The sequence below is a fragment of the Mangrovimonas sp. sgz306409 genome, assembly GCF_059735265.1.
This window is the reverse complement of the sequence record NZ_JCAPEU010000007.1, coordinates 173,015-271,510: the sequence shown is the minus strand read 5'-3', so window position 1 is coordinate 271,510 and position 98,496 is coordinate 173,015. Positions and strand designations below refer to the sequence as shown.

Genomic DNA, 98,496 nt, shown 5'->3' with positions numbered 1-98,496 from the left:
AATCAGAAGCAATGAATTATACACTGTGTTGTGGTACGTTTTTATTTTTTCTATTCAATTTTGATTGTCGCAAAGTTTCGTCCTTCACCTTTTATTTGTCCTTTTCGTTTTCCGTAAATAAGGTTAATTATTTCCTTTCTAGAATTTGCAATTATCGTGTCGGTCGGTGTTTCAATTTTTATGTAATCAGTTCTTAGTTCCCTTTCTTTGATTTTCACGTTAAACATCGTTCCCGTAAAAATTGAGAGAACTGTCATCGAGCTGTCAGGTTGAAGTACGACCACAGAACTTTCTGATTTCAGGTTGTTCGGATAATTAGTAATCTGATTTTTATTTGAATATTCAATTCCTGGTCGAACGGTTACTTTGGCATTATAGCCAGAAGTATTATGAATGGTCAAAACTTTGAATCCTTCACAGCTTGTTAAAAGTGTCAAGGTTATCAGCAGTGTAAAAATATTAGTTAGTCGTATCATAGTAATGTACCACAACGGTGGGATAAACACCATGGTGTTTATCCCCATTATATTTATTCCATCAAATCTACATATAATTCTTACATATCCAGAGGATTTGTAATAGAATTAAACGTATTGCTAGCTACATGGGTGTAAATCTCGGTCGTCTTTGTGGAATTGTGTCCCAATAGTAGCTGAATGTATCGCAGGTCGGTACCTGCCTCCAAAAGATGTGTGGCAAAGCTATGTCTTAGAGTGTGTGCAGTCACTCGTTTTTTTATTCCAGCCTTCTTTGAAGCTTGGTCTATTATTCTTCCAATGCTTGTGGGACTGTATTTTTCCCTGCTTTGTCCCTCGAAGAGGTATGTCTCTGGTCTATATTCAACATAATACTTCCTCAGATCATCAAGTGTTGATTTTGCCAATAAAGTATATCTGTCCTTGTTACCCTTGGCGTCGTTTACTTTAATTAGCATTCTAGTGCTGTCAATATCCGTGGGTTTTAGGTTTAGCAATTCACTTCTTCTCAGGCCTGCTGAGTAGAGAAGAGATAGGATGCATTTATGTTTAAGGTTGGTGGTCGCTTCCAGTAGATTTTTTACTTCTGTTTTGGACAGGACAATTGGCAATTTCGTTTGTTTTCTAGGGCGTTCAATATCATAGAACCTGTTTGGCATACCCAGTACCATTTCATAATAGAACTTGATGCTGTTGATGGTTTGGTTGATATAGGAGTTTGACCATTTAAGGCTTACCAAATGCATGAGATAGTTTCTAACGTCCAGCTCATCCAGATTGTCAATGTCCTTGTCGGGGTAGTGGTTGATAAACTTTTCAAAGCATGAGACATACGTTTTTACTGTATTGTTGGCATAATGCTTGAGTTCAAGTTTGTCAAGGTATGAATCAGGACATACTTTGTAACCATCTGGTTTTTCCCTGTTCCTGAACCATTGTACATCAAATTCCTCATCAAGCATTTTTGCATTGGATTTTTCGAAAAAGTAATTGGTGTTGATCCAAGCTACACCACGGAAAAGATTGAAGATTGATGTTAGGTTTTTTTGATTATTTGGTATGTAGTACATTCCAAAATCCGTACTCCATTCAATGCCGTTCAGTTCTTTTATCATGCTGTTCAGAACCTTGTCAGAATTGAACTTGAGCCCAATGTACTTTTTGTTGTCAATCAAAAGGTGTTTGAGTGAGATATGTTTTCTGACTTCCATTATTTTTGGTTTGGTTAATATAATATTACTGAAAATAAATAACTTAGTCGTATGTTAAACGTATAGGATACATTTGTATTCGTTTATAAACGTTTGTAAATGGATAAGTTGAAACCAACCGTTAGATGTTTGAAATGCAGGAAGAAACTAAAAGGGCGTTCCGACAAGAAATTTTGTAATGACCATTGCAAAAGTGCCTATCATTATAAAAAGAGTCTGGAAGGGGAGCTAAAGTTTTACAATGATGTGTTACGTGTCTTGCGCAATAATAGAAAAATATTGAAGCTTTACAATAGGGAAGGGAAGTCCACTGTAAGATGTGGAGTGTTGCTTGAAGAGGGCTTCAATCCAAAATTCTTCACCCATTATTGGAAGAACAGCAAGGGGGATGTGTACCTGTTCGTTTTCGAGTTTGGTTTTTTGAAAAGGAGCGAACACGGAAAGGACAAATATGTGCTTGTAAAATGGCAGGAATATATGGAGCATTGAATATTATGAGAAAAACAATACTCCGTACTGTTTGTCAAGTAAGAAAGAATACCACATTTCCCGTTTGAACATCATAAAATGCAGTTCTGCCCATATGATCCTTTGGAACATTGTTGACGGGAAGGTATCTGTTGGCTATTAGGTTTCTTAGGTCCTCGATGTCTTTTTTTGTTGCCGGTTCATTTTCTTTTGGGGTGAAAATTTTCTTTACTGTGTCATAGGCCATATTTCCTGCGATGTTATTTGCCACGCCACCCCACGACATTTGCTCTGTTTTTGTTTTTTTGTCTTCCTTTGGCGGAGCTAGATCAGTTTCTTTAGCTGTTGGAATTAAATTAGGGACTCCCTGTTTCTGTTGCCAATTACGGCTTCTACAGGAATTGCTACAGAATTTTTGAGCACCTCTTCTTGTGGGGATAAACTCATCTCCACAGTATCTGCAAATTTCGGTTTCCTTCATTTATGCGTAAATTAAACGTTTAATTTACGCATAAATGTAAGAAAGTTTACAGATCCAACCTAAAAATACCTTTTAAAATACTTCTTTCGGCTTCCTCATTGCTGATAAGCGGCTGTTTTTTAACGGGCTTGTCAGTAATTGTTTTTGCCTTTATTTTTTGAGGGGTATCGGTCAAAGGTTCTTTTGGGGTTTGATTGTGGACTCCTTCAAAACTAAAACCGTTATCGTTTAATTTTTGGAGCTCATCAAAAGAATCCCCAATGATGGATTTTATATTCGGCTTGACATTTTGGGCCTGGAAATTCGGTTTGCAGAAGTGTTGGACAAAGAGATTTCTATGTTCGGTGTAATTTGTATGCTGTAGCCTGAAAAGGGGAGTGGCTTCATTCAAATTATCGAGGTACTGGGCCATGTTGTCATTGAGCCAACCAGTGACGTAACAGATGGCCTCCAACTGTTCCAGATATTTTTTTGCCACATAGTCAAATTCAATTGCTTCCGATTCCCCTTTTTTATGTAGCAATTGGAAAAAGTTTTTTTCCAATGTCCCTGCTTTCATCATCATTTTGCCACTGTCCCGTTTGCTGTCCAGTTCAATTGGACCCGCATAGTTGTCGAACAGCATGGCTTTGTTTAAGAAGTCCTTTTCTTTTAGGGCTTCAATTTTCATAAGTTCCTCCGCCAAAATTGAATCGTTCGGAATGAAGAACAGAAAATCGATCCAGAGATTTTTAAGGAGATCCAAATAGAAATCGTGTAGGGGTGTTCTATTCATTGGCTTGTTTTAGCATTTCAGAATAATCTTCGGGCAGTTCGGCATCGATATCCCTCAAATATTTCTCCAGAGCTGCCATGGATGAATGTCCAGTAATGAGCATGAGCTTGCTTTTAGCTTCAAATGGAGAGGATTCCTTCACCAATGCCCTGTAGAGTTTGGTAATATAGGTATGCCTGAAACTGTAGAGTCCATAATCGGTTCCCAAATTGAAATGGTCCTTAACCACTTTTTTGAACCGCTTTGAGAAATAGTCTCTTTTATTGATCAGTGCCGTGTCCCAGTCCCCGCCCAATTTATCGGGAGTGAACAGTACGGACTCGCCGTCCATTTTTGAGAGGTCAGGAAGTTCGTTCCAAAGAATCTCAGGGATTATCTTGGTCTTCAAAGGACTGTTCTTTGCCTTGAACTGAATGGTCCTGCTCACTGGATTGATGTCCTTGACCTTTAGCCTACATACTTCGATTGGTCTCAAAAAGTTATAGGAGATAAACTTTATATATAATAGGAGAATCGGGTCTTTCTCTTCCAAATATTCAAATATGGCCTCTTGGGTTTCGTTGGAATAGGTCTTGTTCCTCTCTGGAGTGGATTTTAGAACAGGGATTTTCTTTATGAAATTTGATTCTATGATGTCATTGTCCTCCAAGACCTGCACAAGACTGCTCAAATCCGTTCGGTAATTGTTCCTGTTCCTTGCACTGGTGTTTGTCAGCATATCGTTTAGAAATGCAGAGACCACTTTTTTGTTCAACTGTTCAATGTTCTTGACCTCGGGAGCATTGTTTTCGACCCACTTCAGAAACGTATCGACCCTGCCTTCGTATCCCTTTACGGTTGTTTTGCTGAGCAATTTCCTTTTGATGTTCAGGGAAAAGTCAAAGGCTTCCCTAAGGGATGTTTGGGGGATTTCAACCTCAGGAGACTTTGTTTCAATTGATATTTTCTCCTCTTTGGGAGTGTTGTCCAGTTCGGTCTTTGGAACAACGGTATTTTCCTCTTCCTTTTTACCGTTCAGTTTTTGGTAGAGTTCCGTATTGTCAGCAAACGGGTTGTACCCCTTCTTAAGAAGTTTCAGGATGGTCTTTCTGTAAATGGTCAGTACCTCAAGGCGCTCTTCTTTGGTTTTATATTTATTGGTCTCACCATAAAAGGGGGTAATCCGTTTTAGCTTTCCAGATTTCGGGTCTCGGAATGAAAAATACACGTACCAACGTTTGGAAATATCGCCCTTTGCGGTGTAGATTTTTGGGTTGGAAAAATTCTTTTTTTGGGACAAATCGTATGCAGTTTCGTATTCACTTTCGTATGCAAAAGCAAAAATCTGTTCAGATGTAAACATAAAAAAAGCGGTTTAGTAAAGCCTAAACCGCTCGTTTGCAAATGATTGCTTGTTGTAGCGAGACCGAGATTTGAACTCGGGACCTCTGGGTTATGAATCCAACGCTCTAACCAACTGAGCTATCTCGCCATCTTTTTTGCTTTCGCGGGTGCAAATATATAAACAAATTTAGTTTCCGCAAATATAAATGCATTAAATTATTTTTTATTTTTTTGTTTTAAACTAACCAATTAATGTATATCTTGAGCGAGATAATAATGTTATATATGGAAGAAAAAATTAAGTTAGAAATAGAATTTCCTATCCACGCCTCGCCTCAATTGTTATACCAATATATATCAACACCTTCAGGTTTGTCCGAGTGGTTTGCAGACAATGTGAATTCCAGAGGGGAAATCTTTACCTTTATTTGGGACGATAGTGAGGAGAAAGCAAAAATGCTGAGCAAAAAAAGTGGGGAGCGTATAAAATTTAGATGGCTCAATGACGATGCAGTTGATGCCTCTTATTTTTTTGAGATAAAAATACAGGTAGATGAAATTACTAAGGATGTATCCTTGATCATTACAGATTTTATAGATGAGGATGAAATGGATGAGGCCAAAATGCTTTGGGAGAACCAAATTTCAGATTTGAAACATGTTTTAGGCTCCGCCTAGACTAACAGTAATATAAGTTATATATTTGTCCCGATTTTTAATCGGGACTTTTTTTATGATCAATTTAAACGGAACACTTCAGGAAGAAACGCAGTTTAATCTGTCAATCAAAAATAGAGGTTACCAATTTGGTGATGCGCTTTTTGAAACTTTTAAGGTGGTGCATGGCAAGATTCTATTTTTGGAAGACCACTATTTTAGGTTAATGGCTTCCATGCGTATTTTACGAATGGAAATCCCTATGGAGTTTACCATGGAATTTCTTCAGGAAGAAATTTTAAAAACAGTTCAGGCAAACAATTTATCCAATGGTACTGCTAGAGTCAGGTTTACTGTAGATAGGGGAGAAGGTGGGAAGTACACACCTTTGCATAAAAGCATTAATTATAATGTCGTGGCAGAGCCCTTATTGACTCCGTTTTATAGCATCGATCAGGATAAAGCCTATGAAGTAGATTTGTTTAAAGATTATTATGTAGCTCCAGGTTTGTTGAGTACTCTAAAGACCAATAATAAGGTTATTAACGTATTGGGAAGCATCTATGCCCAAGAAAACCAATTGCAAAACTGTCTGTTGATGAATACGGAAAAACAGGTGGTAGAAGCTCTAAACGGAAACTTGTTTTTGGTGAAAGGAGACAAAATAAAATCTCCACCATTACAAGATGGCTGTCTAAAGGGGGTGATGAGAAAACAAATTATAGAATTGCTATTGAATATGGGCGACTATGAGTTCTCCGAAGCGTCCATTTCTCCTTTTGAACTGCAAAAGGCAGACGAACTCTTTGTGACCAATGTTATCACAGGTATCCAGCCTATAACAAAGTATAGGAAGAAAACCTTTGGAACTACCATAGCGAATCTTTTGGTTGAAAAGCTGAATGTGAAAATCAGGCTCTCTTAATTGTAGCTTGGATTTTCGGGGGCGTTGGACCATATGCAGTACTCGCCTCCAAATTCTAGCATTTTTTCCTTCCAAAAACTGTCTCCGCTTTTTCTGATAAGCTCATTTCTATAAATATTCTCAGAAACCACCCATGAATTGGAATGTAGTTCTCGGTCCAATTGGTTGGGTTCCCAACCAGAATAGCCCAGGAAAAACCTGATATCCGAATTTGCTAACTGTCCGCTGTTCAGAAGTCCCAATGCAACTTCAAAGTTGCCTCCCCAATATATTCCATTAGATATTTCTATACTGTCCGGAATCAGTTCCGGGACCTTATGGATAAAGTACAGGTTGTCCTGCTCTACAGGCCCGCCGTTGAATACCTTAATGTTGGCGTCGGTTTCTGTAATGAGGTCACCTAGTGTGTAAGGGAGTGGCTTGTTCAATATAAAGCCAATGGAGCCTTCATCAGAATGGTCGGCTAGTAAAATCACAGACCTATTGAAAGACATATCTCCAATAATCGATGGTTCTGCCACTAACAAGTGGCCTTTTTTGGGTTGAAGTGTAATCATAGCAGTATGATTTATCATAAATCTAAAACTATTTTTTTTAAAAACCAACAAAAATGATTGACTATCAACATACACGTAAAAAAAAACTCACTTTGAAAGTGAGTTTTTTAAGTATAAGTTATAAAAGGACTAAAAGAAATTTTCTTTAGTTCTTAATTTTTTAGTTAATAGCGTCCGATAAATCAGATCCAGCTTTAAACTTCACAACGTTTTTAGCTTTAATTTGGATAGTTTTACCTGTTTGTGGATTTCTTCCTTCTCTTGCAGATCTTTTAGAAACTGACCAAGTACCAAATCCTACCAAAGAAACTCTATTTCCTTTTTGCAAAGCTCCTTCGATATCAATTAATAATGAATCTAATGCTTTTTTGGCAGCTGCTTTAGAAATTCCTGCGTTTTCTGCCATTCCATTGATTAAATCTGTTTTGTTCATAAATTTAAATTTTTAATTATTAAATAAATAGTTGGGTTAAACGTTTTATGTTAAATCCTCTTACAAATTTATACGGATAATCCATTCACGCAAGTAATAGCAAGGGAAATGCAAATATTTGTTGATAACTTTAACGATTTGTTAATAAAGGATGTGTATTTCGTCGATGTTTTCAATTTTTTCAGCAATAGCAAGGGTTTAGAGCATTTTTGCCCCCCTTGAAAACTGAAATCCGTTCAAAAGTGATTTAACGTCCATTTTGCGCTTTCCAGGAAGCTGAATTTCCTTAATAATAAGGTAACCATCTTTAACCGAAACTTTTAAATGGTCTTTTGCTACTTGAATGGAACCAACAGTATCATTAGGCGAACTTTCTTCCTTGGCAATTCCAAAAATCTTTACTGCTAAGCTTTCTCCATTATTTTCCAAATAGCACCAAGCCGATGGAAATGGATTCAAACCTCTAATTTTATTGTAAATGCTATCCAAAGGTTGGTTCCAATCTATTTGACAATTGTCTTTGTCTAGTTTGTAGGCTGTTTTTAAATCGTCATTTTGGGGCTGAATAGTAGTAGTCACATTTTCTGCAGCGATAAGATCAACAGTTTCTATAATAAGTTCGCTTCCCATATGCATCAGTCGATCGTGGAGCATCCCTACGGTTTCGTCTGGAGCGATAGCTGTTTCCTTTTGTAGAATAACAGCACCGGTGTCAATTTTTTCATCTATAAAGAAAGTAGTCACACCCGTTTTGGTTTCACCATTAATAATAGCCCAATGTATTGGTGCGGCACCTCTGTAATCTGGTAACAAGGAGGCGTGAAGGTTGAAAGTACCATATTTAGGCATGTCCCAAACCACTTTTGGAAGCATTCTAAAAGCAACCACGATTTGCAAATCGGCTTCCAAAGCTTTTAATTCTTCAACAAATGCTTCCGATTTTAGGTTTGTTGGCTGTAAAACATTCAAGCCTTTGGAAAGGGCATAGGTCTTTACGGCCGATTGGTTGAGCTTTCTACCGCGACCCGCTGGTTTGTCTGGAGCCGTGATAACGCCCACAATATTATAACCCTTACTAACTAGGGCGTCAAGGTTGGCAACAGCAAATTCTGGTGTGCCCATAAATACTATGCGAGGGGAATTTTTCATGTGTGTGTTAATTTATAGGTGTTTGTGGGTGTAATATTAATTATATGGTGTTCCAACATGAGCTTTAAAACATTTAAAAGCTCATGCTCTTCGTAGGGAAGTAGGTTGGCTAAGTCTCTAGAGGATAACGGTTCGTTTTCCAACGCGGTAATAATGGCATTTTTAATGCTTTTAAGGTCTGCATTGGCTGGCTTTTTTTGTTTTTCTTTTGAAATACATACCGAACAAATGCCACAGTCCTTAACATCGTCTTCTCCAAAATATTTCAGCAGTTGAACGCTTTTGCAGATGCTATCATTATTGGTATAGTTGATAACCGAAGTGATTTGATCTTGTCTTAATTTGTGTTGTTGCAAGATGATTTTTGAAATTCGGTTGATGGTTTTGTCATCTTCACGTGGTTGTAAAAACGTGAGTTCAGAATCGGTGTTGGAATGTTGAAAGTTGATGATTTCATCTTTTTGCAATTGTTCAAGAGCTTTAATAATGATAGCTTCTGGCAAACTTGCTTTGTTGGCAACCAGTTTGGTATTTATTTTCAGTAAATGTTCAAAGATTCCTCCGTAGGTTCTGAGGATGGATTTTACGATAATGGCCAAGTCTCTATGAGTGTCCAAATAATGAAAAAGTGCTTGGTTGCTAATTATGAATTGCACTTTGCTTTGTTGGTTGAATTGTTGTGATAGATATATCACGCTGTTTCGGTCCAACAACTGCAACACATTATAGGCAAGTGTGGTGTTGAACTCATAGGCTTTACAAAAGTCTATAAAATTGAATTGAAATACACTGTTAACACCTTCGCCGTAGGATACCTGGAAGTAATTACATAGCTTTCTGTATACCAATTTGATGAAGTCCATACTCGGTAAGGTCTTTAAAAACTGGTTGTGTAGCTGTTGCTCGTCCGCTTTACTTTTTAAGATAACGGCAAAGGCCTTTTTTTCATTTCTACCCGCTCTACCGGCTTCCTGGTAGTAACTTTCCAAACTTTCGGGCAAGTTGATGTGAATCACCGTTTTTACATCCGGTTTGTCAATCCCCATACCAAAAGCTGTGGTGGCCACCATAATGGGTGTTTGGTTGTGGGTCCAGGCATATAAGCGGTCTTGTTTTTCATCGCTGTTTAGCCCACCGTGGAAAAAGGTACTCGCAAAACCCTTTTGAGACAGATACTGACTTATTTCAATCGTAGACTTTCTATTTCTGGCGTAGATAATAGAAGCGCCCTGATGTTTTTTTAGTATTTGTTCAAGTTTATAAAGCTTATCCTCAGCCTCAACCACAATATAGGCAATGTTGGGCCTGTAAAAGGAGGCTCGGAATACCTTAGGTGAAATAAAGTCGAGCTCCTTCATGATATCCTCCACCACATCGGGTTTGGCCGTTGCGGTAAGTGCAATCATGTTCACCGTAGGGTGCAGACGTCTTAAAACATTAATGTTTTTATAGGCGGGTCTAAAGTCGTTTCCCCATTGCGAAATACAATGGGCTTCATCTACCGCGATAAGATTGACATTCATTTGTTGAATCCTGTCCTGAACCAAACTTTGCTGAAGCCGTTCCGGAGACAAGTACAGGAATTTGTAATTCCCGTAAATGCAATTGTCCAAAAGTGTATCTAATCGTTCAGCACTAAGGCCGCTGGTGATGGCCATGGCTTTGATGCCTTTTTCGTTGAGGTTATTCACCTGATCCTTCATAAGGGCCACCAAGGGAGACACTACAATACAGATTCCTTTTTTGATAATAGCTGGAATTTGGAAGCATACCGATTTCCCTCCTCCAGTTGGCAATAGGGCAAAGGTGTCTTCATTTTCGAGCACCGCATTGATGATTTCCTCCTGAAGTGGTCTAAAGGAGGTATGGTTGTAATACCGTTCTAAAACTTGTATAGGGTGCATGTCTAAAGATTTAATAACCCTAGGATAAAATCGGTTCTATTGGAGACGGAGGCAAACGGGACATCGTGTAATTGGTAACCATATCTAGCATAAGTCGCCACCAAATGTTTGTGAATGTTAACCGCTTGGTCAAAATTTTCATAGCGTTCGCTGTCGCTTTGGAAAATCTCTTGCCAAGGTGCCAATACAAACACATAGTTGTAGGTATGCCTTTCGCACATATCAACAAAAGAAACAGGATATTGGTCTCCAATATAATCCATGTAGGCCAGGACATCTGGGATGCCACGGTCATAAAACACGGCCTTTTCTTCTTGGTGCTTTGCATCCAAGAACTGTTTTACCCGACCTTCCAAAAGCATTTCACTAAACTTAAGAGGCTCGGTCAAAAACAGTTGTTCAATACCATTTTTGCGGGCTTCCAAAGTTACTTGACGTGAAATCTCATCAAAACAATTGTAGCCGCGTTGTTTCAGTTCATCTATAATGGACGATTTTCCGGTACCGGGACCTCCTGTTATTACGATTCTTTTAGTGTTCAATGCACGGAATTTATGCCGTAAAATTCGGAATTTAAATAATGATTACCAATTATAGGCCTAAATTCCCATTTAGGGAATAAGGTTTCCAGTCAACAAATATCGGTGTTAATGAAAGAATAGGGTGTGATTAATACAAAGGAAACCGTATATTTGCCTATTAAAAATTGACGATGAGCATACAAGGAAATCCAGAAGAATTCTATAAGAAACTAAGATCTCAATTATACGATACGGCATCTTGGCCTTCTATATATCTATATAAATTTATCGTTCCTAGCGATGCTTCAAAAATAGCTACCATTGAATCTTTGTTCAACAATATGGGAGCTGTGATCAACACTACCGAATCCAAAAACGGAAAATATACCAGTGTTTCCGTAAATGTGAACATGCAAGATCCAGACGCCGTAATTGCAAAGTATAAAGAGGTGGCTGCCAAGGTAGAGGGGGTTATTAGTTTATAGGAAGTCCATTAAGGTTTGTTAACAGTAGTGAGACTAATCCGTTCAAAATAGTTGCACAAGCTTGCTTGAAGTGATACAGAGGAAATTTCCCCTTGTTTAATTTCGTGGACTAATCAATTTTTTTGTATTTTGCGCAAGAGTGCGACCAAACTACGTGCACTATTGTAAATACCTCAATAATTTATTTTGATAGACGATTTAGAATACAATACAGAGCGTGAACATTTAATCATTCCCGAATATGGGAGGCACTTGCAAAAAATGATTAATTACGCAAAAGCTATCCCAGAAAAGGAAGAACGCAATAAAGTGGCCAAGGCCATAATTTCGGTGATGGGGAACTTGCAGCCCCACTTAAGAGACGTGCCGGATTTTCAACATAAACTTTGGGACCAACTTTTCATCATGGCCAATTTCGACCTTGATGTAGACTCTCCTTACGAAAAACCTTCTAGGGAAGAACTGCAGTCGCGTCCAGAACCTTTGGAATATCCTCAAAACCATCCAAAATACAGGTTTTACGGGAACAATATCAAAACCATGATAGATGTTGCCAATACTTGGGAAGATGGGGAGCTTAAGGAAGCCCTGATCTATACCATTGCAAACCACATGAAAAAGTGTTTCTTGAATTGGAACAAGGATACGGTTGAAGACGATGTTATTTTTGGTCATCTCTACGAATTGTCAGGAGGTAAAATCAACCTTAGGGAGAGTGATGAAGATTTATCAGATTCTACAAGTTTGATGCGCAGTAAAAAGAAATTTGCATCAAGCAGTAAAAAAACACATCACAAAAAGAGTAATAACAATTCCAACCGAAACAGAAAACGTTACTAAACTTAATGAGTACATTTGTAATTGAAGGAGGCCACCAGTTAAAAGGTAAAATTCAGCCTCAGGGAGCGAAAAACGAAGCTTTACAAATTCTATGCGCAGTATTGCTTACTGCAGAAGAAATCACCATACATAACATTCCGGATATTGTAGACGTCAACAAACTTATTGATTTGTTGGGGAAACTTGGGGTGAAAATCAACAAAATAGGAAAAGGATCCTACACTTTTAAAGCCGATGAGGTGAATATGGCCTATTTGGAGTCTGCCGAATTTAAGGAAGACGGAAAAGGCTTAAGAGGATCTATCATGATTGTAGGGCCGCTTTTGGCAAGATTTGGGAAAGGATATATTCCAAAGCCAGGAGGAGACAAAATTGGTCGTCGTAGATTGGATACGCACTTTGAAGGGTTTATCAATCTTGGAGCTAAATTCCGTTATAACCGTGAAGACCATTTTTATGGGGTTGAAGCTGAAAAGCTAAAAGGAACCTACATGCTTTTGGATGAAGCTTCGGTAACAGGAACTGCCAATATTGTTATGGCTGCGGTTTTGGCCGAAGGCACAACGACCATCTATAATGCCGCCTGTGAACCTTATTTGCAACAACTTTGCAAGATGTTGAATAGAATGGGCGCGAAGATTACAGGAGTTGGTTCCAACATGTTGACTATTGAAGGCGTGGACCAATTGGGCGGTACCGAACATAGGATGCTTCCGGATATGATTGAAATTGGGAGCTGGATAGGTTTGGCTGCCATGACCAAAAGTGAATTGACCATCACCAATGTAAGTTGGGATGATTTGGGATTGATCCCAAATGTATTCCGCAAATTGGGGATTACTGTAGAGCGTCAAGGCGACGATATTCATATACCAAAGCATGAGGATGGTTATGAAATCCAGAATTATATTGATGGGTCTATCCTAACGGTTTCTGATGCACCTTGGCCAGGGTTTACACCAGATTTATTGAGTATTATTTTGGTAGTGGCTACCCAAGCACGAGGAAGTGTTTTGATTCATCAGAAAATGTTTGAAAGCCGATTATTCTTTGTGGATAAATTAATCGACATGGGAGCTAAGATCATTCTTTGCGATCCGCACAGAGCAACCGTAATCGGGCATGATTTTAAATCGACCTTAAAAGCCACAACCATGACGTCCCCAGATATTAGAGCAGGGGTGTCCCTATTGATAGCGGCATTATCTGCCAAAGGAACGTCTACCATCCATAATATCGAACAGATTGATAGAGGTTATGAAAACATTGATGAACGTTTAAGAGCTATTGGCGCGAAGATTGAGCGTGTAAGTGGTAACTAAAAAGCATTTAATTAAATAAAACAAAACCTGTAAGGAGAGTTTCTTTACAGGTTTTTTTTATGTAAATTATCTTTTAGTTAAAAGTTGACCGTAAGTTGAATAAGTCCTATGCGAAAAATTACATTTCTATTTTTATTTGTAACTATATTTTCTTGTAAACAAGAGGAAGAACCATATGCCATGTATGGACTATTAATTGAAGAATCCATTCAATCAACAGAATTGTTGGAAACTCAAATTTCGGAAAGCCTTAAAGATGAGAAACTCATCAAGGATGAGGTGGCAAAATCATACGATAGTCTGACAACTGAATACTTTAAATATTTGCGCAAAACATACACGGAATTAATTGGAAATATTGAAGACCCAACCAATTACAATGGTGAATTTTCTGAGAAAGAACCTATCAACGAATTTTTCTTCAATGGCGAAAAATATAATCTAAACGGGGCTGAATTCATTTCAAAACTAGAAAACTATAGAACTGATATCTTGGAATTGATTATAGATGAAAATTTAGCCAAAAGAGTTCGAAAAGAGTTAAATACAGATGTTGTTCAGAATCGGGATGGTAAGAAATTTGACTATTTGAATTATATGTATCAAGACCTACCATTAATAAGTGTATTGGCTCATATGAAAAATAGAGAAAAGTTAATTGTGGAATTGGAGAATGACTTTTTAAAAAATAGACTGTTACATGAATAAAACTTATCGTCAGTAGATGTGAAATTCCTTCCGTTTTTTATAATGTAAAATTCTTTATTTTCATTGTTCTGGATTCAAAACTTAATTCAATGCAGCCTTATAAGTGTTTAAACAACGCTCTCTGGCCTCTTTGTGATCCACCATGGGCTGTGGATAGATGAGTTCTTGAAAATCTGGTACCCATTTGGAAATGTATTTTAAGTCTTTGTCAAATTTTTCAATTTGTGTTGTGGGATTGAAAATTCTAAAATAGGGAGCGGCATCGACACCACAGCCTGCTACCCATTGCCAATTGCCAATATTGCTGGCCATTTCGTAATCATGAAGTTTTTCAGCAAAATAAGCCTCTCCCCAGCGCCAATCTATCAAAAGATGTTTACATAAAAAACTACCAACCAACATACGCACCCTGTTATGCATAAACCCAGTGGCGTTCAATTGTCGCATACCTGCATCTACTAGGGGATAGCCCGTATTGCCATCACACCACTTTTTAAATTCTTCTTCATTGTTTCGCCATACAATATTGTCGTATTTAGGTTTGAAACTTTGTGTGGCCGTATGTGGAAAATGCCAAAGAATTTGCATAAAAAACTCTCTCCAAATCAATTCTTGTAAAAACACTTCATTCGATTCGGCTGCTGCTTGTTTTACAATGTCTCGAATACTCACGGTACCAAAGCGTAAATGAGGCCCTAAACGGGAAGTGCTGTCCTGGGAGGGATAATTTCGGGTGGCTTCATAGTTTTGGATGCTTTCTGAAGACAGCTTGTAAGGCGCAATTTCTTGTGAAGAGACTTCAAACCCCAAATCTTCCAGAGTAAAATTTTTGGTTGGAGTATGCTTAAATAGATTATCAAAATTGGCGTCGGGGGTTGTTTCCTCAAAGGATAGACTTTTAAAACGAGCTTTCCATGCTTTCATATAAGGCGTATAGACCACATAGGGTGTGCCATCCTGTTTTACAATCTCATCCTTTTCAAAAATAACTTGGTCTTTAAAACTGTTGAATATGATGTCTTTTGAGGAAAGGAATTGTTCTATCTCTTTATCCCGTTGTTTCGCATAGGGTTCATAATCGTGGTTGGTATATATGGCATTGATATGATAGTCTTGCGTAAGCTGTTTAAAAGCTTCTAAAGGCCTTTTGTAATAAATGGGCAACGAACTTTCATAATTTGTTTCAAGAGTCTTCTTAAGGTCTTGAATGGTTTGATATATAAAAGTGACACGAGCATCATCCTTTGGGAGATCTTCCAAAATATTAGAGTCGAAAATAAAAATAGGCAGTATGGGATAATCTCCTCGTAGAGACTGTTGCAGCCCAATGTTATCATTTAGCCTCAGGTCTCTTCGGAACCAGAATATATTGATGGTTTGTTTCATGAGGAATATTTGCCAAAGATGGCTTCTAATTTTTCATATCTGTATTGAAAGATTTCTTCCAATTTTGGTCGCACTAAAAATGGATGTACCATTTGACCCAAAATGCCAAAGGGCAATTTATAATCAATGACATCCTCCATTTGTATGCCTCCTTCAATGGGTTTTATAAAATGTTTATGGTGCCAAAGCGCATAAGGACCAAACCGTTGTTCGTCTACAAAATATTTATGGTTTTCAACATGCGTAATTTCTGTAACCCATTTGGTTTTTATGCCCAAAATAGGAGAGACCCAATACTGCACAATTTGCCCCGGAAACATGGATTTTTCTGCACCGGAAATAATATGGAAGCCCATATAATCTGGTGTGATAGTTTTTAAATTCTTTGGATTGGAAAGAAACTGCCATGCCTCTTCTACGGAAATTGGCAGATTCTGAATTCTATGTAAGGTATAAATCTGCATTAATTGTAAAGAAAAATATAAGCATTCAAGGACGAGGCCACAACCAACCAAACAATGTAGGGTAGCAGTAGGAGTCGCATTTCCCGAACATTTTCAATGCGGTATTTGAAAAAGAAATAGATTACGACCAAGGTTAAAAGGATGATAATGAACAAGGCTGGAAGCACGAGGTGTTGTTTGAAAAACACATAATTCCAGGATACATTTAAAATAAACTGAACCGTAAAAAGCGTCCAGATATACTTAGAACCCAAATCTCGAATCAAATAGGCCATGTATATGGAAAAACAGAGCATGATGGTAAACCAAGCAGCCCCAAAAGCCCATCCGGGAGGAGTCCAAGGCGCTTTGTTGAGGTTGAGGTACCAATCGGAATGTGGACCGTTGTCCATAAACCAGGTCCCCAGGGCCAAGGCTCCAAAATTGATAATCAAAAAAACAAGAATGAGTTTGAATAGTTTCATTGTAGGTGTTTTGTGATTTTCTTGCTTAGTGGTTTGGTGATAGAATAGTAATAGTCTACTAAGTGTCCATTTTCATCCACCAGATATTTTTGGAAATTCCATTTCACACCAGAACTTGAAACACCGTTAATGTCTTTGTTCGTGAGCCATTGGTATAGCGGATGTTGTTGGTCTCCCTTCACATCAATCTTTTCGGTGATTAAAAAGGTCACACCGTAATTTCTTTCACAAAATGTTTTGATTTCATCAGCGTTACCTGGTTCCTGACCTCCAAATTGGTTACATGGAAGTCCGATGATCATCAATTGGTCTTTATAAGTTTCGTACAATTCTTCCAATTCTTCATATTGAGGTGTAAATCCACATTCGGAAGCGACATTAACAAAGAGGATTTTCTTGCCCTTATAGTCCGCTAAATTGATGGGTTTATTATCGATGCTGTTTATTTTAATGTCGTAAATAGACTGTTTTGGTTCTGATTGGGAAGATGTTTTAAATAGTGAAAACATGGTTACTATGAGTATTAAGGTTCGCATAAGTTTTAAATTTTAAAGGTTGTGATGCCACAGTCCATTTGGAAGATTTGGCCAGATATGGAAGCAGATTTCTCTGATAATAAAAATACGGCTAAATCGGCAACTTCTTGTGGCTTTAGGAATTTTTTAAGGGGATGCCTTTCAATAATATTGTCCTTCATTTTGTCATTTCGCAATAGTTTGGAAGCTAATTCCGTATCGGTAACCGTTGGGGCAATGGCATTGATTCTGATACTAGGGGCAAGTTCGGCTCCAAGGGATTTTACCAAACCTTCAACTCCTGATTTTGCGGCCGCAATACTGGAATGAAAAGGCATGCCCAATTTGGAAGCTACCGTACTGAACAACAAAATTGACGGTGCTTCACTGTTTTTTAAAATAGGTAAATATTGTTGTATGAATTTTACAGCTCCAAGAACGTTTATCTCAAAATCGGATCTAAAATCATCCAAGGTTAATCTAGGAAAAGGTTTTAAATTGATACTTCCTGGGCAATATACCAAAGCATCGGCCTGTTGAATATCGGGTAATGTATCGGTTAAAATGTCGCAAGTGTAGTGTGTCAGGTTTTGATGTGTCACTTGCGGGGCACTTCTACTAATATTGATGACCTGATGGGTTTCCAACAAGGTATTCAGGATGGCATTGCCAATACCTTTGCTTCCGCCTACAATAATTACAGTTTTCATGATTGTTTTATTTCTGTCTTCTTATCAAAATCATTTAAAATAGATACACGGGTTCTAGGCAGGCTATCTGGAAAGTTTTGTTGTATAAACTTAATCAGGCCTTCTCTAACGTACACGCGTAAATCCCAAGCTTCAGGAGAGTTTTTGGCACTCATAAGGGCACGTATTTCTACACTGAATTCTTTGGAATCCGTCACCTGCAATACATTTACCTTATTATCCCATAAAGGCGTGTTTTCCAATAGACGGGTAAGTTCCTTTCTAAGAGCGTCAAAATCGATATTGTAATCGGTGTATATAAATACGGTTCCTAAGATTTCGGCGGTGGTTCTGGTCCAGTTTTGGAAGGGCTTTTCAATAAAATAGGTAGTTGGCAACACCAGTCTACGTTTATCCCAAATTCTTACTACCACAAAGGTTAGGGTGATTTCTTCTACCCAGCCCCATTCGCCTTCCACCACCAATACATCGTCCAAACGGATGGGCTGAGAAATGGCAATTTGCATACCAGCCAAAATGGTGGCCAAGGCTTTTTGGGCAGCAAACCCAAGGATGATTCCCGCAATACCCGCCGAAGCAAAGACACTTAGCCCAAATTTTCTAACGCCTTCGAAAAGCATCAATCCAGAGCCTATGGCAATGGTGATAATCACAAAAATGATGATGCGCTCCAAAATGTTGAACTGTGTATAAAGCTTTCGGGCCTGTAGGTTGTCTTCTTGGTTGAGGTCGTAATTTTCAAGATAATTCTTTTTAAAAACCCTTAACAATACAATAATCGTCCATGTTATGGCGATGATGAATAAGATGGAACTAATTTTACGCATCACGTAATGGACATTCTCTGAATTTTGAATAAACGGTAGGTTGAACTTAGGAAGGAATATCGCTAGTAGAATAATTAAAAACGGAGTGATGTAACGTCTTATAAAAGTCATATAGTTGATTTTTAGAAATATAAAATACGGGTAATGTTAGAGAGAGGAAAACTTTTGAATTCCTTTCTTTCCGTTTTTTGAGAATTGATAATTAAATCGTGATATAATTTACTATTTCTAAAAGATGTTTGCAAAGGAAGATTGTTTAAGACACGTTTTGAGGTTTAGCATTAAAAGGACAGGCTAATTTTGAAATCATCCCATTGAAAATGAACAAGTGAAAGGGGAGTACGCTGTACCAATACAATCTTCCGGCAAGTCCTCTTGGCCTGAAGGTGGCCGTTTGTTTGAGGATATTGTTTTCAATCTTGAATTCAAGCCAAGCTTCTCCAGGAAGACGCATTTCGGCATAGAGCAATAATTTCATTTTATCTTTATCGGCAAAAATCACACGCCAAAAATCTAAGGCATCGCCAGTATGAAGTTCATCGGGATTAGTACGCCCTCTTCGAAGACCGATACCTCCCGCTAGTTTATCTAGATATCCTCTGATATTCCATAGAAAACTTCCATAATACCAGCCTGTTTCACCACCAATGGCCCAAATTCTAGACAACGTCAGTGGGATGTTTTGTACTTTACGCTCTTTATAATCTTTAAAGCAGCCAAATTTTGGAACGTTGATATATTTATGTGAATTGCTTTTTAGCTCGCCACTGCTTATAAATGAATCCTTCCAGCTGGAGAGAATGCTGTTTTGTTCAATCTTTTCAAATGCCAGTGTCACCGCTTCTTTGTAGGTAATCGGGTGAATATTTAAAAGCGTGTTGATGTTGCTGGGTTTCCCTATAATTGGCACGCCCATGCTATCCACTAAATTACAGGCAAGTGTGTAGGAGGTGGAAGTGACAAAATACAGCCAATAGGAAGACAATTTTGGAGTCATTACCGGAACGGTTAAAATATACCGTTTTAGCTTTCTCACTTCAGCAAACTGGAGCAACATTTCTTTGTAGGTCATGATTTCTGGTCCGAAAATGTCATAGGTTTTATTGTGTAATTGTGTGTTGCCAAGACTTTTGGACAGGTAAGCCAATACATCCCGAATGGCTAGTGGTTGCGTTTTGGTATGCAGCCATTTTGGGGCTACCATGACTGGTAGTTTTTCCACCAAATCCCTAATGATTTCAAAGGAGGAGCTTCCGGATCCTACAATAATTCCAGCCTTAAAAATAGTCGTAGCGTATTTATTTGACTTCAGAAGATCTGCCACCTGTTTTCTGGAACGCAAATGTTTTGAGAGATTCTCATCGTTGGAAATTCCACCTAAAAAAATAACTTGTTTAACTTGAGTGGTTTCTAAGCGGCTTTTAAAATTTAGGGCACATTGGGATTCCAGTTCTTCAAAATCACTTGAAGAATTAGACATGGAATGGATTAAATAATAAGCGGCTTCAATGTCGTTAGGAATATTAGATAAAGTTTCAGGTTTAAGGAAGTCTACTTCCACAACCTCTATGTTGGGATCTTCCAAGTAATGTTCATCCACACGGTAGCGGTCCCTTACAGCGCAAACCAAATGATGCCCCTGTTCCAAAAGGATTGGCATTAAACGTTTACCTATATAGCCCGTTACCCCGGTTAGCAGAATTTTCATGGGTGTTTTAGTGTTTCAAAATTGGAGATCTTCACATTTTTTGCCTTCAGATCAAACATCAAGCTATAAAGTCCAAAAAAGGTTCTGTTGATATAGATGAAATGTTGAGAGCCTCGGTTGCCATTCATTTTTCGCAAATCGGTGTTTTTGGCATAGGACTCTCCAAGATTGGCAATTTTTCCAAAGAAGTTGGCATCGGAAAAATCGAAGGTTTCTGTTTGTAAGGGCTGTGTAAACAATTGCAGAATGTCATGGAACATGGCTGTGAAAAATTCCATTTCTTCTTTCGAATCTTCTGGGCGTAATATTTCCAGTTCCAACATTTTTGCTTTAAAACTTGCGGAATCATTCAATATGTTTGGATCTGCCAATTCAAAATAAGGGTTGTAGAAATCTTCAGGAATGGTTTTCATGCATCCAAAATCCAAAGCAATCAATTCTCCAGTTTTGGAAACCAAGAAGTTTCCGGGATGCGGATCGGCATGTACCTTCTTTAGTTTGTGGATTTGAAACATATAAAAGTCCCAAAGCGCTTGCCCAAGGGTGTTTGCCAATTCTTGATTGCTGTTCCTTGAAATGAATTCCGAAAGGTGATCACCTTCCATATAATCCATGGTGATGATGCGTTCTGAAGAAAGTGCTTCGTAATATTGAGGAAACTGAAGGTTTGGAATATTCTGGCAGGCTTTGGCCACTTCCTTGCTTTGTTGCAATTCAAGGATATAGTTGGTTTCCTCTATCAATTTGCCTTCCACTTCCTTGAAATATTTATCTGAGTCCTTTCCTTTAATGTTGAACATTTTAATGGCAATCGGTTTCACCATGGCCAAATCTGATTGAATACTTTCCGCCACTCCGGGATATTGAATCTTAACAGCCAGTTTTTTACCATCTTTTTCGGCTAGGTGTACTTGGCCAATACTTGCAGCGTTTACCGAATTTGGGTTGAACTTATCATAGATTTCGTGAGGCGATTTTTTAAAATAAGTTTTAAAGGTTTTTGTTACCAAGGCAGGGGAGAGCGGCGGCACAGAAAATTGTGCCAATGAAAACTTCTCTACATAGGCCTGCGGCAGGATGCTTTTTTCCATGCTCAACATTTGGGCTACTTTGAGGGCACTTCCTTTAAGCTGCTTTAAACTGTCATAGATGTCTTCGGCATTATTTTGATCCAATCTAGATTTGGCTTCCTGTTCTGTTTTGGTGAGCTTGTCACCGTAGTATTTTAGATAGTTTACGCCGACTTTAGCTCCCGTAGCTACCAATTTGGAGGCCCGTTCAATTTTTGATGTTGGAATTTTATCAATGGTCTTCATGGTATTATTTGGTTTGGAAGCGTTCTTTAAAAATAAATTTCCCAAAATCCATGAGACTGTTTATTGGGGTAGTGTCAATGATGTCGAAACTAGTATTGATGGACTTTTCTATATAGATATCAGTTTTACTGAAACTAGCAGAAGTATCTTCCATCCAAAACTTTAAGGTGAGCAATAGCTGCACCCAAGCACCTTCTTTCATGGCTTTGTTTTGAATTTTAAGAAGTTGACCTTTTACCATATCAAGTTTTTGGATGTCAAGTTCGTCTATGTAATGGGTAAACGCTTCTTTTAGTGGCTGAAGGTGTTTTAACTGTTTCAAGTTGGCTTTATATTTTTCCAAGACATACATTACAAAGCTCCTATTAGCCGTAAGGTTTTCAAAAAAGGTAAAATAGAAACTGAGCAGTTTGTTCTTGGCATCGTAAGTTTCGTATTCTGTACTATTGTGAAGCGTTTTGATGGTATGCTCAAAAAAGGCCTTTAAAACGTAGGCTTCTAAGACGTCAAAGGAGCTGAAGTATTCATAGAATGTGCTTTCTTCAAAATTGTTCAACTTTGAGAATTGATATACGGACTTGGGAGGTGCATTATGTTCTAGCACATAATCCATGTACAAATCCACTAAATCCATTTTTTTGGGAGTCTTCTTTTTGGCCATACCTCTATTTTTTATAAAATTACAAAATGTCTAACTATTTAAAATTAAAATTAGACAAAATTAACATTTTGTTGAGTTTTTAAATTTTTTGAGGCCTATTTAATTTTGAAAATTTAAGTTAGAAATTATTGTAATTCAAGAAGATAGTTTTGTGTATATTTAACAGGAAGATTAGTTGGCAATTTTAATTTAAGCTTTTGTTAACAAATGCCAGTTTATCTAATTTGTAATTTTAGTTGCACATTTTAAACATTAAATCAATTAAACCATGAAAAAATTATTACTTATTGCGTTGATATTAACGACCTCCTTTCATTTGAGGGCACAGGTTACAACGCCACAATCCAGTCCAGCTTGTAAATTGGAACAAAAGGTAGGTTTGACCGATATTTCCATTCAATATTCCAGACCAGGCGTAAAAGGTAGAACCGTTTTTGGCGATTTGGTGCCATACGACAAACTATGGAGAACTGGAGCCAACAAAAATACCATCATTACTTTTAGTGACGATGTCACTTTTGGAAACCAAACTGTAAAAGCAGGTTCTTATGCACTTTTTACAAAACCGGGAAAGAGTTTATGGGAAGTTTATTTATACAGCGATACCGAAAATTGGGGAACTCCTCAAAAGTGGGATGAGAGTAAAGTGGCAGCCATAATCAAGGCCAAGGCTTCTCCAATGTCTTTCAATGTGGAATCCTTTAGTTTTGATATCAACAACATTACCAATAGCAGTGCTACTTTGGAAATTTTCTGGGAAAAGACCTATGTGGCAATTCCTTTTGAAGTACCAACAGATACTAAAGTTTTGGCTTCCATTAATGAGGCCTTAGCTGGTTCTCCTAAGGCAGAAGACTATTTTGCGGCGTCTGTTTATTACTATCAAGAAGGGAAAGATATCAAGCAAGCCAAAGAATGGATTGATAAGTCAATGGCTATGAGCAGTGAACCTGCGTTTTGGCAATTAAGACAACAGTCCTTGATTTATGCTAAGGCCGGTGATAAAGATGGTGCAGTTGCATTGGCAAAAAAATCTATGGAAGGAGCTAAGGCTGCTGGAAACGACGATTATGTAAAAATGAACATGGACTCACTGAAGGAGTGGGGCGCTATGTAAGATTCAATACTGTGGCGATATAGTTTCTTAAAAGCACAACTTCGGTTGTGCTTTTTGCTTTTTACCTAAGAAAATTGGCTTGTCAATTTTTTGTATCTTAGAGGTAAGCCCTTTTCTAATGTTTGGGTTTTAAACCAATTAATCGATTTAAAATTAAACGTATGGCTGGTCAGGTATCTATGGATCAGGCTTTTGTTGAAAGGTTGAATAATATCTTAATCTCCAATTTCACGAATGAACATTTTGGTGTTCAGGAATTGGCAGATGAGGTTGGTATGAGCCGTTCGCAAATGCACAGAAAACTCAACACGCTATTAGGAAAATCCTCTAGCCAATTTATAAGGGAATACAGATTGGAAAAGGCTTTGGAAATGCTCCAAAATGAAGAGGCCACCGCCTCAGAGATAGCCTATCGCGTGGGGTTTAATAGTCCAACTTACTTCAATACCTGTTTCAGCGATTTCTATGGCTACACGCCTGGAGAGGTCAAATTCAAAAAAACAGATGAGCTTAAAAACGGCATAGCTCCTAAAATTCCTGCTTCAAAAGCACCAGCAACACCTAAAAGGAAGAAGAAAACATTTACACCCTTGTTTTGGGTTAGTGTAGTGGCTCTGGTAATACTAATAGGCTATTCGTTTTACCATAATTCAAAGGCTGAAATTGACATTGAAGATGTGCCGATACATTTGAGGGAAGACAAAACCATTGCGGTTCTGCCGTTTCAAAATTTAAGTGATGACAGCGAAAACCAGTATTTTGCAGATGGGATACGGGAGGATATTATCAATCACTTATCGAAGGTTCAGGAATTTATAGTGAAATCGCGTCAGTCTACAGAAATGTATCGGGATTCGCACCTATCTGCGCAAGACATTGGTTTTGCTTTGGACGCTAATTATATATTGGGAGGAAGTGTTCAAAAACATGGTGACAGAATTCGTGTTAGGGTGCATTTAATCAACTCCAAGACAGATGTGCAGTTGTGGTTTAGGGATTTTGATAGGGAGTATCAAGATATTTTTGAACTTGAAAGTGAGATTTCAAGATTGATTGCTTCTGAACTGAACGTGGTATTGTCCCCTCACGAATTGGAACTGATTGATAAGGTGCCTACAGATAATCTTGAGGCTTATAATTTGTACATAAAGGCGTTATATTCTTTGTACTACGATGAAAATGTAGATTTAGCAAGGAGGTATTTCAATTTATGTATTGAAGAAGACACTGGCTTTGCTCTGGCGTACTCAGGCTTGGCCGAAAGTTATCTTTGGGAAAATTGGCCAACACCAACCGTAAAAGATGCGGAGCAGGTAAAAGAATTAGCCATAAAGGCGATGGAATTGGATGAAAGCTTGTCTGAACCACATCGGGTAATGGCCTACGTTAGTGAAACCTACGATTGGAATTGGACCAAAGCCGAAAAGGAGTTCCAAGAGGCTGTCAAGTTGAATCCAAACAATTATTATGCGATAAGCGAATATGCGATGTACTTGCAGTATGTATTGGGAGATTTTGAAAAGGCTCGTGAAATGATTGAGTTGGCGCAATTGGTGAATCCCAACTCAGCATTTACCGCAGTGTTGAGTGCCGAATTTTACCTGCAAGAGGATAACTTTAAAAAGGCCTTGGAAGAAACCCGAAAAGCTAAGGAGTATGCTCCAAAAGGGATGTGGGCTTATTGGGTAGATTTTAAAATCTATACGGAATTGGGCAATTATGATCAGGCTGTAAGGCAATTGGAAGAAAGTTGGGGATTTGTTGAGGCTTTCGAGTTGAACATACCTCCAATGTTGGAGGCTTATGAAAAGGATGGTGTTAAAGGCGTTTATAGAATGATCAATGATATGGATATCAACAACGCAAATTCGGAGGGCGTTCAGCATAATGCCTATTGGATTGCTCAAAAATTTGCATTTTTAGATGAACCTGAAAATGCCCTCAAATGGTTGGAAATTGCCTTTAGAAGAAAAAATGCCGAATTATTTATGATCAAATATGATCCTTATTTTGAAAATTTACGATCCAATTCCCACTTTTTGGAAATCTTACAAAAAATGAATCTCGGCGATTACCAAGGTGGCCTAAAGCTATAGTCTATTGATAACGAGTAACTTTTGTGAAATTTTAAGAAAACTATACTTGTAAGGATTTTTGTATCTTAGAGAGATGGCCTACTTCTATTTTTTGGTCCTCAACCAATTATTACATTTAATTTCAACAATATGGCTGGTCAATTATCCATGGATCAAAATTTTGTGGAAAGGCTACATACAATCCTAGAATCCAACTTTACCAATGAGCATTTTGGCGTTCAGGAATTGGCTGATGAAGTAGGCATGAGCCGTTCCCAAATGCATAGAAAGCTTAATGCAGTCTTAGGAAAATCGTCAAGCCAGTTTATTCGGGAGTACAGATTGGAAAGGGCTTTGGAAATGCTCCAAAATGAGGAGGCTACAGCCTCCGAAATTGCCTATAGGGTTGGATTTAACAGTCCTACTTACTTCAATACCTGTTTTAGTGATTTCTATGGTTATACTCCCGGAGAGGTTAAATTCAAAAAAAGTGAAGACTCTAAAAATGATCTTGTCCCCAAGCCTTCTTCTGCAAAATCTATAAAGACAAATCTTCCTAAGAAGCGAAAATTTACAACTTTGTTTTGGGTAAGCGGTTTTATTTTTGCTTCTATTTTGGGCTATTTCATTTATCATAATTTGGAAGCTAAAAACGAAGAGTTTAAGGAACTTCCCTCGACCGAATTGGATAAAACCGTTGCTGTATTGCCATTTAAAAATTTAAGTGATGATTTAGAAAACGTCTATTTTGCAGATGCCATTAGAGAGGATATTATCAATAATCTCTCGAAAATTGAACAGATTATTGTAAAGTCTCGTCAATCTACAGAAAAGTATAGAGATTCAAAGCTTTCCGCTAAAGAGATAGGTGAAGCTCTTGATGCGAATTATATTTTGGGAGGAAGTGTTCAAAAGTATGATGACAGGATTAGGGTTAGGGTTCATTTGGTTAATGCCAAGACAGATGAACAGCTATGGTCTCAAGATTTTGATAGGGACTATAAAGATCTTTTTGAATTGGAAAGTGAAATTTCCAAACAAATAGTAGCGGAATTGAATTTAGTATTATCCCCCTTTGAGTTGGAGCTTATTGACAAGGCTCCAACAGATAATCTTGAGGTGTATAATTTGTACATGAAGGCAGTTTACTATGGGGTTTATGAAGGAGATATACATTTGGCCAGAAGTTATTTGAATTCATGTTTGGAAATAGACCCTAATTTTGCAGTTGCTTATTCAGGGCTTGCTATTAGTTATTTATGGGAGAATTGGCCTAATCCTACTGAAAATGATATCCTACGAGCCAAGGACTATGCTGAAAAAGCTATAAGTTTAGATAAGAATTTATCAGAGCCGCACAGGGTGTTGGGGTGGATACATATGACTTATTATTGGGACTGGGAAAAGTCTGAAGGTCAATTTGAAGAAGCAATTAGCATAAATCCAAACAACTATATTGCGCTTTACATGTATGCGCAATATTTGCAATATACTTTAGGAGATTTAGAGAGTGCTCGGAAAATGCTAAATAGAGCGCAGTTGATTGCTCCTGATTCATTCCATGTTTCAATTTTGAGTTCAGAGTTATATTTGCAACAAGGTGATTTTAATAACGCTATGAGGCAAGCAGAAAGGGCGGAAGAGCTAGAGCCAAAAGATGCTTGGCCATTTTGGATTAAATTTAAAATATATTCCGCTCAAGGTAAAAATGATTTAGCATTTAAACAGTTGGAAATTAGTTGGTCATTTGAAGAGGAAGGAAAAGAGCGGGTGCCATTGTTGTTGGAGTCCTATAAAGAATCTGGGATAAATGGAATTTATGCATGGATTAATGATATGGATATTGAGCATCTAAAATCACAGGGAACCTTATATAATAATGCGTATTGGATAGCTCAAAAATTCTCTTATTTAGAGGAAGACGAAAAGGCTATAGATTGGCTTTATATTGCTTATGAGCGCAAAAATGCCGAGCTCTTCAAGGTGAAGTATGACCCGTATTTTGAAAAATTACATGACAATCCCCAGTTTTTGCAATTTTTGGAAAAAATGAATCTCGGTACCTATAAAATCAAATTGTAGGATTGAAAACGCTGTAAACACTGGTGTTTTACAATATGGACTCAACATAATTTCAATCCTTTAAATCATTTTTTAAACACATTCCCATAGAAGTTAAATCAATTACAACATGGCTGTTAAGCCTTGCATGCCATCTATGATGATCTTTGTATTGCAATCAATCATTAACTGTAATACAAGTAATTATGAAAACTTTAATCTTTTGGGTTTTATGTATAGCCCTCGGTAATTTAGGCTTTTCTCAAACAGGCCTAATAGAAATTGATCTAGCGGAAATGAATGTAGTTTCCAACAAAACCATTCACATGGATTATCTTAAGGAAATCACTTATGACAATACCGCAAAATATATTGTCGATCTGGAAAGTAAGGTGGCCAAATTTAATATTAACACTTACGATGAATTTGAAAGACCTTCAGAAGACAATACTTATGACGTGAATTTTAAATCTGAAAAAGGAAGCATCATTGTATCTTATGATAAAGATGGCAATATTGTTTCTACAGATGAACATTTTGAGGACATTAAATTACCTCAAGAAGTAAGAGAAACGGTATTTAAGTCACATCCGGGATGGTTCCTTTTGGAAACCGACTATTACGTAAACTACGACTACAACGAGCCTACTCACAAATATTATAAAGTGAAAATAGGCAACGGAGAAGACAGGTTAAACCTAAAAGTAGATCCAAGCGGGGTTCTTCATCATCATTAAAATCTAGTATTCCAATCCAATTATCGAAGCGACTTTATCCAAGGTACCAATGAGTTGTTTACTGAACTCAAAGGTCATAAGGTCGCTTTCTTTTTTGCCTTGTCTTATCAATTCATTAAAGTGGATTGTTTCAAAATTGTAACCAATTGTATTGTAGTTGAAATCTAAGGTTTCAGTTTCTCCTTCATTTGGAATCAAGGTAACTGTAGAAGGCGCATGAAATTGACCGTTGATTTTAATGATGCCTTTTTCACAATGGAATTCCGCAACGGTAGAGGTTGCTTCCAAAAGGGTACTTTTTAAATGGGCTTCTACACCATCCTCATAATGAAACACCATAGAACAGGAAGAATCGGCACCGTTTTCAAAAAAAGTAGCAGTGGCTTCAATAGATTTTGGTGCTCCCAAAGTAGTCAGGGCTGAAAAGATAGGGTAGATGCCAATGTCCAACAAACTACCTCCTCCAAGTGATTTTCTAAACAATCGGGATTCATTGTCAAAATCTCTATGGAATCCAAAATCGGCATTCATTTTTAGCAGTTTGCCATAAGTGTTCTCCTTAAGCATTTTCAAAACATGTTGGTAATGCGGTAGAAAATAGGTCCAAAGGGCTTCCATCAATAAAGTATCGTTGGCCTTTGCAGCGGCAATCATTTCCAAGACTTCTTGGGAATTCATGGCAAAAGGCTTTTCGCAAAGCACCGCTTTTTGATGTGTTAGGCACAAGATGCTGTGTTCTTTATGGTAGCTATGTGGTGTGGCAATATACACCGCATCCACATTTGCATCCTCGGCAAGTAGTTCGTAGCTATCATAGGCTTTTTGTGCTCCGTAGGTTGCTGCAAACTCATTAGAGCGTTCTTGGTTGCGAGAAGCAACTGCTACAAGCTCACAGTTTTCCACAGTTAGTAAATCTTGAGCAAATTTATTGGCAATTTTACCAAGGCCTATAATACCCCATTTGATGACTTTATCGGACTGATTCATTGATGTTTCGTGTGTTTTGAATGAAAAAAGCAATTAGGATGACTAAAATACAACCAAATAAGTTGAGCCACAAGTACGGCATCCATTCATACCACCAGCCTATGATCACGATTCCTTGCGTGATTAGGGCGGCGATAAATACGGCATGGCCTTTAACGTATTTAAAGAAAAATGCCAAAAGGAAAATACCGAGTACATTTCCGTAGAAAATTGAGCCGATGATGTTTACTAATTGGATAAGGTTGTCCGCCAAATAAGCCACACAAGCAATAAGAATGGCTAAAATTCCCCAACCCAGGGTAAACCATTTGGTAGCCTTTAGGTAGTGGGTTTCATCCTTGTTATTGGCGAAATTACGTTTGTAAATGTCCAAAGCTGTGGTTGAGGCCAAGGCGTTGAGCTCTCCAGCAGTGCTGGACATGGCAGCGCTGAGAATAACGGCCAAAAGCAGGCCAATAAGACCTCTGGGAAGGTTATTCAAAATGAAATGAATAAACACATAATCCTTATCATTGGTTTCAATACTGATATCATTGTCTTCGGCGGCCTTTTGAATCAATACTTTGGCAGCATCACGGTTTTCACGGTCTTTTAAATTGAGTTTTTGAAGTTCTTGTGAATAGGTGTCGTTTCCTGTGGCCACATAGTTTTCCAGAACTGATTGTTTGGCATTGAAAATATCAAGTTGGTCTTCTTCCAAGCATTGGTAATCATTTGCATATGCCGAATTGCTTACTGTATTGTGGGCAGCAGGATTAAAGTTGATAGGCGAGTTGTGAAACTGATAAAAAACAAATACCATTACCCCAACCAAAAGAATGGAGAACTGCATAGGTACTTTTAAAAGTCCGTTAAAGATGAGTCCCATTTGCATTTCTTTAACCGATTTTCCTGAAAGGTAGCGCTGTACTTGACTTTGGTCGGTACCAAAGTAGGAGAGGGCCAAAACGGAGCCCCCTATCAAGCCACTCCAAAGCGTGTAACGGTTTTCGAAATCAAAATCGAAATTGAGGATATTCATTTTGCCACTGGCACCAGCAATATCCAGGGCTTTTGTAAAGGTGATATTCTCTGGCAGATAGCTGATAATTAAACAAAATGCAATGAACATCCCTAAAAAGATAACGCCCATTTGGTGCTTTTGAGTAATGCTTACCGCTTTGGTACCTCCCGAAACCGTGTAAATGATCACCAAAGTTCCTATGATGATGTTAAGGTAGGTAAGGTTCCAATGTAAAATAGCGGATAGGATGATGGCAGGAGCGTAAATAGTAATTCCGGCCGATAATCCTCGTTGGATAAGAAACAGGGAGGAGGTTAGTGTCCTTGTTTTTCTATCAAACCTGTTCTCTAAAAATTCATAAGCTGTGTAAACTTTAAGTTTGTCATACAACGGAATAAATACCATACAAATGACAATTATGGCAATAGGCACACCAAAATAAAACTGAACAAAGCCCATACCGTCGTGAAATGCCTGTCCTGGAGTTGATAAAAACGTGATGGCGCTGGCTTGGGTTGCCATTACCGAAAGGCCAACGGTCCACCAAGGTGCCGAATTACCTCCCTTTACAAAGTCCTGTACATTTTTGCTACCTCTTGTTTTCCAAGTTCCGTAACCAACAATGGTCAATAATGTTGTGGCCAAAACAGCCCAATCCAACCAATTCAATACCCCCATACTAAAATGCTTTCATGATAAGGTAAAACGCAATGATGTAGATGACATTGGCCACTAATACCAGTGTGTAGGATTTTAACCAAGGCTGTTTTTGTGGTGAATGTTCTGTCATGTTAGTCGTTCAGAGGGTTATCGGTTTTAATGTCTTCCTTGCCAATAGATAGCATATTGGCAAATAAACGGTAGGCTCCAGGAACTCCTGCCGGAAATTCCCTGAAGAAACTAAGGCCCGTATAGATATAATAGCCTTTGCCATACTTGGCTACCAATAAACTTCCCTTTTTCTTGGAGTCACCTTTATCATGCATTTCTAGGATAGGGGTGAATTCTTTACCCCAACTGTTTGGAAAATAAAGACCGCGTTCCTGGGTCCAACCTTCAAAATCGTGTTCATTGATTTTATTTGGGAAGTTCAGCAGCTCGTGTTTAGGCTCCAAAAAGGCAACTTCGGCCAATTCATCCGTAACGCGATCTCTTGATAATTCCAATTTATATGGTGCCAAATGATCTGTTTTTAGGCGGTGGTTGGTATTGTACTGTACAATCATATTGCCGCCATTGGCAACATAATCAAACAATAATTGTTGTTTGAACTTTAAAGCATCTACAGTGTTGTAGGCTCTTACGCCCACGACAATAGCATCGAAATATCTCAAAGTTTCTTCTGAAATATTCTCAGGGTTGATGGTAATGACATTATAACCTATTTGTTGTAAACTTTCAGGAATTACATCACCAGCACCTTCAATATAGCCAATATTCTGTCCTATTTTTTTAATATCCAATCTCACAATTTTACTTTCACTAGGAAGTAACACGGTTTGAAAAGGAATATGGTCGTAATCTATTTCAATCAATTCTCTGGTGTAGATTTGATCTCCAACATGCACCATAGGCGTAATCAAACCTTCATCTTGATGTTTTGGAGGAATGATGGTGAAAACCACCGTTTGCTCTGCTCCTTTATGCTGAATGTTTACTGTTTGCTTTTCTGGGAAAACCGTCCAGCCTTTTGGATGTGCCAATTGAACCTGACCTTGTAAATTGTTGATGCCAGATTTCACAATTACCGAAACTTGTTTTTCTTCATCATTGTCAAAAATGATAACTTTTTCAGCAACCTTGGCAGAGGCCTCCGGAATAATTTCAAATGGTTTGTACATTTCTCCCTTTACAGGATCGTTAGTTTTATAAATCACAGGACGCGTAAAGGAAATAGGTGTTCCTTCGATTGTTAAATTGAAGGTGACCTTGAAGGCTCTTGGCGTTTCAGGTTTTCCTATTAAAGATTTGTCACCCACTTGATACATACCCAAAGTCCCTTTGCTAGTAAGCCAATATGGGGTAGTGGGCTGTTGTTGACTGTCTATAGTTAGTGACTCTTGGAATTTCTGGTTAACGTTGTTTGCCAACATTAAATTTTTATCGGTTTTTGTATTGTTGATGGTGAAGCTTTGAAGTTTTACGTTGGCATTACTGCGATTAATGGCTTCAATATTCAACTGAACAGAACTTCCTGCTGTGGCATGATTGGTGTCTGCAGCAGCCTCCAAATACAAACCTGCGCAGGCCGTAATGATTTGTTTGATTTCTTCTGTTTTGATGGTTTTCCAATGGGTGTCTTCCAGGTTTTGGATGAGTTTGTAAGCTTCCATTAATTGAGGAATCGAGGCAGACGGATTTTGAAAATTGTAGTGCTCTTCTACCTTTTTTAAAATATCGCCAATGGCTTCGCCTCCTTTTATACGTGTCCAAGTGGTATTGATGCCTTCAAAAATGTCACTTCCATCGTTGGGCATATCGCCTTTAATGAGCTCTATGTATTCCATTTGAGACCCTCGGGTTCCTGTGTTTCCAAAGCCTTGCGATTTGTGTTGGCTACGGCTTAGGGAGGCAATTTCGGTATTGCTCAATCCTTTGGATGGGTAATAGGTGCCAATATCGAAGGACAACAAATTGCTTTTATTAGCTTTTTCAAACTTTTCTTCACTTCCGTAAAACCACCAAGAGGTGTTGAAGAACAAGCGCTTCGGCTGCCATATAGTTGTGGAATTCAATTGCTCCTGATATTTGGAAGAATCATTTACCAAATCAAAAGCTTCAACGCTCAAGATGGCGGAACTTGTGTGGTGTCCATGCGTGCTGCCTGGGCTGCGATGGTCAAATCTGTTGATGATGACATCGGGTTTGAATTGTCGAATGGCCAAAACCACATCACTCAATACTTCATCTTTATTCCAAATTTGCAAGGTTTCATCTGGGTGCTTTGAATAGCCAAAATCGTTGGCTCTGGTAAAGCGTTGTTCGCCACCGTCTATGTGCCTGGCGGTAAGCAATTCCTGTGTACGGATAACTCCCAATAATTCCCTGATTTCAGGGCCAATTAAGTTTTGACCGCCATCGCCTCTAGTCAAAGAAAGATAGGCTGTACGTGCTTTTACTTCATTGGACATATAGGAGATGAGACGCGTATTTTCGTCGTCTGGATGCGCTGCTACATATAAAACCGATCCCAAAAAGTTGAGCTTTTTGATGGATTCATAAATTTCGGAGGCATTGGGCTTTTTGGGTTGTTGGGCGTATAGGCCAAGACAGGTGGCCAATGTGAGAAAAAATGCAAGTAATTGTTTCTTCATGGTTTGTTTTAATTGCCCCTAAATATAAAAATAAAACCAGCCAAAGGGCTGGTTTTAGAATTTCTTTAACGGTTTATGTATAGTTTCGTTGCAAGGTTTTTCCGCTAGAAAAATAAGAAGCAATTATTCATTATTTACCTGCTTACATTTCTTAAATCAGTATTATAAAACTAAAGTACAGATCTTTATATTCCATAAATTCCTCATAGGCTATTCCAAAAGAAATTCGGTTTATAATGAATCTATTATTAAAATCAATAGCCTTGAAAATTTTAGTTTTGTAATTAATTCGATTGTTAAATAGTGAAGTCGAAATTGTTGCGCTTATATTGGCTTTAGAAAACCATTTAGTAGCATACAAATATCCTCCAATTTTATCATAATCTCTGCTTAGATAGTCTAATCCAACTCCTATACCTAAGTTTTTCTTAAGGTTTAAGCCATATTTGACTTGATGATTTTCAAATTTATTTTTTGTGTTATTAATTTCGAGAATTCTATTCTGATAATTATATGCTACAAAATCCGAAAGATTTGAATCTTTATGAAATATATTCCATTTGGCTATGTGTAAATTCAAATGATGAAATCCATTGTTGTCAAAATTATACTGTAATGAGGTACCTCCATTTATTTTTGTTTTTCCTATGATTGTAGCGGAATAAGATGAATAGAAACCTAAAGGTAATTTTGTAGCTCCACTATAGCCCAACTCTATAGAGTTAGGTATATAGCACCAGGTTGCCATTCCTCCTGAATTGTAACAGCCTTTCTCTGGTAATGTGTTTTTAAATGAAGTGTAAACCACTTTTAGTTTTAAGGTGTCGGACAGTTTTTTTACTAAATCTAAAACAATAATAGTCTCTGAAATTGAGTCTTGTGGAGATGGTGTCCAATATTTTTTTAGCCAATAACTTTTTTTATCAGAATGTTCTATAATATAGGTGGTTCCGTCCCTACCTTGACTCCAGTTTTCTATATTTTTATCTGTTGGTAATTCTAAAATTTTGGAGTTTTTTACAATTTCAAAGATGGTTTCCGCTTGTTGAGATGTCAGAAGAACTTTGTTTTTAAGTGTTTCACTTTGATTTCTGTTAGCCTTTTTGGTGTGATAAATATAATTGACAATTGAACCATATATTTCAGAGCTGTCTTTTGAAATTTCAATTACCTGCCCGTGATTCCAAAATCTAAAATTGAATTCATCTTCCGATTTTTCAAAATCTTTTAAATCTAAGTTTTTTTGAAATTCTATATTTCTTTTGTACCAATAAGCTGTATCACCCTTTATTTCTTTAGATTGGGAAAATATAGTCTGAACCAACAATAAAAATGGAATTGTGATTGTGAGTAGTTTGTTCATTTTCTTGTAGTTATCGTATGCACTATAACCACTTCTTTCTTTTAAAATAAATCACCATGGCAATGAACACCGCAATCATCACAATCCAAACAGTGTAATAGCCATATTTAAGGTGAAGCTCAGGCATATGGTCGAAATTCATTCCGTAAATCCCGGCAATGAAGGTCAAGGGAATAAAAATGGTAGCGATTATGGTTAGGACTTTCATGACTTCGTTCATACGGTTGCTGATAGTGGTCATGTACATGTCCATTAAACTCCAAATCATCTCCCTGAAAATATCAATGTTATCAGAGAGCTGGATGACGTGGTCATAAATATCCCTGTAGAATTGAATGGATTTTTTATCAATAAGAGGGCTTTCGCTTTTTTCGATACGGCTGATGATTTCCCTTAAGGGAAAAATGGCACGTCTTACTTTTAGTAGTTCCTTTTTCAGCATCAATATTTGAACGCTCATGTTGTCCTTCATACTGCCTTCAAATAAGGAGTCTTCTATGTCTTCAATTTTATTGCCTAACATTTCACTTACCACATAATAATGGTCTACAACAGCATCTACAAGGGCATATAGCAGATAGTCGGCTCCCATGCCTCTAATACGGCCTTTTCCAGAACGGATGCGTTCTCTTACGTTATCAAAAACATCACCTTCGGCTTCCTGAAAGGTCAAGACATAACGGTCTCCCATCACAAAACTCACCTGCTCAATGATGACATTTTCGTCGGCATCAAGGTGGAGCATTTTAAGGGAAATAAAGATGTAGTCGTCGTACTCGTCTATTTTTGGACGCTGCGAAGTATTAACAATGTCTTCAAGAATCAAAGGGTGCAGGCCATAATGGTCACCGGCCTTTTCAATAGCTTCAATATGGTTAAGTCCGTTGATGTTAACCCAAGTGATGGACTCTGTGGTTTTGTATCCAAAGACATCCTCTATATTTTTGAGTTCCTTTTCGGTGACACTTTCTAGATTGTAATCGAAAGATTCAATAAAAAGTTGCTGGCTGTTTTTTTCACCGGTATAGATAAGGGTTCCCGGTGCTTTGGCAATGTGCTTTTTATACTTGGAGGTTCGTTTCTTTCCCATACATAAAAGTTGACCTTATAAATATAGGCAATATTTATAAAGCGTCGTGGCCATCGTCAATGGCATCTTTTTTAATAAGCGTTACAGGCTTTTGAAGAATGAGGTTGTTTGGGTAGGTGATAAGGTCGCCATTGTCCAAACGCAAATGTAACTGAAAGGCCCTAATGTCTTCGATAATGGCTTCAATGGGAAAATCCTTATCGTGAATTTGAATTTTATCTCCTACTTTATAGGGAAAAGAGAAAAACATGATCACGCCTGAAGTGATATTGCTCAAAATAGACCAAATGGCAAAAAGAGCGATACCAATTACTGCAAACACCGAGGAAAATACCAAAGCCATATCCTTGAATTCCACTCCAAAGATAAAGGCGCCAAATAACAAGCTTATCAATACCAATGATACCGTGGTGTAGCGATTGATAAGATGGATTCTAGCCTCATTAATGCCACTGTTTCTACCAATTTTGGTAATGCCGGTTTTCAGGGCAGCCCTAATAATCAACAGGATGATAAGGAGAATAAAAACCTTAATTAATTTGTCTTGGTAAGCTTCAAAAAACATAGTGTTGCGTCATGAAATTTCCTAACAAAGATAGATTAGAAATTGAAATAATAAGGTATAAGAAAGGCCAATTTCTAAGCTGTTAAACTAAGCAGCGTTTTGTAAACAAGATGGGTGGGGAGGCCTACTACATTAAAATAGGAACCTTCAATTTTAGTGATGCCAATTTGTCCAATCCACTCCTGGATACCGTAGGCACCTGCTTTGTCAAAGGGTTTGCAAGTGTTGATGTAATAACGTATTTCTTCTTCGGAAAGCTCTTTAAAAGTAACCTTTGTAATAGCGTTTACCGTTTTTTGAACAGTAGGAGTAGTAAAGCATACAGAAGTGATGACCTCATGGGTTTGTCCACTTATGGAACTTAACATCTCAAAAGCTTCCTGTTCATCTTTTGGTTTGCCCAAAGCCTGATCGTTGTGCCAAACAATGGTGTCGCTGGTAATAAGGATGGTATGCTCTTTAAGTTCTTCCTTAAAGGGAATGGCTTTTAGCTGCGCCAAATAATCACTGATTTCATAATGCCTTAATCGTAGTGGGTATTCTTCTTTTACAGGCTTTAGAATGATTTCAAAATCCAATCCAAGATCCTTGAAAAATTGCTGACGTCTGGGAGAACCAGACGCCAAAACAATATGGTATGGTTTTAATTGGTCGTTCAGCATTAATCGAGAAGGCTGTATTTGTAAATAATCAAGGATAACATTCCCAGTAGCATGACCAATTTAATCATATTGCTGATAAAATGAAACTCCTTTTTGGTTTCTGCCATAAAGATCTTGATAACAATATAAAGCATTGGAGCAATGATGGCTACAAGGAAATATACCACAGCAACCATATTTCCGTACAAATAATTGATTAAATAATAAATAGCGCCTCCAAGCGGAATAAAGGAAACAGCAAAGGCTATTTTTTTGGCACGCTCACGGCCAATAGCAATAGGCAAGGTGTTCATTCCTGCTTTGTGGTCACCATCAATATCCTCAATATCTTTGATCATTTCGCGCAGTAAATTCAAGATAAATGCGAAAAGGGCATAGTCCCATAAAATGGTGAAAAAGGTCAGTTGTGTTTCTTGGTTGCCAGGTGTAATGGCAGGAATCAATTCAAACAAGCCAACAATTATAATGCTTAAAGCCACCATGGCCGAAATTACCAAATTGCCAATCAACGGCATGGGTTTTAAATAGGAAGCATATACATACAGTAATCCCGATACAATGATGAAGGTTGCAAAAAAAGCACTTTTTCCTACCAAGTGTGATAGATAGAAACCAATACCAACTCCAATCACATTAAAAGCAATAAAAAGGTTGTTGGCGGTTTGTTCCGAAATGGTTTTACCAACAATTACTTGATCTGGTTTGTTGATCAAATCGGTTTCCACATCATAGATATCGTTGATTACATAACCTCCGGCAGCAATACACAAAGTAGCCAATACCAAAAGAGAAAACCCAAATAGGTTTAAAGTAATGTTGACGCCAAACGGCTCAAAAAAAGCATATTTAATGAGGTATTGCGTCAAGGCAATCATTAGGAGGTTCTTCCAGCGAATCAGTTTTAATAGTTCCAAGTTAGTGTTGTTTAGTTAGTTGGGATTTGTTGGTGTTAATCGTATTTAGCGCTAAAATTACTGTTCCATTTGCCCTGTACCTTCAAGACTTGCTCAATCACATCGCGAACAGCACCTTTACCTCCCTTTTTATGGGATACATATTTGGATATGGCCTTTATTTCCGGTACGGCATCCTGAGGACAACATGGTAAGCCTGCCAAGGACATCACTGGGTAATCTGGGATGTCGTCACCCATATACAACACATTTTCTATGTTGATATTGTTATTGTCAAGGTATTCGTGGAGCTTTTCAATTTTATTATGGGTTCCTAAATACACATCTTTAATACCCAATCCGTTCAATCGTATACGAACCCCTTCGTTAGACCCTCCTGAAATAATACAAATATGAAAACCCGCATCTATGGCCGTTTTCAAAGCGAACCCATCTTTAATATTCATGGTTCTTAGCATTTCGCCAGAAGTAGTTACGGTAATGGTACCATCGGTAAGGACGCCGTCAACGTCAAAAATAAAGGTGGTGATGTGTTCTAGGTATTCTTTATAGCTTTTATCTTCCATGGGTTTTCTTTATTGAACTGGTAAGCAGTTTGTAGATGGCTTCGTGCTGCGGATTCTCCAGTAATTTTAAATGTTTTTGAATTGTTTTTTTGTCGTTGCGCTTGGCAGGACCTGTTTGTGCCATATATGGGGACATGTCCTGAACTTTTTTGGCTGTTTCCGTAATAAGTGGTTTCAGGATTTCAAATTCCACACCTTGGCTTTCGGTGATTTCATGGGCAACACGATACAGTTGATTGGTGAAATTGTTCACAAAAACAGCGGCTAAATGCAAAGCTCTTCGTTGATCGCTATTCACTTTATAGACGTTGGAGCCTATAGCTTCTCCTAGTTCTTGTAAAAGTGGAAGGTTTTCTCTCTCTAAAACTTCAATACAAATCGGCACATCCGCAAAATCTACATCAGCACCTTTAGTAAAGGTCTGTAAAGGGTAAAAGACACCTCTTTGATGTTTCTTGTCCAAATCGTGGATGCCCACACTTCCTGAAGTATGCGCGACCAATCTGCCTTCAAAAGGTAAGTTGGAAGACAATTTTGCCACGGCATCGTCACTTACAGCAATAATGTACACATCACTTTTTGTAAGCTGCGAAAAGTCATCGGTTATGGAGACTTCATTTCTGTAGGTTTCCAAAGGCGCCAAATGTCTGTTGTACCATTGGTTTACAGATACTGATTCTGCCTTTTTAAAAGCCTTGTATAAATGTGTGGCCACATTGCCGGCACCGAGTATGCTAACTGAAATCATGCTGCTAAATTAAGTAAGTCTAGCATGATAAAAAAGAGATATGGTCTATCTTTGTTTCATGTCAAAAAAAGATATTCAAAACAGAGCCGATATTTATTTATTGGTAACGACGTTTTACAAAAAAGTGAGAACAGATGAGGTTTTAGGGCCTTTTTTCAACCCAATAATAAAAGATTGGGAGGCTCATTTTGAACACTTGACTACTTTTTGGGAGTCCAGTTTGTTTCTAAAGACCAAATATTATGGCAATCCGTTGGAGGTTCATGTAAAAGTTGATCGAGAAACGAACCACAGTATTACCGAATTACATTTTGGACTATGGCTCAATTTGTGGGTGCAAACCATAGACGAACTGTTTCAGGGCGATTATGCCGAAAACGCCAAGCACAGAGCCCGAAAAATGGGCACTTTTCTCTACCTGAATATTTTTCAAGCCAGACAAGCACCTTAAAAGTTTCAGTTATTTTAACATAAGTAAGTAAAGTAAATACCTTAAATTTGCGCGAGCTAAAATAAGAGTCTCATATTATGCAAAATAAACTTGCCAAAATTCTATTTTCAACACGACTTACCGCTATTTTATTTATTGTTTTTGCCGCAGCCATGATTACGGGGACCTTTATGGACCGGAACATGGGGACTTCGCCAACACCATATTCTAGACAGTTGATCTATAATGCGTGGTGGTTTGAGGCCATTATGGGGGTGTTTGTGATTAACTTTATCGGGAACATTTTTAGATACAGACTTCTTTCAAAGGAAAAATGGGATACTCTGTTGTTGCATTTAGCGTTCATCTTTATTCTTTTAGGAGCTTTTGTAACGCGTTATATTGGTTATGAAGGAATGATGCCTATTAGGGAAGGTGCTACTGAAGATACGTTTCTATCTCAAAAAACATATGTCACAGCCTATATTGATGGCGATATGGTTGTTGATGGGCAAGCACAGCGCAGGGTTATTCAAAAGGAAGTGGATTTTTCACCGCGTTTAACCAATAGTTTTAGTGTAGACACCGATTATGACGGACAACCGGTCTCCATAGAACTTGAGAAATTTGTTGCTGGAGCTGAACAAGATATTATACCGGATGAATCCGGTGAAGACTATTTAAAGGTGGTTGAGTCTGGAGGAGGTGCGCCTCACAATCATTTCTTGAAGAGTGGGGAAGTACAAAGCATCCACAATACACTGTTTTCACTTAACAAATTTGTGGATGGAGCGGTAAATATTACTTATAATAACGGAGAGCTTTTAATACAATCGCCATTTGAAGGGGAGTATTTAACCATGGCCACTGGCGCCCAAGGAACATTGGTTAAGGATAGCATTCAGCCTTTGGTTTTGCGTTCGCGTTACATTATTGGGAACATGCAAATGGTGTTTCCAAAGCCAGTAATTAAGGGGGTATTTGATATTGTTGAAAAACCTCAAATGCTGAAAGGAGATGCCGATGGTTTGGTGCTAAAGGTTACGGCAAACGGTGAAACCGAACGTGTGAGAGTTTTGGGAGGAAAAGGAAGCGACAATTCTTTTGAACAAATAAAAGTAGGCGGTCTGGACGTAGCTGTAAAATACGGTTCCAAAAGAATCAAACTGCCATTCAGCATTAAATTGAACGATTTTATTGCAGAACGTTATCCGGGTACTGAAAACAATTATTCCTCATACGCTAGTGAAATTACTGTTTTCGACAAGGAAAATGGAGATTTCAATTACCGTGTTTTTATGAACAATATTTTGGATCATGAAGGGTACCGATTCTTCCAAGCTAGTTTTGATCCAGATGAAAAAGGAACGGTGTTGTCTGTAAACCATGATTTCTGGGGAACTTGGATTACCTATATTGGGTACTTTTTATTGTACTTCGGCTTATTGGCCATCTTGTTTACAAAAGGTACCCGTTTTGCGGATTTAAGAAGAATGTTGGATAAGGTGAAAACCAAAAAAGTAGCATTAACCATTGCTATTTTGTTATTTGGTTTGCAAGGATTTTCACAAGAACATACAGAAGGAGATGGGCATGACCATGAGCGTCCAACCAAAGCACAGATAGATTCTGTATTACGTGCCAACATCACGCCAAAAGAAGAAGCTGCCAAGTTTGGTAGAATGGTTATTCAGGATTACAGCGGGCGTATGATGCCTATGAATACCTATGCTTCGGAAATGTTGCGTAAGTTGAGTAAGCATGATACTTATGAGGAGTTTGACGCCAACCAAGTGTTGTTGTCTATTCAGGAGAGTCCAATGCTGTGGTACAATGTGCCGGTCATCTATTTAAAGCCTAGAAAGGCGGATTCTATCAGAAGTATTATTGGCGTACCAAAGGACCAAAAATATGCGGCCTTGGTGGATTTTTTCAATGAAGTTGGAAGCTTTAAGCTGCAGCCATATTTGGATAAAATGACCAATGTAAATGAGTTGAATGCCTATGAAAAGGAGTTTAAGGAAGCCGAGCAACGTGTGTATTTGTTGTACAATGCCATAGAAGGGCGTTCCATGAAGATATTTCCGGTACCTAATGATCCTAATAATAAATGGATTTCCTCTTTGGAATTCAGGGAAGAAGGTTACCGACAAAAAATTGAAGATTCCTTATATGGAAATTTTATCAACGTAGGGTTCAGTGCTTATTTAATGAACTTGCATCAGGCCAAGCAAACAGGTGACTTCTCCAAAGCGGATGAAATGTTAGGGGCTTTCAAGAAAACTCAGCACCGTTTAGGGGAAAATGTAATGCTTTCTGAAAAGAAAATTGATGCCGAAATTACCTATAACAAATACGACATCTTTAAGAAATTGTTTAGCTGGTATATGTATGCGGGTACTTTCCTGTTCATCGTAATCATTGTGCAGATTTTTAATGAAAAGAGCAAAGCTTTGTCTGTATTGGCAAATGTGTTTAAGGTGTCTATCATCGTGCTTTTTGTATTGCATACTTTGGGGTTGGTAGTACGTTGGTATATTTCTGGCCATGCGCCTTGGAGTGACGCCTACGAATCCATGATTTATGTGGCATGGGCAACCATGTTGTTTGGATTGATTTTCGGTAGAAAAAGTGATTTGACATTTGCAGCTACAGCCTTTGTGACCTCCATGATTTTAATGGTAGCCCACTGGAACTGGATGGATCCGGCTATTGCCAACCTGCAGCCTGTTTTGAACTCTTATTGGTTGATGATTCATGTGGCAGTAATCGTAGCTAGTTATGGTCCGTTTACCCTTGGAATGATATTGGGAGTGGTGTCTCTTTTATTGATGATTTTCACCACGGAAAAGAATAAATCCAAAATGTCTTTAAATATTCAAGAGCTGACCATCATTAATGAAATGGCTTTAACGGTAGGACTTGTGATGTTGACCATAGGGAACTTCCTTGGAGGAATGTGGGCCAACGAAAGTTGGGGACGTTACTGGGGATGGGATCCAAAAGAAACTTGGGCCTTAATCAGTATCATGATTTATGGATTTGTCATCCACATGCGTTTAGTGCCAGGATTACGTGGTAGATATGGGTTTAACCTAGCCTCCATCATTGCCTTTTCAAGTATTTTGTTTACCTATTTTGGTGTGAATTTCTACCTTTCAGGCTTACATTCTTATCAATCGGGACAGCAAATTGCCAGTTTGAACATTATTGCTATTGCAGTTGGAATTGTAGCGCTTTTGGGTGCTTTGGCTTATAGAAAATATGCAAAGTATTATAGGAAATAAGATTCCTGGATTTATAAATAAATAAAAGGCGCCAACTAAGTTGGCGCCTTTTATTTTTACAAAGAGTAAGTTTATAACAATGTTAGGGCAAATTTATAGGCCATACTGAACATAATGGCCAGACCAAAGCTTAAGAGGGTTCCTATTAAGATATATTCAGTCAATTTTCGGTCTTTGGCTTTGGAAAGGTCGCCAAATCTAAATACGGACTTGGCAGCTATCAAAAAACCTATTCCGGCCCAATAGCCCATTAATATAAAGGCGAACACAAACAGACGTTCTAATATACCAATATAGGCGCCTGCACTTTCCAAGGATTCGTCTATGGTGTCTTCTTCCAGTTGCCATTTGGAAATCACCGTTTTCATGATAACGGAAGAGACTGAAGTAATTCCTAAAAGGCAGCAAATAAAGAGAAGTACTTTGCTATTGAATAATTCGCTAAAGTTAAACGGAACAGGGGAGTAGGCATAGGCTACCACTGTAATTACTGCAATGTGGGCAAATTGATCCAACACAAATAAAAGGCGGTTATTCTTTTGATTTCTGAATTGCAGTTTTAACAAATCGATGATGTAATGGGATATCGTAATGCTTAAGATACCTATCCAATAAGAGCTATTGGCTTTCAATAATAGGATGAGCAGTACAAAATGAATGGCAATATGCCAATAGAGGTATTTAGATTTGTAGGTTTTGGCTTCTTTGTCGGCTACCCATTTGGCAGGTTGCAATACAAAATCCCCAAGAATATGGGCAAGTATTAATTTTATAAGTAAGTGAATCATAGTTGTGTGATTTGGGACTTGTAGTAATTTATGAGTTTTGTGATTTCGTCATGTCCTGCTCGTTTTAACCCTTGGCTGATATTGCCTTGCGTGGTACTAAAAATCTCGGCCAGTTCTATTTGGTTCATGTTAGGGTGTTCTAATGCGGCCCTTAACAATCTGGCGGAAGTTGGTGTCCAATTGTTCATGGTTAACAATGCTAAGTCAAACATGATATTCAAGGTGTGGTCCAACTCAGGAAATGTCGATTGGATAGCCAAGGTGTTTTTCTTTAATTGCTCAAAACACTTTCCGGAATTGATAAAGGCGGTACCATTGGATTCGGTGATTTTATTAGCAGTATAGTTCTTTTCACCGATACCAATAGCCATCCTGGCATCCATTTTTTTAAATTGTTTTAAGGAAGCTTTAATTAAAATGGCGGCTTCAAGTGCTTTTTCAGGGGGAACTTCCAGTTGAAAGCTATCCCCTCTGTAAACTTCCCATTGTTGAGGTGTTGTGCCATATAGATTCAACACTTCCTTGAGTGAAGGCATCCACTCATTGGGCTCTAAGCTTCTTGAATTGATAATATCGCCGGTGATGATACTGGTCATGATTGTTGTTTTGGATATTGGTATATCACTTTAAAAGCTAATATACGAAGATATCATCTTAAAAACTAATAATATTCAATATAATGTTTGTGGCAAATATTCTTATACATTTATATTGTGCAATAAGAGCAAGGAAAAGTATATTCTTCAACTAAAAAATGTAGCAAATGAAATTAATAAAAGAATTTAAGGAATTTGCCGTAAAGGGAAATATGATCGATATGGCTGTAGGTATTATCATAGGGGCCTCCTTCAACAAAGTCGTGGATGTTTTGGTTAAAAAGGTGTTTATGCCTCCTTTGTCCCTGCTTTCGCATGGTATCAATTTTGAAGACAAACGGTTGGTGTTACGGGACGCCATAATGGATGCTTCAGGCAAGATAGTTTCCGAAGAGGTAGCCATAGGTTATGGGGCCTTCTTGGAAACACTGTTGGATTTTTTAATTGTTGGATTTACCGTATTTATTGTGGTGAAATTTATGAACCGCCTCCGCAACCGCGCTCAAAACACTGCCGATAAAACTGTGGCAACTCCTAAGGATATAGAGCTGTTGTCTCAGTTAAATACACTCATGGAAGAGCAGAACAGTCTTTTAAAATCGCGATTGAAAGATTGACGACAAATAAAGGTTTTAAGTAAAAATAACTACTTTTAAATCATGAGAAAACTAATAGTATTGGTGTTGGCAGTTATGTTTATGAACTGCAAGCATACCGCAGAGCAGCAGGAAGCTGTAACTGCTTCAGTAGTAGAAAACCAAGTTGAAACTCCTATGGAAAAAGAACAGATTTACCAGTTTAAGGTTGAAGATTTATATGGCAAGCCATTTGATTTTGCCTCTTTAAAAGGGAAGAAGATCATGATTGTCAATACGGCTAGTGAGTGTGGTTTGACGCCTCAATATGCCCAATTACAAGAGCTGTATAATGAGTTCAAGGATGAAAACTTCATTATTGTAGGTTTTCCAGCTAATAACTTTGGAGGTCAAGAACCTGGAAGTAACAATCAGATTGCTACCTTTTGTAAAGAGGACTATGGCGTGACGTTTCCCATGATGGGGAAAATTTCGGTGAAGGGAGATGACATACATGAGGTGTACCAATTTTTGACCCAAAAGTCGAGAAATGGTTTGGAAGATTCGGAAGTACAATGGAATTTTCAAAAGTATCTTTTAGATGAACAAGGCTATTTGGTAAAGGTGATTTCTCCTCAAACTTTGCCCGTAGATGAATCCATTATCAACTGGATTCAGGGACAGTAGGGTAACATAAAATTAATGAAAACTTAAACACTTTAGCCCTTAAAAATCAAGAGCTAAAGTGTTGGTTGTGTGTTTTGTTTTGTAATTTTAGATTCTAAAATTCAGAATAATATGTCACACGATAATTTAGGACTCAACACAACTTGTGTTCATATAGGAGAAGTCAAGGACGAGCAATTTAAAAGTGCCATTTCACCTATTTATGTATCTACATCCTATGCGTTTCAAGATGTAGATCAAAAGCGTTATCCGCGTAGTTTTAACACGCCTAATCAGGAGGCATTGTCCAAAAAGTTGGCAGCTTTGGAGCATACTGATAGAGCCCTTATTTTTGGTTCTGGGATGGCTGCGGTAAGTAGTATGTTGTTTGCTCTGTTGGAAGCAGGGGATCATTTGGTGGTTCAAAATACTATTTATGGAGGCACCAGTAATTTTATTAGGGAAGAATTCCCAAAACGTGGCATTGAGTTTACTTTTACTGAAGGCTATGAAGTAGCCGATTTTGAAAAGGCTATACAATCCAATACCAAAGTTATTTATATAGAAACACCTTCCAATCCCTTATTGACCATTACCGATGTGAGAGGCGTGGCCCAATTGGGAAAATCCAAAGGCATCATCACAGCCATTGATAACACCTTTGCAAGTCCCGTAAACCAAAACCCCATAGATTTTGGGATTGATTTGGTAATGCATTCGGCAACCAAGTATTTGGGAGGCCATAGTGATATTCTGGCAGGAGTAGTTGTAGGTCCTAATGATCTTATGGAAAAAGTATGGAGAGTGGGTAGGAATTTTGGAGGAAACCTTAGCGATTTTACCGTATGGATGTTGGAGCGCAGTATCAAAACTCTAGGGTTGCGCGTTAAGGCACAAAATAGAAATGCCAAAAAGATCGCCAAGTTTTTGGAAGCTCATGAGGATGTAAAACAGGTGTACTATCCAGGCTTGAAAAGCCATCCGCAACATGCCTTGGCAAAATCCCAAATGAAAGGGTATGGCGGTATGCTTTCTTTTGAATTGGCAGATGGTTTGGATGCTTTGGAATTCCAACAATCCTTGCAACTCATCAAGCCTTCGTTAAGTCTAGCAGGGGTGGAGACCACAACAGTTTCTCCTCATTTAACGTCACATTCCCTTATGACTGCTGAAGAGCGTGCGGCTATTGGCATTAGTGATAACCTTATCAGATTTTCAACGGGTATTGAATGTAAAGAGGATTTGATCAAGGATTTGAAACAGGCATTAGCCAAAGTAAAAGGAGAAAACGTTATGGCTTAATATTTTTGAGCAATAAAGAGGCTAGGATTGGGTTTTGTAAAAGAGAAACAATTCGTAATTTGTCCTCTTAAAACAAATCTTCATGAAACTAGATATACTTGCTATTGGGGCGCATCCCGATGATGTGGAATTGGGGTGCGGTGCCACTATAGCCAAAGAAATAGCCAATGGAAAATTGGTGGGGATTATTGATTTGACCCGAGGCGAATTGGGGACTCGAGGCACAGCCGAAACTCGAAAGGAGGAAGCTCGCGTTTCTGCCGAGATTTTAAGGGTGTCCCTACGCGAAAATCTTGGCTTTGCCGATGGCTTTTTTGTAAATGATAAAGAGCATCAACTAAAGCTTATTGAAGCCATTAGGAAATATCAGCCAGAAGTGGTGCTTTGCAATGCCATTGACGATCGGCATATAGACCACGGAAAAGGGAGTAAATTGGTGAGCGATGCTTGTTTTTTAAGCGGCTTGATGAAAATTGAAACCGAAGCCTTTGGTGAAAAGCAAGAACCATGGCGTCCTAAGTTTGTCTACCATTATATTCAGTGGAAAAACATTGAACCAGACTTAATTGTGGATGTTACTGGTTATGTCGATGTTAAAATAGATGCGGTAATGGCTTATAAAACACAGTTTTATGACCCTAAGGCCAAAGGGCCACAAACGCCAATTTCCAGCAAGAACTTTACCGATAGTATTGAATACCGTGCTAGGGACCTAGGTCGTTTGATTGGTACAGAACATGGGGAAGGTTTTACTGTAGAGCGTTGTATAGCAGTAGATAGCATTTTTGATGTAAAATAAATTGAAAAAAAGTTTTGCAGTAATGATGAAATCGTTTACATTTGCAAACCAATTAAAACGGTGGTTGTAGCTCAGTTGGTTAGAGCGCCTGATTGTGGTTCAGGAGGTCGTCGGTTCGAGACCGATCTTCCACCCAAAATTACCAAGCCTTTCTTTTTTAAGAAGGGCTTTTTTTGTGGCTCAAAGTGAATAATTAAGGAAGGTTTCAATGAAGATAAAGTCTTACGAATCTTTAGGGCATTTGTAAAATGGATGAGAGAAGTAATTGATCGACTGATGTAATTGTTTTATTAGAATCTATATCCAATCCGTACATGTAAATTTGCTGCTATTTCTTTTCCATCCCTTGAATAGCCTGCTGCCTTGGCAAAGGTATACCTATATCCAATACCAATTCCTGATTCGAAATTGAAATGTTTGCCGAGATTCCTTTTAATTCCCCAGGTAGGGATTACAGAAATATCACTAATTACACGAACATTGTCATAATTGGAAATAACAAACCAGTCAGGATGGTAGCTTGTTCTAAGTGAAATGAAATTTCCGCTATTACCATCGATACTTTTGGATTTGCGTACCCTTCGATTTAGATTATAGTACCACCTTGGTTCCAAGGTTATCACTGGGGTCATTAGAAATCCTGTTTTTTCGTAAAATGTCCCCGCCCAAATTCCGCTGTCGAGCCCTAATTCAGATCGAAATGCTATGGAGTTCGATAATTTTAATTCATTATGTCCCCAAATTCCTAGAAATCCAACTTGGACTCCAAAGGTTGATTCTTCTACACTTGAATTTTGGGATTTTGCAATTAAAGCAATTCCACAAAGGGCTAGGGTAAGAATGGTTTTTTTCATTCGTGTTATGGTTTGATGAATAAATGTTTTTTCTAGTAGTCTATGAGTTGTAAACTTTTAGAATCTTCATTTCAAGTCCAAGGCTTTTGCTACCTCTACCATTTTGATAAATTCAGCCCGGTATCCTTCAGTATCATCTCCTTTTGAATTGGTTGCCATGGTAATCACTTTGTCATAGGTTGTATTACCTTTAAATTTGGAATCCCTTAGCAACATACCAAACTGAGCCACGGATGCGGCAAACCTAAAATCTGAAGAAGTGTTACTTAACCTAATATTGCGGTCAAGAATTATTTGCTCAAACCCATTACTTGTGGAGTCTGTTGGAAGTTTATATCTAAACTTTATGGTGGCTAGCTCATCACTTGAATAAGCTGTAGTGGTTATTTGAGTAGCTTGGTATTTGTATTGTGCATCTTTTGTATTGCTTGAATCTTGTGCTTTCGGAACAATTTCATAGAGGGCTGTAACTGAATGTCCGCTGCCTAATTCTCCAGCATCTTTGGTGTCGTCGTCAAAATCTTCATTTTTTAACAGTCGATTTTCATAGCCAATAAGACGGTATTGGTACACTTTGGAAGGGTTAAATTCAATTTGAGTTTTTACATCTTTGGCAATGGTGTGTAGAGTGCTACCCATTTCATTTACCAAAACTTTTTTGGCTTCAAATAAATTATCTATATAGTAGTAATTACCATTCCCATTATCGGCTAACTGCTCCATTTTAGAATCTTTATAATTTCCAGAGCCAAACCCTAGAACCGATAAATAAACGCCCGTTTTTCTTTTTTCTTCAATAAGTCGTACAAGTTCTGCATCGCTGGATGTTCCTAAGTTGAAATCGCCATCCGTGGCCAAAATAATTCTGTTGTTCCCACTTTTTTTGAAGTTTTCCTCTGCAATTTTGTAGGCTAGTTGGATACCTTCTCCTCCTGCGGTACTACCACCAGTTTCCAAGTTATTTATGGCTTGTATGATAACTTCTTTGTTATTGCATGTGGTTGGAGGTAATATCAAACCAGCTGCACCCGCATACACTACAATGGCAATTTTATCTTGTTCGCCTAGTTGCTCCAACAACAAATGAAACGATGATTTCAGTAAAGGCAATTTGTATGGATCGTTCATAGACCCAGAAACATCCAAAAGGAAAACTAGATTATTTGGCGGAATATGTTCTGTTGGCATGGTTTTGCCTTGAAGCCCAATATGGAGTAATTTGTTTTTATTGTTCCATGGGCATTCTGAAATTTCGGTATGAATAGCAAAGGGGTGTTCGTTTTGAGGAGCTTCATAGTCATACTTGAAATAGTTGATAAACTCTTCAATTCTTACGGCATCTTTAGGGGGTAATTGCCCTTGGGTAAGGAACCTTCTTGTATTACTGTAGGAGGCCGCATCAACATCAATAGAAAAAGTGGAAAGTGGATTTTTTAAGACTTCCAGAAATTCATTTTCCTTGATTACACCATATTCTTCAGTATTATAGTCGTCATTTTCTTCTATAGTCATGAAATCGACTGTTTCATAAATAGTTTCAGATTCGGAAGATTTGTAAGGACCTCGATTGCAGCTTGTAATCATAAGGAAAACTATGATTAGAATTGAGTGGGTTTTCATAAGTACTTCTTTTTAATTGTTGGTGATTTTTTGAATTGACTCTTTTGAAGAGTTTTACTTAGAAATTTGAATTTTTCTTACAAAAACAGTGCCAACAATTTTTATCTGATTACGTGTTGTAAGGATGAGAAGTAAATTGATCTAATGAATATAAGGGAAAGGTCATGTTTTTTAGTCTATTCAACGACTTGGTAGATGGTTACGGGTTCACTTTTATTTTTTAGGGAAATGCTTCCTATTTTTTCACAGATAAAGGACTCTTTTACTTTTTCGTAGCAATCTTCGCTAATGATGATTTGATTTTCCTTGGCGATATCCTGTAATCGGGCGGCAGTGTTTACGGCATCTCCAATAACGGTATAGTCCAGACGTTTTAAACTGGCCGATCCTATATTCCCAGAAATGACTTCCCCGCTTTTAATCCCTATGGATACTTTAGGGGTAAATGCCAGATCATTGCTCATTTGTGGTAGACTGTTGATTTTATTTCTTACCGCCAAGGCGGCATCTATAGCGCGATCTAAATGATATTCCCCTCTAAATACAGCCATAATAGCATCCCCAATAAATTTATCGATATAGCCATTTTGTGCCATGATTTCCTTTACCATTTCATCAAAATAGGCGTTTATTAGTGACACTACCGTGTTGGCTTTTGCATTTTCACTAATAGCTGTAAAGCCACATATATCAATAAAAATGGTAGTGGCTTCAATAGTTTCGTTATCCATGATGGTGACTTCAAATTCACGGCTGTTCATAAAGTTGAGGACACTTTCATCTACGTACATTTTTAAGATGTTGTTTTCCTTGACGGCTTGTATGGTTTGCTTGATATAGCGGGCGTGGTCAAGGGTTTTTTCCATGGTAAGGGTGAGGTCTTCAAAGTTGATGGGTTTGGTAACAAAGTCAAATGCACCACGGTTCATGGCTGTACGGATGTTTTCCATATCTCCATAAGCCGAAACGATTACAGCTTTAAGAAGAGGCTTTTGTTCGCTTAATTTTGAAAGTAGGGTAAGGCCATCCATTTCTGGCATGTTGATATCACTCAGTACAATGTCCAAATCAGGTAAATCGCCTATTTTGTCTAGCGCCTCATTGCCGTTTTGGGCAAAGTAAAATTCATATTCTTTTTGTCTAATTTGCTTTCTGAATTTTTGCTTTATCAGAACCTCTAAATCCGGTTCGTCATCTACTACCAATATTTTTGACATAACTAATTAGGTTTAAATCCGTAACTTTTAATTGGTTGTTCTACAGTCGATATCATGATATTATTTTCATAATGTTCCTTCTACTTAATGAATATCTTTCCTTGTTTGGATATTATACCTCTTACTTTTGGACTGTATCTTCATTGTTGATAGGTAATAAAATGGTAAACATGGTTCCCTTGTCTAGATCCTTTCCTGATACATTGTTAATGTTTATCGGTTTACCGTCACTGGTTTTAACGGTTAAGGTGCCGCCATGGGTTTTAATGATATCATACGACAATGACAATCCTAATCCTGTTCCTTGACCACTGGGTTTTGTTGTGAAAAAGGGCTGGAAAATTTTGTCCACCACCTCTGCAGGGATGCCATGACCATTATCGATAATATTGATTTCAATTTGATCGCCCACTTGTTTTGTTGCAACAGTAACCATTGGTTTATAATCGGGAGGGGCTGTTTTTTTCTTTTCATTTACGGCATAAAATGCGTTGTTGATGAGGTTTAGCAATACGCGGCCAATATCTTGGGGAGCTACCATGATTTTTGGGATTGAGTCGTCCAAATCCATCTGCATACCAGCCACAAAGGACTTGTCGCGAGCCCTAAGGCCATGATAGGAAAGACGCATGTATTCATCTGCCAATTTGTTGATGTCTGTCAATTCTTTATCGGAGCTACTGTTGCGGCTATGCTGTAGCATGCCTTTTACAATGGCATCGGCTCTTGTGCCGTGGTGCCTAATTTTTTCTTCATTGGCGGCGATGTCTCTCATGAGTTCTTCTTCCAGTTCAAGATCTCTTTCGCTTTCCGGTTTTTGTCTCTCGGCTTGAAGCTCTTCTATAAGTTCAGTGTTGATTTCTGAAAAATTATTGACAAAATTGAGAGGGTTTTGTATCTCGTGGGCAATACCCGCGGTTAACTCTCCTAGACTCGCCATTTTTTCGGATTGGATAAGTTGGGTTTGGGTGGCTTCAAGGTCGTGAAGGCTTTTCTCCAATTGGGAGGTGCGGTGTTTTACGCGCTCTTCAAGGATGCGGTTTTCCTTTTTTAACCATTGGGAACGGTAATTGCTAATGCTGTAGAGGATCAAAGCAAACAGGGTTACATAGGCCAAATAGGCCCACCAGGTCTTCCACCATGGAGGAATAATGTTGAAACTTAATTCTACAGGCTTACTCCATACATTGTTATAGCCCTTTGCAATGACTTTAAAAGTGTAATCCCCAGGGGGAAGGTCTCTGTAATTTTCACTTTTTGCTTCGGTGATGATATTGCTCCAGTTTTTGTCAATGCCCTCCAAAAAATAACGATAAACTACTGAGTTTGGATTGGAATAGGCCAAAGCATTAAAATTAAAACTGATGTAATTTTGATTGTGGGGGAGTTGTAGTTGCAATGGTAAATTATAAGGGCCTTCTACATTGTTGTATTCAATATTGGGGTCTAAAGCGCTTGAGGGGCTATTGCTATTTAAGGAATTACTATTGTCTAGAGGGGTTGGTAAACCTTGTTTTTTGTTATCAAGGATTTGGGAGTCACTTTTAAAGTTAATGGTTGTGTCGTAGAGGTTGATGCCAGTAATAAAGGTTTTTATTGGTATAGTATCCAGTTTCATTTCATCCAATATAGAAAGGATTTTGCTTTCAATCCCAATCCATAACCTACCCTGATCATCAATCATGGAGCTACCCATGTTCACATCCAAATACTGTAAGCCTTGTTCCTCTGCTATAGTGGTGACTTGCCATTGTTCATTTAAAGAATTGGCCCTTTCCATTTCTTCCAAAATGTTGATTCCTCTGAGGGAGCCAACATAGATTTTGTTGTTATGACTGTTAATATCGAAAATTTCATTTGATACCAAACCTTGTTCTTTTTGGAATATTTTAACTGAGCCGTTGCTAGGATTAAAGAGATAAGCACCTCGATCTGATGAAATCCAAAGTTTGTTTGGCTCACTTATATGAATATAGTTAAGGTTGTCGGTTAAAAAGCCATTTTCAGAAGTGAAATGCTCAATTGTATGATGTTGAGGGTCTATGCGATAAATGCCTTTTCCATTTGTTGATGCCCAAATGTTATTGTTGACATCTTTGCTAAGAGAATAAAAGCCGGTTCCACTTCCAACAGTGTCCAATTGGATTTTCTTAGCTTCTGTTAACTCTTTGTTTAGGATTAATATATTTCCGTCAAAGCTAGTTAGCCAAAAATTGCCGTTTTCGTCTTCAACTTTTGGCCCATAGTTTTGTAGTTCTTGGTCTTTAGTTAGGTATTGAATGGTTTGCTTTTCGGGATCTATAATGCTAATACCAGGAGAACTATTCCCAGTTGCCCAAATTCGATTTTTAGAATCTTTAAATAGATTTCTATTGTCCTCATGCAATAAATTGTCTTTGATACCAAGGTTTTTAATAGTCTTTGTTTTAGGATTGTAAAAGTCTATTCCACCTCTTGAGCCAATCCAAATGCTTTTATCATCGAGCATCACGTTACTCCATATGCTATCATTTGATAAGCCATCAATTGAGGAGTAATTACTAGCTCTTCCTTGTGATGTGTTTAATTTAAATATTCCACCGGTAGCCACAAATTTTTTGGTGGACCATATATTACCTTGATAGTCCTCCACAATGGATGCGATTGGTCGTCGACCCTTAGAATTATCTAAAATAAATTTTTCAATAGTCTGGTTGGATGGATCGTATTTTAAAATGGAGCCGATTCCTGTACCTAGCCACATATTTTTATGTTTGTCTTCATATGTGGAGGCGATGCCAACCCAATCTTCTATAAATTTAGAAACAGGTAGTCTGTTGTAAGTTTTATTTTTTTTGTCGATAAAAGCGACGCCATCCAGTCCTCCTATCCATAGGTTGCCTTTGGAGTCTTCTTCAATAGAAATGATTTTATTGCGTAAGCTATCTTTCTCTTTTTCGAATACTATGGATTGATTTGTACCTTTCTTAAGATCAAGGATATTTAAGCCATTAAACGAGGAAAGCCATACAAGACCTTCTTTATCAGTTAAAGGTGAAATATAAATTGAAGGAGTAGATTTCATTAATCCTTCTTTTGGAGTAATGTTTTTTATGGTTTGGTTTTCCAGGTTTATTACATGGTAGCCAAAATTAATATTGGAGTACCAAATATTTCCATACTTATCTTCTGTAAAGCCATATCCATCTCTTAGAGGAATGTCAGTAATAATTCTATAAGCTAATTTAAGTGATGGGTCTAAAATCCAAAGCCCACTATTACATTGTATCCAGATACGGTCCTTAGTATCGATAAATTGGCAAAAGGCATAAGATAAATCCAGACCTTGGTCAATTCCATAAAACTCAAATTTATGGGAGTCATAACGAGCAATCCCTACTTGGGTGCCAACCCACAAAAAGCCATTGTTGTCTTTTATAATATTGTTTGGCGAACCCGTTAACCCAAATGCTTGGCCTCCCGTTTGAACCCCTCTAGAGGTGCCGCTTATATTTGATAAAGGCCCCGCTTCGATAATATCAGGCTCCCCTAATGTTATAGTTTCTAATTCAAAGGTGAACGTGGGTAGAGAATCCAAATTGAATGGAGTAGAGGGGAGTTCGTTTAAATCAAGGTGTTCAGATTCTATTTGCCCCTCAATGTTGGTAATGTCATCTATAACAAAGGGTTTGGAAGGGATGCTCTCTAAGTCTAATTTCTTTGTAGGTAAGGGAGCCAGTTTAATGGAGGGGATGGAGTCCCAATTGATGGTGTCCTTTTTAGGAAAGGTTATTTTTTTCTCTATCGGGGGAAGGTATTCCATGTCCCATTTTGGTAATGGAGGCGCAGGAATCTTTTGTTGGCATGAAAAGAGCATCAAGCTTATGGTCACGCAATAGAATCCGATTAAGAATATTGGTTTTTGCTTATACATGGTCAGCTGTTCTAGATATTGAATGTTATAACATTTGATGGATTTCTTTTCTTAGGGATTCAAAGTCGATTGGTTTTGTGAAGAATTCCTTGGCACCGGATTGTATGGCTCTATTGAAATTGTCACTGTCGCCGTAAGCTGAAATCATGCTTACGGTGATATTTGGGAATTGTGATTTAATCTTGTCCAATAATTCCAAGCCCGTCATTCCCGGCATGTTGATATCGGAAAATACATAAACCACTTTGGGAGGGTTTTCCCGTTCCAGTATTTCCAAGGCTTCAGAACCAGAAAAGGCGAACAACAATTCTAGATTTTGGTTTCTTACTTCTCTTCTGAATTTTTGACGAAACAAGGTTTCAATATCTCTTTCGTCATCTACAATCAATACTTCCATAAGGCTGTTATTTGTTGGTTACATATTCATATACAGGATAAGTGGCATCTGCTTTTCCCTACTTTTTAGGCAGTGAATAGAAATGTTTTTTATGGTTGTTATGTTTGGGGTTTCAGCTTGAATAGCTTTTGTTCTTAGGGAACGGTCGGTTTTATTTTGGGAGGAATTGGGGATTATGATGAAATGCTTATTTCGTAAAAAACGAAATTTCTTCAGTAAGCCTTACTAAATACGATGTAAAACTTCATAACTAATATACAATAAAAATGATAATGAAATGAGGCTAAGTGAAATAAGTTGGAGTTGTGATGCTTCTTAGTGAGTAAAAGGAAGGGAGAATACGCTTCTCAAAAAGGAAGGGAACCCAGTTTTAATTGTGTTCAATTATTCTTGGTTCCCTTGAGAATGGAATATGTGGTCAAGTAAAGTTTTTAATAAACCCCACGGATAAACTCCTGTACGGTTGCTTTGTAAAATTCAGCAAGTGTTGCGTGTAGTTCTTTTGATAGTGGAGGTAGTTCAGATACCAGGGCATTGGCTTGTGCTTGATTTGGGGAACTGGCCCCAGGAATGATTGTAGACACGGCTTTATGATCTAAAATCCATCTCAAAGCTAACTGTGCCATGGTCATGCCTTTAGGTACTAAAGGCTTTAGGGCATCTGCAAATTCTACACCTTTTTCAAACGGTAAACCAGCAAAGGTTTCACCTACATTAAAGGCGTTACCATCCTTATTGTAGTTTCTGTGGTCTTCTTTTTCAAAGGTGGTAGTTTTAGTGAATTTACCCGCCAATAACCCACTGGCCAAAGGTAGACGTACAATAATGCCCACCTCTTTGGCTTCGGCTTGAGGTAATAATTCATTGACCAATTTCTGTCTGAAAATATTAAAAATAACCTGCAAGGATTGCAGGCCTTCTTGCTCTAAACACAACAGTCCTTCTTCAACCGACTCGACACTGGCTCCAAAGGTTTTGATGAGTCCTTCGCTTTTAAAATCGCGTAACCAATTGAAAACGTCTCCCTTTTGCATTTCGGCAGTTGGAATGCAATGCAGTTGCAACAAATCCAAGGCATCTACACCCAAGCGATCTAGGGAATGCTCGATGGCCTTTCGCATGGCATCTTTGGTGTAGGATGATGGATAGACATCGCCGCCGCGGCCAAATTTGGTAGCCACTTTAATATCTTTATCGGTTTGCTTTAAAAATTCCCCGATAAAGCTTTCGCTTTGCCCATTACCATAGACATCGGCGGTATCAAAAAAAGTGATACCGTTTTCTACGGCAGTGTTTAAAATATCCAATGCCTTATCTGTAGAAAATTGCTTTCCCCAATCGGCACCAATTTGCCAAGTTCCCAAGCCTATTTCGCTGACTTCAAATCCGTTTTTTCCTAAGTGTCTTGTTTTCATTTTAATGTTTTAAGGCTGAATTTAAGTTCAAAAATAGAGCCCTTTATAAAAATTTCCAAGTTCTAAATTTAAAGTGTTTTTTAGAGGAAAGGTAAATACAATATTGGTTTTAGCGGTAAAAAGAAAAATCCTTACTTTTTTAATGTAAGGATTTTGATAGTTGCTATAAACTTTCTGAGATTAGATTACTGCTATCGTATTTATAACTTTTGTAAATATTGCTTTTAGAGATGGTTGGGGAAAAGCAAATATTATTGTTTGGTGTATTCCTTGTAGTAGTATTCAGTTGGTTCTCCATTAACAATTTCTCCATTGAATTGAATTCGTAGGGTGCTGTTGTCAATGAGTATTACATTAGGGATGCTCCCATCGCAATCCTCACTTAGGCATTCATACTCAAAAGAAACTTCATAAACCTCGTTTATATTATTCCATGTTCCAGAGGTACTGTAATAACCGTTTACACATTCATTGTCAGGAGTACTGTAATTTGTGAAACTGTAATTTCCATTGGAATCAAAAATTTGTTGCCCTTGACTCGAACATTCATCTGCTGGAAATTCATATTCGGTGTTATTATAAAAGTCAACAGCTTTGGAGAAGTTCCAAGTGCCTGTAATTGGATCTTCGGTAACTGGATTTTGCGAGTTGTCGTCAGAAGAGGAACAGGCAAAAATTGTTGAAATTAGACAGAATGCAAAGAATAGGTTGTGTTTTTTGATAAGAGATTTTGTCATTAGATTGGTTTTAAGTTTTGTTTTAGTTCAAATTATAGCTGCAATAAACAGAAATATTTTGCGAAAACATAGATTTATTATATTTTCTTACAAGAGACTAAAAGTTCTAAAAAAAAGCCTCCCAATATGGAGGCTTTTTTTTTAGTGTTTTCTCTTTTTATTGAACAGCTTTATCAGCCACAATACGTTGCTCTTGGTTGGCCAATTGCCATGCAGTGTAGAAAACCAAACGAGTTCTGGTTTCCAATAAATCGTAGACTATTTTGTCTGGTGTATCGGTTGGCTTGTGGTAATCGGCATGGGAACCGTTGAAATAGAAAATAGCCGGAACATTATGTTTTGCAAAGTTGTAGTGATCTGATCTGAAATAGAAACGGTTGGGATCGTTCTCTGCATTATAAGTGTAATCAAGATCTATTTTAGTGTATTTTTCATTGGTAGCTTCAGAGATTTGGTGCAGTTCTGTGCTCAAGCGATCTGCTCCAATCAAGTATACATAGTTTGGGTTATCTGTATGCTTGTCATCTACACGGCCAATCATGTCGATGTTTAAATCGGCTATAGTGTTTTCCAAAGGAAAAACAGGATTGAAATCGGTGTAATACTTAGAGCCCAATAGGCCTTTTTCTTCTCCGGTTACATGTAAAAACAAAATGGAGCGCTTAGGTCCTTTCCCTTCTTTTACGGCTGTTTTAAAGGCTTCAGCAATTTCCAAAAGGGCCACTGTCCCTGAACCGTCATCATCAGCACCATTGTAAATCTGTCCATTTTTGATACCCTCATGGTCTAGGTGGGAAGAAATTACCAAAATTTCTTCTGGTTTTTCTGAACCTTTGATAAATGCCAGTACATTTTCAGAATTAATGTTATTTGATTCCGTGGTAATATCTATTGTTACAGTTGCTTCGATAGTTTTGGAGTTATTATCTGTAAGGATGTTGGTGTAAATTTCTTTACCAACAATGTCGTTGATAATGAAATGCGGAACATTTATCCCGTCTCCTTGAACCGCCATGGTGCCATGGTTACTTTTGGTTGCTTGCTTTTGGTAGAAATTGGCCACACGATCAAAGGATTCACTATCCATATAGATAACCGCTTTGGCTCCTTTCGTAATGGCAACGTCCCTTTTTAAGTTTCTTGCACCGCGACCAGAGGTCCAAATGGTAGGTTTTTCGGTTCCCGAGGTGATATAGGTGCCGTCCTCGTTTTGTGGTTCCCCCGATTTCATAAGCACGATTTTGTCCTTTACATCGAGGTTGTTGTAGTTGGAGTATTTTTCTGATTCAATACCGTAAGCCACATATACAATGTCTTTGGCCTCTATATGCTGAGTAGAGGACGTTCCTAGAGGAGCGTAGTCAACAAAACAGGTTAAGGTTTTCCCGTTTATGAAGATATTGGTTTGGGATGTTCCCTTTATTTCCAAAGGAACCTTTTGAAAGTAAGTGCCTGCCATAGGTGAAGGCACTTCCATATCTTGATATTGTTGCGCCAAGAATGCTACGGCTTTCTTTTGTCCTTCGGTACCAGTTTCCCTTCCCTGAAATTCGTCAGAGGCATAGGTGTAAAGTAATTCTTTGAGTTCTGCGGATGTAATCGTATTGGCATAAACCGTAGGATCTGTAGAGGTAGGGGTTAGGTTGAAATGTTCGTTTTTCTTGGAGCTGCTACAGCTAGATATTAGCAACGCGAGGCAGCAAAGGGTAATCAGGTTTTTCATTAAGCGCAAAATTAAAGCTATACTGAATTAAAATTAGAAAAATTATCCTGCGAATGTAATAATTATGTTAAACAGAATGGTTTAAAATAAAAGGCTTTAACACAGTTTTATTCCTGGTCTAGAGTCAATTTATGTTTGGAATTGGCCAAATACCAGGCCGTGGCAAAGATTAATTGGGTGCGTTTCGCCAAAAGGGGATAGTTCAGTTTTTCTGCGGTATCTGTTGGTTTGTGGTAATCTTCGTGTTCTCCGTTAAAATAAAAGATGACAGGAATTCCGGCTTGGGCAAAGTTGTATTGATCGGATCTGGAGAAGTAATGGTTGGTGTCATTTTTGTCGTTGAATCTGTAATCCAAATCCAATTGGGAGAAGGTAGTATTGGCGGTTTCCGAAATAAAGTATAACTCCTTACTGAGTCTATCAGCTCCTATAACGTACACATAATTTGGGGTGTCCATGTGTGTTTCATCAACTCGACCAATCATATCAATATTCAGGTTGGCAATGGTTTTTTTTAGGGGAACAATTGGGTGTTCTACATAGAATTTTGATCCCATAAGGCCTTCTTCTTCCCCAGTAAGGTGAAGGAACAGGATACTTCGTTTAGGCCCATTTCCATTTTTTTTGGCTTCGTTAAAGGCTTCTGCCATTTCCATAAGGGCAGCAGTTCCAGAGGCATTGTCATCGGCGCCGTTGTAGATTTCACCGTTTTCCACACCTTCATGATCTAGATGCGCAGTAATGATGATGGTTTCCTTGGGGTGCTTGTTGCCCTCAATATAGGCAACCACATTTTGGGAGCTGTTAAGGCTATCTGTAAAAAAAGATTTGGGAACCGGTTGAAAATAATTTTGATTGCCAAAAGGGGATGGAATGCCTTGGGCGATATAGTAATCTTTAAGATAATTGGCTGCTTCCTTTAGGCCTGTTTCGCCGGTTTTTCGACCTTGGTATTGGTCTGAGGACAATTCGTAAACATAGTCCATCAATTCTTGCGAGGTAATGGTGCTGGCGTACTGTTCTACAGTCTGTCGGTCTTCAAAAACAATGCTATTTTTGAGGTCCTCAATGCGTTCACTATACTTTTTTGTGGCACAGGATCCAACAATGGAAAGAACAGAAGTGAAAATGAAAAGCTTCATTGTACTGTGTTAATTGTCAGTCAAATAAAGCGAAAAAAAAAGGAATACCGAAGTATTCCTTAAAATTTGTGGGAAGTGAATTATTCAAATTCTATATCGTCAACTTCTTCAATATCAATTTCTTCAGTATCTAGATCGATGTCTTCTATTTCCAGATCCTCTTCGTCAATGTCCAATTCTTCCAGAATTTCCTTAGAATTTTCTTCCGATTCTTTGGCGCGTTCCTGCAATTCTTCGGTATTGCCAACTTCTACGGTATGGAATACCGATTTGTAGATGGAGATACCCAAAGTGATGATGGTTAACAGGAAAATATACTGCACCACTTTTTTGGATTTGTTCTGCTTTTTGGAAACAAAAAAGATGGAAAGTCCCAATAAAAAAGCCAATATAGCAGGGATAAACGCTAGATTGGATAGTGGGGTCAAGGCTAGAATAACGGCCAATAGACTGGTGATAAATCCTAAAATGATCAATGCTTTTCTCATGCTCTTAGTTTTTAAGGCCTGTGGCCGATTTTATTTTTAATTCGCCATTACCTACTGCAATCTTAAATTTGGCGTATACAGGAATTTTATTGGCATCGGCCGTCAACCATAATAAGTTGTCGTTGGTACCTTTTAGGACATCGCTGTTGTTGATGGAAATAGCCAATTTGTAGCAGGTTTTTTGCCCAAGGCTAGTGTTGATTGTTTCGGTACCCAAATATTTAAAATTGACAATGTTTTCTTTGTTGTCAAACAATACTTTGAACGATTTGGTTGCCCCTGTTGATAGACTAGCAAGATCCAAAGTACGCAGCTTGTAAAGTGTGCTTACCAAATCCCGGGTAGTGCTGCTAATGGAGACCGTGGTATTTTCTTCGTTAAAACCGCCGCCTTTCTTTTTCTTCTTTTTAAGGCTTTTTACAGTGTTTGTTTTATGGCTGTATTTGTATTGCATAAACTTGTAATAGCCACCTTCGTCTATTTCTCTTTTGTATAGGTAAGGGGAAAGGGTTTTAGGGCTTACATAGCTTTCGTATAGGTCTCTAATTTTAAAGAAATTGTCCCATTTGCTATAGGTTGCCGCTGTACATTTTAAGCGAAGTAAGGTCGCTTTGGAAGTGGTTACTTCACTGGTTTCCATTTTAACTTGCGCAAGTTCCGTTAGGATTCCAGACATGTTGTAAGATGCTGAAAAAATAAGGGTTTCTCCAGCGCCAACGGCGTCGTTTTGGGCAAAAGACAGCACAGAAACCAAAAAAGAAAAGGCTAGTGTTAAGCGAATTTTGTTCATAGGGCTTTGTTTAAACTCTAAATGCTTTTAACATTTATTGTGCCAAATGTATTATTAAGTTTTTAGATTGAAAAAAGTATTTTTTTGAAGCTATTTCAATATGGTAACTTCTGTATAATTCGAGATAATTTGCTTTACAACTATAAATAATTCCTTTTATTGTTGCTTTACTTTATTTTTGATGGGCAATCACATTTGTAAACCATGATCACAACTATTGCATTTTTGTTACTGCTGGCTTTTGGAGTATTCGCTCTATCTAAGTTGAAACGTAAACCTGTAGAACCTTTTCCAAAACATTGGCACAAATTACTCATGGAGCATGTGGAATTTTATGAAGGATTACCACAAAAGGAGCAACAGCGTTTTCAAAAACGGATGATGGAGTTTTTAAGTGAGGTGTATTTGGAAGGTGTTAAAGTAGAACTCGAAGAATTGGACAAAATCCTGATTGCCGCCAGCGCCGTGATTCCTGTTTTTGGGTTTCCAGAGTGGCATTATACTAATTTAAGTGGGGTATTGCTCTATCCCGATAACTTTAATGAAGATTTCGAGTTTGAAGACAAAAAGGGCAACCGCATTATTGCTGGAGTTGTTGGCACTGGCCGATTGGAAAAGCAAATGATCCTTTCCAAAAAAGCGTTGCGACATGGGTTTTCAAAAAGTTCATCCAAAACCAATACGGGCATTCATGAGTTTGTGCACCTCATTGATAAAATGGATGGAGTGACAGATGGGGTTCCAGAGCGTTTGATACAGCACGCTTATGTGATTCCTTGGTTAAAAATGATTCATAAGGAAATGGAAGCCATTAATGACAATAAATCGGATATTAGAAATTATGGAGGCACCAATGAGGCAGAATTTTTTGCGGTGGCTTCTGAGTATTTTTTCGAAAATCCCGAGCGCATGAAAAAGAAGCATACGGAATTGTACAAGATGCTAGAAAGTTGTTTTTACGGATCTGCAACTGCGGCGAAGTAAGATGCTTTAGCTATCGTGGTCGTCTCTCTGTTTGCCGTTAATGGCGTCTATTTTGATCACATAAACTACGGGAACATCGCCAAGATGTATTTTACTCGAAAACTCACTAAGGAAGTCTACATCCTTGTGCTCTTTCATCATAATCAAATCTTTTACTCCTAAAGAGAAACTGTGCAATTGAGCTTTGGCGTAGCTGCCTGTAAGCTCCTCATAGGTACCATGAACCAACACAGATTTCCATTCGTTTACCGAGGTTACTTCTTCTACCTGTAGGGCCACGTCTCTGTGTTTTCGCATGGCATTAATTTTATGACCTTCGGCCGCATATGCCAAAATCCAATGGTTGGCTGTGTCATAAAAATACGTAATCGGAGCAATGAAGGGTTGGTGGTAAAACATATAAGCCAAATGACCAATGTAGTTCCTCTCGAGCACCATATAGCATTCCTTTTGGTTTAATGTCTTGATCATGGCTGTGATGTTAAAACGTTGGTAATGAGTAAATTTATTTAAAATTAAACTAAAATGGAATGATATTTATCATTAATGTTTATTTTAAATTAATCTTGTTAATATATTGATTGTTAGTGTTTATGGCTGTTTTTGCGGTGTGCTAGAGATTTTTGGTGTTCAATAGGAGGTTTTTAGAATGTAAAAATCTTGTGTTCAGTATTTTGTGTGTGATTTTTGTCATAGTTTAAATGCGCTAATTGTCTTAAATTTAGGGGAAATATCCTTAAAGGGTTTGATCATGGAATATCATGTATTAATACCGACAGACTTTTCTGATAACGCATGGAATGCAACCGTCCACGCCATGAACCTTTTGGCTGAAGAAGCGTGCACATTTTATTTCCTAAATGCCATGAATGCCAAGATTTCGGCCATGTCCAATATGTCCAAAAAATTTAATGAGGCCATGAGCGAAAGTGCCATTAAGGAACTGAGGGATTTAAAAGCGATGGCGGAAGCGGCCCATCCCAAGGAGAAACACCGTTTTGAGATCATTTTTAGTAGCGAAAGCCTAAATGATGCCATTGCCACCAGTGTTAAAAAATACAAGCTCAATTTGGTGGTTATGGGCACCAAAGGGGCAACCGGTGCCAAGGAAGTCTTTTTTGGAAGCAATACGGTGGGCTTGATTTCCAAATTGTCATTATGCCCATTGATTATTGTTCCAGAAGATTGCCAATTTAAAATTCCGAAGCAAATAGCCTTTCCAACAAACTTTATAAGACCTTATCGTGCGGAAGATTTGCAGCCGTTGTTTACCATGGCTCAACAATTTGGTACAAGAATTAGGGTAGTACACATACAGGAAAAAAGTAGGTTGAGTGCCGAACAAAGAAATCATTATACATTGTTAAAAGAACTTTTGGAACCCTATGAGCACAGTTTTCATTGGATGCCCAATTACTCCAGTAAAACTCATGAAATCTTTGATTTTATTGAAGAATTGGAGATTGATATGTTGGTGATGATTAATTATAAACACAGCCTTTTGGAACGATTTACGAGGGAACCTGTCATTAAGAAAATAGGATATCATCCTGCGGTTCCCTTTATGGTAATCCCAGATTGAGCCCACAAACGTCTTGGTCTGTCAACTAACAACACGAATAATAACTTTTAAATTTAGAAGTCATGAGAAAAAAAATTTTGTTACCAACAGACTTCTCCAAGAACGCTTGGCAAGCTATGAACTATGCCATTGAACTCTACCAAAACGACCATTGCGATTTCTATGTGCTCAATGTGTTTACGGCCACTAGCAATATTTTGAAAAGTTTGTTGAACATGGAACCCGGAAGCGAACTCTACGAAACGGCAAAGTCCAATTCGGAAGAAGGCTTGGCGGAGGTGATGGATAAATTGGCATTTAAGTATGAACACAATCCAAAGCACCATTTTGAGACCATTTCAACCTTTAACAATCCAATAGAAGCCATTAAGGAGATTGTGGAACAAAAGGATATCGATATGATTGTCATGGGCACCAAAGGCGAAACAGGCTCCGAGCATGTAGCCTATGGTAGTACCGCAGTTTACGTAATGGAGAAGGTACGCAATTGCCCTGTAATTGTGGTGCCTGAAGCTAGTAAGCTGGCTATGCCCAAGGAGATTGTGTTTCCTACCAGTTTTAAAACCCATTACAAAAAACGGGAGCTGGCCTATTTGGTAGAGTTGGCTCAAAAGTGTCAGGCCACAATCAGTATTCTGTATGTTTCAGATGATGACCTATTGGACGAGAAACAGGCTGAGCATAAGCAAATGCTGGAAGAGCAGTTGGAAGATGTATCTTACGAATATCACACCTTGCATTACAAGGCAGTCGAACCCGCAGTGAATATGTTTGTAGAAAGTAGGGATAGTGATATGGTGGCCTTCATCAATAAAAAACACTCTTTTTTCGGAAGTATTTTGAGCAATCCCATGGTGAAAAATATCGGGTTCCATTCAAGGGTTCCTATTTTGGTCATGCACGATTTAAGGAATTGATTTGCATTGGGTCTTAAATAATCAAGCATGGTAAATCACAATTTGGATATTACAAAGTCTTCAGGGGAGCGGGTGAGTTTTTCATTGCCCAAATTGAAGGCCTCGCTAAGACGCGTAGGGGCTAGTGATGAGGTGGTCAGCCAAATTATTGATAAGGTTCGGGATGAACTCTACCAGGGAATTTCTACTAAGGAAATCTATAATAGAGCCTTTGCATTGCTCAAAAAGAAAAGTAGGTATTGGGCCTCCAAATACAAGTTGAAGCGGGCCATCTATGAACTGGGGCCAACGGGGTATCCATTCGAGAAATTTGTAGGCGCAATTTTAAAGTATTCTGGTTATAATACAGAAGTAAGCCAGATTGTACAGGGAAAGTGTGTCTCGCACGAAATAGATGTGGTGGCCCATAAAAATAACGAAACCACTATTGTAGAATGTAAGTTCCATAGCGAGCAGGGACAAAATTGTAATGTCAAGATTCCCCTATACATCCATTCCCGATATCAAGATGTGAAAGCACATTGGAATACCAATGTAAACAACAACTCCATTTTAACCGATGGCTGGTTGGTTACCAATACGCGTTTTACCTCGGATGCTTTGCAATTTGGAAAATGCTGTGGATTGTATCTGCTTAGTTGGGATTATCCAGATGGCAATGGCTTAAGAGATAGGATAGACCGTTTGGGGTTGTACCCAATTACGGTGTCCTCATTGCTTACCAATCGAGAAAAGCAATTTCTGCTGAGTAGGGATGTGGTTTTGTGTCGGGACCTAATGGGAGATTCCTTTTACTTGGATCACCTAGGTGTTTCAGAATCCCGAAAGGAGCGCATTTTAAAGGAAATTGAACAACTATGTAATTTACCGCATGAAGAATGAAAAATTATGCAAACATCCATTTTTTGGGAGCCTCAGGCGTGGTAACCGGCTCTAAATACTTTGTGGAAACTTCAGAGATGAACATCCTTGTAGATTGTGGTATGTTTCAAGGGCTAAAGGAATTGAGGCAGCTCAACTGGGAAGAATTGCCCATTGATGTAGAAACAATAGATGTGGTGCTGTTAACCCACGGCCATTTGGATCACGTAGGCTATTTGCCTAAGTTGGTTCAGAAGGGGTTTTCGGGAAAAATTATTGGAACGGCGCCAACCTTGGCTATTGCGGAAATCATTTTAAAAGACAGTGCCAAGATTCAGGAAGAAGAAGCCGAAAAAGCCAATAAAGAGCATTATACAAAACACCATCCCGCCTTACCTTTTTATACAGAGGAAGATGTGGAGAAAACCTTGCGATTTTTTCAAGTAGGGATTCAGGATACCTGGTTGAACCTTTCGGAACATATTACCTATCGGTTTCGGTACAACGGGCATATCATAGGGGCAACTTTTATTGAATTGGACATTAATGGGAAACGCTTTGTGTTTTCTGGTGATATAGGGCGTTGGGATGATTATTTGTTGAACGATCCTAAAACTCCGGAATGGGCCGATTATTTGTTTGTGGAAAGCACCTATGGAAACAAATTGCATCCAGAGGAAGATGTAGAAGATATCATGGCCCAATTGGTCTTGGATACTATAGAAAAACAAGGGAATCTCATTATTCCCAGTTTTGCTGTGGAACGTTTACAGACCCTGATTTACATTCTTTGGAAACTTTACAAAAGCAACAAAATTCCAAATATTCCCATATTTATTGACAGCCCAATGGGTAACAATGTGTTGGAAGTTTTTAAACGCTTTCCAAAATGGCACAAATTGCCCATGCAGGAATATGATGCCATGTGCAATCATGTCAATATTGTGCAATCCTTTGGTGAAACCTGGGAAACCATTGATGATCCAAGGCCAAAAATAATCATTGCGGGTAGCGGGATGGTAACCGGAGGACGGGTGTTGACCTATTTGCAGCAATTTATAGATGTGCCTAGTACCACCGTATTGTTGGTGGGATATCAGGCGGAAGGGACCCGTGGGCGCCAACTGAAGGACGGGGCTCATGAAATTAAGTTTTACGGTAGGTATTATCCTGTAAAGGCTACTGTAAAATGTTTGGATAGTCTTTCTGCCCATGCCGATCAGGATGATTTGCTTCATTGGTTGCGCACCATTAAAAACATTCCAGAGAAGGTGTATTTGGTACATGGAGAACCACCGGCCTTGGATGCCTTTAGGTTGAAAATAGAGAGTGAATTTGGCTGGAAGGTCACTATTCCAAAATTATTGGATACCGAAAAAGTGATGTTGTAATCTTCAAAAATAAGGTCGATTTTTTTGAAAGTAAATTCCTTTAAAATTAGGTTGTAAATAATGTAACTAACTGATATATATCATTTTATTTTTCGTGTGATATCCTTACATTGGGGTTGGTAAGTTTAACCATTAAAATTAAGGTCATGTCACTTATTAAATTTAACAAAAGAAACCGATTACTCCCATTTTGGGATGATGAGGGTTTAAAATCGCTGTTGGGCTCTGATGCTTTTTTCAACAACGATTTATTTGACGAGGACAATTCAATGCCTGCGATGAATGTTACCGAACATGACAAAGACTTTGAAATTGAATTTGCGGCTCCTGGGTTCTCTAAAAAGGACTTCGAAGTGACTATTGATGACAATGTGCTACGTGTTTGTGGCAAGAAGGAAAATGAAGTAGAGGAAAATGAAGAACACGGCTACAAGCGTAGAGAATTCAACTATAATTACTTTGAACGCTCTTTGAAATTACCAAAATCTGTTGCTATGGACCAAGAGGTTAAAGCAAAATACAAAGATGGTATTTTAAAGTTGAACCTTCTAAAAAGAGAAAACGCCAACGAGTCTCTAAAAAAAATTATTGAGGTTAATTGATAGTGAAAAAGGCAGAAAGTAAGGGGTAACCGCTTTCTGCTTTTTTTTGTTTGTAAAAGTGCGTAACTTCAAATAGTTAAAGCTCCTTAACCCAATGCTATTGTTTTTTTAATGTTGACCAAATACCTCCCAATTTTTGTATTGCTTTCTCTGCTTGCCGAAGTTTTGGGAACTATTGGTGGGTTTGGATCTTCGGTATACTTTGTGCCTATTGCCAATTTTTTCTTCGACTTTCAATCCGTTCTTGGGCTTACGGCCTTGTACCATTTGGCAAGCAATACCAGTAAAATTGTTTTGTTCAAAAAGGGATTTGATAAAAAGCTGGTTTTAACATTGGGTATTCCAGCGGTTATTTTTGTGTCCGTAGGGGCATATTTTAGTAAATATTTTAATCCTAAGGTATTAACGTATGTGTTGGGGGTATTTTTAATGCTCATGAGTTTAATTTTTTTAATCTTCAGTAAACTTCGAGTTATTCCTAATGTTTCAAATGCCATTGTAGGAGGTTCGTTGTCTGGATTAAGTGCGGGACTTTTGGGAACTGGAGGTGCCATAAGGGGGATTACAATGGCAGCTTTTAAAATGGATAAGGATAAATTTATAGCCACTTCTGCGGTAATCGATTTGGCGGTGGATTTTAGCCGTACCATTGTGTACTATTTCAATGGGTATATGCGCAAGGACTTTATGTATTTGATTCCAATTTTGATTGTGATAAGTGTTGTCGGGACTTGGATAGGCAAAAAAATCTTGGAGCGCGTATCTCAAGAGCAGTTTCGGAATTTCGTTTTAATGCTCATCTTTCTTATTGGTATTGTAAGTGTGGTGGCCAATAAATAAGGCTGTTTAATGACTATGGAAAATTAATAATGGCAGGGTAAGATTGTTGCTGATTCTTGCTGTAGATGAGGTGGATAAATAGCGCTCAAAAAAACGTTCCCTATGTGTGATTAGGGTCACCAGATCGATAGGGTTGGTCTGTAGGTAACTATGGGAGGCATAATACACGGGAACATTGTTTATTACATGATATTGATAATTGATAGGATTATCAAGTGTTTGGAGTACTTTGAGATCTTCTTCTTTTTTTAAATCTATCCGTTTTGGATTGTGGGGATGGATTCTTAATACATGTAGGGAGCTCTCAAAGGTTGATACAAAGCTTAAAATACCCTTTTTGAAAGCGGCATCATCCATAGAAGTGTCTTCGTCCAAAGGAAGAATGGTGTTTTTTGGAGGACGGTATTTAAAGCCTTCGGGGATCACCAAAGTAGGGCAGTCCACTTTTCTGATAACATTAATGGTGTTACTTCCAAAAATGACTTCTTGGGCACCTGTAGCTCCGTTGGTACCCATAACTACCATATCGATATCTTTAGAGGCAATGACCTGTTGTATGGCATTGGTGAGAATATCAAAATCAACCAAATACTCTATACTGTTGTCGCTAAGGTCAAAATCGCGTTGAAGAGTATCCACTAAGGCAGCAAGGCGTTTTTTTGCGGGGCTTATCAGGGCTTGGTAAATGGGCTGCCCGCCAGCCACCATTAAATCGTCCGAGGTGAAAGCGGTCGCACTTTTCACATGTAACAAATAATACTGCATGTTTTTGCCTTTGAATAAATTTAGGGCGTAACCAATGGCATTGATAGAGTTCTGCGAAAAGTCTGTTAACAGTAATATGGTTTTCATTGCAGGATTATTTGTTATTTATAAAGATACCCAAGAATTATGATAAAGCTTATGATATTTCTCATAAAGACTTGATTTTGAGTGGTGATTTGGAAGTGTTATACAAGCATAATATTGATCAACAAAACCATTTGTGAGAGATGGCTGATAAATGTCATTGTATAGCGAACTAAATTGTTTTAATTTTATAGGGTAAATTGACATACATCAACACTACTAAGATCATGAAATACCAGATATTATTGCCGACTGATTTCTCTGATAATGCGTGGAATGCCACAGTTTATGCGCTTAAATTATTAGCTGAAGAAGAATGTACTTTCTATTTGCTGCATTGCAAGAATGAAAAGATTTCTGCCATGGCCAATATGTCCAAAAAGTATAATGATGTGATGCGGGAGAGCAACCTCAAGGAATTGACCAAGTTAAAAGAAACTGTGGAGGCTGCCAACACAAATCCAAATCATTCATTTGAAATCATTTTAAGTGCAGGAAATCTGGGAGAATCTGTTGAGGCCTACATAAGAAAATATCACATCAACTTAATTGTGATGGGAACCACAGGAGCTACAGGTGCCAAAGGCATGTTGTTTGGCAGTAATACGGTAGGCATTATTGGTAGAATAAAGAATTGTCCAATTTTGGCTATTCCGGATAAAAGTGAATTTGTGCCCCCAAAACAAATTGCTTTTCCAACCGATTACAACCGTTTTTACAGTCCAACCGAAATGGGAGCAATCAAGAATATTGCCGAGTTGTTCAACTCCAAAATTAATGTGGTACACATCAATACTGAATCGAAGCTTACGGAAATACAAACCTATAATGTGAACGCTGTTAAGGAGTATATGCAGGACTTAGACCATAGCTTCCATTGGATGCCGCATTATGCCAAAAAAGCTACTGAAATCAATGATTTTGTGGACGAGCACAACATAGATATGTTGGCTATGGTGAGTTACCAGCATAGTTTATATGAAAGTTTAACAAGAGAGCCTGTAATTAAAAAAATAGGGAGTCAATTAAAGGTGCCCTTCCTGATCATACCGGAAAGTAAGGATTAAGAAATTGTATGCCGTTTTTCGTCTGTATTTATAGGATGAATCAGAAGTTTGCAAGCCCTTTTTTACTGGCAATCTAGAGATAAGGTAATATTAACGTTCACTTTGAATTGGCTAAATTTAAAAGCTTTAAATTTAGCTTGTTAATCAAAAATAATGAGCATTATGGACAGCCTTAAAAATCTTCAGGACGAATTATTGGAGGAATATCACATCACCCAAAAGTTCTTCAAATTGTACCCCAACGATAAGAATGAGTATGCCCCTCATGAAAAGAGCATGAAAATGGGACATTTAAGTACCCATATAGCAGAAATATTTGGATGGCCAGAAGTAGTATTGACTACAGATGAGTTGGATTTTAAAGAAGGGGACGGACCAAAATTGAAGGAAAACGCCCAAGAGTTGGAGCAGACCCTTAATGAGAAGTATGAAAAAAACATGGCCGCGCTTAGAGCAGCCAACGAAGGTGATTTAAGTGATGTCTGGGCATTGAAGATGAATGGACACACCATAAAGGAATGGTCTAAATATGGAGCCATAAGACATTCCCTCAATCAAATAACCCATCATAGAGCGCAGTTGGGAGTGTATTACCGTTTGTTGGGAATTCCAGTTCCTGCCAGTTATGGACCTTCGGCCGATGAACAGAATTTTTAAAACCAGGAGCCTATGTTTGCCGTAATTTATTCATTTAAAGTAAAAGAAGGTTTGGAAGCTACATTTGTAAATGGCTGGAGACAACTTACCGAGCTTGTCCATCAGTACGAGGGCGGTTTGGGGTCTCGACTGCATAAAAAAAATGATTCACATTATATCGCTTATGCCCAATGGCCCGATTATGAAACATGGCAGTCGGCAGGCAAGAACCTTCCGGAGAGTGCCAATAAAATTAGAAAATTCCTTAGGGATTCCTGCGATGAATTTGAAACCCTGTTTGAATTGGATGTGGTTGAAGATTTGCTAAAGGACCAACCTTACGAGGTTTAGTCCTTATGAAACTTATAATAGAGCGCTCACTTTACAGTGGGCGCTTTTGCGTTAAAAACTAAGCATGTGACAAAAAGGCTTGGTAACCTAAGTTACTGACAACCCTTTTTTTCAAATGTATTTTTGTCCCAACATTTAAGAATACATTATGAAGCATCGTTTATATATTTTTGTAATAACGCTGATAGGCTTACAGTTTTCAGGGAACGCCCAAACCGAAGTGCCTATTGCTAAATCGGAGGTTTTGGATGCCGTGGTTGAATCCAATCACAGCCTTAAAATTTCCGAAGAACAGTTCAATGCCGCTAGGGCAGATTTTAGGCAGACCAATGCTGTCTTTTTGCCAAACATTACGGCATCGCACACAGGGATTTCCACAACTAATCCCTTAATGGCCTTTGGTTCTAAATTGAACCAAGAAATAGTAACGGCCGCCGATTTCAATCCGGATCTTTTAAATGATCCACAGCAAATTCAAAATTTTGCTACCAAGTTCGAGATTCAACAACCCTTGATCAATGTGGATGGTTTTTACCAACGTAAGGCTGCTAAATCCAAAATGGAAGCCACGGCACTACAAAGTGAGCGTACCAAAGACTATCTCACGTTTGAAGTGGACAAGGCCTATATGCAATTGCAGTTGGCCTATAAAGGCGTAGAGGTGTTGGAGCAGGCTTTGGAAGCTGCTTTGGCCAACAAGCAATTGGCAGACAATAGTTACACTCAAGGCTACTTGCAAAAATCGGATGTATTGGCTGTTGAGGTTCGTGTAACCGAAGTGAGAAACCAATTGCAAACGGCCAAGAGCCAAGTGCAAAACGCTTCAAACTATATCTCTTTTTTAATGAATACAAGTCAGGATGTAGTGTATCTTCCAACAGATGCGCTTGAAGCGGAGATGTTAACGGAAGAGAATGCCTTGATGATTTCCAAAGAACGTTCAGATATCAAGGCGATGGAGTTGGCAAGCAATGCCTATGAAACCCAATACAAGGCCGATAAAATGACCTTTTTACCACGTCTAAATGCTTTTGGAAGTTATGAGCTGTATGACGATCAAATTTTCCATGCCGATGCCAGTGGGTATCTGTTTGGGGCCTCGTTGAGCTGGAATATATTGGAAGGAACCAAGCGTTTTGGCAAAGCCCAAAAAAGTAGAGCCGAGTTTGAAACGTCCAAACTTCAGTATGAACAATATGTCTCACAAAGCCAAATGGAACTCAACAAAGCCAAGCGCATGTTGAATGATGCCAAAAACAGATTGCAACTGTCCAAATTGGCCTTGGATCAATCGGAAGAATCTTTACGAATCAGAACCAATCGTTTTGAGGAAGGATTGGAGAAAACTACCGATTTGTTGATGTCTGAGACACTATACGCCCAAAAGCAATTGGAATATTACCAAACTATTTTCGAATATAACTATGCACAGGCTTATGTGCAGTTTCTAACCAAATAAATTACTAAGCAAGACAGATATACATATGAAAACATTATACACATTATCAATCGTAGCTGTAACAGCATTGTTTATGAGCTGCGGAAGCAAGGACGCAAAACAGGAATCGCAAAAGGGACCGGCAGTAGCCGTAACGGTAAGTCCTGTTAAGGCCGATGGAAATAACACTTTTTTAAGTGTTAGCGGGAAAGTACAGGCCGTAAACAGTGCCGATTTGAGCACCCGTTTTATGGGGTATGTAAACAGTGTGCCCGTAAAAGTGGGAGACCAAGTAAGAAAAGGGCAATTGTTGGTAGCTATCAATAATAGTGACCTTGAGGCCAAGCGCGCACAAATCAATGCGGGAATTACCCAAGCAACTGCAGCGTTTAAAAATGCCGAAAAGGATTATAACCGCTACAAAAACCTATTTGCACAAAACAGTGCAACCCAAAAGGAATTTGATGATATCACGGCTCGATATGATATGGCAGCGGCCAATCTAGAGGCGGCTAAGCAGCAGAAAAATGAAATCAATGCCCAAATGGCTTATACCAATATCACCGCACCTTTTAATGGAGTGGTAACAGTTACTACGGTAAAGGCAGGCGATATGGCGAATCCTGGAATGCCATTGGTATCCGTGGAAGGTCCAGGGAACTTTGAGGTTATTGCCATGGTGCCAGAGTCGGATATTTCAAAAGTGGCCAAAAATCAAAAAGTAGAGGTATTGGTAAAAGCAACCAATAAAACCTATGAAGGGAACGTAACGGAAGTAAGTACTTCAGCAAAACATACCGGAGGGCAATATGTGGTAAAGATAGCCTTGCCTAAAGCAGATGATAAGATTCTGTCAGGCATGTTTGCCACAGTACAATTCCCAATGGAAGGCTCTACCCAAAAACAAATGGTTTTGTTGCCAACTTCAGCAATTGTTACCAAGGGACAATTAACTGGAGTCTATACGGTAAGCCAAAATAACACAGCAGTATTACGTTGGTTACGATTGGGCCGTACCTATGGAGATCAAGTAGAAGTATTGTCAGGTTTGGATAGCAGCGAAACTTATATTGTTTCAGCTGAAGGTAAATTATACAACGGAGCTTCAATAACCATTAAATAAGCAGAACAGATGAAAGAAGGTTTAGCAGGAAAAATAGCCAAGAGTTTTATAGGCTCTAAGCTTACAGTGCTCCTTATGATTGTGTTTATGGTCATTGGGGTCTATAGTTCATTTTTAATTCCTAGGGAAGAAGAGCCACAAATTGATGTGCCTATGGCCGATATTTTTGTGGGGTATCCAGGCGCTAGCCCAACTGAGGTTGAGTCGCGTGTGATCAAGCCCTTGGAAAAATTGATTAGCAATATCAAAGGGGTAGAATATGTGTATTCTACGTCTATGAAAGAGCAGGGAATGGTGATCGTTCAGTTTTATGTGGGCGAGGACATCGAGCGTTCCTTTGTAAAGCTGTACAATGAGATCAATAAGCATATGGATCAAATGCCACAAGGTGTAACCATGCCTTTGGTGAAAACCCGTGCCATCGATGATGTGCCTATGTTGGGATTGACTTTGTGGAGCGAAACCTATGACGATTACCAATTGGGACAAATGGCCCAAGAGCTCCGAAACGAAATTGAAAAGGTAGGCGATGTTGCCATTACCCATAAAATTGGAGGACGCGACAGGCAGCTTCGTGTGGTCTTGGATAAAGATAAGTTGGCAGCCAGTGGATTGGACTTTTTGGAAGTGTCCAAAATGATTCAGGCCAATAATGCCCAAATGGGAGCAGGAAGCTTTGATAAAAACGATACCGAATTTTTGGTGAGCTCTGGAGATTTCCTTAAAACGGTGAGCGATGTTGAGAACTTGGTAGTAGGTGTTCAAGATAACAAACCTATTTATCTAAAGCAGGTTTCTAAAATTATAGACGGGCCAGAAGTGCCCGTAAACTACGTGAGTTTAGGATTTGGACAGGGAAGTGAAAAAGCAGCTGAGTTTCCTTCGGAATATTCCGCGGTAACTATTTCGGTAGCTAAAAGAAAAGGTGCCGATGCCATGAAAATTGCAGATGTGATCCTTGACAAAGTATCGCATTTGGAAAGAAACTTGATTCCTGACGATGTGCATGTGGAAGTTACCCGTAACTATGGAGAAACCGCTTCACATAAAGTGTCGGAATTGTTATTGCACCTTATTGGTTCTATCATTGCTGTAACCTTTGTGGTAATGTTGGCCATGGGATGGCGTGGTGGTTTGGTAGTATTTTTATCAGTGCCTATCACTTTTGCCTTGACCTTGTTGAGCTACTACATGCTGGATTACACATTGAATAGAATTACGCTTTTTGCTTTGGTATTCGTAACGGGTATTGTAGTGGATGACTCCATTATTATAGCAGAAAACATGCATAGGCATTTCAGAATGAAACGCTTGCCGTTTAAGCAGGCAGCCTTGTATGCGATCAATGAAGTTGGAAACCCTACTATTCTAGCAACTTTCACGGTAATTGCTTCGGTATTGCCAATGGCATTTGTATCTGGATTGATGGGGCCTTATATGGCACCAATGCCAATTGGGGCGTCCATAGCGATGATTCTGTCTCTATTTGTAGCCTTGACCATTACACCGTATTTAGGGTACATATTTTTACGTGAAAAGGATAACAAGCAGCATAAAGAGAAAACAGAGAAGCCTCTGGAAGAAACCTTTATCTACAGAATGTATAACAAATTTGAGCGTCCATTATTGGAAAACCGCTTTAAGCGTTGGATGTTCCTAGGGTTTACCTTTGTCTTGTTGCTGGGGTCTATGGGACTGTTTATGACCAATTCCGTAGCGGTGAAAATGCTGCCTTTTGATAACAAAAATGAATTTCAGGTAGTAATTGACATGCCGGAAGGCACAACGTTGGAGCGTACTGCTATAGTGGCTCAAGAAATTTCACAATACCTTTCTACAAGACCGGAAGTGGTGAGCTACCAAAATTATATTGGGACTTCAGCGCCAATTACCTTCAACGGATTGGTAAGACACTACGATTTGCGTGGTGGTAGCAATATGGCTGATATTCAGGTGAACCTTATCGATAAAGGGGAGCGTAGTGCACAGAGTCATGATATTGCCAAGTTATTGCGTCCGGATATACAAAAGATTGCCGCAAAGTACAATGCCAATGTAAAATTGGTGGAAGTGCCGCCAGGACCTCCAGTTTTGTCAACCATTGTTGCTGAGGTGTACGGTCCAGATTATGATGAGCAAATTGCTATTGCCGACAGCATTCAGACCATTCTTAAAAATACCGATGATGTGGTGGATATCGATTGGATGGTAGAAGCAGATCAGGTGGAGTATGAGTTTGTGATCAATAAGGAAAAGGCCATGTTGTACGGTGTGGCCCCTCAACAAATTACCCATACCTTGAATTTGGCTTTGTCCAATCGTGCCATTACCAATTTATATGATGAGGATGCCTTCCGTCAAGTTGGTTTGGTGTTGAGTTTGGATGAAAAGGAAAAGTCCACCATTCAGGATATTGCCCAGTTGCAAGTGAAATCTCAAATGGGGAATATGGTATCCATTAGTGATTTGGTAGACATCAACCCGGTAACCCGAGCTAAGAGTATCTATAGAAAGAACCAAAAGCGTGTGGTATATGTATTGGCCGATATGGCTGGAACTTTGGAAAGTCCTGCCTATGCCATTTTGGGAATGGAAAAGAAACTGAAAGAGATTGATTTACCTGAAGGCTATGCTTTGGAGGAATTATACATCAACCAACCCGAGTTTGAAGATGACTATACTGTAAAATGGGATGGTGAATGGCAAATTACCTTGGAAGTATTTAGGGATTTGGGAATTGCCTTTATGGGAGCCATCATCTTGATTTACATTCTAATCGTTGGCTGGTTCCAAAACTTTAAAGCGCCTGTGGTAATGATGGTGGCCATTCCATTGTCATTGATCGGGATTATTTTAGGACACTGGATTATGGGGGCATTTTTTACCGCGACCTCATTTATCGGAATGATTGCCCTAGCAGGAATCATGGTAAGGAACTCGGTATTGTTGATTGATTTTATCAACCTAAGAGTAGCCGAAGGCGTGCCATTGAAACAGGCGGCTATTGAAGCGGGAGCTGTACGTACCACGCCAATTTTGTTAACGGCAGGAACGGTAGTAATTGGAGCCTTTGTGATCTTATTCGACCCTATTTTCCAAGGGTTGGCAATCTCCCTAATGGGAGGAACTATTGTGTCCACAGTATTTACCTTGCTGGTAGTGCCATTGGTATACTATATGATAGAGCGTAAAAAGCATAATTAAAAAACACAGGAAATGAAATTAGTAATAGTTACGGCTGTAGAAGACTTTCAAAAGGACGTCTTAAAACTCTTTAAGCAAGCCAATATTGAGAGTTTTAGTAGTTCGGATATCGATGGCTATAAAAACGTACCCGCTGTATTGGCTACCAGCAGTTGGTTTCCGGGGGAAGCCAGTGGAAATGAGTCCATTTTGTTCTTCTCCTTTACAGAAGAGGCCAATATAGATCTATTGTTTAAGTTGATTCAGGAATTTAACAGCCAAATGGAAACCAATAACCCAATAAGGGCGATTGTAATTCCTATAGAAAAGAGTATTTAACACTAAAAATATAAAGTTATGATGAATAGATATATCCGTGTCATTGCAGGAACGTTTATAATTATTAGCGTATTGCTTGGCATGTTTGTAAACGAAAATTGGTTATGGTTTACCTTATTTGTAGGAGCCAACTTGTTGCAGTCTGGAATTACCAAATGGTGTTTGATGGAGGACATCCTCTCTAAGTTTGGAGTAAAGAAAGAAGGCGATTGTTGCGCTTCTAAGTAATAAAGGTTGTTTTTGGTTACTGCAAAACGCCCACTGTTGAGTGGGCGTTTTTTTATAAAAGGAAGAGCTGGATACTCTTGTTTTTTTATGAACTGAAAGCTTCTTAAACAGTTTCAATTTTTATAGAGGTCATGGTCAAGGAGCCACCTACGGGTTTGTCATTAAACAGGGTAACCTTTTCATTCTTGTCCTTTAAGGCCAAAGTGTAAAGCAGGGGTAAATAATGCTCTGGGGTAGGAATGGCCAAATCAAAGGCTTTTCCTTGGGATCTAAAATTGATAAGATTCTGATGATTATCATCCAAAATATAGCTTTTCATTTTTTCATTGGCCTCTAAAGCCCAATCATAGGCAAATTCTTCATTCAATCTGTTCCAAGCTACTTTTCGCAGATTGTGTACCATATTCCCGCTTCCAATAATCAATACCCCCTTGTGGCGCAGCTTTTGAATTTCCTTGGCCAATTCATAATGATAACTTGGTGGTTGCGAATAATCAATACTCATTTGTATTACAGGGATATCTGCATTGGGGTACAGATGTTTAATAACACTCCAAGCACCGTGGTCCAATCCCCATTTTTCATCCAAACCAACGTTGGTTTTGGTTATTAGGTTTTTGGTTTCCTGCGCCAGTTCTGGGCTACCGGGTGCTGGATATTGCACGTCGAACAATGCTTGCGGAAACCCACCAAAATCGTGGATGGTAGGCGGATGTTGCATAGACGTAACAAAGGTGCCTTTAGTTTCCCAGTGCGCCGAAATACAGAGAATGGCATTGGGACGAATGAGCTCCTGGCCTAATTTTCTAAAGGCCTGTACAAACTCATTTTCTTCAATGGCATTCATGGGGCTTCCATGACCTAGGAACAATACAGGCATTTTGCCTGTATTACCTAAGGATGAGGTCATTTTATGTAAATCTTTCAAATTCATGCTAGCACTTATTAAAGGTAATAACGCCAAGGATTTTAAGAATTTCGTTCTCTTCATTCCCTAAACAATTTATAAAACTTGCTTTACAAATTGCACTTCGACCATTATTTTTACATCTTCACCAACCAATACGCCTCCAGTTTCCAAAGCCGCATTCCAGTTAAGTCCAAAATCTTTTCGGTTGATTTTTCCTGTGATTTCAAAGGCCAGTTTTTCGTTGCCCCAAGGATCTTTGTTAGTACCTCCGTATTCTACATATAAACTAACTGTTTTGGTCACGTCTTTTATGGTAAGTAGGCCTTCCAGTTCGTAGGCATCATCCACTTTTGTAAAGGAGGTACTTTTAAAGGTAATGAATTTATACTGCTCCACATCAAAAAAGTCGGCGCTTTTTAAGTGGGCATCCCTTTCAGGATTGTGGGTTGAAATTGAGGCTGCTTCAATAGAAACTTCTAAAGGAGATGAAGAGAAATCTTCACCCTCGATACTTGCTTCATAATTGGTAAATGTTCCTTTTACATAGGAAATCATCAAGTGTTTTACTTTAAAACCTATGTCGCTGTGTGTTGGGTCGATAACCCATTTTGTTGTTGCCATGTTTTGTGTTTTATTGATGTTAAACTTCTAGTACAAAGATGGTAACTAAATAGGAGGAGGGTATTACACTATTCGGAAATAGGCTTGTAGATTTAGGAAAGTAGCATCTTTTTCATGTCTTCCCGAAACTCACTGGGTGATTGCCCAGACTTCTTTTTAAAGACGTTGGAGAAGTATGAGTTTTCGTTGTACCCGAGATCATAGGCAATTTCCGAGATGCTTTTATCTGTAGAAATCAATAGGTTTTTGGCCTCGATAAGTTTTCTGGTTTCAATAAGTTCGGAAACACTTTGTTCCATGATGTTTTGACAGATCATATTGAGGTTACGGGAGGACATAAACAGTTTTTCGGAATAATATTCTACACCAACAGGTCGGTGGTAGTTCTCTTCAAGAATGTTTAGAAAATTCTTGAAGGTGGTATTTTGTGATTTTTCAAGAGGTTGGTTTGAAGAGGTTTCTTTTTTGCGCTCTACTTCAATCATTGTAAAAAGCACACTCAATAGTTGGCGTATAATGGCATAGTTTGGATTTTCCTGTTGGGATTCGTCGTACATCATCTCACAAAGCGTTGCTATACGCTGAAAGCAATAATCCCTACCAAGTTTTAAATTGGCTTGGTTATGGTATAAGGAATAGAGTTGAAATGTGGTTTCCGGGATAAATTCACTTTTAAAACGAATACCCCAAATATCACAGTTGCCGTTGACAGCTTTGGGAAGGACACGGTGCACTTTGCCTTTGGTGATGAAGGTTATAAAAGGTGCTTCCATAGATTTTGAATTGAAATCTATAAAATGTTCCAATTGGCCCTCTACACCAATGAGCAGCTCTTCAAAATCATGATTGTGGGGCTCGTTGGGATTCGAGGCAATTTTCTGGGCCTCGGTCTCATCAACTTTAAAAATATGGAAGAGTTTGTTCATGTTATAAAGTTATGCTAAGGACATTTTTTATGGTCTAAATTTTAAGGTGATATCAATAGCATGTTAGTTGAGTGTCTAAGTTACTAAAATGTAAGGGATTTTCAACAAGCCCGATGCGATGGCAATGTCGGGAAGAGTTTGCCATAATCACTTTGGCTCTGTACCTTTGCATTGAATTTCTACAATACTAATTTCTGAGGAATAAGAGCACTGCTTTGAGTTTGGATACTGAAGCAATGGAAACCCAAATACGCAACATATGATTACAAAACAAACGGCCTATTCCATTTTGGAATTGGCATTGATATCTAAAGGACAATCGGTTCAGCAAACCTATAAAAATGCAGTGGCTTTGGCACAAAAAGCGGAAGCCTTAGGCTATACCCGGATTTGGTTTGCCGAACACCATAATATGATGGCCGTGGGCAGTAATGCCCCAACGGTATTAATAGGGCATGTAGCCCAGCAGACTTCCAAAATACGGGTAGGATCTGGAGGGGTAATGTTGCCCAATCACTCTCCATTAATTGTCGCGGAGCAATTTGGAACCCTTGGGAATTTATATCCTAATCGTATTGATTTGGGACTGGGAAGAGCTCCAGGAACCGATCGTGACACGGCCATGGCCATAAAGTCCGATTTTTTGCAGGCATCTCATTCTTTTCCAAATGATGTAGAGCAAATACAAGGGTTCTTTGCAAAACATAATGAAACTGCAAAGGTGAGGGCGGTGGTAGCCGAAGGCGTAGACGTGCCCATTTATATTTTGGGTTCTAGTACAGATAGTGCTCATTTGGCTTCCAGAAAAGGTCTACCATATGCATTTGCCAGTCATTTTGCGACAGCGTATTTAGATGAGGCCCTGGCTATTTATAGAGCACAATTTATCCCCTCCGAAGTTTTGGAAACTCCTTACGTTATTGCAGGAGTTAATGTGATTATTGCCGATACAGATGAAGCGGCCCAACGCTTACAGACCTCGTCTTTGCGGATGATTATTGGGATGTTTACAGGGAAGCGCGATTATTTGAATCCGCCTACAGAGATGACTCCAGATTTAAAGGAAATCATGCAGCACCCTTCCATTCAGAACATGATTAAGTACAGTTTTGTGGGAAGCAAAGCAACCGTAAAGAAACAGGTGGCCGCCTTTTTAAAGCAAACCCAGGCAGACGAGCTTATTATATCAACTAATGTTTACGATATCAACGACAGGCTGTATTCGTTGGAGAAATTTGCAGAGGTGATGCAGGAGCTCTATGTAGCGCTTGGATAAAGGAAACTTTAAGGACCATGTCTGAAGTAAAAATTTACAATTTGCGTATCGTGCCGCCCAACCCCATTTATGGGGAAGTGGCTGCTTTTAAAACGCAATTTATAGAGGTTTTTGGTCCGCTTCAATATTCAAAATCCAAACCGCACATTACCTTGGTACAGTTTAAAATGGATGAGCAATATGAACCTTTTTTGATTAAGTGTTTTGCGTGCCTGTCTAAGACTGAGAAATTTAAAATGGCCATTGAAGGCTTTGATATGTTTGAAAAGGGCTCAAACGTATTGCTGTTAAAAGTGAGTCCGTCTAAAGAATTTGACCACTTACTGGCGCAACTAAAGTTGTTGTGGGAAAGGAATCTACAAAGGGAGCTAAGCTCTTTAATTGTTTCCAAAACGCCACACCTCACCATTTCTAAAACAAGGGATAGCGCAACACTTCATAAAAGCTTTGAATTGTTTAAGGATGTAAAGTATTTCAAGGAGTTTGAAGTGAGTGAACTCATCCTGCTTTCAAGGCCAGAACATAATACTTGGGATTGGGAGCACCGCATTTCGTTGTCTTAAAGGGATGGTCTAAAATTCCCTCCTTCACTTTACTAAAATAACAACTTTCTTATAAAATTGTAGGAATATATCCCTACATAAGGCTTTCTTTCCTTATTCATTCGTTTAAAAATTTAATCAAAAGTCACTAGTGTTTGTGTTAAGATGTTGTATTTTAGAGTGTTATTTGTTTTGCAGTGGTTTGGCATTTGAAAAAAGAAGTCGAATCAAATAATGTTATAAAGTCTTAGGTTGCTCATTTTGTAGAAATTTTCACAAATTTTTAATATATCAAATCACAATTATAATAGTAATACTATTAGATTTGTGATTTAAATAATTATTATAATGATCAATTTGCTGCAAAACTTTAAAATTGAAGTTCCCAAGGGCATCTTTATCAAAGATCCTGAGACCTCAGAATTGGGAAAGCGCATCATCAAGCATAGCATTGAACTCATTGACCAACTTGGTTTTGAGCAGTTCAATTTTAAAAAGTTGGGAGCCGATATTAATTCCAATGAGAGTTCTATTTACAGATATTTTGAGAGCAAACACCATTTGTTGATGTACTTGACTTCTTGGTATTGGGTATGGATAGAGTACCAATTGGTGTTGGAAACCTTTGCCTTAAAAGCACCTAAGGAAAAACTTGAAAAAGCCATCGAGGTACTTACTAGAACCACTGAACAGGATAGCAATTTTGAGCATATTAACGAGGTATTGCTCAACAAAATCATCATCAAGGAAAATGCCAAGGCGTACCTTACCTGCGATGTCGATACCGAAAATGAAGAAGGCTTTTTTATGCCTTTTAAACGTGTGGTGAAGCGCTTTGCAGAAGTCATACAAGACTATAATGGCAGTTATCAATTTCCATTGAGTTTGGCTAGTTCTACGGTTGAGGGGGCTTTGCACCAACACTTTTTTGCAGACCATTTTAAAACGCTTACCAACAATACCGATGCTACGTCGGTTACCCAATTTTATACAAACGTCATTTTTAACACCCTAATGCATGAAGAATAACGAAACCCTATCACCTTGGAAACGCTTTTTGGGCTTGGTGCAGCTAGAAAAAGAAGACATTTTTAGAGTAGCCTATTTTGCAATTTTTGAAGGTATTTTGGCTTTGACCTTGCCTTTGGGAATTCAAGCCATTATTACGCTTTTGCAAGGAGGGCAAGTGTCTACATCGTGGATTGTGTTGGTGGTGTTGGTAACGGCTGGAGTGGCCTTTACGGGGATTTTAAAACTTTTCCAGATTCGTATTATTGAGAGCATTCAGCAACGTATTTTTGCCAGGGCTTCATTTGATTTGGCCTACAGGTTTCCTAAAATCAAAATGAATGAAATGCGCAATTACTACTTGCCAGAACTTGCCAACCGTTTTTTTGATACGCTAAGCATTCAAAAGGGATTGTCAAAGATTTTGATTGATATTCCTTCGGCATTCCTGCAGATCATTTTCGCCCTTATTCTACTGTCTTTTTACCACCCGTTTTTTATTGTGTTTGGTTTACTGCTAATAGGGCTTATTATTATCGTGTTCAAGTATACCGCCAAAAAGGGTTTGGATACCAGTTTGACGGAGTCTAAATACAAGTATAAAATGGCCCATTGGCTGGAAGAAATTGCCCGTACAGTAATCAGCTTTAAACTTTCGGGGAAGACCAGTCTGGCCATGAACAAAACCGATGATTTGGTGTTTGATTATGTGAATTCACGTGAAAGCCATTTTAAAATCTTAATGTTGCAGTTCAAGCAAATGATTGGTTTTAAAGTATTGGTAACTGCTGGATTGTTGTTGGTTGGAGGCTATTTGGTATTGCATCAGCAGATGAATATCGGGCAGTTTGTGGCGGCGGAAATCATTATCATTTTGATTATTGCTTCCGTAGAAAAACTCATTTTAGGATTGGAGTCTTTTTATGATGTGTTGACGGCGATTGAAAAGTTAGGCCAAGTGGTAGATAAGCCAATTGAAAATCAATATGGCGAAGAGATTACCGCAGCCAAGCCTTTTACCATTGAATTGAAAAATGCTGGCTATAGAGTATTCAATCGGAAGAAACCAATTTTGGAACATATTTCCTTTACAATTGAACCTACAGACCGTGTGTTGATTCAAGGGGACAGTGGATCGGGGAAATCCAGCTTGTTGCAGCTTATAGCTGGGGTACTGGCGCCAACCGATGGGTATATTTATATAGACAATCTTTCTATAGAGAGTTTACATATTAATAAATACCGGTCGCATTTGGGGATGGTCCTTTCCGAAGAATCACCTTTTGAGGGTACTATTAGGGAAAATGTCACTTTTGGAAATCCTGAAATTAGTGATGAAGCCATTTTTCAAGTGTTTGAAAAACTTGGGTTGTCCAATTTTTTAAAGCGCCAGCCCAAAGGTTTGAACACCTTATTGAAACCAGAAGGGAAACAGATACCTTATTTTATTTCAGCTAAATTATTATTGGCAAGAGCCATTTTAAAACAGCCTAAAGTGCTCATTTTGGAAGAGCCTTTGAAGCAGTTCAATATTGAAGAATCCGAAAAGATTTTTCAATATTTATGTGACGCCTCCAACCCTTGGAGCGTGATTGTGGTGAGTAACCTCAATGTATGGAAACGCATGTGCAACAAGCACATTATTTTGGAAGATGGTCACATAATTAACTCGTAAACACTATGCTAAACATTTCAAATAATAAGGTCTCGGAATTTTTGGATTTGGAGCAATTCAAATCTGGTAAGGCAACCCTGCATAAAAATCACCACCGTTTGTTCAGAAGGGTGCTTTTGGTGAGTACTATTTTGTTGATTGTGATTCTGTTTTTGCCTTGGACACAAAATATCACCAGTAAAGGTTTGGTGACCACTTTAAAGCCTAACCAAAGGCCGCAAACACTTCAATCACCCATTCCAGGGCGCATTGATGCTTGGTTGGTGCAGGAAGGGGATTTTGTCAAGGAAGGCGATACCATTCTTAAGATTTCGGAAATCAAGAGCGAGTATTTTGATGAGCAACTAACCGATAGAACTGGAGAGCAAATTAGGGCGAAGTCGGCTTCTGTGGAAGCTTATCGTTCCAAAGTGCAGGCACTCAAGAATCAGTACGCTGCATTGCAACAGGAGCAGCAGTTGAAGTTGGAGCAGGCTAAAAATAAATTATTGCAGTCCAAATTAAAAGTAGAATCGGACAGTATTGATTTGGAAGCCATAAAAACCAAAGCGCAAATTGCTCAAACCCAATTTGAAAGAACCGTGACCTTACAGGAAAAAGGGTTGAAAGCGGTGAAGGATGTGGAAGAATACCGCAATAAATTGCAAGAGGCCAATGCCAAGTTGATTTCACAGGAAAATAAATGGTTGGCTTCCAAAAATGAAGTTATTAATTCAGAATTGAATATTTCTACCATTCGCGCTACTTATGGAGATAAGTTGGCAAAAGCCCAAAGTGATTTGTATTCGGCAGAATCCAGTGCTTTGGATACCGAAGCACAGGTATCGAAACTAGAAAACAGCTTGGCTAATTATGAAAAACGGAACAGTTTGCTTTTCATCACAGCGCCTCAGGATGGTTATATCAATAAGGCCATAAAATCGGGGATAGGGGAAACTTTTAAAGAAGGTGAACCTTTGGTTGGGATCATGCCCGCCAATTATGAGCTTGCGGTTGAAATGTACGTCAAGCCTATAGATTTACCCTTATTGCATAAAGGCGAACATGTGCAGGTAGAGTTTGAAGGTTGGCCTGCAATCGTGTTTAGTGGTTGGCCAAATGTGTCCTACGGAACCTATGGGGCGCAAATTGTAGCTATTGAAAATTTTGCCAGTCAAAATGGAATGTACCGTGTATTGATTACACGAGATCCAGATTATGGACCGTGGCCAGAAGCCTTGCGTGTGGGATCGGGAGCCAAAACCATTGCGCTTTTGGAAGATGTGCCTATTTGGTTTGAATTGTGGAGACAGATCAACAGTTTTCCACCAAATTTCTATACCCCTAATGGGACGGATGCAGCTCAAAAAAGCGATTCAAAAAAGTAACAGCTATCATTTAAAAAGATATAATGGTTTTTAAAAACATACATTTTCCTAAATATATAGTGATTATTGTATTACTGTTAAGTGTCGTGAACTTTAAGGTTCAGGGGCAAACGATGACTGATAGTATTTTTACTTTGGAAGAATTTTTGGGCTATGTAAAACAGTACCATCCCGTAGTAAAGCAGGCCCACTTGATTGCGAGTGAAGCAGAGGCAAAACTGCTTAAGGCTCGCGGGGCTTTCGATCCCAAAATAGAAGTGGATTACGGTAAAAAGGAATTTACGGGAACAGAGTATTATGATAAGCTCAATGCGGCATTTAAAATCCCTACGTGGTACGGAATCGAGTTTAAGGCCAACTATGAAAATAATGAAGGCTATTACCTAAATCCGGAGGCTAAAGTTCCAGAAGATGGTCTTTATAGCGCAGGAGTGTCCATTTCCTTGGCAAAAGGCTTTTTGGCCAACCAACGAATGACCACTTTAAAACAGGCAAAGCTTTATAGGGACATTAGTTTGAGCAAGCAAAGTTTGGCGGTGAATGAAGTGCTCTACAATGCGGTTGAAGCTTATTTTAGTTGGTTGAAGTATTATCAGGAGTATCAGGTGTATGCTTCATTTCAAGAGAATGCTCGAGAGCGCTTAGCTAATGTTGTGGTAAGTTTTGAGGCGGGGGATAAGCCTGCTGTGGATACTTTGGAAGCGAGTATCAATTTAAAAAACAGGGAATTGGATGTAGAGAAATCCCGAATTAACTATGTGAAATCGCAATTGGAGCTTTCCAATTATTTATGGCTCGAAAACAATACACCAGTGGAATTGGACTATAGTTTGGTGCCAGATGAAAATTCCCTTTTTATAGCAGATCAAGTGTTGAACAGTAGTTTGTTGGAGGTGAACGAGGAACTTCTGGAAAACCATCCAAAAATACAGGCCATCAATCTTGAAAAAGAGCAATTGGTATTGGAAAAACGGTTGAACACCAATAACCTTTTGCCTAAAATAGATGCGCAATACAATTTTTTAACCAGTGATTACGAGCGTATAAATTCGTTGACGGTGCATAACTATAAAGCTGGGCTTAACATTAGTATGCCTTTGTTTTTACGAAAGGAGCGTGGCGATTTGAAGCTTACTAAATTGAAATTGCAGGATGTTGAATTTAGTCTATCTGCAACAAAAGTAAGTTTGCTTAACAAAATTAACGTCGTTCAGCAGGAAATTGACTCCTATGAAACCCAAAGTGCCATTGCCCAAAGTTTGGTGGTAGATTACCAGCAGCTGGTGGCTTTTGAACAAGAACGATTTGAGTTGGGGGAAGGTTCTTTGTTTTTGATCAATTATCGAGAGGCCAAATTGATTGAAACAGAATTGAAGCGTATTGACATTAATAATAAGGTGCTTTCTACCAAAGCAAAGTTTGCCCAAATACTGAATACCTTGGAGTAGTAAAGGAAACTATTATGCATAAAAAATCCGCTCATTGAGCGGATTTTTTATTTCAATGAACTTATTTGTTATCAGTAATTTCAATTTTGATAACCACAGTATTTTAGGTGTCGATTAGTTTAATTTTTGAGTTAAACACAGCGGAATTCAAATCTAGCATAAAAACCCAATAAAAAAGAAAAACCACCTAAATCTTAAGACTTAAGTGGTTCTTGAACTAATTTCCATTTCAAAAGTGACCTCGACAGGATTCAAACCTGTAACCTTCTGAGCCGTAATCAGATGCGCTATTCAGTTGCGCCACGAGGCCGTTTTTTTGTGGGTGCAAATATAAAACATTTATTCAGAAACTTCCAAAATTTATTTCAAATATTTTAAATACTTTTTTTTAACCCCTGCTGTTATAGCATAAAGTTCGAAACCTTTTTGTAACTTATATTACATTGCAAAAAGTAAAAACAGCTTATTTTTGCAACTTTTTTAAAAATTTCTATGGACTATATTCTTCAACCTTGGCCCTGGTATGTAAGCGGCCCTTTAATAGCAATCGTGATGTTCCTTTTACTGTATTTTGGTAAAACATTTGGAATGTCATCCAATTTAAGAACCCTTTGTGCCATTGGTGGTGCGGGAAAAAAAGTACCTTTCTTCAATTTTAACTGGAGAGAGCAAAAATGGAACTTGGTGGTGGTTATTGGAACTGTCATTGGTGGCTTCATCGCTCACTTTTTACTTTCTGCCCCTACCAATATAGATTTGAATCCTGATACCGTAGCCAAATTAAATGAGCTAGGATTTGACAACGTAGGCAAATCATTATTGCCTCAGGAGCTTTTTAGTTGGGATGCCGTATTTTCAGTAAAAGGATTGGCCATTTTAATTATTGGAGGTTTTCTAGTTGGTTTTGGTACCCGCTATGCAGGAGGATGTACCTCTGGGCATGCCATTACCGGATTAAGCAGTTTACAGTTGCCTTCATTAATTGCTGTAATAGGCTTTTTTATTGGAGGACTTATCATGGTCCACCTATTGTTCCCATTAATCTTTTAGACACACATTATGATGAAATATATTAAGTTTTTATTGGTTGGTATCCTGTTTGGAATTGTTTTGGTAAAATCGGAAGCAGTATCCTGGTACCGTATTTATGAAATGTTCCGTTTTGAATCCTTCCATATGTACGGCATCATAGGAAGTGCTGTGACCACTGGGGTATTGATCCTTTTGGTATCCAAAAAAATGAAACTAAAAAACATTACAGGCCAATTGCTGGATGTTCCTAAAAAAGAAAAGGGCTTGATGCGTTATATCATTGGGGGCTCCATTTTTGGATTGGGCTGGGCCTTGTCAGGAGCCTGTCCTGGACCAATGTATATCTTGGTAGGAACAGGCGTATTCCAAATGCTCATAGTGATTTTGGCCGCCATCTTGGGCACCTATGTCTACGGGAAGTTTAAAGACAAACTGCCTCACTAAAGAGGCTTATACAATTTCTGCGCTTAGACCTGCCTCCAACATCTTGGAACAACGCGGCAATAAATCGTCGTAATCACCAGTCTTTACGGTGCATTTTCCATTGTAATGTACAATAATGGAACATTGTTCAGCTTGTTCTGCAGTGTGGTCGCAGGCATAAATAAGCGTCTCAATAACGTGGTCGAAGGTATTGACATCGTCATTGTACAATACTATCTCATTTTGTTTTAGGACTTCTTCTGCATACAGTAAATCTTCCGATGTTTTTTCTCTTACACTCATAATCTCAAAAAACGTAATATATTGATAATAAGACTAAATTGTCTCTAATTTAAGAATTTTAAAGCAACCCAATGGTTTTTTTCCAAAATATCCACGCACTTCAAACCATGGGCAGCACACTCTTTTTCAATGGCTTCAATGTCATCTTTATAAAAACCACTCAAAAATAAGCTCCCTCCTTGGTTCAAACATTTGCTGTAATATTTTAGGTCGTTCAGCAGGATATTGCGGTTGATGTTGGCAATAATGACATCATAATGTTTGCCTTCCAACAATTGGGCATCGCCTTCGTAAACGGTAATGTGTTCGCAATTATTACGCTCTACATTCTCCAAACTGTTTAGGTAGCACCAATTGTCAATGTCGATGGCATCAATAGGATGTGCGCCTTTCATTTCTGCCAAAATAGCCAAAACTCCAGTACCGCAGCCCATATCCAACACCGATTTGTCCTTCACATCATTCTTTAAAAGATGCTGAATCATCATGTGCGTGGTTTCATGATGCCCAGTACCAAAACTCATTTTAGGTTCAATGACGATATCGTATTCCGTATTAAATTTATCGTGGAAAGGCGCTCTTACCGCACAACGATCGTCTACTACAATAGGACTGAAGTTCTTTTCCCATTCCTGGTTCCAGTTGGTCTGCTCTATTTCTTCAAACGTATAACTAATCTGAAATTCTTCTGAATCCAAAATCTGGATATCCTCAAGAATGTTTTCATTCCATTCTTCCTTTTGGATATAAGCGGTCACCCCTTCTTCGGTTTCCACAAAACTTTCAAAACCGGCATAGCCCAGTTCTGCAATTAAAATTTCGGTACCCGGGTTTAACGGTTCTACCTTGAATTCATACCCAATGTATATTTCAGACATAGTTAAAATTTTTGCAAATTTAGGAAACCTAGAATAGCCACCACACTTTTTAACGTTTTCATAAAAAAATCCCATAGCCAAAATTTCGACTATGGGATTGCTATTTTATGTTTGAAAGCCCAGGGCTTAAAACGCATTTACAATGGCAAAGAAATCATCGGCGTTTAACGAGGCGCCTCCAATCAATCCACCATCAACGTCTGGTTTAGAGAAAATTTCCTGGGCATTCGCAGGTTTTACACTTCCTCCGTATAAAATAGAAACTTCATCGGCAACCTCAGCACCATATTTGTCGGCCAAAGTCTTTCTGATAAACGCGTGCATATCTTGAGCTTGCTCCGGGGAGGCGGTTTCTCCTGTACCAATGGCCCAAACTGGCTCATAGGCCAAAACAATATGCTTAAAAGCCGAAGCATCCAAATGGAACAATGCATTGGCAATTTGAGAACCTACAACCTCTTGCTCTTTACCTGCCTTTCTTTCTGCCAATTCTTCTCCAAAACAGAAAATAACACGCATATCGTTTGCCAAGGCTGTATCTACCTTTTTAGCCAATAGCTCATCTGTTTCGTTAAAGTATTCTCTACGCTCGCTATGACCTAAAATCACCGTTTTTACCCCCACACTTTTTAACATACTCGCACTTACCTCTCCTGTGTAGGCACCACTTTCTGCAAAATGCATGTTTTGGGCAATCACTTCAATATCGCTGTCCTTCAAGGCTTGGTAAGCAGGCCAAAGGTTGGTAAATACTGGAGCAATCATCACTTCAGCATCCGATGTAATCGTTTGTTTTTTCAGTTCAGAAATCAATGTTTCTGTCATGGACAAATCATTGTTCATTTTCCAGTTTCCTGCTACAATATGTTTTCTCATTTTAATGCTCACCTTCTGCTGAAGGACTTTTATTAATTAAACTTTTGTTTTTATTTCAATGCTTCTATAATCAAGGGGTCGTCAGCTTTTACTGCACGAAACAGGCTGATAGTCCCTTCTGGCGACACCACCATATATCTTGGGATCCAATCCAGATTGGCAAAACTGCCAAAATCCCCCTTTCTTCCGGATTGCATATAATAATGCTCTCCAGCTATCCCATATTTTTCTAGTGCAAATTTCCAGGATTCGATAGACCTATCCAATGATAAAAATAAGTAAACCACATTTTTTTCCTGTTCCTGCAAACTTTTCACCTTTGGCAAGCCTTGTAAACAATCCTTGCACCATGAGGCCCAAACATCTATTAAAATAGTTTTGCCTTGGTATTTTGTTAGTATCTGCTGAAAGGAGATTTCCTGTCCGTCAAGAGTTGTAAAAGTATCCTCCAAAGCGGCTTGGGAGAATGTAGTAGGGACTTCCTGGGCTTTACAGCCAATGCAAACGAAAAGAAGAAGGACTAAAATTTTTATTGATTTCATAACACCCCTGTTTTCTTGCCCAGACCCTATTTCAATTTTATCTTGGGATCGAGCCAAGCATAAATAATATCTACAAAAATATTAATAATTACGAAGAGGGTGGCAATAATCAGCACTGAACCCATAATGACGGGAAGGTCCAAAGTGTTTAGGGCATTCACGATTTCCTTACCCAAACCGTTCCAACCGAAGATATATTCCACAAAAACAGCACCTGCCAACATGGAGGCAAACCAACCAGAAATAGCCGTCACTACAGGGTTCATGGCATTTTTAAGTGCATGTTTTTTTATAATTTGAAATTCACTCAGCCCCTTAGCTCTTGCGGTTCTGATATAATCTTGGTTAAAAACTTCCAACAAGGAATTTCGCATCAATTGAATAACCACTGCCAACGGACGAATCCCCAACACAATGGAAGGCAATATCAAGTTTTTCCACTTAATGTGGATGCCTTCCCCAAAATCGTCCATTTCATATAGACTTCCGGTCATTTCCAAATGGGTGTATTTGTGCAATACAAACCCAAAAAACCAAGCAAATAGAATGGCACTGAAAAAAGAAGGGACACTCATCCCCAAAGTACTCAACACCTGAATGATTTTGTCCAGCCATTGGTCTTTGCAAAGAGCCGATACTATTCCTAAAAATATCCCCACACCAATGGCGATGATTATGGATGAAATAGCCAATACAAACGTATTGGGAAGCGTCTCGGCAATCACTTGACTGACTTCTTTCCCTTGTTTGGTAAAGGACTCCCGTAAATAAGGTAGTTTTAAAACAACATTGGTCTTCCCGACTTCAAAAAGTGTCATCGCAGAGTATTTCCCAGGCCTTAAAAAAGTATAATCCTCAGGGTTTGTAGAATGGAAAGACACCGGAGACAAATCGTTCAAATAGTAAGCATATTGGGTTGAAATAGGCTTATCAAAACCATATTTTGCCTTAACGGCTGCCAATTGCTTACTATCTTCATTTTGCCCCAACATCATTTGCGCAGGATCTCCTGGCAATACATTAAATAAAAAGAAAATAACGGTCACCACTCCAAACAAAGTGAGCAGCGCATACCATATTTTATTTAACAGATAATTGACCAAGCAGCTAGTTGTCTTTAAGGGTCACTTTTATAGCTCCTGTGGCTTGCTCATCAGCTTCCAACTCAAGTTCTTTTAACAAAGTGCTGTCCTTGATAACTTCCATTTGTTGGATCATAGTAGAATCCAAAGCCTCTACAGCCTCTTTGGTAGCACGTTCATCATTGATAAAATACACAATGTGCTCCTCTACTTTTTCAACCTTAGGCTCTGGTTTGCGAGCAACTTTAGGAAGTTCTAAATCATCAACATCGTTCCAATGTACTTTCTGCATGATGGTACCTTTCTCCAATACCAACACTCCCGGATTGGAACGTACGATGGTTTTCAACACCTTTTCATCACATAAATAAAAATCGAAATCTAATTTATAGTCAGCTTTTATCTTTTCCTTTACAGGAGCTCCCGAAGCCGATAAACCAATGACGGTATATCCATTTTCAATGGCCTTATCGGTAACCGCTTTCAAAACGTCTAAACCTTGCTTTTCGGCACTTTCCAAGCTATAGCTTACCACCATTACCAAATGGTCTTCTTCAAGAAAATGTGCCGTGAAGTCATCATCTTCAGACTCTATGGAGAAATCCAAAATAGTTGGCTCGTAACCCGGTTCAATCACAGTTGTTTCAACACTGATGTATTCCCCGTCTACACTTGGGTAGCTTCCGTTGGTCACAAACTCTTGTTCTTCACCATTCACCTTAAACAACCATTTCCACTCCATAACAGGCTCTTTGGCCCCTTCTGGAATACTCATTTTTTCCTGAATATTGCTTCCTATGCTGTAGGCTCTAAAATCGATAGCAGGTAAATGCATCAACACATGATAGGCAAACCACATACACACAATAAAGCTCAATAGCGACACCATGGTCACTCCCAACTTACTGAATATGGGTTTGATGTACCTAATGTTAAAGAATAGCACCAATATCAGCACCAACAAAATCACGTCTTTTGTAAAGGATTCCCATGGGGTTAGTTTGATGGCATCTCCAAAACAACCACAGTCTTTCACCTTGTCGAAATACGCAGAATAGAACGTCAAGAATGTGAAGAACACAATCATGCCCAACAAACTCCATACAGTGAATTTAGGTTTATATCCCACTAATAGGAACACTCCCAAAACCACTTCAAAAATCACCACAAATACCGAAATCCCCAAAGCATAAGGCTCCAAGGAAGGGATATTTAACACGTCGTAGCTAAAGTATTCTTGAAGCTTATAGGAAAACCCTAGTGGGTCGTTCAATTTTATAAATCCGGAAAAAATAAAAAGTGCCCCTACCAAGAGACGGCAAATGTTTACTATAAATTTCATAAAAAGCTTATTGGGTTAAATGAATCAAGGCAAATACCGAGTAGTTGATCATATCCTGATAATTGGCATCAATCCCCTCACTCACCAGCGTTTTGCCCTTGTTGTTTTCAATCTCTTTTACGCGAAGTAATTTTTGAAGGATCAAATCCGTAAGGCTGCTCACTCGCATGTCCCTCCAAGCCTCACCATAATCATGGTTTTTGTCCATCATGAGTTGTTTGGTCAAAGCAATCTTTTCATCATACAATTTGGTGGCTTCCTCAACAGACATATCTGGTTTTTCAACCACACCCTTCTCCAATTGAATCAAAGCCATGGTGCAATAGTTGATAATTCCAATGAACTCACTGGTTTCATCTTCGTCAATCTTTCTTACGTCGTTTTCCTGTAATCCGCGAATGCGTTGGGCTTTTATAAAAATTTGGTCTGTTAGGGAAGGAAGTCTTAAAATGCGCCACGCGCTCCCATAATCTTTCATTTTATTGATAAAAAGGGCTCTACAGGTGGCAATGACTTCATCGTATTGTTTTGAAGTTTCTTGCATTGAATACATTTAATTTTCCGTAAATTTCGCATAAAAAACTTTAAACATCAAAGTTTAAGGTTTAAAGTTTGGGCGATGTCCAAAAATGTATTGGGATTTGCTTTTTTCTCAAATAAGCGCCTTAATTTTGACACTTCATTCTTCCTTAAAAACCATGACCATAAATTGCAAAGGACAACTTGTAGAGCTTTCAACCCCAAAAGTAATGGGGATTTTAAACGTGACCCCCGACTCTTTTTACGATGGTGGCAGCTACAAAAATGAAAAGGATATTTTGGATAAAGCAGCCTCCATGCTCAAGGATGGCGCCACATTTATCGACTTGGGCGCTTATAGTTCACGCCCCAATGCCGAACATGTTTCCGAAGCTGAAGAACTGCAACGCAGCGTTCCTATTGTGGAATTGATTTTAAAGGAATTCCCAGATACTTTGATTTCCATAGATACCTTTAGAAGCGAGGTGGCCAAAGCCTGTATTGAAGCAGGTGCCGCTTTGGTCAATGATATTTCAGCGGGTCTATTGGATGAGAATATGTTGCCTACAGTTGCTAAACTTCATGTGCCATACATCATGATGCATATGAGAGGGACGCCGCAAACCATGCAACAGCACACCCAATATGAAAACCTAACCAAGGACATTTTGTTCTATTTTGCGGAGCGTATGGCTGCCGCAAGAGCTTTGGGCATCCACGACCTTATAGCCGATCCGGGATTTGGGTTTTCCAAAACCTTAGCCCAAAATTACGAGCTGCTACAACACATGGAACTTTTTAAAAACTTGGACATCCCATTTTTGGTAGGTATTTCCAGAAAATCGATGATCTACAAAGTTTTGGACACCACTCCTGAACACGCTTTAAACGGCACAACGGTTTTAAACACCATTGCCCTACAAAAAGGGGCTTCCATTTTGCGTGTACATGATGTCAAGGAAGCTATGGAATGTGTGCAACTTTTTAATCAACTAAACTCTTAATCTCAAAATGAAATATTTCAGCTTGCTTATCGTTTTGCTATGCTTGTCTTGTGGCAATGACAAACTGGTTATGTTACCGGAAATTGAAAATGCCGGGATCACTAAAATCCATGATGTATCTGCCGCCTACCTATTTTATGATGAAACTTTGCCCGACAGTATCGAACTGAACCGTAAAAATTTGATCAGTACCACCAATTGGCTGATCAATGTAGACAAGCGATTGACTTTGGAACAGGCCATTCCCAAAATCATGCTTTTACAGGACAAAAAGCGTAATGCAGAGCTTCACAAAAATGAAAATGCCAAGAACTACTTCACCTGTAATGATACCAGCATCCAAAACTTGGGCTTTTTGGAATTCACCGAAGTTATTTACGATACCATTGCCCCAACAATACCTGATAGCAGTTCCACAAAAAAGGTTTCTTTGCTGAAATTCCATAACCCAGAACATATCGAAATCCTGAGTTCCGATATAAATGTTTTACATACAAATTTGGAGCAACTTGCAAATGCTCTAAAAGATTCTTTACCAGTACAAAACACTCCAAGAATCCTAACCTTGGCTATTGAAAAGCACAATGCTTTTCAGGACTACATCTCTATAAAATCCATACTTTCAAACGCTGAAATTAGCCCCGCTACAATAGACAACAGAGAATTTATTTATTAATCTTATTTTGTTACATTTACAAAAACACCTACGCCTTGGAGAACTTAAAATTTTGGGATTTTAGTATTGTAGACTTTATCGACGTCTTTCTGGTAGCCATCCTTCTTTACTATGTTTACAAGCTCGTAAAAGGCACCGTAGCCATCAACATTTTCATTGGGATCATGATTATTTACTCCGTTTGGAAGATAACGGATTTGCTCAATATGAAAATGCTCCACAACATTTTCGATGGCTTTATGAAGGTGGGAATTATTGCTTTGATAGTCGTCTTCCAACCAGAAATCAGGAAGTTTTTGTTGATGGTAGGTTCTACTAATTTAGGAGGCAAGCGGAAGATTTTTAGTAAAATGAAATTCCTCAAAAATGAGGTGGAAACCAACACCGATATTACCGCGATTGTAAATGCCTGCACAAGAATGGGCGCCACGCAAACAGGAGCACTTATCGTTTTGGAACGAAATAATAATTTGGACTTTTTAACGGGAACCGGTGATGCCATGAGTATTGGCGTAACCCAACCCATTATTGAAAGTATCTTTTTTAAGAATAGTCCGCTGCACGATGGGGCCATCATCATTGAAAATAATGTGGTAAAGGCCACACGGGTTATTTTGCCGGTAAACAATGAAAAAAACATCCCGCAGCGTTTTGGTTTACGCCATAGGGCGGCTATAGGAATCACAGAAAAAACCGATGCTTTGGCTTTGGTAGTGAGTGAGGAAACTGGGCAGATTTCCTATATTAAAAATGGAGAGTTTGTGATGTTCAAAGATCCTGATGATTTAGTGGGAATGCTCAAACGAGACTTGGCCTAAAACATGGAATGCAAAAACTGCCATACACAGCTTTCTGAGACCAGTCTATATTGCAACCAGTGTGGCGGAAAGGTCATAAAAAACCGCCTGACCTTAAAAAATCTATTAGAATATTTTACGGAGACTTTCCTAAACTACGACAATCAGTTTCTTCAAACCTTTATAGCACTTTTTAAAGTTCCAGAAGATGTCATTATTGGCTACATCAATGGCGTTCGTAAAAAGTATGTAGATGTTATTAGCTATTTTGCCATTGCCCTGACCGTTTTAGGAATTCAATATTACATATTATCCCATATATTCCCTAAAACCTTTGAAATGGGAGCTTTGCTTCATGGAGGCTCAGAAGAACTTCAAAAGAAGAATTTTGACTTTATGATGGAGTATCAATCCCTTTTCTTTATGCTCTACATTCCTGTTCACGCCTTGATATCCCGTATCGTGTTTTACAATGTCAAGACCTTTAACTATACAGAGCACCTGGTTATATTTTTATACCTAATTTCCCAATCGTCTATTTATGGTGCTATTATAATGGTATTTTTAGCTGCTTTTGGCATTCACTACAATGACATTTCACTGTCTGTAATTCTCCCCTTGCAAACCATCT

98 protein-coding genes and 3 tRNA genes (1 of these 101 running past the window's edge) are annotated in these 98,496 nt (G+C 38.5%); 45 read left to right on the top strand and 56 right to left on the bottom strand.

All coding sequences use genetic code 11. From position 1 onward, the window contains the following. Positions 1-50: 50 nt before the first annotated feature. Positions 51-437, bottom strand: a complete 387-nt coding sequence (locus AC6I5C_RS13440) for a hypothetical protein (protein WP_497905594.1) — start codon at positions 435-437, stop codon at positions 51-53. 119 nt (positions 438-556) lie between these two features. Then, a complete protein-coding gene (gene xerA / locus AC6I5C_RS13435) occupies positions 557-1,687 on the bottom strand; it encodes a site-specific tyrosine recombinase/integron integrase (RefSeq protein ID WP_497905593.1) in 1,131 nt (376 codons plus the stop codon). 99 nt (positions 1,688-1,786) lie between these two features. Here xerA and AC6I5C_RS13430 point away from each other — a divergent pair, with 99 nt between their 5' ends. After that, positions 1,787-2,176: a hypothetical protein gene (locus AC6I5C_RS13430; RefSeq protein ID WP_497905592.1), complete on the top strand. Its 390-nt coding sequence runs from the start codon at positions 1,787-1,789 to the stop codon at positions 2,174-2,176. 34 nt (positions 2,177-2,210) lie between these two features. Here the strand turns inward: AC6I5C_RS13430 and AC6I5C_RS13425 are convergent, their stop codons facing one another. The 4 genes from AC6I5C_RS13425 to AC6I5C_RS13410 all read right to left on the bottom strand — a co-directional run bounded on the left by AC6I5C_RS13425 (position 2,211) and on the right by AC6I5C_RS13410 (position 4,882). After that, positions 2,211-2,636: a hypothetical protein gene (locus AC6I5C_RS13425; RefSeq protein WP_497905591.1), complete on the bottom strand. Its 426-nt coding sequence runs from the start codon at positions 2,634-2,636 to the stop codon at positions 2,211-2,213. A 46-nt stretch (positions 2,637-2,682) separates the two neighbouring features. Further along, the gene (locus AC6I5C_RS13420) at positions 2,683-3,411 is read right to left on the bottom strand and encodes a hypothetical protein (protein ID WP_497905590.1); all 729 of its coding nucleotides are present in this window, start codon (positions 3,409-3,411) and stop codon (positions 2,683-2,685) included. Beyond that, on the bottom strand, positions 3,404-4,753 hold the full coding sequence (locus AC6I5C_RS13415) for a tyrosine-type recombinase/integrase (RefSeq protein ID WP_497905589.1): 1,350 nt from the start codon (positions 4,751-4,753) through the stop codon (positions 3,404-3,406). Before AC6I5C_RS13415 ends, AC6I5C_RS13420 begins: the two co-directional genes overlap by 8 nt. 55 nt (positions 4,754-4,808) lie before the next feature. Beyond that, positions 4,809-4,882: transfer RNA gene (locus tag AC6I5C_RS13410), tRNA-Met, on the bottom strand. A gap of 137 nt (positions 4,883-5,019) precedes the next feature. On the opposite strand from AC6I5C_RS13410, the gene AC6I5C_RS13405 reads away from it, so the two are divergent. Next, a complete protein-coding gene (locus AC6I5C_RS13405; RefSeq protein ID WP_053977300.1) occupies positions 5,020-5,412 on the top strand; it encodes an START-like domain-containing protein in 393 nt (130 codons plus the stop codon). Between the two features lie 55 nt (positions 5,413-5,467). Next, positions 5,468-6,316: an aminotransferase class IV gene (locus tag AC6I5C_RS13400; protein ID WP_497905588.1), complete on the top strand. Its 849-nt coding sequence runs from the start codon at positions 5,468-5,470 to the stop codon at positions 6,314-6,316. On the opposite strand, the gene AC6I5C_RS13395 is transcribed toward AC6I5C_RS13400, so the two are convergent. The 5 genes from AC6I5C_RS13395 to AC6I5C_RS13375 form a co-directional block, all read right to left on the bottom strand. Further along, positions 6,313-6,873 carry a YqgE/AlgH family protein gene (locus AC6I5C_RS13395; RefSeq protein ID WP_053977315.1) on the bottom strand — a complete coding sequence of 187 codons (561 nt, stop codon included), beginning with the start codon at positions 6,871-6,873 and terminating at the stop codon, positions 6,313-6,315. The genes AC6I5C_RS13400 and AC6I5C_RS13395 overlap by 4 nt on opposite strands. 160 nt (positions 6,874-7,033) lie before the next feature. Beyond that, positions 7,034-7,306, bottom strand: coding sequence for an HU family DNA-binding protein (locus tag AC6I5C_RS13390; protein WP_053977298.1), 273 nt, complete (start codon positions 7,304-7,306; stop codon positions 7,034-7,036). Between the two features lie 198 nt (positions 7,307-7,504). Then, positions 7,505-8,455 carry a methionyl-tRNA formyltransferase gene (gene fmt / locus AC6I5C_RS13385; RefSeq protein WP_497905587.1) on the bottom strand — a complete coding sequence of 317 codons (951 nt, stop codon included), beginning with the start codon at positions 8,453-8,455 and terminating at the stop codon, positions 7,505-7,507. Next, the gene (locus AC6I5C_RS13380) at positions 8,452-10,359 is read right to left on the bottom strand and encodes a RecQ family ATP-dependent DNA helicase (protein WP_497905586.1); all 1,908 of its coding nucleotides are present in this window, start codon (positions 10,357-10,359) and stop codon (positions 8,452-8,454) included. The genes fmt and AC6I5C_RS13380 overlap by 4 nt, the downstream gene beginning before the upstream one ends. A gap of 2 nt (positions 10,360-10,361) precedes the next feature. Continuing rightward, positions 10,362-10,901 carry an AAA family ATPase gene (locus tag AC6I5C_RS13375; RefSeq protein WP_497905585.1) on the bottom strand — a complete coding sequence of 180 codons (540 nt, stop codon included), beginning with the start codon at positions 10,899-10,901 and terminating at the stop codon, positions 10,362-10,364. Between the two features lie 170 nt (positions 10,902-11,071). Between AC6I5C_RS13375 and AC6I5C_RS13370 the strand changes: the two genes are divergently transcribed. The 4 genes from AC6I5C_RS13370 (at position 11,072) to AC6I5C_RS13355 (ending at position 14,235) form a co-directional block, all read left to right on the top strand. Continuing rightward, positions 11,072-11,365, top strand: coding sequence for a DUF493 family protein (locus tag AC6I5C_RS13370; RefSeq protein ID WP_053977294.1), 294 nt, complete (start codon positions 11,072-11,074; stop codon positions 11,363-11,365). A 186-nt stretch (positions 11,366-11,551) separates the two neighbouring features. Beyond that, on the top strand, positions 11,552-12,205 hold the full coding sequence (locus AC6I5C_RS13365) for a DUF4290 domain-containing protein (protein WP_053977293.1): 654 nt from the start codon (positions 11,552-11,554) through the stop codon (positions 12,203-12,205). 5 nt (positions 12,206-12,210) lie between these two features. After that, positions 12,211-13,527: a UDP-N-acetylglucosamine 1-carboxyvinyltransferase gene (gene murA, locus AC6I5C_RS13360; RefSeq protein WP_053977292.1), complete on the top strand. Its 1,317-nt coding sequence runs from the start codon at positions 12,211-12,213 to the stop codon at positions 13,525-13,527. 180 nt (positions 13,528-13,707) lie between these two features. After that, positions 13,708-14,235 (top strand): hypothetical protein, encoded by a 528-nt coding sequence (locus AC6I5C_RS13355; protein WP_497905584.1) that lies wholly within the window; start codon positions 13,708-13,710, stop codon positions 14,233-14,235. Positions 14,236-14,316: 81 nt separating this feature from the next. Here AC6I5C_RS13355 and AC6I5C_RS13350 read toward each other — a convergent pair whose 3' ends face one another. The 9 genes from AC6I5C_RS13350 to AC6I5C_RS13310 all read right to left on the bottom strand — a co-directional run bounded on the left by AC6I5C_RS13350 (position 14,317) and on the right by AC6I5C_RS13310 (position 22,286). Further along, positions 14,317-15,621, bottom strand: coding sequence for a cryptochrome/photolyase family protein (locus AC6I5C_RS13350; protein WP_497905583.1), 1,305 nt, complete (start codon positions 15,619-15,621; stop codon positions 14,317-14,319). Beyond that, positions 15,618-16,085 carry an SRPBCC family protein gene (locus AC6I5C_RS13345; RefSeq protein ID WP_497905582.1) on the bottom strand — a complete coding sequence of 156 codons (468 nt, stop codon included), beginning with the start codon at positions 16,083-16,085 and terminating at the stop codon, positions 15,618-15,620. The genes AC6I5C_RS13350 and AC6I5C_RS13345 overlap by 4 nt, the downstream gene beginning before the upstream one ends. Further along, positions 16,085-16,549, bottom strand: a complete 465-nt coding sequence (locus tag AC6I5C_RS13340) for a TspO/MBR family protein (protein WP_497905581.1) — start codon at positions 16,547-16,549, stop codon at positions 16,085-16,087. Before AC6I5C_RS13340 ends, AC6I5C_RS13345 begins: the two co-directional genes overlap by 1 nt. Continuing rightward, on the bottom strand, positions 16,546-17,058 hold the full coding sequence (locus tag AC6I5C_RS13335; RefSeq protein ID WP_497905601.1) for a glutathione peroxidase: 513 nt from the start codon (positions 17,056-17,058) through the stop codon (positions 16,546-16,548). Before AC6I5C_RS13335 ends, AC6I5C_RS13340 begins: the two co-directional genes overlap by 4 nt. A gap of 32 nt (positions 17,059-17,090) precedes the next feature. After that, positions 17,091-17,774, bottom strand: a complete 684-nt coding sequence (locus AC6I5C_RS13330) for an SDR family NAD(P)-dependent oxidoreductase (RefSeq protein ID WP_497905580.1) — start codon at positions 17,772-17,774, stop codon at positions 17,091-17,093. Continuing rightward, positions 17,771-18,712 carry a mechanosensitive ion channel family protein gene (locus AC6I5C_RS13325; RefSeq protein WP_497905579.1) on the bottom strand — a complete coding sequence of 314 codons (942 nt, stop codon included), beginning with the start codon at positions 18,710-18,712 and terminating at the stop codon, positions 17,771-17,773. Before AC6I5C_RS13325 ends, AC6I5C_RS13330 begins: the two co-directional genes overlap by 4 nt. A gap of 145 nt (positions 18,713-18,857) precedes the next feature. Next, on the bottom strand, positions 18,858-20,309 hold the full coding sequence (locus AC6I5C_RS13320) for an SDR family oxidoreductase (protein ID WP_497905578.1): 1,452 nt from the start codon (positions 20,307-20,309) through the stop codon (positions 18,858-18,860). Then, entirely contained in the window at positions 20,306-21,625 is a 1,320-nt protein-coding gene (locus AC6I5C_RS13315) for an ABC1 kinase family protein (protein WP_497905577.1), read from the bottom strand. The genes AC6I5C_RS13320 and AC6I5C_RS13315 overlap by 4 nt, the downstream gene beginning before the upstream one ends. Positions 21,626-21,629: 4 nt before the next feature. Next, positions 21,630-22,286: a TetR family transcriptional regulator C-terminal domain-containing protein gene (locus tag AC6I5C_RS13310; protein ID WP_497905576.1), complete on the bottom strand. Its 657-nt coding sequence runs from the start codon at positions 22,284-22,286 to the stop codon at positions 21,630-21,632. Between the two features lie 268 nt (positions 22,287-22,554). Here AC6I5C_RS13310 and AC6I5C_RS13305 point away from each other — a divergent pair, with 268 nt between their 5' ends. The 4 genes from AC6I5C_RS13305 (at position 22,555) to AC6I5C_RS13290 (ending at position 28,276) form a co-directional block, all read left to right on the top strand. Continuing rightward, entirely contained in the window at positions 22,555-23,403 is an 849-nt protein-coding gene (locus AC6I5C_RS13305) for a DUF2911 domain-containing protein (RefSeq protein ID WP_497905575.1), read from the top strand. A 161-nt stretch (positions 23,404-23,564) separates the two neighbouring features. Beyond that, positions 23,565-25,499 carry a helix-turn-helix domain-containing protein gene (locus AC6I5C_RS13300; protein ID WP_497905574.1) on the top strand — a complete coding sequence of 645 codons (1,935 nt, stop codon included), beginning with the start codon at positions 23,565-23,567 and terminating at the stop codon, positions 25,497-25,499. 129 nt (positions 25,500-25,628) lie between these two features. Beyond that, entirely contained in the window at positions 25,629-27,560 is a 1,932-nt protein-coding gene (locus AC6I5C_RS13295; protein WP_497905573.1) for a helix-turn-helix domain-containing protein, read from the top strand. Positions 27,561-27,745: 185 nt separating this feature from the next. After that, the gene (locus AC6I5C_RS13290) at positions 27,746-28,276 is read left to right on the top strand and encodes a hypothetical protein (RefSeq protein WP_497905572.1); all 531 of its coding nucleotides are present in this window, start codon (positions 27,746-27,748) and stop codon (positions 28,274-28,276) included. Positions 28,277-28,279: 3 nt separating this feature from the next. On the opposite strand, the gene AC6I5C_RS13285 is transcribed toward AC6I5C_RS13290, so the two are convergent. From AC6I5C_RS13285 to AC6I5C_RS13240, 10 genes are all read right to left on the bottom strand, one after another. Further along, entirely contained in the window at positions 28,280-29,263 is a 984-nt protein-coding gene (locus AC6I5C_RS13285; RefSeq protein ID WP_497905571.1) for a Gfo/Idh/MocA family protein, read from the bottom strand. Next, positions 29,247-30,944 carry a sodium:solute symporter family protein gene (locus AC6I5C_RS13280; RefSeq protein WP_497905570.1) on the bottom strand — a complete coding sequence of 566 codons (1,698 nt, stop codon included), beginning with the start codon at positions 30,942-30,944 and terminating at the stop codon, positions 29,247-29,249. Before AC6I5C_RS13280 ends, AC6I5C_RS13285 begins: the two co-directional genes overlap by 17 nt. A gap of 113 nt (positions 30,945-31,057) precedes the next feature. After that, a complete protein-coding gene (locus AC6I5C_RS13275; protein ID WP_497905569.1) occupies positions 31,058-33,580 on the bottom strand; it encodes a PIG-L family deacetylase in 2,523 nt (840 codons plus the stop codon). Positions 33,581-33,731: 151 nt separating this feature from the next. Continuing rightward, positions 33,732-34,943, bottom strand: a complete 1,212-nt coding sequence (locus AC6I5C_RS13270) for a hypothetical protein (protein WP_497905568.1) — start codon at positions 34,941-34,943, stop codon at positions 33,732-33,734. Positions 34,944-34,965: 22 nt separating this feature from the next. After that, positions 34,966-36,033 (bottom strand): magnesium/cobalt transporter CorA, encoded by a 1,068-nt coding sequence (corA, locus tag AC6I5C_RS13265; RefSeq protein WP_497905567.1) that lies wholly within the window; start codon positions 36,031-36,033, stop codon positions 34,966-34,968. Positions 36,034-36,067: 34 nt separating this feature from the next. After that, a complete protein-coding gene (locus AC6I5C_RS13260; RefSeq protein WP_053977273.1) occupies positions 36,068-36,598 on the bottom strand; it encodes a mechanosensitive ion channel domain-containing protein in 531 nt (176 codons plus the stop codon). 74 nt (positions 36,599-36,672) lie between these two features. Then, entirely contained in the window at positions 36,673-37,260 is a 588-nt protein-coding gene (locus AC6I5C_RS13255) for a Maf-like protein (RefSeq protein WP_497905566.1), read from the bottom strand. Then, entirely contained in the window at positions 37,260-38,174 is a 915-nt protein-coding gene (locus tag AC6I5C_RS13250; protein ID WP_497905565.1) for a geranylgeranylglycerol-phosphate geranylgeranyltransferase, read from the bottom strand. The genes AC6I5C_RS13255 and AC6I5C_RS13250 overlap by 1 nt, the downstream gene beginning before the upstream one ends. 35 nt (positions 38,175-38,209) lie before the next feature. Then, positions 38,210-38,740, bottom strand: coding sequence for a KdsC family phosphatase (locus tag AC6I5C_RS13245; RefSeq protein WP_497905564.1), 531 nt, complete (start codon positions 38,738-38,740; stop codon positions 38,210-38,212). Beyond that, positions 38,730-39,488 (bottom strand): Rossmann-like and DUF2520 domain-containing protein, encoded by a 759-nt coding sequence (locus AC6I5C_RS13240; RefSeq protein ID WP_497905563.1) that lies wholly within the window; start codon positions 39,486-39,488, stop codon positions 38,730-38,732. Before AC6I5C_RS13240 ends, AC6I5C_RS13245 begins: the two co-directional genes overlap by 11 nt. 58 nt (positions 39,489-39,546) lie before the next feature. Here AC6I5C_RS13240 and AC6I5C_RS13235 point away from each other — a divergent pair, with 58 nt between their 5' ends. After that, positions 39,547-39,939: a group III truncated hemoglobin gene (locus AC6I5C_RS13235; protein ID WP_497905562.1), complete on the top strand. Its 393-nt coding sequence runs from the start codon at positions 39,547-39,549 to the stop codon at positions 39,937-39,939. A gap of 77 nt (positions 39,940-40,016) precedes the next feature. Beyond that, positions 40,017-43,205: a cytochrome c biogenesis protein gene (locus AC6I5C_RS13230; protein ID WP_497905561.1), complete on the top strand. Its 3,189-nt coding sequence runs from the start codon at positions 40,017-40,019 to the stop codon at positions 43,203-43,205. A gap of 71 nt (positions 43,206-43,276) precedes the next feature. Here the strand turns inward: AC6I5C_RS13230 and AC6I5C_RS13225 are convergent, their stop codons facing one another. Both AC6I5C_RS13225 and AC6I5C_RS13220 read right to left on the bottom strand, forming a co-directional pair. Further along, on the bottom strand, positions 43,277-43,993 hold the full coding sequence (locus AC6I5C_RS13225) for a DUF3307 domain-containing protein (RefSeq protein ID WP_497905560.1): 717 nt from the start codon (positions 43,991-43,993) through the stop codon (positions 43,277-43,279). Beyond that, positions 43,990-44,589, bottom strand: coding sequence for a transcriptional regulator (locus AC6I5C_RS13220; RefSeq protein ID WP_053977265.1), 600 nt, complete (start codon positions 44,587-44,589; stop codon positions 43,990-43,992). Before AC6I5C_RS13220 ends, AC6I5C_RS13225 begins: the two co-directional genes overlap by 4 nt. A 167-nt stretch (positions 44,590-44,756) precedes the next feature. Here AC6I5C_RS13220 and mscL point away from each other — a divergent pair, with 167 nt between their 5' ends. From mscL to AC6I5C_RS13195, 5 genes are all read left to right on the top strand, one after another. Next, entirely contained in the window at positions 44,757-45,206 is a 450-nt protein-coding gene (mscL, locus tag AC6I5C_RS13215; RefSeq protein WP_497905559.1) for a large conductance mechanosensitive channel protein MscL, read from the top strand. Between the two features lie 42 nt (positions 45,207-45,248). Then, positions 45,249-45,851, top strand: a complete 603-nt coding sequence (locus AC6I5C_RS13210) for a glutathione peroxidase (protein ID WP_497905558.1) — start codon at positions 45,249-45,251, stop codon at positions 45,849-45,851. 111 nt (positions 45,852-45,962) lie between these two features. After that, positions 45,963-47,132: a trans-sulfuration enzyme family protein gene (locus AC6I5C_RS13205; protein ID WP_497905557.1), complete on the top strand. Its 1,170-nt coding sequence runs from the start codon at positions 45,963-45,965 to the stop codon at positions 47,130-47,132. Between the two features lie 82 nt (positions 47,133-47,214). Further along, complete coding sequence (gene bshB1 / locus AC6I5C_RS13200; RefSeq protein WP_497905556.1) at positions 47,215-47,931, top strand: bacillithiol biosynthesis deacetylase BshB1; 717 nt, start codon at positions 47,215-47,217, stop codon at positions 47,929-47,931. 59 nt (positions 47,932-47,990) lie between these two features. After that, positions 47,991-48,066: transfer RNA gene (locus AC6I5C_RS13195), tRNA-His, on the top strand. A gap of 155 nt (positions 48,067-48,221) precedes the next feature. On the opposite strand, the gene AC6I5C_RS13190 is transcribed toward AC6I5C_RS13195, so the two are convergent. The 11 genes from AC6I5C_RS13190 to AC6I5C_RS13140 form a co-directional block, all read right to left on the bottom strand. After that, a complete protein-coding gene (locus AC6I5C_RS13190) occupies positions 48,222-48,785 on the bottom strand; it encodes a hypothetical protein (RefSeq protein ID WP_497905555.1) in 564 nt (187 codons plus the stop codon). 66 nt (positions 48,786-48,851) lie between these two features. Then, positions 48,852-50,405 carry a vWA domain-containing protein gene (locus AC6I5C_RS13185; RefSeq protein ID WP_497905554.1) on the bottom strand — a complete coding sequence of 518 codons (1,554 nt, stop codon included), beginning with the start codon at positions 50,403-50,405 and terminating at the stop codon, positions 48,852-48,854. Positions 50,406-50,581: 176 nt separating this feature from the next. Then, positions 50,582-51,622 carry a response regulator gene (locus tag AC6I5C_RS13180; protein ID WP_497905553.1) on the bottom strand — a complete coding sequence of 347 codons (1,041 nt, stop codon included), beginning with the start codon at positions 51,620-51,622 and terminating at the stop codon, positions 50,582-50,584. A 121-nt stretch (positions 51,623-51,743) separates the two neighbouring features. Then, the gene (locus AC6I5C_RS13175) at positions 51,744-55,535 is read right to left on the bottom strand and encodes an ATP-binding protein (protein ID WP_497905552.1); all 3,792 of its coding nucleotides are present in this window, start codon (positions 55,533-55,535) and stop codon (positions 51,744-51,746) included. Between the two features lie 25 nt (positions 55,536-55,560). After that, positions 55,561-55,932: a response regulator gene (locus AC6I5C_RS13170; RefSeq protein WP_497905551.1), complete on the bottom strand. Its 372-nt coding sequence runs from the start codon at positions 55,930-55,932 to the stop codon at positions 55,561-55,563. A 431-nt stretch (positions 55,933-56,363) separates the two neighbouring features. Beyond that, a complete protein-coding gene (locus tag AC6I5C_RS13165; RefSeq protein WP_497905550.1) occupies positions 56,364-57,347 on the bottom strand; it encodes an aldo/keto reductase in 984 nt (327 codons plus the stop codon). Between the two features lie 251 nt (positions 57,348-57,598). Beyond that, entirely contained in the window at positions 57,599-58,084 is a 486-nt protein-coding gene (locus AC6I5C_RS13160) for a hypothetical protein (protein WP_497905549.1), read from the bottom strand. A gap of 157 nt (positions 58,085-58,241) precedes the next feature. Then, positions 58,242-59,807, bottom strand: a complete 1,566-nt coding sequence (locus AC6I5C_RS13155; RefSeq protein WP_497905548.1) for a M28 family peptidase — start codon at positions 59,805-59,807, stop codon at positions 58,242-58,244. 107 nt (positions 59,808-59,914) lie between these two features. Beyond that, the gene (locus tag AC6I5C_RS13150; protein WP_497905547.1) at positions 59,915-60,949 is read right to left on the bottom strand and encodes a M28 family metallopeptidase; all 1,035 of its coding nucleotides are present in this window, start codon (positions 60,947-60,949) and stop codon (positions 59,915-59,917) included. A gap of 80 nt (positions 60,950-61,029) precedes the next feature. Then, on the bottom strand, positions 61,030-61,437 hold the full coding sequence (locus AC6I5C_RS13145; RefSeq protein WP_497905546.1) for an FUSC family protein: 408 nt from the start codon (positions 61,435-61,437) through the stop codon (positions 61,030-61,032). Positions 61,438-61,441: 4 nt separating this feature from the next. After that, positions 61,442-62,227, bottom strand: a complete 786-nt coding sequence (locus tag AC6I5C_RS13140; RefSeq protein WP_497905545.1) for a DUF3108 domain-containing protein — start codon at positions 62,225-62,227, stop codon at positions 61,442-61,444. A 204-nt stretch (positions 62,228-62,431) separates the two neighbouring features. On the opposite strand from AC6I5C_RS13140, the gene AC6I5C_RS13135 reads away from it, so the two are divergent. Further along, complete coding sequence (locus AC6I5C_RS13135) at positions 62,432-63,211, top strand: M90 family metallopeptidase (RefSeq protein ID WP_497905544.1); 780 nt, start codon at positions 62,432-62,434, stop codon at positions 63,209-63,211. A 6-nt stretch (positions 63,212-63,217) separates the two neighbouring features. Here the strand turns inward: AC6I5C_RS13135 and AC6I5C_RS13130 are convergent, their stop codons facing one another. Beyond that, positions 63,218-63,682 (bottom strand): pyridoxamine 5'-phosphate oxidase family protein, encoded by a 465-nt coding sequence (locus AC6I5C_RS13130; RefSeq protein ID WP_053977250.1) that lies wholly within the window; start codon positions 63,680-63,682, stop codon positions 63,218-63,220. Between the two features lie 280 nt (positions 63,683-63,962). On the opposite strand from AC6I5C_RS13130, the gene AC6I5C_RS13125 reads away from it, so the two are divergent. From AC6I5C_RS13125 to AC6I5C_RS13100, 6 genes are all read left to right on the top strand, one after another. Next, positions 63,963-64,793 carry a universal stress protein gene (locus tag AC6I5C_RS13125; RefSeq protein WP_497905543.1) on the top strand — a complete coding sequence of 277 codons (831 nt, stop codon included), beginning with the start codon at positions 63,963-63,965 and terminating at the stop codon, positions 64,791-64,793. Between the two features lie 62 nt (positions 64,794-64,855). Further along, entirely contained in the window at positions 64,856-65,710 is an 855-nt protein-coding gene (locus tag AC6I5C_RS13120; RefSeq protein WP_497905542.1) for a universal stress protein, read from the top strand. Between the two features lie 27 nt (positions 65,711-65,737). Beyond that, positions 65,738-66,592: an ATP cone domain-containing protein gene (locus AC6I5C_RS13115; protein WP_497905541.1), complete on the top strand. Its 855-nt coding sequence runs from the start codon at positions 65,738-65,740 to the stop codon at positions 66,590-66,592. After that, a complete protein-coding gene (locus AC6I5C_RS13110) occupies positions 66,589-67,962 on the top strand; it encodes an MBL fold metallo-hydrolase RNA specificity domain-containing protein (protein ID WP_497905540.1) in 1,374 nt (457 codons plus the stop codon). Before AC6I5C_RS13115 ends, AC6I5C_RS13110 begins: the two co-directional genes overlap by 4 nt. 146 nt (positions 67,963-68,108) lie before the next feature. Then, positions 68,109-68,564, top strand: a complete 456-nt coding sequence (locus tag AC6I5C_RS13105) for an Hsp20/alpha crystallin family protein (RefSeq protein WP_497905539.1) — start codon at positions 68,109-68,111, stop codon at positions 68,562-68,564. Between the two features lie 111 nt (positions 68,565-68,675). Next, the gene (locus AC6I5C_RS13100) at positions 68,676-69,404 is read left to right on the top strand and encodes a sulfite exporter TauE/SafE family protein (protein WP_497905538.1); all 729 of its coding nucleotides are present in this window, start codon (positions 68,676-68,678) and stop codon (positions 69,402-69,404) included. A gap of 6 nt (positions 69,405-69,410) precedes the next feature. Here AC6I5C_RS13100 and AC6I5C_RS13095 read toward each other — a convergent pair whose 3' ends face one another. Then, positions 69,411-70,256, bottom strand: coding sequence for a universal stress protein (locus AC6I5C_RS13095; protein WP_497905537.1), 846 nt, complete (start codon positions 70,254-70,256; stop codon positions 69,411-69,413). Between the two features lie 224 nt (positions 70,257-70,480). Between AC6I5C_RS13095 and AC6I5C_RS13090 the strand changes: the two genes are divergently transcribed. The 8 genes from AC6I5C_RS13090 to AC6I5C_RS13055 all read left to right on the top strand — a co-directional run bounded on the left by AC6I5C_RS13090 (position 70,481) and on the right by AC6I5C_RS13055 (position 78,618). After that, on the top strand, positions 70,481-71,320 hold the full coding sequence (locus tag AC6I5C_RS13090) for a universal stress protein (protein WP_053977243.1): 840 nt from the start codon (positions 70,481-70,483) through the stop codon (positions 71,318-71,320). 162 nt (positions 71,321-71,482) lie between these two features. Next, positions 71,483-71,977: a DinB family protein gene (locus AC6I5C_RS13085; RefSeq protein ID WP_497905536.1), complete on the top strand. Its 495-nt coding sequence runs from the start codon at positions 71,483-71,485 to the stop codon at positions 71,975-71,977. A 12-nt stretch (positions 71,978-71,989) separates the two neighbouring features. Beyond that, entirely contained in the window at positions 71,990-72,307 is a 318-nt protein-coding gene (locus tag AC6I5C_RS13080; protein WP_497905535.1) for an antibiotic biosynthesis monooxygenase family protein, read from the top strand. Between the two features lie 148 nt (positions 72,308-72,455). Further along, a complete protein-coding gene (locus AC6I5C_RS13075) occupies positions 72,456-73,766 on the top strand; it encodes a TolC family protein (protein WP_497905534.1) in 1,311 nt (436 codons plus the stop codon). Between the two features lie 25 nt (positions 73,767-73,791). Beyond that, positions 73,792-74,868, top strand: a complete 1,077-nt coding sequence (locus tag AC6I5C_RS13070) for an efflux RND transporter periplasmic adaptor subunit (protein WP_497905533.1) — start codon at positions 73,792-73,794, stop codon at positions 74,866-74,868. 9 nt (positions 74,869-74,877) lie between these two features. After that, on the top strand, positions 74,878-78,072 hold the full coding sequence (locus AC6I5C_RS13065; protein WP_497905532.1) for an efflux RND transporter permease subunit: 3,195 nt from the start codon (positions 74,878-74,880) through the stop codon (positions 78,070-78,072). A 12-nt stretch (positions 78,073-78,084) separates the two neighbouring features. Then, the gene (locus AC6I5C_RS13060; protein WP_497905531.1) at positions 78,085-78,390 is read left to right on the top strand and encodes a hypothetical protein; all 306 of its coding nucleotides are present in this window, start codon (positions 78,085-78,087) and stop codon (positions 78,388-78,390) included. A gap of 18 nt (positions 78,391-78,408) precedes the next feature. Further along, on the top strand, positions 78,409-78,618 hold the full coding sequence (locus AC6I5C_RS13055) for a YgaP family membrane protein (RefSeq protein ID WP_053977237.1): 210 nt from the start codon (positions 78,409-78,411) through the stop codon (positions 78,616-78,618). 103 nt (positions 78,619-78,721) lie between these two features. Here the strand turns inward: AC6I5C_RS13055 and ygiD are convergent, their stop codons facing one another. The 3 genes from ygiD to AC6I5C_RS13040 all read right to left on the bottom strand — a co-directional run bounded on the left by ygiD (position 78,722) and on the right by AC6I5C_RS13040 (position 81,075). Next, a complete protein-coding gene (gene ygiD / locus AC6I5C_RS13050; RefSeq protein ID WP_497905600.1) occupies positions 78,722-79,552 on the bottom strand; it encodes a 4,5-DOPA-extradiol-dioxygenase in 831 nt (276 codons plus the stop codon). 69 nt (positions 79,553-79,621) lie between these two features. Further along, positions 79,622-80,149 carry a YceI family protein gene (locus tag AC6I5C_RS13045; RefSeq protein WP_053977236.1) on the bottom strand — a complete coding sequence of 176 codons (528 nt, stop codon included), beginning with the start codon at positions 80,147-80,149 and terminating at the stop codon, positions 79,622-79,624. Between the two features lie 92 nt (positions 80,150-80,241). Next, entirely contained in the window at positions 80,242-81,075 is an 834-nt protein-coding gene (locus AC6I5C_RS13040) for a helix-turn-helix domain-containing protein (RefSeq protein ID WP_497905530.1), read from the bottom strand. 259 nt (positions 81,076-81,334) lie between these two features. Between AC6I5C_RS13040 and AC6I5C_RS13035 the strand changes: the two genes are divergently transcribed. From AC6I5C_RS13035 to AC6I5C_RS13010, 6 genes are all read left to right on the top strand, one after another. Further along, on the top strand, positions 81,335-82,351 hold the full coding sequence (locus AC6I5C_RS13035; RefSeq protein ID WP_497905529.1) for an LLM class flavin-dependent oxidoreductase: 1,017 nt from the start codon (positions 81,335-81,337) through the stop codon (positions 82,349-82,351). A 17-nt stretch (positions 82,352-82,368) separates the two neighbouring features. Next, the gene (locus AC6I5C_RS13030; protein WP_497905528.1) at positions 82,369-82,914 is read left to right on the top strand and encodes a 2'-5' RNA ligase family protein; all 546 of its coding nucleotides are present in this window, start codon (positions 82,369-82,371) and stop codon (positions 82,912-82,914) included. 327 nt (positions 82,915-83,241) lie between these two features. Then, on the top strand, positions 83,242-83,922 hold the full coding sequence (locus tag AC6I5C_RS13025) for a TetR/AcrR family transcriptional regulator (protein ID WP_053977228.1): 681 nt from the start codon (positions 83,242-83,244) through the stop codon (positions 83,920-83,922). Continuing rightward, on the top strand, positions 83,912-85,576 hold the full coding sequence (locus tag AC6I5C_RS13020) for a peptidase domain-containing ABC transporter (RefSeq protein ID WP_497905527.1): 1,665 nt from the start codon (positions 83,912-83,914) through the stop codon (positions 85,574-85,576). Before AC6I5C_RS13025 ends, AC6I5C_RS13020 begins: the two co-directional genes overlap by 11 nt. A gap of 5 nt (positions 85,577-85,581) precedes the next feature. Beyond that, entirely contained in the window at positions 85,582-86,943 is a 1,362-nt protein-coding gene (locus tag AC6I5C_RS13015; protein ID WP_497905526.1) for an HlyD family secretion protein, read from the top strand. A 113-nt stretch (positions 86,944-87,056) separates the two neighbouring features. After that, the gene (locus AC6I5C_RS13010) at positions 87,057-88,391 is read left to right on the top strand and encodes a TolC family protein (protein ID WP_497905525.1); all 1,335 of its coding nucleotides are present in this window, start codon (positions 87,057-87,059) and stop codon (positions 88,389-88,391) included. Between the two features lie 236 nt (positions 88,392-88,627). Here AC6I5C_RS13010 and AC6I5C_RS13005 read toward each other — a convergent pair. After that, a tRNA-Arg gene (locus AC6I5C_RS13005) sits at positions 88,628-88,701 on the bottom strand. 182 nt (positions 88,702-88,883) lie between these two features. Here AC6I5C_RS13005 and AC6I5C_RS13000 point away from each other — a divergent pair. After that, the gene (locus tag AC6I5C_RS13000) at positions 88,884-89,441 is read left to right on the top strand and encodes a YeeE/YedE family protein (protein ID WP_053975506.1); all 558 of its coding nucleotides are present in this window, start codon (positions 88,884-88,886) and stop codon (positions 89,439-89,441) included. A 12-nt stretch (positions 89,442-89,453) separates the two neighbouring features. After that, complete coding sequence (locus AC6I5C_RS12995; protein ID WP_053975507.1) at positions 89,454-89,867, top strand: DUF6691 family protein; 414 nt, start codon at positions 89,454-89,456, stop codon at positions 89,865-89,867. A 6-nt stretch (positions 89,868-89,873) separates the two neighbouring features. Here the strand turns inward: AC6I5C_RS12995 and AC6I5C_RS12990 are convergent, their stop codons facing one another. From AC6I5C_RS12990 to AC6I5C_RS12960, 7 genes are all read right to left on the bottom strand, one after another. Then, complete coding sequence (locus tag AC6I5C_RS12990; protein ID WP_053975508.1) at positions 89,874-90,149, bottom strand: ATP-dependent Clp protease adaptor ClpS; 276 nt, start codon at positions 90,147-90,149, stop codon at positions 89,874-89,876. Between the two features lie 44 nt (positions 90,150-90,193). Further along, complete coding sequence (prmA, locus tag AC6I5C_RS12985) at positions 90,194-91,027, bottom strand: 50S ribosomal protein L11 methyltransferase (protein WP_053977009.1); 834 nt, start codon at positions 91,025-91,027, stop codon at positions 90,194-90,196. Positions 91,028-91,153: 126 nt separating this feature from the next. Continuing rightward, positions 91,154-91,903 (bottom strand): triose-phosphate isomerase, encoded by a 750-nt coding sequence (gene tpiA, locus AC6I5C_RS12980; protein ID WP_497905524.1) that lies wholly within the window; start codon positions 91,901-91,903, stop codon positions 91,154-91,156. A 50-nt stretch (positions 91,904-91,953) separates the two neighbouring features. Next, the gene (locus AC6I5C_RS12975; protein ID WP_497905523.1) at positions 91,954-92,445 is read right to left on the bottom strand and encodes a TlpA family protein disulfide reductase; all 492 of its coding nucleotides are present in this window, start codon (positions 92,443-92,445) and stop codon (positions 91,954-91,956) included. A 26-nt stretch (positions 92,446-92,471) separates the two neighbouring features. After that, complete coding sequence (locus AC6I5C_RS12970; RefSeq protein ID WP_497905522.1) at positions 92,472-93,548, bottom strand: ABC transporter permease; 1,077 nt, start codon at positions 93,546-93,548, stop codon at positions 92,472-92,474. A gap of 4 nt (positions 93,549-93,552) precedes the next feature. Further along, entirely contained in the window at positions 93,553-94,869 is a 1,317-nt protein-coding gene (locus AC6I5C_RS12965; RefSeq protein WP_497905521.1) for a BT_3928 family protein, read from the bottom strand. 7 nt (positions 94,870-94,876) lie between these two features. Then, positions 94,877-95,413 carry a DUF1599 domain-containing protein gene (locus tag AC6I5C_RS12960; protein WP_497905520.1) on the bottom strand — a complete coding sequence of 179 codons (537 nt, stop codon included), beginning with the start codon at positions 95,411-95,413 and terminating at the stop codon, positions 94,877-94,879. A gap of 154 nt (positions 95,414-95,567) precedes the next feature. Between AC6I5C_RS12960 and folP the strand changes: the two genes are divergently transcribed. The 4 genes in view from folP to AC6I5C_RS12940 are tightly spaced (at most 35 nt apart) and all read left to right on the top strand, a layout consistent with a single transcriptional unit that may run on beyond the window. Further along, complete coding sequence (folP, locus tag AC6I5C_RS12955) at positions 95,568-96,392, top strand: dihydropteroate synthase (protein ID WP_497905519.1); 825 nt, start codon at positions 95,568-95,570, stop codon at positions 96,390-96,392. A 7-nt stretch (positions 96,393-96,399) separates the two neighbouring features. After that, positions 96,400-97,068, top strand: a complete 669-nt coding sequence (locus AC6I5C_RS12950) for a hypothetical protein (RefSeq protein ID WP_497905518.1) — start codon at positions 96,400-96,402, stop codon at positions 97,066-97,068. A 35-nt stretch (positions 97,069-97,103) separates the two neighbouring features. Further along, entirely contained in the window at positions 97,104-97,886 is a 783-nt protein-coding gene (gene cdaA, locus AC6I5C_RS12945) for a diadenylate cyclase CdaA (RefSeq protein ID WP_497905517.1), read from the top strand. A gap of 3 nt (positions 97,887-97,889) precedes the next feature. Beyond that, on the top strand, positions 97,890-98,496 hold the 5' portion of the coding sequence (locus AC6I5C_RS12940; RefSeq protein WP_497905516.1) for a DUF3667 domain-containing protein. 167 nt of this gene lie beyond the right edge of the window; only the first 607 of its 774 coding nucleotides appear in the window; its start codon is at positions 97,890-97,892; its stop codon lies beyond the right edge, outside the window.

Bases quoted from the DNA above. Each gene is read 5' to 3' on its own strand.
- AC6I5C_RS13305 (WP_497905575.1), top strand. From the start codon at position 22,555: ATGAAAAAATTATTACTTATTGCGTTGATATTAACGACCTCCTTTCAT.
- AC6I5C_RS13310 (WP_497905576.1), bottom strand. From the start codon at position 22,286: ATGGCCAAAAAGAAGACTCCCAAAAAAATGGATTTAGTGGATTTGTAC.
- AC6I5C_RS13420 (WP_497905590.1), bottom strand. From the start codon at position 3,411: ATGAATAGAACACCCCTACACGATTTCTATTTGGATCTCCTTAAAAAT.
- AC6I5C_RS12960 (WP_497905520.1), bottom strand. From the start codon at position 95,413: ATGCAAGAAACTTCAAAACAATACGATGAAGTCATTGCCACCTGTAGA.
- fmt (WP_497905587.1), bottom strand. From the start codon at position 8,455: ATGAAAAATTCCCCTCGCATAGTATTTATGGGCACACCAGAATTTGCT.
- AC6I5C_RS13210 (WP_497905558.1), top strand. From the start codon at position 45,249: ATGAGAAAACTAATAGTATTGGTGTTGGCAGTTATGTTTATGAACTGC.
- AC6I5C_RS13105 (WP_497905539.1), top strand. From the start codon at position 68,109: ATGTCACTTATTAAATTTAACAAAAGAAACCGATTACTCCCATTTTGG.
- AC6I5C_RS13350 (WP_497905583.1), bottom strand. From the start codon at position 15,621: ATGAAACAAACCATCAATATATTCTGGTTCCGAAGAGACCTGAGGCTA.
- AC6I5C_RS13205 (WP_497905557.1), top strand. From the start codon at position 45,963: ATGTCACACGATAATTTAGGACTCAACACAACTTGTGTTCATATAGGA.
- AC6I5C_RS13430 (WP_497905592.1), top strand. From the start codon at position 1,787: ATGGATAAGTTGAAACCAACCGTTAGATGTTTGAAATGCAGGAAGAAA.
- AC6I5C_RS12975 (WP_497905523.1), bottom strand. From the start codon at position 92,445: ATGAAATCAATAAAAATTTTAGTCCTTCTTCTTTTCGTTTGCATTGGC.
- AC6I5C_RS13245 (WP_497905564.1), bottom strand. From the start codon at position 38,740: ATGGAAGATAAAAGCTATAAAGAATACCTAGAACACATCACCACCTTT.
- AC6I5C_RS13075 (WP_497905534.1), top strand. From the start codon at position 72,456: ATGAAGCATCGTTTATATATTTTTGTAATAACGCTGATAGGCTTACAG.
- AC6I5C_RS13390 (WP_053977298.1), bottom strand. From the start codon at position 7,306: ATGAACAAAACAGATTTAATCAATGGAATGGCAGAAAACGCAGGAATT.
- AC6I5C_RS13155 (WP_497905548.1), bottom strand. From the start codon at position 59,807: ATGAAAAACCTGATTACCCTTTGCTGCCTCGCGTTGCTAATATCTAGC.
- AC6I5C_RS13325 (WP_497905579.1), bottom strand. From the start codon at position 18,712: ATGACTTTTATAAGACGTTACATCACTCCGTTTTTAATTATTCTACTA.
- AC6I5C_RS13260 (WP_053977273.1), bottom strand. From the start codon at position 36,598: ATGTTTTTTGAAGCTTACCAAGACAAATTAATTAAGGTTTTTATTCTC.
- AC6I5C_RS13220 (WP_053977265.1), bottom strand. From the start codon at position 44,589: ATGACCAGTATCATCACCGGCGATATTATCAATTCAAGAAGCTTAGAG.
- AC6I5C_RS13160 (WP_497905549.1), bottom strand. From the start codon at position 58,084: ATGACAAAATCTCTTATCAAAAAACACAACCTATTCTTTGCATTCTGT.
- xerA (WP_497905593.1), bottom strand. From the start codon at position 1,687: ATGGAAGTCAGAAAACATATCTCACTCAAACACCTTTTGATTGACAAC.
- AC6I5C_RS13315 (WP_497905577.1), bottom strand. From the start codon at position 21,625: ATGAAGACCATTGATAAAATTCCAACATCAAAAATTGAACGGGCCTCC.
- folP (WP_497905519.1), top strand. From the start codon at position 95,568: ATGACCATAAATTGCAAAGGACAACTTGTAGAGCTTTCAACCCCAAAA.
- AC6I5C_RS13270 (WP_497905568.1), bottom strand. From the start codon at position 34,943: ATGAACAAACTACTCACAATCACAATTCCATTTTTATTGTTGGTTCAG.
- AC6I5C_RS13275 (WP_497905569.1), bottom strand. From the start codon at position 33,580: ATGAAGAAACAATTACTTGCATTTTTTCTCACATTGGCCACCTGTCTT.
- AC6I5C_RS12950 (WP_497905518.1), top strand. From the start codon at position 96,400: ATGAAATATTTCAGCTTGCTTATCGTTTTGCTATGCTTGTCTTGTGGC.
- AC6I5C_RS13395 (WP_053977315.1), bottom strand. From the start codon at position 6,873: ATGATTACACTTCAACCCAAAAAAGGCCACTTGTTAGTGGCAGAACCA.
- AC6I5C_RS13085 (WP_497905536.1), top strand. From the start codon at position 71,483: ATGGACAGCCTTAAAAATCTTCAGGACGAATTATTGGAGGAATATCAC.
- corA (WP_497905567.1), bottom strand. From the start codon at position 36,033: ATGGGAAAGAAACGAACCTCCAAGTATAAAAAGCACATTGCCAAAGCA.
- AC6I5C_RS13140 (WP_497905545.1), bottom strand. From the start codon at position 62,227: ATGAACAAAATTCGCTTAACACTAGCCTTTTCTTTTTTGGTTTCTGTG.
- AC6I5C_RS12965 (WP_497905521.1), bottom strand. From the start codon at position 94,869: ATGAAATTTATAGTAAACATTTGCCGTCTCTTGGTAGGGGCACTTTTT.
- AC6I5C_RS13040 (WP_497905530.1), bottom strand. From the start codon at position 81,075: ATGAACAAACTCTTCCATATTTTTAAAGTTGATGAGACCGAGGCCCAG.
- AC6I5C_RS13115 (WP_497905541.1), top strand. From the start codon at position 65,738: ATGGTAAATCACAATTTGGATATTACAAAGTCTTCAGGGGAGCGGGTG.
- AC6I5C_RS13340 (WP_497905581.1), bottom strand. From the start codon at position 16,549: ATGAAACTATTCAAACTCATTCTTGTTTTTTTGATTATCAATTTTGGA.
- AC6I5C_RS13405 (WP_053977300.1), top strand. From the start codon at position 5,020: ATGGAAGAAAAAATTAAGTTAGAAATAGAATTTCCTATCCACGCCTCG.
- AC6I5C_RS13010 (WP_497905525.1), top strand. From the start codon at position 87,057: ATGACTGATAGTATTTTTACTTTGGAAGAATTTTTGGGCTATGTAAAA.
- AC6I5C_RS13130 (WP_053977250.1), bottom strand. From the start codon at position 63,682: ATGATCAAGACATTAAACCAAAAGGAATGCTATATGGTGCTCGAGAGG.
- prmA (WP_053977009.1), bottom strand. From the start codon at position 91,027: ATGTCTGAAATATACATTGGGTATGAATTCAAGGTAGAACCGTTAAAC.
- AC6I5C_RS12990 (WP_053975508.1), bottom strand. From the start codon at position 90,149: ATGAGTGTAAGAGAAAAAACATCGGAAGATTTACTGTATGCAGAAGAA.
- AC6I5C_RS13345 (WP_497905582.1), bottom strand. From the start codon at position 16,085: ATGCAGATTTATACCTTACATAGAATTCAGAATCTGCCAATTTCCGTA.
- bshB1 (WP_497905556.1), top strand. From the start codon at position 47,215: ATGAAACTAGATATACTTGCTATTGGGGCGCATCCCGATGATGTGGAA.
- AC6I5C_RS13070 (WP_497905533.1), top strand. From the start codon at position 73,792: ATGAAAACATTATACACATTATCAATCGTAGCTGTAACAGCATTGTTT.
- AC6I5C_RS13120 (WP_497905542.1), top strand. From the start codon at position 64,856: ATGAGAAAAAAAATTTTGTTACCAACAGACTTCTCCAAGAACGCTTGG.
- AC6I5C_RS13225 (WP_497905560.1), bottom strand. From the start codon at position 43,993: ATGATTCACTTACTTATAAAATTAATACTTGCCCATATTCTTGGGGAT.
- AC6I5C_RS13095 (WP_497905537.1), bottom strand. From the start codon at position 70,256: ATGAAAACCATATTACTGTTAACAGACTTTTCGCAGAACTCTATCAAT.
- murA (WP_053977292.1), top strand. From the start codon at position 12,211: ATGAGTACATTTGTAATTGAAGGAGGCCACCAGTTAAAAGGTAAAATT.
- AC6I5C_RS13080 (WP_497905535.1), top strand. From the start codon at position 71,990: ATGTTTGCCGTAATTTATTCATTTAAAGTAAAAGAAGGTTTGGAAGCT.
- AC6I5C_RS13300 (WP_497905574.1), top strand. From the start codon at position 23,565: ATGGCTGGTCAGGTATCTATGGATCAGGCTTTTGTTGAAAGGTTGAAT.
- AC6I5C_RS13295 (WP_497905573.1), top strand. From the start codon at position 25,629: ATGGCTGGTCAATTATCCATGGATCAAAATTTTGTGGAAAGGCTACAT.
- AC6I5C_RS13000 (WP_053975506.1), top strand. From the start codon at position 88,884: ATGGACTATATTCTTCAACCTTGGCCCTGGTATGTAAGCGGCCCTTTA.
- AC6I5C_RS13380 (WP_497905586.1), bottom strand. From the start codon at position 10,359: ATGCACCCTATACAAGTTTTAGAACGGTATTACAACCATACCTCCTTT.
- AC6I5C_RS13285 (WP_497905571.1), bottom strand. From the start codon at position 29,263: ATGAATCAGTCCGATAAAGTCATCAAATGGGGTATTATAGGCCTTGGT.
- AC6I5C_RS13025 (WP_053977228.1), top strand. From the start codon at position 83,242: ATGATCAATTTGCTGCAAAACTTTAAAATTGAAGTTCCCAAGGGCATC.
- AC6I5C_RS13135 (WP_497905544.1), top strand. From the start codon at position 62,432: ATGATCACAACTATTGCATTTTTGTTACTGCTGGCTTTTGGAGTATTC.
- tpiA (WP_497905524.1), bottom strand. From the start codon at position 91,903: ATGAGAAAACATATTGTAGCAGGAAACTGGAAAATGAACAATGATTTG.
- mscL (WP_497905559.1), top strand. From the start codon at position 44,757: ATGAAATTAATAAAAGAATTTAAGGAATTTGCCGTAAAGGGAAATATG.
- AC6I5C_RS13175 (WP_497905552.1), bottom strand. From the start codon at position 55,535: ATGTATAAGCAAAAACCAATATTCTTAATCGGATTCTATTGCGTGACC.
- AC6I5C_RS13240 (WP_497905563.1), bottom strand. From the start codon at position 39,488: ATGATTTCAGTTAGCATACTCGGTGCCGGCAATGTGGCCACACATTTA.
- AC6I5C_RS13110 (WP_497905540.1), top strand. From the start codon at position 66,589: ATGAAAAATTATGCAAACATCCATTTTTTGGGAGCCTCAGGCGTGGTA.
- AC6I5C_RS13185 (WP_497905554.1), bottom strand. From the start codon at position 50,405: ATGAAAACCCACTCAATTCTAATCATAGTTTTCCTTATGATTACAAGC.
- AC6I5C_RS13415 (WP_497905589.1), bottom strand. From the start codon at position 4,753: ATGTTTACATCTGAACAGATTTTTGCTTTTGCATACGAAAGTGAATAC.
- AC6I5C_RS13015 (WP_497905526.1), top strand. From the start codon at position 85,582: ATGCTAAACATTTCAAATAATAAGGTCTCGGAATTTTTGGATTTGGAG.
- AC6I5C_RS13165 (WP_497905550.1), bottom strand. From the start codon at position 57,347: ATGAAAACAAGACACTTAGGAAAAAACGGATTTGAAGTCAGCGAAATA.
- AC6I5C_RS13330 (WP_497905580.1), bottom strand. From the start codon at position 17,774: ATGAAAACTGTAATTATTGTAGGCGGAAGCAAAGGTATTGGCAATGCC.
- AC6I5C_RS13100 (WP_497905538.1), top strand. From the start codon at position 68,676: ATGTTGACCAAATACCTCCCAATTTTTGTATTGCTTTCTCTGCTTGCC.
- AC6I5C_RS13090 (WP_053977243.1), top strand. From the start codon at position 70,481: ATGAAATACCAGATATTATTGCCGACTGATTTCTCTGATAATGCGTGG.
- AC6I5C_RS13065 (WP_497905532.1), top strand. From the start codon at position 74,878: ATGAAAGAAGGTTTAGCAGGAAAAATAGCCAAGAGTTTTATAGGCTCT.
- AC6I5C_RS13280 (WP_497905570.1), bottom strand. From the start codon at position 30,944: ATGGGGGTATTGAATTGGTTGGATTGGGCTGTTTTGGCCACAACATTA.
- AC6I5C_RS13035 (WP_497905529.1), top strand. From the start codon at position 81,335: ATGATTACAAAACAAACGGCCTATTCCATTTTGGAATTGGCATTGATA.
- AC6I5C_RS13230 (WP_497905561.1), top strand. From the start codon at position 40,017: ATGCAAAATAAACTTGCCAAAATTCTATTTTCAACACGACTTACCGCT.
- AC6I5C_RS13060 (WP_497905531.1), top strand. From the start codon at position 78,085: ATGAAATTAGTAATAGTTACGGCTGTAGAAGACTTTCAAAAGGACGTC.
- AC6I5C_RS13170 (WP_497905551.1), bottom strand. From the start codon at position 55,932: ATGGAAGTATTGATTGTAGATGACGAAAGAGATATTGAAACCTTGTTT.
- AC6I5C_RS13150 (WP_497905547.1), bottom strand. From the start codon at position 60,949: ATGAAGCTTTTCATTTTCACTTCTGTTCTTTCCATTGTTGGATCCTGT.
- AC6I5C_RS13320 (WP_497905578.1), bottom strand. From the start codon at position 20,309: ATGAAAATTCTGCTAACCGGGGTAACGGGCTATATAGGTAAACGTTTA.
- AC6I5C_RS12995 (WP_053975507.1), top strand. From the start codon at position 89,454: ATGAAATATATTAAGTTTTTATTGGTTGGTATCCTGTTTGGAATTGTT.
- AC6I5C_RS13145 (WP_497905546.1), bottom strand. From the start codon at position 61,437: ATGAGAAAAGCATTGATCATTTTAGGATTTATCACCAGTCTATTGGCC.
- AC6I5C_RS13030 (WP_497905528.1), top strand. From the start codon at position 82,369: ATGTCTGAAGTAAAAATTTACAATTTGCGTATCGTGCCGCCCAACCCC.
- AC6I5C_RS13020 (WP_497905527.1), top strand. From the start codon at position 83,912: ATGAAGAATAACGAAACCCTATCACCTTGGAAACGCTTTTTGGGCTTG.
- AC6I5C_RS13180 (WP_497905553.1), bottom strand. From the start codon at position 51,622: ATGTCAAAAATATTGGTAGTAGATGACGAACCGGATTTAGAGGTTCTG.
- AC6I5C_RS13190 (WP_497905555.1), bottom strand. From the start codon at position 48,785: ATGAAAAAAACCATTCTTACCCTAGCCCTTTGTGGAATTGCTTTAATT.
- AC6I5C_RS13290 (WP_497905572.1), top strand. From the start codon at position 27,746: ATGAAAACTTTAATCTTTTGGGTTTTATGTATAGCCCTCGGTAATTTA.
- AC6I5C_RS13045 (WP_053977236.1), bottom strand. From the start codon at position 80,149: ATGGCAACAACAAAATGGGTTATCGACCCAACACACAGCGACATAGGT.
- AC6I5C_RS13055 (WP_053977237.1), top strand. From the start codon at position 78,409: ATGATGAATAGATATATCCGTGTCATTGCAGGAACGTTTATAATTATT.
- ygiD (WP_497905600.1), bottom strand. From the start codon at position 79,552: ATGAATTTGAAAGATTTACATAAAATGACCTCATCCTTAGGTAATACA.
- AC6I5C_RS13370 (WP_053977294.1), top strand. From the start codon at position 11,072: ATGAGCATACAAGGAAATCCAGAAGAATTCTATAAGAAACTAAGATCT.
- AC6I5C_RS13335 (WP_497905601.1), bottom strand. From the start codon at position 17,058: ATGTTTTCACTATTTAAAACATCTTCCCAATCAGAACCAAAACAGTCT.
- AC6I5C_RS13355 (WP_497905584.1), top strand. From the start codon at position 13,708: ATGTATGGACTATTAATTGAAGAATCCATTCAATCAACAGAATTGTTG.
- AC6I5C_RS13425 (WP_497905591.1), bottom strand. From the start codon at position 2,636: ATGAAGGAAACCGAAATTTGCAGATACTGTGGAGATGAGTTTATCCCC.
- AC6I5C_RS13255 (WP_497905566.1), bottom strand. From the start codon at position 37,260: ATGCTGAACGACCAATTAAAACCATACCATATTGTTTTGGCGTCTGGT.
- AC6I5C_RS13125 (WP_497905543.1), top strand. From the start codon at position 63,963: ATGGAATATCATGTATTAATACCGACAGACTTTTCTGATAACGCATGG.
- AC6I5C_RS13400 (WP_497905588.1), top strand. From the start codon at position 5,468: ATGATCAATTTAAACGGAACACTTCAGGAAGAAACGCAGTTTAATCTG.
- AC6I5C_RS13235 (WP_497905562.1), top strand. From the start codon at position 39,547: ATGTCAAAAAAAGATATTCAAAACAGAGCCGATATTTATTTATTGGTA.